This is a genomic window from Thalassotalea agarivorans (assembly GCF_030295955.1).
Classification (GTDB): Bacteria; Pseudomonadota; Gammaproteobacteria; order Enterobacterales; family Alteromonadaceae; genus Thalassotalea_D; species Thalassotalea_D agarivorans.
On record NZ_AP027363.1, the window covers coordinates 749,728 to 865,070 of the forward strand.

A 115,343-nucleotide genomic window follows, 5' to 3' on the forward strand; every position below is an offset into this window, starting at 1 on the left:
GCAACATTGGCTGGTGGCTGTTTCTGGTGCATAGAGGCGGCGTTTAATAGTGTAAAAGGCGTTAATAGTGCAGTTTCTGGTTATATGGGCGGACACGTTGAAAATCCGACATATCAGGCTGTATGTGCTGGAACAACGGGTCATGCAGAAGTTGTCGTACTTGACTATGATGAAAATGAACTGAGTTACCGCGAGATCCTAGAAATTTTCTTTTCATTGCATAATCCAACCCAGCTTAACCGTCAGGGTAATGATGTTGGCACACAATATAGAAGCGCTATCTTTTTTCATGACCAAGCACAGCAACAAGCTGCAAAAGAAATTATCACTGAAATTGAACAAGAAAAAATTTGGCCTGATCCAGTGGTGACTGAAGTAACAGAAGCAACTACGTTTTATAGCGGCGAAGCTTATCATCAAGAGTACTTCAACAATAACCCTGAAAATCAATACTGCCAAATGGTGGTTTCTCCAAAACTTGCCAAGTTTAAACAAACCTTCGCAAACAAACTTAAATAACCTTTTAAATATTTGGGGTCAGATCATGTTCTGACCCCAAATCTCCTATTTTTAGATAAACTCGTTCGTAACAGAGCCTTGCTGAACCTCGCTAAAGCTCTATGCTCTGCGGCAATTAAAGTACAAAGCGACTTCCTAATTTATACAAACTATCGCTAGCTTTTAATGCTGGGGTCAGAACATGTTCTGACCCCAAATGTTATTAGGTGTCGTAGGCGATGTGTTGGTGGATACGCACTATGACTTCGTCTGCTTTTGGATCTAGGTCTAACTTTTCACAAAATAGATTAAGGGCAGCACGGATCTGATTAACAAAGCTGCCGTAGCCATATTTACTCTCGTTATCACTGGTCGCTACAAACACTAGCTGAAAGTTTTCTACTAACTCTTTAGGGTTCCATTTGCTGATTAATCCGCAGGAGCCTTTATTTGGGTTGTATCCGAGCATTTGCAGTTCGCCCATATTTGCTGATATTTCATGAAGCGACCAACGAACAATAGGTACCAGGCCATTGGCTATTAGTGCACCATTGTTGAGATTGTATTTCTTAGCTGATTCACTAAATTTATCGGTCAAAAATGTGTATAGCGGGTTAAAAGGGTCGCTAGATTGTTTATCTACTTGTACTGTGTTTATCACTGACGGGGACAGTTCGAAATTAACTACAACGTAAGTTAACGAAGTTACCTCTGCTGGAAGCACAGTTCCTTGTGAACCGTAGCGAATAGCTATAGGCCGAAGTTTGTGTGCGATAGATTCACTCTGATACTTTTCTTTTGCAAACAAATCGAAGGTTAGATGTTGGTGGTCTCTGAATCGAATTTGCTTTGCTGGTAAGGCGATTTTATTAGCAAAAGTATTTAAAAATGTGGCGATCTTTTGGTGAAACTTGGCGGCATTTAGTCGCAAATCTTCACCTGATGCAAGAAACAATAAGGTAATTTTTTTAGCTTGTTTATCAGGGTCGCAAAAAGCCTTTGAAACACTGTGCTGCATCGGATTGTAGTAAAACAATATTTGTTGATTAGTCTGCCATTGGTGCATTTCATTGCTAAAACGCACCCGAGCAAGTTTATCATTTGCGATCAGCAGTCCATTGGTTATGGACATCTCTTTTGCTAGGGAGAAGAAAATCTCACAGAGATTATGGTACACATAATAATAAGGAGAAGCTTTGCTTGCGCTGTTGTAACTGTCAACTTGAGCTATGGGCTTGTTCAAATCAGCCAATAGTTGTGGCGATAATGGAAACTCCGCTAACAAATATTGGTTATCGCGCGCATTCTCTGGTACATAAGTTTTATGCGCGGCACTGCGCTTTCGAATAATAGACATAGGTTAAACTTTCCCTTGTTTGAAATTGGCGCCAGTGTAAAAATTGATTGTGACAGTATTGTGTATCTCGATTTTCTTCATCAAAAGTTCACAATTCATAGACAGGAACCTATTCATGATTGACGATAAAGCGGCGCTTGTAGCAGCGATTAACCAAACTATGCCGTTTGGCAAATATGCCGGTAGAAAGTTACTGACCTTACCTGAACCCTACTTAGTGTGGTTTCACAGTAATGGTTTTCCACCAGGTAAATTGGGTGAACAACTAGCGCTAATTTATGAAGTAAAATTAAATGGCTTAGAGGGAATGCTTAGGCCGCTGTTAAAATAATCTTTTAAACCTTTTTTTTATGGAAATTGAGCTGTTTATTAACATCAGGTATATGACATTCTCGTTAAAGTTTTGTTTCCATTAGAAAAGCTCTTAATCAAAGACTTGGATCTTCATGCCACTGTAAAATACCCCTAGTTTTATTAGGTTATTTGTACAATTTTCGCCTTGAATACTCGCTTTAATTCCACTTTACTTAATGAGTTGATAGCAACTTTTTTGGCTGGTTTTTGCTAATAACAATTGTCTATAAATATTAATATTATCAATAAGATATACGGAGTTGGCTAATGAGAAGACAAAAACGAGATCGTTTAGAACGCGCACATCACAATGGGTATCAAGCTGGACTCATGGGGCGCTCAAAGGAAATGTGCCCTTATAACAATGCAAACGCGAAATCTGAATGGCTCGGGGGCTGGCGAGAGGCCATGACGGACCGAAGTATGGGGTTGTTTAAGTAATTACATTGGGAGGCAAATAGCCTCCCTTTTTATTGGTTGCAAATAGGGCAACTTTCTTGCTTACCAATGGTAAATTGTTGCCACTGCATATCCATTCCATCAAATGCAAATAGGGTGTTATATTTTACCGGTAATCCGGTGATTAGTTTGATTGTATGTAGTGCCTGCATACCGGCGATGATCGATAAAACTGGGCCGACTATCCCTACCGTTTGGCAATTTACAATCGGTGCTTTTTGGCTGCTAGGAAAAAGACATTCATAGCAAGCGTTGTCTTGCTCGTTACTATTAACCACCATGTGTTGCCCATCAAACCCTGTCGCCGCGCCAACGATTAGTGGTACTTTATGGCTAACGCACAATCTGTTAAGTAGATAACGAGTTTCAATATTGTCTGTGCAATCAATGACAACATCTACCTGTGGAATATAATACTCTGCCAGTTCCTCATCCAACATTTCATCCACTACTTCAATATCAACTGCACTATTTTGGTTTTGCATGAATTGTTGCAGTGTTTCAGCTTTATTAGCGCCGACATCTTGTTCGGTAAAAAGTACTTGTCGTTGCAAGTTGGTATAATCTATATCGTCACCATCCACTAAAACAAGCTTACCAAGGCCAGCACTTCCTAGGTAGGCAACCATTGGGTTACCTAGGCCGCCCATACCAACAATAAGTACGCTTGCTTGTTGTAACTTTAGCTGACCTTGTTCGCCTATTTTGCTTACCATCATCTGGCGCGAATATCTTAATTGTTCTTGTTGGCTAAGCACGGTGCTCCTTACTATATTGCATAGGTTTTAATTGCGCTTGCTTTACATTGAATCCAAACATTTTGATTATATTCAAGCTCTAGTTGTTGATAAGAGTATGGTGTAATTTTTACGTAAAATGTTTGTTCTGCCAGCATTAACGTGACACATACATAGTTTTGATGATGAACTAGATCTTTGATAGTCGCAGGCACTTGGTTGACGATTGATGTGGCGTCGTTCTTGATCAAGTTAATACTTAAATCTTCGGCATAAATCATACATCGAATCGTATCATTTTGAACAATACCTTCAGGCAGGAGTGCGCTATAGATAGGTGTGCCATCAGGCAGCGCTAACTCACTGATCCCTTGTTCATTCATATGATTTTTGACTGTCGCCGAAAAGCTACTCAATAGTGTATGTTGGTCGCGCAAACGATGGATTGCTTCATGTATAGGACCATCTAGCACTGCGTTACCTTGCTCAATCACAACTAAATTATCAGCGATAGCTTGAATTTCGCTGAGCTGGTGGCTAACAAACAATATGATGATGTTTTGCTCGTTAGCGATTTTTTTTACTAAAGCGAGTAGAGCGCGTTTGTTGTTCTCATCAAGTGCAGAGAAGGGTTCGTCTAGCAGTAATATACTAGGCTCTGTAGCAAGGGCACGAGCCAGCGCTACACGCTGTTTTTCACCACCTGACAGTTTGGCAATAGGTTTATTTAAAAGCGCAGTGCATCCCGTTGCATCTATCCAATATTGCAAAGGCTTTTTGGCAGTTTGTTTGATGCCATAACCATAGCTGATATTTTGCTTAACCGATAAATGAGGAAACAACCTTGGTTGCTGAAATACATAGCCAACTTGACGTCTTTCAGGGGGGAGATGCACGATTGATTGTTGATTTAACATCAGTTCACTTTGCAAAAGTGTTTCAAATCCCGCTATTGCGTTTAAAAGTGTAGACTTTCCCGCCCCAGATTCTCCCCAAATTCCGGTGATTCCCGGTTGAAACGAATAGCGTACTGAAAGTTTAAAGGCGCGTTTTTCAACGCTTAAATTGACATCAAGCATCACGAGTCTCCGGTAGCAATGAAGACTGCTTTCTACTTAACCAATAGATTAACGAGAGAAACAAAACACTTCCAACGATAAGTGCTCCTGCCAAATAGTGGGCCTGTTGATAATCAAAGGCTTCAACATGATCGAAGAGCGCTATCGACAAAACTCTCGTTTCTCCAGGAATGTTACCACCTATCATTAGCACTACCCCAAACTCGCCAAGAGTATGCGCAAAAGCCAAGCAAGCGGCGGATACAATACTATGCTTGGTCAATGGGAGCACAATAGAATAAAACCGTTTAAAAGGGCCTGCTCCTAGGCTTGCTGCAGTTTGCGTATATTCATCACCTAATTGTTCAAAGGCGCGTTGTATCGGCTGCACCATAAACGGTAATGAATAGAAAATAGAGCCAATAACAATGGCCGAAAAACTAAACGCCAATTGTTGTCCGGTTGCTTGTTGCCACAGCTGGCCGGGCAATTTATCTGGGGCAAATGCGACTAACAAATAGAATCCTAATACGGTCGGCGGTAGCACTAGGGGGAGGGCAATAAACGCTTCAAGCACCACTTTGCTTTTGTGTTTTAAATTTGCCAACCACCACGCCAAAGGTATACCGATGCACAACAGGATAATGGTGCTAATAAACGCCATTTTTAGTGTTGTGGTAAGTGCAAGGATATCGGCACTCATGACTTACCTCCCTGCGCTTTGTCGTAGCCATGCTTTTCGATCACATTTTGAACTTCACTACTTAACAAATACGTGACAAACGCTTTTGCTATTGCTTGGTCTTTTGTGTTGCTAAGGATACAAACAGATTGAACAATGCGGTTGTAGCTAGCGATATCAACGCGGTGTACTTGAGCGCTCCCAACGACAAAACTTTCGCTTACTAGCGCAGCCTCTACATTGCCGGTGAGAAACTGACTGTGCGCTTGTGCAACATTGTTTGCTGTAACTAATTGAGGCTGTATTTTTTGCCACACTTTGCTGTGTTGAAGGGCTTCTTTAGCCGCAATGCCATAGGGTGCTGTCTTAGGGTTAGCAATAGCTATTTTACCCTTAACTTTATCTAGGTCTTCTATCGATGTGACCTTAGGGTTGTTACTGAACAATACGAGCTTGCCATAGGCATAGGTATTAACATAATGCGCTAGCCCTTGTTGTGATAGCTTTGCAGGGCGCAAGCTATCAGCACTGACAAAAACATCAAACGGTGCGCCAAAAGTGGCTTGTTGAAACAATACGCCCGACGCTGCTGAAATAACATCAACGTTTACCTCGTATTTTTCTTCAAATGCAGGGACTATTGCTTTTAGTGTGGGGGCAAAGTTAGTTGCAACGGCAACACGTAGCTGCTGTGAATGGGCAAAATCAGCTATTAATAAATAGCTACAAAGCAAGATAAAATTTAGTCCACGTCGTAGCAACGTTTTACTCCCAATTACTCGCTTTTTGATGATCTGAAGCCTTGGCGTCTAACCATTTTTCGCCCTGTTCAGTCGTTTCTTTTTTCCAAAAAGGGGCTTTGACCTTGAGAAAGTCCATAATAAATTCAGCACTGGCAAAGGCATCTGTTCTGTGTCGACTTGTGACGCCGACGAACACAATATTGTCGCCCAAAGACAAATGACCCACGCGATGGATAACGCGAACTTTCGATATTTGCCACTTGCTTCTTGCTTGCTTGATGATGTCGGTAAGCATTTTTTCTGTCATTTCAGGGTAATGTTCAAGAAATAAGCCTGTGACATTTTGCTGATTATTTTGCGCGCGCACACGACCGGTAAAGGTTACAGTAGCGCCATCGTCGACGTTATCCTGTTCAAGCTTGGCGATTTCATCTGCAACGCTAAAATCATTGTGCTGGATTGCTATTTCCATAGTTAGCCGCCCGTCACAGGAGGGAAGAAGGCAACCTCATCACCTTGTTTAATCGCACATTGCTCGTTAACCATTTGATGGTTTACAGATGCTAGTAACGCATTGTTGAGCAATGCTTCTTTCCAATGGGGGTTTACATCAACAAGGTGGGCTTTTAACGCAGCGATATCAGAAATATCAGTTTTGTCTATTGTTAAGCTAGAACAATCTAATTGTTCTTTTAAGGCTGCAAAAAATCGAATCGTGACCATCATGCTCTCCTTGTTAACGCTGCCAATCACCGCTTTTGCCGCCAGACTTATTTAATACTTTAATTCCCTCGATTGTCATCGACTTGTCGACGGCTTTACACATATCAAAAAGCGTTAGGCATGCAACGGATACCGCAGTAAGAGCCTCCATCTCTACACCCGTTTGTCCGGCTAATTTGCATGTTGCGAGCACACGGACTTTTTGCTGTGCTGTATCCAGTTCAAACTCGATCGTTACTTTCGTCAGCATCAGTGGATGACATAATGGAATTAAATCACTGCATTTTTTAGCCGCTTGTATGCCGGCAATACGGGCAACCGAAATAACATCGCCTTTCTTGTGCTCACCTTGGGCAATCATTGCCAAGGTAGCACTTTCCATATGGACGAAACCTTCTGCTGTTGCAATGCGCTGTGTTACCGCCTTCTCGGTAACATCCACCATATTGGCTTCGCCTTTTTCATTAAGATGGGTAAAAGACTGCGTCATCGCTAACCTCGGCTTTGGCAAAGCGTTGTTGTTTTCAAGTGAGGCACGAAGTTACATGGGCGATGGCTGGCATTTAGTTGCTCTTCAATGATTTTATCCCATGCTGTTTTACAAGCGTTGGTGGAGCCTGGTACACAGAAGATCACTGTATTATTTGCCATACCTGCAAAAGCGCGAGATTGCACCGTTGATGTGCCTATCTCGTTATAGCTAATTGCGCGAAACAGTTCCCCAAATCCTTCTATATTTTTGTCAAACAACACTTGAATTGCCTCTGGAGTGTTATCGCGAGCGGTGAATCCTGTGCCGCCGGTTGACACGATTGCATCAATATTTTCATCTGCTATCCAAGCTGATACAACGGCACGCAATTGATATACATCGTCTTTTACGATGCGCTTTTCCGCCAATTGATGGCCAGCTGCTGCCAATCTTTCTACTAGAGCTTGTCCTGACGTGTCGTTAGATTCATCACGTGTATCGGACACAGTTAATACGGCGATATTGAGTGGCATGAATGCCACATTAGATTTAACTGACATATGATTCCTTGCTATTTTGCGCTTGCAAATGCAGCGCTTTTTGCCAGTGCTCTGGCGTATTAGTATTAATAAAAGCCTGATGATGTTTAACCGATAATTGCTTGCTAGGTATTGCAGCTAACAACGATTTGATAGACGGCCCTTTACCTGAAAATTGACTGAACGCTTGGTTAAAGAATTGCTCACTAAAAGCGTTAATCGGCATATACAAAGGGAATTCATATTGTTGAAAATGAACGGCTTGTTGAGTGAGTTGCCCGGTATTTATTAGCTGCTCAAGTAACTTTGGTTGCATCAACGGCATGTCTATGGGCAATACAAGGATAGCGCTTGGGCGATAGGCTTTGATGACGCTATGGATGCCCCCGAGTGGTCCTGCATTTTCAATAATATCTGGACATTGATAGTCCTTGCCACTTACAACAATGTTCTGCACATTTGCTTGGCTTAAAAGCTGTTTGGTATGGGTAAGCATCGAATTACCTGCAAAGGATAACTGTGCTTTATCAGTGCCCATTCTGCTTGATTTGCCACCCGCAAGTATGACGCCGAGTACATTAGAACGCTCAATATTTACCATCATTACCCACCTAACATCGCCAGGTGTTTAGTGGCACCGGTTAACTTATCGTGCAGAAAATGTGTGGCTTTTTTATCGGTCATTAAAGCGGCGATTGCTTCTGTTAGTGGTTGAGTATCATCAGATTGCAGATATTGCCTTAAATCGAGCCCTTGCTCTGCAAACAAGCATAAGTGCAACTTACCCAATGCACTTATTCTTAGTCTGTTACAGCTGGCGCAGAAATCCTTGCTGTAAGGCATAATTAGGCCTATCTTTCCTTGAAAATCACTATGGAAAAACTCTTGAGCAGGTCCAGCGGTTTTACTACGAATTTCAGGCAACCAACCATCGCTTAATAACGATTGTTTGATTTGTTCTCCGCCAACATGTTGCTCTTCGAAAAATCTCACGTTATCGCCTGTTTGCATTAATTCAATTAATCGCAATGTCACCGGGGTGTGTTTTAGCCACTGCAGATATTGATTCATTGCACCCGAGGTAAAGTGGCGCATTAATACCGCGTTAACTTTTACTTTGAGTTTTGGATATTGCTGCGCCATCGCCAAACCTTCGAGAATAGTCGCTAGTTTGTCATGGCCGGTTATACGATGGAATTGTTTGGGATCTAAGCTGTCGATGCTTACGTTAAGTGCATCAAGTCCTGCATCTACCCAGCTAGGCAGCATTTGCGGTAATTTGTATCCATTGGTGGTTATAGCAACTTGTTTGATACCTGGCACGGCCTTGCACGCGGCAATAATTTCCGGTAGGTCTTTACGTAATGAGGGTTCACCACCTGTGATACGAATTTTTTCCGTACCTAGCTTGGCGAATGCGCGCACAACGCGGATGATTTCTTCAAGCGACAAAAAGTCACGATCGTTGTCACATTGATAGCCATCGGGCAAGCAATAGTTACAACGAAAGTTGCATACGTCGGTTATTGATAGGCGTAGATAATAAAACCTACGGCCAAAATTATCTGTTAGCATGTCACCTTTCCAAATGTCGGGAGGCTAGTTTGTTTCCTTACTAACCCTGGTGGCTCTGGCCACGGTGAGATTTGCATAGCTAAGCCTTAGCAAAAACCACTCGGCGAATAATTTCAGTATAACGAATATTTCATTAAGGTATAGTATAAATTCCTAATTTCTGTTTATTATCAAAGCAAAGCAGAAGTAAAACAGTATCTACATCAATTTTTGAGCGACTAGAGGAAGGTTATGTCGATTTGCGATACAGAAAATGGACTCATGTCTTTTGAGCAAGCGGTCAACTACTTAATTGACGCTATGCCCACGCCGTCTGAAACCCAGCAAATAGCAATAGAAGATGCACTAGGGCGGGTATTGGCAAAGGACGTGGTAAGTTCGATGAATGTGCCTAGTGCCGATAATTCGGCGATGGATGGTTACGCTTTCGCCTTTGACGCAATGCTCGACAACAGCCAAACATTGACGCTAGTTGGACAATCATTTGCAGGCGCTCCCTTTAATGGTTCTGTCGCGTCAGGTGAGTGTGTTCGCATCATGACCGGCGCAGTTGTGCCAGATGGGTGCGATACTGTGCAAATGCAAGAAAATGCTCAAGTAGTTTCTGAACAACTGGTTACCATAGAAAAACCTAAATACATGGGTGCCAATGTAAGAAATAAAGGAGAGGATATCTCACAAGGGCAAGTGATTTTTGCAGCGGGGCGTAAATTATCTAGTGCTGATATAGGCGTTTTGGTGTCGCTCGGTTTTGCGCACATCGATGTGTTTAAACAGCTTACTGTTGCGCTTGTAGCGACTGGCGATGAACTTAAAAGACCCGGTGAATCGCTAAAATCTGGCGACATCTACGAAACTAACAGCTATGTAGTTACAAGTATGCTTAAAAAGTTAGGTGTTAATATCCTTAATTTTGGTATTGTCGCAGATGATTTGGCGGCGATAACCAGCGCCTTCAATAGTGCTAATGAGCAAGCTGATATTGTCATTAGTAGTGGTGGAGTATCCGTAGGCGAAGCCGATTATACAAAACAGGTATTAGCTGAATTGGGCTCGGTAGATTTTTGGAAAGTTGCCATTAAACCCGGAAAACCATTCGCGTTTGGACAATTAAGCGACAGTATCTTTTTTGGCTTACCAGGTAACCCTGTTTCAGCAACTGTGACTTTTTATCAACTTGTTGTGCCTGCATTAACGCAAATGCAAGGGGCTAAATGGTCTCCAAGAAAACAAATGCGTGCCACCTTAACAGCCAATATCAGAAAACGTCCTGGACGCAAGGACTTTCAGCGTGGCATTTATACCACCAATGAAAATGGCGAAGTGTCTGTATCTACCACAGGCGCACAAGGCTCTGGCATGTTGACAAGTATGTCTGTCGCCAATTGTTTTATCGTATTGCCTGCTGAGCAAGGGAGTTTGTTTGAGGGAGAGCAGGTTCTGATTGAACCCTTTGATGCCTTGCTAACCTAATAAAAGACATACTCATTGCCCTAGTAGTTTGTGCAGCAAGATGATTGCACGTTTAAGCTGCGATGGCTTAAAGAAGTATAAGTTTATGTCGTCCCCATCGCGGTTTGTAGCTGTAAAAAAATAGTCTACACTAGTGCCGTATTGTTAATTTTGATCAAGGAATTCATATGTTTAAAAAATGGATATATGCAATGTTGCTCTTTTGTACATTGCCAGCCATTGCGCAAGACGCGTTGCAATATCAAAAACCATCAAAAGAAATTTTAGACCTAGTTGATGTCACCATGGCGCCAGCGACGTTTGTCGATGATGCACAAGAAAACATGGTGTTGTTATTTAGAAGTAACTACAAATCTATCGATGAATTGTCGAAAGAAGAAATGCGTCTAGCGGGGCTCAGGATTGACCCTAAAACTAATATAGGAAGCCGCGTCACTTATTACAATGATCTAAAAATACAACGTGTTGGCAGCGATAAGGCGATTACCGTAAAAGGCATGCCTGAAAAACCGCGTTTATCAAATTTTAGCTGGTCTCCTAATCAGCTTTACTTAGCGTTTACTCATACGACATCTACTCAGGTCGAATTATGGGTGTTAGATATTAAAGCTGTATCGGCAACTCGTTTAACTGACAAAGCCGTGAACGCAAATATGGGGGATGCAATCAATTGGCAAGCAGATAGTAAATCCTTGCTTGTGAAAATGTTGCCGGACGATAGAAAGCCTCTAATTGATTCAAGTAATGCCGTGCCAACAGGGCCAACAATTTCTGTCAGCGATGGCAAAAAGGCACAAAACCGCACGTATCAAGACCTGTTGAAAGACAAGAATGATGAATTTAACTTTGAACAACTTGCACGTTCCGCGCTGTATACAGTGTCTTTAGATAAAAACGTTGCTCCTTGGTTGCCTGCCGGTATGTATGGAAACGTGAGTGTTTCTCCTGCTGGTGACTATGTTATGGTGCAACAATTTCAGCGTCCATTTTCTTACTTAGTACCGTATCGTAGATTTCCTCACAAGATCGACGTGTACACAAATAAGGTTAAGCACGCGTTTACCGCAGCTGATGTACCTTTGATAGAAGATCTGCCGCAGGGCTTTATGGCAGTTAGGACTGGTCCGCGTCGCATTCAATGGCGCAGCGATAAACCAAATACGTTAGTTTATGCAGAGGCATTAGATGGCGGTGATCCTGAAAAGGAAGCGAACTATCGTGATCATGTGATGCAAATTGCGGCCCCATTCAAAGCTAAACCCAAACTTCTGTTAAAAACACATGGCCGAATTTACAGCTTTATTTGGAAAGACGATAGCACCGCAATTGCCATGGATTATTGGTGGAATACGCGAAATACCAAAACCTATTTGTTTAGTCCGAACCAGGCAGAAGCAGCGAAAATCATTTCAGATAGAAATTATCAAGATAGGTACAACGATCCTGGTAGTTTTGTTACCACTAAAAATGAATATTTCCGTGATGTCTTAGCTACTGACAACGGCAATGCATTTATGCTTGGCGATGGATTTACCGCTAAAGGGCAATTTCCATTTCTAGATAAAATGGATCTGCAATCATTAGAGAAAACTCGTGTATATCAGTCGACTTATACTGATAAATACGAAGCAATTAATGATTTTAACCTGAAAAATAACAGGCTATTAGTGCGTATTGAATCAAAAAGTGAGTACCCTAATTACTACTTTAGAAACTTAGAAAATAATGAACTAAAAGCGCTTACGTCGTTTACTAATCCATTTGTCAGTCTACAAAATGTTAAGAAGGAAGTTATCACCTACAAACGAGAAGACGGCTTAGACTTAACGGGTACCGTGTATCTACCGGTGGATTATAAGAAAGGTAAAAAGTATCCGATGATCTTATGGGCTTACCCAGAGGAGTTTAAGGATAAATCGAGTGCAGGCCAAAATACGCAAAACCCTAATCGTTTTATCTTCCCTTGGTACGGTTCGCCAATTTATTGGGTAACCAAGGGATACGTTGTGCTCGATGACGCGTCTTTTCCAATTGTTGGTGAAGGGGACGAAGAGCCAAATGATACTTTTAGAAAGCAACTGATCTCTAATGCAAAGGCGGCAATAGATGCGCTAGACCAACGTAATTTGATTGATAGAGAGCGTGTTGCCGTAGGTGGCCATAGTTATGGTGCCTTTATGGTGGCAAATCTGCTATCTCACTCTGATTTGTTTGCAGCGGGAATTGCGCGTTCGGGAGCATACAATCGTACGTTAACGCCGTTTGGTTTTCAGTCTGAAGAAAGGCATTATTGGGACGCCCCCGAAGTATATTACAACATGTCGCCGTTTATGCATGCCGATAAAATGAAAACACCTTTATTGTTAATTCATGGTGAAGCTGACAACAATTCAGGGACATATCCTATGCAAAGCGAACGATACTTTAATGCCTTGAAAGGTTTAGGTGCAATTACAAGGCTTGTAATGTTGCCTAAGGAAAGTCATGGCTATAGAGCAAAAGAAAGCGTATTGCATACACTCTGGGAACAAGATCAGTGGTTAGAAAAATACGTAAAAAATAAAGGGAAGTAGCATTGTTTAAGCAATAAAAAAGGAGCGCATCGCGCTCCTTTTTCAATATTTGAATTGACTATTCTTCGAAGGTAACGTTGATTTTAGTTACTTTCGCAACATCAATAATTTCAACTGTACCTTTAACTGCGTCGTTTAACTTCGCTGCAGTGCGGTCTGCACCATGCAGTGATGCAAAGTCTGCGATATCAGTACCATTACACATTACTTTAAGAGCAACTGTACTTTCTTTTAAACGATAATCTTCCAGCGTATTTTTAAGACGAATTGTGCTATTGCTTTTCGCCGCTTTACAGGTATCAATCAACGCTGTTTCCATATGTCTGTCCATTGCATTCGCATTTGATACTAATGCTGCGAATCCACCTAGTGATGCTAATGTTAATACAACTACTTTTCTTACTTTATTCATGACGTTCTCCGTTGGTTTTTAGGTCAAGCACAGTTATATAGTTGCCGTAAACAAGGAAAAAAGCTGTAAAAGTTATCGTGTTGAATGTTACGAAAACAAACGTATTTTACCTGCAACTCATCGCTAAGTTATTGATTTATATAGGCTGAGAAAAGTGTAAATTTGTCGCACTTTCATAAACTTTTACATCCGTTGTAAGTTTTGAAACATTTATTCATACATTGGTCATCTAAGACACACTTTTGTCATAAATAGTTTTTGCATTTTTAGTCAATGTACTGATAAACTACTGGTGTTTTATACAGCTTTTAATAAGGGTGACCTATGGCAGTAGAAAGTCGGTTTGTAGTTGTACGACAAGGTGAAGAGGTAAAAACATTTATGGACAAGAAGTCGGCAGATGAATATGACAAGATGTTAGACATGGCTGATAACTTAGCTGAAATGTTCGAAGCGTCTACACTTTCAATGGATGAACAACTTACAGAAGAGCTAAGTATTTATTTAGCAAAACATCGCGAGCAAGTGCTTATTGCATTGCAAGCAAAAAAACCTAAAGTGGCAAAACCTAAAAAGCCAGCATTAGTGGAAGAAAATCCTGCGGAAGTCGCGTAATTGCAATTCCCATTTCAAGTCATAAGAAGCGCTCGCCGTCAAACACTCGCAATACAAGTAAAACAAGGTGAAGTGATTGTAAGAGCGCCCGTTTATATAAGCGACGACTACATCAATCAACTTGTCGAGCGCAAACATAAATGGATTCAAAGTAAGCTTGTTTGCCAACAGCAAAAACTTGATGATCGCTTTAGTTATCAACAAGATGATAGTTTGTATTGGTTAGGACAAAAACATCGTTTTTCCGTTGAACTTGGCAGTAAAAATACGGTGCAGGTAAGTGATAAGGGCATTATCGTTGTACTTAAACCTATTGCAAACGAAAGTCAGACAAACCAAACAGTGCGTATAAAACGCGTGCTATTAAAGTGGTTAACTACAAATGCAAAGCGGGTGCTTGTGCAAAGAGTAGCCGAACTATCAGCGCTAACTGGGCTCGCGTATAACGACGTTAATGTTCGTCAATACAAAGCAAGGTGGGGCAGTTGTAACAGCCAAAAACGTATATCGTTGAATGTATTTTTAATGATGGCGCCGCCTTGGGTTGTCGATTACGTTATCATCCATGAACTGTGTCACACCCGGCATATGAACCATTCTAAAGCCTACTGGCAATTAGTGCAGCATCATTTCCCTTTGTACCGAAGTGCTAAGGCATGGCTTAATCATCGCGGCCAGCATTGCACCTTACCTTAACGTTAACTGTGTTATAACTAACTATGCATGTTTTATAACTTTTTATTTAAAGTTTTTTGTTGACTATAACTGCATTGTATAGCATTTTAATCTCATGAACGTACTAAGCCTCAACACAATTACCATTATTATTACTACCATTATTATTCGATGGTGGTCATAGGCTAGTACGCGTAAAAAGAACAAGTAAATAGCCCGTGACCCACAAAGGTTACGGGCTTTTTCTTTTTTAGAGGAAGGAAAACATGCGGGTATTAAAGTTTGGCGGTTCATCACTAGCAGATGCAAATCGATTCATGCAGGTTGCAGACATCGTGCTCGATAAGGGCAAGCATAGTGATATCGCTGTTGTTTTATCGGCGCCACAAGGCGTTACTAATCATCTTGTAGCTATGGTTGAAAATTTCGCTAACAAGGAGCAGACCGGTCAGGATTTGAACCACTTTAAATTAGCGATCACCACCATTATTGATGATTTAGCCGCTTCAATACCTAACTATGACAAACACCATGCTGAGCAAACATTAGCGCAGTGGGAAAAACAGTTATCGCAATACTTAGAAGGAGCAGCTCTGCTTACCTTTTGCCCAGCGCATATCAAAGCTATGGTGATTTCAATGGGCGAGCGCATGAGTATCGCTATACTCGCTTCTTTACTAGCGGTGCATGACGTGTCGGCTAATATTATTGAGCCAGAAAAATTCTTACGTACAAACGACGATTCGCTTAACGCGGTTGCAGACCTAGTGTTATGTAAAGATATCTTTAGTCAAAAATATAGTGACTTGTCGGGTATTTCACTAATGCCAGGCTTTATTGGCGTAGATGAACATAAACGAGTTACCACGCTGGGAAGAAATGGTTCGGATTATTCAGCGGCGGTATTGGCTGTGTGCGCGCAAGCAAAATGCTGTGAGATATGGACCGATGTTGACGGCGTATTTAATGCTGACCCTCGCATGATCAAAGATGCTAAGCTGCTTGAGTACTTGTCTTATCAAGAAGCAATGGAATTGTCCTACTTCGGTGCAAGTGTATTGCATCCCAAAACGATTGGCCCGATAGCTCAATATCATATTCCGTGCTTGATAAAAAATACTCATAATCCATCAGCGCCAGGTACTCGCATTGCCAACGATTTAGACGATAAAAAATGTGTTAAAGCCATTTCTAACCTTAACAACATCACCATGGTCAACGTGTCTGGGCCAGGTATGAAAGGCATGGTAGGTATGGCCAGTCGCGTGTTTGCAACCATGAGCAGAGAAAACATTTCGCTGGTGTTGATTAGCCAATCTAGTAGTGAATACTGTATCAGTTTCTGCATACATACGGCTGACGCACGCAGAGCGCAGCAAAGCTTAAATGAAGAATTTGAGTTGGAATTGTTAAACGGATTGCTAGAACCGGTAAAATTGGAAAGTAACTTGTCTATTGTATCGCTAATTGGCGATGGTATGCAGCAACAGCGTGGCGTAGCAGCGAAATTTTTTGGCTCTCTTGCGCAAGCACGTGTCAATGTTGTGGCAATAGCGCAAGATTCCTCTGAGCGCAGTATTTCGGTTGTTGTAGAACAGCGCAAATGCACTGATGCGATGAAAGTAAGTCATCAAAATTTCTTTTCGCATAAACCAACAATAGATGTGTTTTTGGTTGGTTGTGGTGTTGTTGGCGGCGCGCTTATTGAGCAGATGTCTCGCCAGCAAAAGAGCCTGAAAGAGCAAAACATTGACATGAAAGTGTATGGCATTGCCAATAGTAAAGGCATGGCATTCGACACCGAAGGTGTCGATTTAAGTAACTGGAAAGCAACACTGGATGGCGAAAAAGTAGCTGTCAATGTTGATAATTTAAAAGCCTTTGCACGTGAAAATCACTTGATTAACCCTGTACTGGTTGATCTAACGTCTAATGAAGATATCGCTATGTCTTACGCTGATTTTCTCGCTGAAGGCTTCCACGTAGTTACACCAAATAAGAAAGCCAATACTGCATCGATGGATTATTACCATCAAATGCGCAGCGCCGCTCAAGACACAAGGCGCAGACTATTATATGAAACGACAGTAGGTGCTGGCCTGCCGGTTATCGATACTTTGCAAAGCCTTATTAAAGCGGGTGATGAGTTAACTCAGTTTGAAGGTATTCTGTCAGGTTCATTGTCTTATATCTTCGGCAAACTAGAAGAAGGCATGACACTTTCTGAGGCGACAGAAATTGCGAAATCTAATGGTTTTACTGAACCAGACCCAAGGGATGACCTAAGCGGCATGGATGTGGCGCGTAAGCTGCTAATAATGGCAAGAGAAGCTGGTTTGCCGTTGGAGTTGTCGGATATTGCAGTGGAATCCGTATTACCTGAAAATTTTGACGCAAGTGGCGATATCGATACCTTTATGGCCAATATCAAACAACTAGATACGTCGTTTGCCGACACTGTCGCATCTGCTGCATCAGAAGGCAAAGTGTTACGCTACATTGGCGAAATCAAAGATGGAAAATGTAAAGTATCGATTCAAGCCGTAGACAATGCTCACCCACTTTATAGTATTAAAGATGGTGAAAATGCGCTGGCGATTCATTCTAGATACTATCAGCCTTTACCATTTGTTCTGCGTGGGTATGGCGCAGGTGCTGATGTAACGGCAGCTGGTGTATTTGGCGACTTACTGCGCACATTAGCCTGGGAGCAGCAACACTAATGAAAGTTTCTGTATTTGCACCAGCATCTATTGGTAATGTCAGTGTTGGCTTTGATGTGTTGGGCTTAGCGGTCACGCCTGTTGATGGCACGTTATTAGGTGACGTTGTAACCGTTGAAGAGAGTCAGATTGATACATTAGATGTCGTCGGTGAGTTTGCTGATAAGTTGCCCAAAGAAAAAGAACAAAATATCGTTTGGCATTGTTTATTATTGTTTAATGCTGCGCTTAAAGCGCAAGCGGTTGAAGTGAAAACTGTCGCGTTAAGTTTAGACAAAAAAATGCCTGTTGGCAGTGGTTTAGGCTCCAGTGCTTGCTCCGTTGTGGCGGCCTTAGTTGCTTTAAATGAATTTTATCAAAAACCATTGTCTAGCGAACATCTACTGAAGCTGATGGGAGAAATGGAAGCAAACATCAGTGGTAGCTTACATTACGACAACGTAGCACCGTGTTTCCTCGGTGGTTTGCAACTTATGGTGCCTGATGAGCAAGTCATTACACGCGATATACCATTGTTTAGTGATTGCTATTATGTAATGGCTTACCCAGGTATAACCGTGAACACAAAAGCTGCGCGCGAAATTTTGCCATCGCAATATAGTCGTGAACAGCTGATTGCATTTGGTCAAAACTTGGCAACATTTATTGATGCCAGCTATCGACAAGATAAAGCAATGGCATTTGCAATGATTAAAGATGTGGTTGCAGAGCCTTATAGAAAATCACTACTTCCTGGTTTTGAACAGGCTAAACAAGCCGTTAGTAAGCTAGGTAGCTTGGCTGCAGGGATTTCAGGGTCTGGGCCAACCATGTTTAGTGTGTATGAAACATTAGAGCAGGCAGAAACTGCCGCGACATGGCTAAAACAAAACTATTTACAATCAGATCAAGGTTTTGTTCATGTCTGTAAAGCCGACGAAGTTGGCGCAAGAATAATAGATTAAATTTTTAGAAGGAATAACACAGGTGCAATTTTATAATTTAAAAGAACCTGATGAGGTGGTCAGTTTTTCTCAAGCGGTCAAGCAAGGTTTAGGTAAAAATCAAGGGTTGTTTTTCCCTGCTTCTATACCGGCATTTGACAATGTTGACGAATTATTGTCATTACCGCTCGTTGAGCGTAGTGTGCAAATATTAAAGCCTTTTGTGGCGTCATGTTTAACCGAAGAACAACTAAAGCAAATTGTGACGAAAGCTTTCAATTTCCCAGCACAGCTTCAACCCATTTCGGAAAATCAATCGATATTAGAATTGTTTCATGGCCCAACATTAGCATTTAAAGATTTTGGCGCTCGATTTATGGCGCAGTGTTTACAAGTATTTAGTAAAGATCAAAAAATCACTATATTAACGGCTACGTCTGGTGATACAGGTGCTGCTGTTGCCCATGCTTTTCATGGCTTAGATAACATTGATGTCGTGATCTTGTATCCAAAAGGCAAGATTAGCTTGTTGCAGGAAAAAATGTTTACCACCCTAGGCGGCAATATAAAAACAGTTGCTGTTGAAGGCAGTTTTGACGATTGCCAAGCAATGGTTAAACAAGCATTTGACGATAAAGCATTTGCTAAGCAAGTGGGTTTAAACTCTGCTAATTCAATTAATATAAGTCGTTTATTGGCGCAAATCTGTTACTACTTTGAGGCGTTAGCGCAATTGTCTCGTCAAAAGAGCAAACTAGGCGATGTCGTGTTTTCTGTGCCAAGTGGTAATTTTGGTAATCTAACCGCGGGGCTTTTCGCAAAAGCTATGGGGCTGCCGATTAAACGTTTTGTTGCAGCGACAAATGCTAACGACACGGTGCCACGCTATTTGCAAACGGGGGAGTGGTCACCAAACGAAACTGTAGCGACAATTTCCAATGCAATGGATGTGAGTAATCCCAACAATTGGCCACGTGTCGAACACATGATCAAATCGGGTATTGTCGATGAATGTGTATCTTCTGTTTCCATCGACGAAGAGCAAACACAAACAGGCGTTATTCAACTCAATAAGTTGGGATACATCAGTGAACCTCATGCAGCTGTTGCCTATAAAGCACTAAAATACAGTAGTGAAGAGGGAGAACATGGTATTTTCCTTGGTACGGCGCATCCTGCTAAGTTTAAAGATGTGGTGGAAAGTATCTTAGGACAACCGATAGGGCTGCCTAAAGAGCTAGCCGATTGCGCAGGAGAGACTATTTTGTCAGTCGATCTACCTGCAGATTTTGATCAGCTAAAAACATACATTCTTGCTTAGCTGAGCGACAAGTATGAAAAAGCCTGCAGATAGCGGGCTTTTTTTATATCATATAGGCAGTATTCATTAGCCCTAAATAATCATGTTGTCTTCTTTTTTTCCAACCAACGATTGGCAATCCTTTTTTACTGAGCAGCATCAAAAAGACTACTTCAAGAATCTTGAAAAGACGCTAGCCAATAAAACAGCTAAAGCCACCGTCTATCCACTAAGCAAAGATATATTTTCAGCGTTTAATCACACATCACGTGCCGATACTAAGGTAGTTATTTTAGGGCAAGATCCTTACCACGGAGAGAATCAAGCGCACGGCTTAGCGTTTTCAGTTCAAGAAGGGGTTAAAGTGCCGCCCTCGTTGAAGAATATTTATAAAGCACTAGAGCAAGACGATGTGGCATTCACTACCCCTTCACATGGCTATTTAGTTGATTGGGCAAAGCAAGGAGTAATGCTGTTAAATGCGGTATTAACGGTGGAACAAGGTAACGCCAACGCCCATGCGGGAATAGGGTGGGAAACGTTTACTGATGCGGTGATTGCGGAAATTAATCAACAATCGACCCCATGTGTATTTATGTTGTGGGGCGGTCCGGCTCAGAAAAAAGGTGAGCAAATAGATAGTCAAAAACATCTGGTTCTAACAGCGCCGCATCCTTCACCCTTATCTGCGTATCGCGGATTCTTCGATTGCCACCATTTCTCCTTGGCGAATAACTGGCTTAAAGCGCAAAACAGAGAGCCAATTAACTGGCAATTATCTGAAAAACAATCATCGCTATTTTAAAAAAAGGCAAAACTTAGAATAGGGTTTTGCAATGGATAAATATTAAACACCTTACAGGGTGTAAATATTAATATTTTTCCATTAATGAAATGATATTGCTAAATATCAATGTTTATTGGTTTTCAATTGCTCATCAGAAGGGTTTTGAACTAAAATTCATTCAAAGCGAGGGTTTGGATTTTAGTTATGCCATTATCATTAGAACATCATTTCACACCATTTAGAGAAAACACCATTGGTGAGCAATTGTCACATGACATTGCGGGCAAAACGCAGCAAGTTGTTTATGCCGATTGGACGGCAAGCGGCCGACTCTATCAACCGATTGAAGATTACTTGAGCCAAGTCCTTGGTCCCTATGTCGCTAACACACATACTGAAACCAACCTTACTGGTACCACAATGACCAACGCTTATCACGAAGCGCAAATGGTCATAAAACAACATGTAAACGCCTGTGAAAATGATGTGCTCATTACTGATGGTGCGGGCATGACAGCGGTTATTAATAAGTTTCAACGTATACTAGGTATTCGCATTCCAGAGCGGATGCAGTCGCAAGTACATTTTGATGATATTGATAAGCCAGTGGTCTTTATCACACACATGGAACACCATTCCAATCAAACGTCTTGGAACGAATGTGATGTAACGTTAGAAATCGTTAATCCCGATGAAAATGGATTGCCGTCATTGCAACATCTCGAAGCACTGTTGCAACAATACCAAGATCGAAAGATGAAAATAGGCTCTTTTACAGCCTGCTCAAACGTGACAGGAATTAAAACGCCTTATCATGAAATGGCGGCCATGATGCACAAGCATAACGGTTTATGTTTTGTCGATTTTGCGTGCTCTGCACCTTATGTTGATATCGATATGCACCCAGCAGATTCTGCTAGGTCTCTAGATGCCATTTATTTTTCCCCACACAAATTTTTAGGCGGTCCAGGCAGTAGTGGCGTACTGCTTTTCAACAAAAGTTTATATAAAAACAAAGTCCCAGATCATCCAGGTGGCGGCACAGTAACATGGACCAACCCGTGGGGTAAGCACAGCTTTTACGACAATATTGAAGCGCGTGAAGATGGCGGTACACCTGGCTTTTTACAATGTATTCGCACGGCTTTGGCGATTAAGGTTAAAGATGCGATGGGCGTAGATAACATCCTTGCAAGGGAGTCTGACATTATCGACTATGTTATGTCAGCGCTTGATAAGAATGATCGCGTTGTCATGCTAGAAGAAAACATTAAAAACCGCCTAGCCATAGTGTCATTTTATGTCCCAGGTGTGCATCATAATTTGGTCGTACGCCTGTTAAATGACAAGTTTGGTGTTCAAACACGTGGCGGTTGTTCATGTGCAGGTACCTATGGCCATATTCTACTGAATGTTGATCAAGACCATTCAAATAGAATTACAGAGCAAATTGATTCGGGTGATTTTGCTGAAAAGCCAGGTTGGATTCGTGCCTCATTTCACCCAACCATGACAAATAAAGAAATCGCCTATGTGGTCGATGCGATTAACCAAGTCACTGCAAATATTGAACAATGGGGCAAAGGCTATAAGTTCAATCCTGCGACAGGTGACTTTGAAAACCACAACATTGCTATCGAGTACCCAACATTATCCGACTTCGACGCTTTATCTGGCAACCCGCCTAAAAAAGGCAAACTGTTCAAACTATTCGGTTAACCAAAACATTTGGGGTCAGAACATGTTCTGACCCCAAATATAATCTATACAATTCTGAATCAATAGAATAAAGCACCTATAAGCTGCGGCCTAAGGCTTGTTTCTAGAAAAATTAAAGGTGATTTTCTTATTCGATAAGTGAGTTAGAACAGCTGGGGTCAGAACATGTTCTGACCCCAAATATTAGAAATAAATAATCATTTCCGCGGCTTCGCAGTGACAATCAAATCCGCACAAGATGCATTCGTATCCAGCTAGTGCGTCTTCTCGCCATTTATCTGGGTGTGATTTAACATGTTTACCGCCGCAGCGCTCAAAGTAAGCAACAGCGCTATTGTTCGGACTTTGTTTCCACAAATGCGCAACACCAGCTTGCGCTCCTTGTAGTTTTAGTTGATCAATTGAGGCATTAAGCAAAGATTTGCCCAAGCCATATCCGCGATAAGATGAATCAACGGTCGCACATTTAAAATAGGCGACATGTTGCGGCTCTACTTGCCATAGGTCCGGTGTATTCCAGTTATCGATATGCCATTGCTCATTTGCGTAGGTTATTCGAAATCCAACCAGCTTATCCTGATCGTACGCTACAAAATTGGCATTGATATCATTCTTAATTCCTTTAGTGTACCAACTAGCTAAATTTTCTTTGGTTAAGTAGCCATCGCCATGGACAAAGTTCCCAAGCGCGATAACGCGTTCAAAATCTTCTGGCTCCATTTGACGATATTCAATGGTCTTTTGCATGTTGTGATTACCTAACTGAAAAACACGATGGATAATACCAATTGCGATTAAAATTTAATAGAATGAGTCTACACTTTCTTTAATTAGAACTCGCTTTGTACGACCCCTTAACCACATCAAAACTAGCCAATAAGCAACCGCTCGCCGATAGCTATTGGGCATCTACAGTGCCTTCAGCGCAGCTACGCACCAAACCATTAGCAACAGATATCTCAACCGACGTATTAATTATTGGCGCCGGTTATACCGGTATGTCATGTGCGCTGCATTTGGCAGAACAACATCATATTGAAGCGACTGTGATAGACGCTAATAGTGTTGCGTGGGGGTGCAGCAGTCGTAACGCTGGTTTTGTGCTTCATTCATCGGGGCGAAAAAGCTTCTCGCAAATGCAGCAGCAATGGGGCGAAGACACCATGCGTGCGGTGCACGCTGAAATGCTTGAAGGCGTAGAACGTTTAAATCAACTTATAGCGCGCGGCATCGACTGCGAGCAACAATCACCAGGCTATTTAAAGCTTGCTCATAGGCCGCGTTACTTTGAGCAGTTGAAAGCGCAGGCTGAACTTCAAAAAAAGATGTTCAATGTTGATGTAGACATTCTTTCGCGAGATCAGTTGCACCAGCAGTACGCAGCCGATCAAAATGCTTATGGGGCAATCAGGTTTGCTAAGGGCTATGGTTTAAACCCAATTAAACTCGCGCTTGGTTACAAAGACCTATTAAGCCAAGTAAATGTCTCTATCTATAGCGACACACCTGCGCTTTCAATTGAGAAACAAAACCACGGCCATATAGTACATACGCCACAGGGCAATATTCGCGCCAAAAAAATAGTATTGGCAAGTAATGGTTATACGCCAAAAGGCTTGCACCCTGTGCTTAACAACAAAACGCTACCTGTGTTATCTCAAGTGATAGTCACGCGGCCACTAACAGACCAAGAGCTGTCGCTTTGTCAATTGCAAACTAACCAAGTGATCATGGATACGAGGGCTTTAAAATATTACTACCGAAAGCTACCAGACAAGCGGATTCTGTTTGGCGGTCGCGGCGCTATCACAGGAAAAAGCGCAGAAGATCCTTACTATGCAGAGCGTTTATTAGCGGTATTAAAATCAAGTTATCCTTCGCTAAAACATGTTAGCGTAGATTATGCGTGGGCAGGGTGGATTTCAGTCGCATTAGATGAAATTCCGCATGTTTACCAAAATGCGGAAAACAATGTATTTTACGCCACCGGATACTGCGGTAGCGGTGTGAGCTTTACCTGCCAAGCAGGCAAACGCTTAGCGGATAAAGTCGCAGGAAGTGCGGTGCCTAATATTCCTTTATACCAAACCCCTTTACCCCATTTTCCACTCCCCGCATTTCGCCGCGTTGGGCAATGGGCCTATTTTCAATATGGGCGATTTAAAGACGCGTATTTTTAGCTATTTCAGACCATAAAATGATTGACTAATGCGACTAACAAATTAACCTATAGCCGAAGCCCGAAGCCCGAAGCCCGAAGCCCGAAGCCCGAAGCCCGAAGCCCGAAGCCCGAAGCCCGAAGCCCGAAGCCCGAAGCCCGAAGCCCGAAGCCCGAAGCCCGAAGCCCGAAGCCCGAAGCCCAGAAGAGAATTAATATGACCATACTGTCGATGATTGTTGCCCACGCTGATAATCGTATTATTGGTAAAGACAACGATATGCCATGGCATTTACCCGCCGATTTGGCCTATTTTAAGAAAACAACGTTAGGTAAGCCTGTGGTAATGGGACGTAAGACATATGAGTCGATAGGTCGCCCTTTACCAGGTCGCCAAAACATTGTGATCACGCGCGATCCTAATTACGCGGTTGATGGTGTTACCGTGGTTAATTCAATCGATCAAGCGTTGCAACAGGCCGGTGATGTAGAAGAGATTATGGTGATAGGTGGTGGTGCAATTTACGCACATTGCTTACCGAGCGCAGATAAACTTTATGTTACCCATATAGAAGCGACTATTGAAGGGGATACACAATTTCCAGCCTATGATACAGCGCAGCAATGGCAGTTGATTGAAGAAACACCGTTTACTGCTGACGAAAAGAATGCTTACAATTTAAGATTTTGTGTTTATCAGCGCAGTTAGTATGGCGCGCACAAACTTTACAAAAGCCCGAGATAAAATCGGGCTTTTTTAATTGTAAAAAAAATGTAGCGATATAAGATGGTTGCTCCCACATCAAAAGGACGAAATAAATGAAAATAAAAGGGGCGATTATCTTTTCAATCGCGAGCATTTTTTCTCATCTCAGTCATGCACAGCAATCTCCAGTCGAAGCGTGCCACATTGAGGGTATCAAGGCTAAAGTCCAATGTGGCAGCCTTACGGTTCCGCAAGACTACGCACAAAAAGATGGTGAGACACTCGAAATAAATTTTGCGGTGTTACCGGCGATCGACAATAGTCAATATAACGAGCCATTAATGTTTCTAGCAGGTGGTCCAGGGCAAGCCGCTGCTGAATTATCACCAATGATTAATCGTGTTTTTTATGATATCCGTAAAACGCGCGATATTATCTTAGTGGATCAACGTGGCACAGGTAGGTCTTCACCGCTAGCTTGTTTAGAAAATATCGAACTTGACCCTTATATCCTCATTCCTGAAAATCTAACGACCACTGAAATTCAACAATGTCTTGATGCCCTGCCGTCTGATTTAAGTCATTACACCTCGGAAAATGCTATTCGAGATTTTGACGCAGTACGCGCCGCATTAGGCCATGAAAAAGTGCACATTTATGGTGGCTCTTATGGCACCCGCGCCGCATTGGTTTATATGAGGCTATTTCCCGAGTCACTGCAAACGGTAACGCTCGACAGTGTAGGGCCTGTTGAAGTACCTATTGGTTTATTTGGTCAAAGTGCATCACGTTCATTTGATTTGCTACTTAAACACTGTAAAGAAGATGCCGCCTGTAATAACGCTTTTCCTAACCTAAGGGGCGACTTTGATGCCGTTGTTGCAGCACTTAAAGAAAGCCCGATTGAAGTGACGATTCCGCATCCAACACTGGGCACACCTACGCGTTTTGTGATCAGTAAATCTCGCTTAATTAGTACGGTGAGACTGCAACTATATTCAACTCGTGGCAGATATATGGTGCCGCTAATTATTAGCCAAGCAGCACAGGGCAATTACTTGCCTTTAGCAGGCCTTGTTGCTCAGTCGGCTGAAGGGTTAGGCATGTATGTCGGTTTAACCTTTAACATAGTGTGCAGTGAAGATTTGCCTAGAGTCACAGAGCAAATGAAGACAACTGATGCTGATAACACCTTTGGTCAAGATGATAGCCACTCCGCGTTTAACGTTGCTTGTTCAGTTTGGCCGAAATATCAGGTGGATGAGGCATTTTATGAACCAGTCACTGCAAACATTCCAACGCTTATTTTATCTGGAAATTTAGACCCAGTAACACCTCCGTCTAATGGCGATTTTCCAGCAAAGACTTTGCCAAACAATAAACATATCGTGCTTGAACATGCATCTCATACGGTTGCAATGAGCACTTGTGCGTCAGATTTAGTCGCCCAGTTTGTTAAAGAGCAAGATCCTAAAGCACTTGATGAAAGTTGTTTAGCGCTCATCGAAAAACCTAGCTTCATGACTAGCTTAAACAGTGATTTATAAGGAATAAAAATGATCGAAGTAAACAATTTACACAAATCGTTTAAATCATTGAAAGCTCTCGATGGTTTGTCGTTTACCGCAAAAGACGGTGAAATCACGGGCCTTTTAGGCCCAAATGGCGCAGGTAAAACAACGTGTTTGCGCACTATTTATGGATTGTTAAAGGCCGACCAAGGCATTACCACCGTGGACGGTATTGATGTCGCCAAGCAGCCGTTAGACGTGCGCAAGCGTTTGGGAATTTTTCCTGATAAATTCGGCTTATTTGAACGCTTAACTGCATATGAACAGATTGATTATTTTGCCAGTATTCAAGGCTTATCTGGTAAAACAAAAAAAGAAGCGATTGAGCGCGTGATTGCTGATTTAGAAATGGAAGAACTTGCGCACAGAAAAACACAAGGCTTCTCACAAGGGCAGCGCATGAAGGTAACATTAGCACAGGCGCTTGTGCACAAACCGCAAAATTTTGTGTTAGATGAACCAACGCGAGGCCTCGATGTGATGAGTACGCGCGTATTAAGAAACTACCTTTCTAAGTTTAAAGAACATGGCCATTGCATTTTGTTTTCCTCTCATGTGATGCAAGAAGTTGCAGCATTGTGTGATCGCGTGATCATCGTTGCCAACGGCAAACTTGCGGCGCAAGGAACACCGGAAGAATTGTGTAAACTTGCTGGCGAAACACATTTAGAAGAAGCGTTTGTGAAAATTATTGGTTCAGATGAGGGGATAGCAGCATGATGCAATTTAACGCGTTACTGTTTAAAGAGCTAAAAGAAGCCTTTCGAGACAAAAGAGCACTTGCTGCGGCCTTGATGCTGGCGTTAATGGCGCCTGTGATGATTTTTGCCATCTCAAAAATGGCGATAAAGGAAGCTGTTGAAAAGCCTGATATCTTTATTAATGTTACGGGCGCCGAGTATGCACCAAAGCTGATTGAAGCAATGGCGAAAGAAAATATTTTGTTGCTTAGTGATGTGCCACAAGATAAACAAACTTTGTGGCAAGAACGTGATGTAAGATTAACGATTCCTGAGTCTTTTGCTGAAGATATGGTCGCAGGTAAACAAATTAAAATGACTTTATCTGCTGACTATAGCGACAATGCATTGCGCTCGCCTCTGCGCCGAATAAAAAATACCATTAATGGCTATTCTCGCAATATAGGTTATCGTCGCATGATGGTGCGCGGTATTGACGTGAAGTTGATGCAACCAATCAATTTGATTGAGTTTGATGAAGCGGTGCCAAGTTCCAATGCGATGTTTATCTCAATGTTGTTAGGCATCTATTTGCTTATGGCTGCTTTCATGTCGGGCCTGAGTGTCGCTATTGACTCAAGTGCCGGAGAAAGAGAGCGCAATGTGTTAGAGGTGATTTTATGTCAACCAGTGAAAACTCTAAACATCGTATTGGCCAAACTAAGCTGTGCCAGTTTAATTGCGGTCATCGGTGTAGTACTTACGTTGGTGCTCACTAGTGTTGCGGTGAGTTTTATCGACTTAACCACCATTGGCGCAACCTTTACACTTGACGGTTATACCATTGCTGTATTGGTCGCTTTGTTGTTGCCAATTTGTTTGTTTGCTAGCGCCTTACAGTTATTTTTTGCATTTCAAGCAAAAAGCTTTAAAGAAGCGCAATCAACAGTCTCTATGATCATTATTCTACCGGCCCTAATACCGGCTGCCTTAACCTTTATTCAAGACAAGCCAAAATGGTTGGAATGGGCACCAATATCGGGACAATATTTATTGATGGAAGATCTGTTTAAGGCTGTACCGATTAATATGGAAATGCTCTTTTTTACAGGGGTTGTTACCCTAGTTATGACGGTGGTACTCGTACAAACGATGGCGAAAAAGCTCACCTCAGAAAAAACAGTTTTGGCATTGAGTTAATCTACAAAGCAATGTTTTAAATAAAGGCGGACAATCCGCCTTTATTTTTGTTTACGCGCCTATAAATTGAATTAAATTTCATATTTGTTTTATTTTATTGTTTATAATTCTATCTTGTTGGATTTTTACTGTCTTTTGTGCGAAACTGCTTGAGTGAGTCGTGTATTTTCCTAGTCGGTTTATGTAAAAATAAGCTAAGGGATAACACAATTGTCGTATACAAATAGCGCCTATTGAGGCAAAATAGCGCGCAGAAATTTTATTCGATTTACACTACCTAAATTTAAAGTCTAAAGCCTGTCTTTAGCCACCAATTTTGAGGAATTACCATGTTGAAACGCGATATGAATATTGCTGATTACGATGCTGAACTTTTTGCAGCAATGGAAAAAGAAGTTGCCCGCCAAGAAGCGCACGTAGAGCTTATTGCGTCTGAAAACTATTGTAGCCCACGCGTGCTAGAAGCGCAGGGTTCACAGTTAACAAACAAATATGCTGAAGGTTACCCTGGAAAGCGTTATTACGGCGGTTGTGAGTATGTAGATGTTGCAGAGCAACTTGCAATTGAACGCGCGAAAGAATTGTTCGGCGCTGAATATGCAAACGTACAACCACATGCTGGTTCACAAGCTAATGCCGCAGTTTTTCAAGCATTAGTTACACCAGGTGCAAAAGTACTTGGTATGAGCTTAGCGCACGGTGGTCACTTAACGCATGGTTCACATGTTAACTTTTCAGGTAAATTGTACGAAGCAATTCAATATGGTCTTCACCCTGAAACAGGTGAAATCGACTACGACGAAGTAGAGCGTTTAGCACAAGAGCACAAGCCAGAAATGATTATCGGTGGCTTTTCAGCCTACTCTGGTATCGTTGACTGGGCACGTATGCGTAAAATCGCAGACAGTGTTGGTGCGTACTTCATGGTTGATATGGCTCACGTTGCCGGTCTTATTGCTGCTGGCTTGTATCCAAATCCAGTACCACACGCTCATGTTGTTACAACAACAACACACAAAACACTAGCTGGCCCTCGTGGTGGTTTGATTGTGTCTGCATGTGGTGATGAGGACATCTACAAGAAATTAAATTCAGCTGTATTCCCAGGTGGTCAAGGCGGCCCATTGATGCACGTTATTGCAGCAAAAGCTGTTGCGTTTAAAGAAGCATTGGCACCAGAGTTTAAAACTTACCAGCAAAACGTTTTAGACAATGCAAAAGCGATGGTTGCTGTACTGCAAGAGCGTGGTTATAAAGTCGTATCTAACGGTACTGACAATCACTTACTATTGCTAGACCTTATCGACAAAGATATTACAGGTAAAGATGCAGACGCTGCACTAGGTAGAGCGCACATTACTGTAAACAAAAACTCGGTACCTAACGATCCTCGTTCTCCTTTTGTAACGTCTGGTCTGCGTTTAGGTACACCAGCGATCACTCGCCGTGGTTTTGGTCTTGAAGAAACTAAAGCATTAACCGGTTGGATTTGTGACATTTTAGATGACATCGAAAATGAAGCTGTTATCGAAGAAGTAAAAGCGAAAGTGACAGAACTTTGTTCTCGCTTCCCTGTTTACGCATAAGATAAAGATATTTATCAAATTTTAGTTTAAAATGGCCGCAAATTAGCGGCCATTTTTCTATCTGGATTATCTATGTATTGTCCTTTTTGCACAGCAAACGACACTAAAGTTATCGACTCTCGATTAGTCTCTGACGGGCATCAAGTGCGTCGTCGCCGAGAATGCAATGAATGCCATGAAAGATTCACCACCTTTGAATCTGCTGAATTAGTGATGCCGCGCATCATCAAAAGAGATGGTTCTCGTGAACCCTTCAATGAAGAAAAAATGCGTTCTGGCTTGCTTCGTGCGTTAGAAAAGCGTCCCGTCAGCTTAGAAGAAACCGAATTAGCGGTGAACAAGGTACAGTCTCAATTGCGAGCCACGGGTGAGCGGGAAGTATCTAGCGAAATGTTGGGTAACTTGATTATGGAGCAACTTAAAGCATTGGATAAGGTTGCCTACATTCGATTTGCCTCAGTGTATCGCTCTTTTGAAGATATCAAAGAGTTTGGCGAAGAAATCGCAAAATTAGGTGAATAATCGTGCGTGAATATAGCTCACAAGACTACCATTATATGACGCGAGCAATTGCCCTAGCTAAGCGAGGTCTTTATACCACGTCGCCTAATCCCAGAGTGGGCTGTGTCATCGTGAATAATGGCGAAGTTGTGGGTGAAGGTTATCACCGCAAAGCAGGAGAAGGTCACGCCGAAGTTAATGCGCTTGCACAGGCTAAAGCACTTGCAAAAGGTGCAACTGTGTATGTCACGCTTGAACCTTGCAGCCATTATGGGCGCACTCCACCCTGTGCCAAAGCATTGATTGATGCGCAGGTATCTAAAGTAATATGTGCCATGGTTGATCCAAACCCAACCGTTGCAGGTAATGGTATTGCGATGTTAAAAACCGCGGGCATAGCCTGCAGCGCAGGGTTATTAGGCGATGAAGCGAAAGCGCTTAACCCTGGCTTTATTACTTTGATGGAGCAAAAACGCCCGTACGTTCGCTGCAAGTTAGCGGCGAGTCTTGATGGTAAAACCGCCATGGCTTCTGGTGAAAGTCAGTGGATTACATCAGAAAATAGTCGCCAAGATGTTCAGCGATTACGTGCTCAAAGTTGCGCGATTATTACAGGTGCAGATTCGGTTATCACCGATAATGCGCGAATGTCCGTAAGAAAGGAGCAATTAGCCGATAACGACTATCCTTTGCCTGAGATTCGCCAGCCAATTCGTATCGTCATTGATTCTCAGCAAAGGCTTACGCCTGATTTGGCAATATTTAGTGACAAAGCACCAGTCTTGGTTTTCACCAAAGGGCCGGTAAATAAGGTACAATGGCCTGATTTTGTCGAGCACATAGAATGCCCGACGGTAGAGAGCCAAAGTGGGCACAAAATTGATTTGGCTTTTGTTCTCGATACGCTCGCAGCTAGAGGGTTGAATGACATATTGATAGAAGCGGGCGCAACACTCTGTGGCGCTTTTATCGAGCGGCACTTAGTCGATGAATTAGTGCTATATCAAGCACCTATGTTATTGGGTAATGAAGCAAAAAGTTTGGTTAATATGCCGAGTGTGACTACACTTGCGCAAGCAAGCAAACTTACCTTTAAAGATGTTAGGCAAGTTGGCAACGATTTACGTTTAACCCTTTCAATAGAAAAGTAGAAGTATGTTTACAGGAATAATTGAGTCTGTTGGTGAAGTTACCCAAATCAGCCCACAAGCTGATGGCGCTCGCGTTACCATCGCTGTTAATCAATTGGATATGTCCGATGTAAAACTCGGTGACTCAATCGCGAGCAACGGCGTGTGTTTAACCGTGGTTGCGTTTGACAAAAAGAGCTTTAGCGCAGATATATCGGCAGAAACACTATCCCGTACTAACTGGCAACATTACAACATTGGCCAGCGAATTAATTTAGAAAAAGCCATGTTACCAACCACCCGTTTTGGTGGGCATATGGTGTCGGGGCATGTTGATACGGTTGCTAAAATTCAAGCGATTGAACATACGGGCAACAGCAGTCAATACTGGATTGAGATGGGCGCAGACATTGCACCTTTTATCGCTGAAAAAGGCAGTGTCACTATCGATGGTGTTAGTTTAACAGTCAACAGCGTAGAATCTGCACAATTTAGACTGACTATCGTGCCACATACTGCAGCTGAAACCATCATTAGTCATTACAAGACGGGCGACACCGTCAATTTAGAGATCGATGTGATTGCTCGCTACACACATCGTCTTTTGCAATTTGCTGGCAAAGATATGCCACAACAACACAATAGTATTACTGAAGCAACGCTAGCGAAAGCGGGCTTCATTCGTTAATTTGAGGTAACTATGCAATTAAATACGCCACAAGAACTCATTGAAGACATTGCCGCAGGCAAGATGGTCATCTTAATGGATGATGAAGATCGTGAAAATGAAGGCGATTTTATTATGGCGGCAGAGTTGGTTACGCCTGAGGCAATCAACTTTATGGCGACACATGGGCGCGGACTTATTTGTATGCCTATGACGATAGACCGTTGTAAGCAACTTGATTTGCCTTTGATGGTAGATAAGAATGACGCCCAATTTACCACTAACTTTACGGTTTCAATAGAGGCGGCCGAAGGCGTTACTACGGGCATTTCAGCAGCAGATAGAGCAACAACTGTGTTAGCTGCGGTGGCAAAAAACGCTAACAAACACTCGGTTGTACAGCCAGGTCATATTTTTCCATTAATGGCGAAAGACGGTGGTGTGTTAAACCGTGCAGGGCATACAGAAGCGGGTGTTGATTTAGCGAGATTAGCAGGGCTTGAACCTGCCGCAGTTATTGTCGAAATTCTTAATGAAGATGGCACCATGGCGCGACGTCCAGACTTGGAAGTTATCGCGAAAAAGCATGGCATCAAAATGGGTACAATCGCGGATTTGATCGAACACCGTAATGCTACAGAAACAACAATTGAGCGAATTTCTCAGTGTAAGCTACCAACCGCTTATGGTGATTTTGATTTAACGGTATTTAAGGACACTATCGATGGTATGGCGCACTTTGCTTTAACCAAAGGTGAAGTAAATCCAGAGACTCCGGTCCTCGTGCGTGTGCACTTAGAAAACACATTTAGAGATCTGCTGCATAGTCACCGTGAAAGCGTTAATAAATGGCCAATTTCTGATGCACTTCAGCGCATTGGTGAAGAGGGCGGAGTACTTGTGCTATTGGGTAAACATGAGTCGCCGCTTGAGTTAATCGCGCAAGTAGAGAAATACGCTAAGCTTGACGCAGGTGAAACAGTAAAAGAAGTTAAGCGCCATGTTGGCTCGCGCAACGTAGGTGTTGGTTCACAAATTCTTTCGAATTTGGGCGTTGGTAAAATGCGCTTGCTAAGCTCACAAACTAAATATCATTCGTTGTCTGGATTTGGCCTTGAAGTTGTCGAATACATAAACGAATAAAAAAAGGCGCCAACGGCGCCTTTTTTGTTTTCAATTTGATAAGCATCAAATCGTTATCCAATAAAGGCCTTAATCTTGGCCAATATTCCTTTACCATCCGTACCAAGTTCGTGATGAATTTCAGCTTGCGTACCGTGTTTGATAAATTCATCAGGTAAGCCAATGTGAAGCAAAGCGCCATCATATTTTTGGCTCGCTAAGAATTCACCCACGGCTGAACCCGCGCCACCAGCAATAGCATTGTCTTCCACTGTTACTATGGTGTTGTACTGTGTAGCAAAGGTCGCTAACAATGCTTCGTCCAGCGGCTTAACAAATCGCATATCAACCAAGGTTGCATCTAGTGCATCTGCTGCCTCGCTAGCGGCAGAAAGCATAGTGCCAAAGCTAAGTATGGCGACGTCTTTACCTGTTCTAATAACGTTGGCTTTACCCACTTCAATAGTTTCGTTGATTGCTGGTAAATCTATACCTTCACCGTTGCCTCTTGGGTATCGCACTGCTGCCGGCTGATTTAACCTATGGCCAGTGGTCAACATTAGCTGACATTCGCGTTCATTAGCGGGTGTCATGATAACCAGGTTTGGAATACAGCGCATATAACTTAAATCAAACGCACCTTGGTGTGTTGGTCCATCAGCACCAACAATGCCGGCGCGGTCGATTGCAAACAATACCGGTAGATTTTGAATAGCAATATCATGGATAAGCTGATCATAACCTCGTTGCAAGAAACTTGAGTAGATAGCGACAACGGTATTGTGTCCACCGATCGCTAAGCCAGCTGCGAAGGTGACAGCATGCTGCTCAGCAATGGCAACGTCAAAATATTTATCTGGAAAGCGCTTGCTAAACTCCACCATACCAGAGCCTTCACGCATCGCAGGCGTAATAGCCGCTAATTGTTCATCTTGTTCAGCGGTTTTACATAACCAGTCGCCAAATACGGCTGAATAGGTCGGTACACTAGGTGCTGATTTAGGCAGGGTAGTTTCGCTTGGATCAAATTTTGGTACCGCATGGTACTTGATTGGATCTTGCTCTGCTTGTTCGTACCCTTTTCCTTTTTTAGTCACCACATGCAGTATTTGCGGACCTTTAAGGTTACGCATATTGCGGATAGTGTCGACTAAACCATTGACGTCGTGACCGTCGATTGGGCCGATATAATTAAAACCTAGCTCTTCAAAAAAGGTGCTAGGTACAACCATACCTTTTAAGTGCTCTTCGGCACGAGACGCAAATTCTTTGATTGGCGGAATCGTTTTAAGAATGGCCTTACTGCCTTCTCTAAAACCGTGAAACAAGCTACCAGAAAGCATCTTGGCAAAGTGATTGTTTAGTGCACCGACATTTTCTGAAATCGACATTTCATTGTCGTTGAGAACAACCAACATATCTTTTTTAATATCACCAGCATGATTTAGCGCTTCAAATGCCATACCTGCTGTCATTGCACCATCGCCAATAACAGCAACCACTTTACGATCTTTCGCTTCTTTTTCGGCTGCCACAGCTAAACCTAAAGCAGCTGATATTGAAGTACTTGAGTGACCAACGCTAAGCACGTCGTATTCACTTTCTTCACGCCAAGGGAACGGGTGTAAGCCTTCTTTTTGACGGATAGTATGTAATTGATCTCTGCGGCCCGTTAAAATTTTGTGCGGGTAGGCTTGATGGCCAACATCCCATATTAGTTGGTCAAATGGTGTGTTATACACATAGTGCAAGGCTACTGTTAGTTCAATAGTCCCTAGGCCAGATGCAAAATGGCCACTACTTTTACTGACAGAATCAAGTAGATACTGGCGCAGCTCATTACTTGCTTGCTCCAACTTGTCTTGCGACAACGCGCGCAAATCATCTGGGCTGTCAATATTGGCAATCAGCGGGTAATCCGCAAGATTAATTGTCATATAAACCTTAATAAATTCTCTTGTTTAGCTCACACGTTTGACGATAAACGTGGCAAAGTCTGCTAAATTTTGCGTATTGTAAGGCAAACTGTCTAATGCTTGAAGTGCTTCACTGTATAACTGGTCAGCTTTTTCTTTTGATTTTTGTAAACCAAGTAATGCAGGATAGGTACTTTTGTTTGCAGCAACGTCGGATCCAGCAGGTTTTCCTAATTCTTCATCGGTAGATGTAACATCGATTATATCGTCTTGCACTTGGTAAGCTAGTCCAATTAAATGGGCAAAGCGTTCGCAAGTATTGTATGCGCTCGCTTCAACTTTAGTACATTTTAAAGCCATTAACATGGAAGCCTTAAGCAACGCTCCTGTTTTTAACGCATGGATATGTTCTAACTGCTCTAACGATATACGGCTATTGGTTGCGCTAAGATCCATCGCTTGACCACCACACATACCTTGATAGCCAGAAGCTTTTGCTAGCATACTGATTAACTGAACTTGTTCGGCGCTTGTAACGGCTTTAAATGGATGGTTAGCCAGTAAGTCAAAGGCCAGAGTTTGCAGTGCATCACCTGCTAGAATTGCGGTGGCTTCATCAAAAGCAATGTGACAGGTAGGTTTGCCTCGGCGTAAATCATCATCATCCATCGCCGGTAAGTCGTCATGGATAAGTGAATAGGCGTGTATGCACTCTATTGCCGCTGCAATCGCGTCGATATCTTCTAAGTTTGCGCCAAAAACTTCACCCGTTGTATACGCTAAAAATGGACGCATACGCTTTCCGCCAATGAGCAAGGCATATTCCATAGCTTCGAGTAGCTTTTTGTCGGTAATAGCTAGGTTGCTAATCGCCTGTTGTAGAAATTGGTTGCTTCTTTGTTGATAGGTCGCAAGATTAGCGAGTGTCTTCACTATTGATCGTCCTGCGTTAACTCAAAATCTTGTAAAGGTGCGTCTTGATGCTTGTCCATCAGCACTTTTATCTTTTGTTCGGCTTGCTGCAACGTTTGTTGGGTTGTTTTGCTTAGCGCCAGTCCTTGCTCAAAAAGTGCCATCGCCTGCTCAAGCGGCAGGTCGCCTTTTTCTAGTTGTTGCACTATGTTTTCTAAGGAAGATAATGCCGTTTCAAACGACATATTTTCATCTTTTTTAGTTGTCATTTTGGTTATTTGTCCGCTGATCGTGTCGCGATGATCGGTTAAGTTGTTATTGAGTGTTACTAATGGGGCAACAATTTACCACATTTTAACCGCATTAGTGTATAATCCGCGCGAATTTAATACAGAGTAGAGACCCAATGAAGTTTATTGTTAAATTGCAGGCAGAAATTACGATTAAAAGTCGTCCGGTTCGTAAACGTTTTACTAAGATATTGGAATCCAATATCAAGAACGTTTTGCGCCGCGTAGACCCGCAAGTTAAAACAGCAATGCATTGGGATTCAATCGAAGTAAATACGGCAGACGAATCGGCAGAGAATCGTACTAAATTAATTGAAACACTCAAGTGCATTCCAGGTATTCCACAGTTTATTGAAGTTAAGCAGTCTACTTTTACAGACCTCGACGATGTGTTTAAACAAACGTTAGCGGTACACGCAAAAACAATTGAAAATAAGAGTTTTTGTGTACGTATAAAACGTAGTGGCGATCATGATTTTAACTCTATCAAAGCTGAGCAATATGTTGGTGGCGGGCTAAATCAATCGGTTGAAAGTGCGCGTGTTAAATTGAAAAATCCAGACGTGACGATTCGCTTGGAAATCAAAAAAGACAAACTATTCATCATCACCGAGCTACATAAAGGCTTAGGTGGTTTTCCTATTGCAACACAAGAAGATGTGTTGTCACTAATGTCTGGTGGTTTTGATTCAGGTGTGTCTAGCTATCAAATGATTCGCAAGGGTGCTCGCACTCACTTTTGTTTCTTTAATTTGGGTGGCAGCGCGCATGAAGTGGGCGTAAAAGAAGTAAGCTACTATCTTTGGGATAAGTTTGGCGCGTCACATCGAGTGAAGTTTTATGCTGTTGACTTTGAACCTGTCGTTGCCGAGATTTTAGAGAAAGTTGAAAATGGCCAAATGGGCGTTGTGCTTAAACGCATGATGTTTAGAGCAGCTAGTAAGATTGCTGAAAAAGCTGGCATTCAGTCATTAGTAACAGGTGAAAGTCTAGGTCAGGTATCTAGCCAAACGTTAACTAACTTAAACGTGATTGATCGCGTTACTGAAACTTTAGTGTTACGTCCACTTACCGCGTATGACAAACAAGAAATCATTGATATTGCGCGCGATATTGGCACGGAAGATTTTGCTAAAACTATTCCTGAATACTGCGGCGTGATTTCTAAAAAGCCGACAGTTAAGGCGATATTGTCTAAAGTTGAGTCAGAAGAAGATAACTTTGATTTTGGCATTTTAGACAAGGTTGTTGAAGATGTACGCATCTTTGATATTCGCGATATTGGACAAGAATCTGAAAAAGAAGTCGCCGCTGTAGATACAGTTGAAAGCTTTACCGCAGATGATGTTGTGCTAGACATTCGTAGCCCAGAAGAGGAAGACGAAAATCCGCTCGACTTAGAAGGTGTTGAAGTTAAGCATATTCCATTTTACAAGTTAGCGACTCAGTTCGGCGATCTTGCGCAAGACAAAAATTATTTACTTTATTGCGACCGTGGCGTAATGAGCAAACTTCAGGCCTTATATTTGCACGATAGTGGTTTTAAAAATGTGAAGGTCTATCGTCCGTAGTGAGGTATTAAAGAAGCTACGGGCTTCGAGCTAAGTGAAAAAGATACTCTGATCTTTGAGATCCCGCATCAGCGTGCGGGATGACGATTTTTACAAGTGCGGGATGACGTTTTACTCGTTCCTTTTTCTATGAAGTGAAGCAATCATATAAGGAACGAAACCCCGTGAATTCACATCACGGGATGAGGCTTTTTACTATGGATGAAAGTTAAGCGTTTTCTTTTGCTTTTACTTGCGCAACAAGTGATTCGTTTAGTTTGACGCTCACTTTCTTACCTTTTGCTAGCGCAACGATAGCACCGTTTATTTCGTCTATTTCGCTTTTTCTACCGGCTAACAAATCTGCGCGCATAGATGAGGTATTGCTTGCTGTCGCATTTGCCGTGGCGATAGCTTGTGCTTCTAACATGCTCGCATCAAGTGCAATACCTTGTGTTTTCGCAACAGCAACAACTTCGGCAATTATTGTCGAAATATCTTCTTTGTATTGTTCGTCACAAAGCGCACCATTGTCGACATCATGTATCGCCGTTAGTGGATTGATAACGCAATTTATCGCAAGTTTAGACCACTGTTGTGTTTTTATATCATCGTGCCAAGTAACTGTGGGCAACGCCTGATTTAACACGCTGGTGATCAGTTTTTCATGTGCAACGCTGCCGGTATCTTTTAACCAACCCAGCATTGAACGACCTTCACCCGTATGTTCTATATGATGCGTGGTATGCTTTTTACAGCCATGCGTGGTGAGTAACAACATCGAAGGGATGTTGTCATAGGTCGGTGGGTAATATACCTCTTCGTCCAACAAACCATTGTGGGTATAGATAACCACGCAGTTTTTGTTGATATAACGATGCAGTTGCAACATGGCATCATTTACTTGATAACTTTTAACCGCAACGATAACAATATTGGCATTGCGAAAATCTTTAGGCACACAGTCTTTTAGTATGTAACGACTGTTACTGCCACTGGTTTCAGTGAGCTGTAAGATGGGATCTAAACTAAAGCCTTCAGTTGACGCTTTTAAGGTAATTTGATGATTTAAACGGGATAACTTGCCATACCATAGCAGGCCCATTGCTCCCTGCCCGACAACAACGATATTCACAGCTTTCTCCTTTTCGGTGATAACAAAGCAAAAAGAAAAATATAACTACAAATGCCAAATATATTGGCAATAACATCGCGCACCTCTCCGTTTCTAAAGCCTAAATAATATTGACTAAGCTCGGTAAGTGCTGCGTAACATATTAAACAAATAACTAACGTAGTGAGCGGAATACGGGTGAAGTAGTGGCACACGGCAGTAAGTACAAGAAAACCAACAAAGTGGCCAACGGTATCAAGTGCTTTAAATGTTTCTGCTGGTACGTCTAATGCCCAAGCAAAAACTATGAGCGCGATAACCAGTAAGATATTGCCTTTAAGAAGTAAACTTTGATTTTGTTTTTTCGCCGCAAACATTCGTATTCGTGCGTTAATTATTGTATTTTAGTGCGCAGTTTATCATTAAAAAGAAAAATGTTTAGCCCTTGTGCGAAATTTTTCTTATTTACATAAAAATTAGTAAGAGAGTTAACTATGCCATCGTTTGATATTGTTTCAGAAACCGATATGGAAGAAGTGCGCAATGCAACAGAAAACGCGACACGCGATTTAGCAACGCGTTGGGATTTCAAAAACGTTGAAGCAAACTTTGAATGGAATAAGCCGAATGTAAAAATTTCGTCAGAAAGCGATTATCAATTGACGCAATTAGTAGACATCTTAAGAAACAACTTAACGCGCCGTAAAGTCGACCCACAAGCGATGGATGTTGGCGAGCCGCAAGCATCAGGTAAAAATTGGTGGGTAAGTGTTGCGTTTAAAGAAGGCATTGAGCAACCGGTTGCGAAAAAAATCGTCAAGCTAATTAAAGATTCAAAGTTAAAAGTGCAAGCGGCTATCCAAGGTGATAGTGTGCGTGTCACGGGTAAAAAACGCGATGATTTGCAAGCCGTGATGCAATTGGTGCGAGAAGCTGAGCTAGGGCAAAGCTTTCAATTTAATAATTTCAGAGACTAGCGTCTTACATAGGCTGTAATCCCTTTTTTACAGAATTAGTAGCACTTGCTGTGCAAAGCGGGTGTTTTTATAAAACAGCATCAGTTAGATTATGGGCTAATTGATAATAATAAGATGAATAATTATGGGTGTATCCAGAGGCGGTTTTAGCTCTCGCATGGGCTTTATATTGGCAGCAGCGGGCAGTGCTGTTGGTTTAGGTAATATTTGGGGGTTTCCTACGCAAACTGCTAGTAACGGTGGTGCAGCGTTTGTACTTGTCTACCTCGTGCTAGCATTCTGTTTGGCTTATCCGGCATTTATGGCTGAACTTTTAATTGGTCGCTATGGCCAAGCGAACGCGGTAACCTCGTTGCAAAAGATGTCGCGCAACCTGTGGCAAAAGCGATTTGCCTTCTTAGTTGGTTTTGGTGGCATCGTATGTGCGGCACTTATTCTGAGCTTTTACGGCATTATTGCTGGTTGGATGATGTCATATGCGATAGAGCCATTAGCTAAAATGCTATCACTTGACGGGCTTGCACAGTGGGTGGTTACACAAGGCACATTAAGAAACTTGTTGTTTACCGCCGTATTCATGTTTTTAACTATCTTCATTATTAGCCGCGGCGTAGAGCAGGGCATTGAAAAGTGGTCAAAGCGCTTAATGCCAATGCTCATCGTGTTGTTGGTATCGCTTATTGTCTACGTCACCACCTTAGAAGGTGCAGACCAAGGTTTGAAAGCCTATTTGCAACCTGATTTTAGCCGTGTATTTGATGCTGATTTGCTAATTAGTGCATTAGGGCAAGCGTTCTTTAGCTTGTCACTAGGCACCAGTGTCATGATCATATACGGTTCATACATAGCCAAAAAAGAGAACTTGGTTACGCTTGGCGCACAAGTGACTGTGATTGATGTGTCCATCGCCTTCTTGGCGGGTTTACTCATTATCCCTGCGATGTATGTTGCACAGGCTCAAGGTGTTGCTATTTTTGCTGAAGATGGCTCATTGATTTCTGGTTCAGGTCTCGTCTTTACCGTGCTACCTGCTCTATTCCAAGGCATGGAAAGTGTTGGTTTAGTTGTTGCTTTTGCATTTTTCGTACTCATGTCGATTGCCGCTTTAACGTCAAGTATTTCAATGCTTGAAGGCCCTGTGAGCTATGCGGTGGAACGTCACAATGTTGAACGTAAAAAAGCGACTATTGCTGCCGGTATCATTATCTTTATTATTAGCGTCGCAATCGTGCTTAATATTGAATTCTTACTCGATTTTATCGCCATACTCGCAACCCAATATGGTCAGCCTATTATTGCGATGCTTTGCTGCGTTTTCGTTGGCTGGATATGGCATCGAAGTGAAGTCTTAAAAGAAATTCAACAAGGCAATGACGCGGTTGAACATTCGCTATTTTGGAAAATATGGCCTTGGTACACTAAGTTTGTTTGCCCTGTCGCAATTGCGGCCGTGTTTATACACTCAATTTTGTAATGATAAAAGCCGACGAAATGTCGGCTTTTTTTTGCAAAAATTTCTATGCTTTAGTGCCGCCAATTTTTGGCCAGTTGATCTGCCAGGGCATTGATATAGTCTTGAGTGTTGATTGAGTGACATCAGATGTAAAGAATTGTCCTTGGTTGGGAGGAATAACAAAGCTTTGCAACTCACCTTTCCAATCAAACTGCAATGCATAAGCATGTAAATAGCCTCGATCTGCTGTGGCGCCACCATATCTCTCGTCCCCTAATATAGTTACCGACAAACTATTTAACGCTACGCGCAGTTGATGCGTTTTTCCTGAATGCGGTTTAAGCAAGTACAAGCGCATGCTATTACCTATGCCGTAAGAAAAGAACTGTGTTATCGCCGGATTATGTTGCGTTCTCATTAATTTCCAACTGCCACGGCGTGCTTTTTCCATGTCACCTTTAACCAATCCTTGTTTCTTTTTAGGTTTCCCTTTAGCGATAGCAAGGTAAAACTTTTGAATAAGATGTTTTTCAAACATTTGTTGAAAGTTTTGTGCACTTTCTTTGTTCTTAGCTATCAAGACAAGTCCCGACGTCATTTTATCCAAGCGGTGAACCGGAAATAATGTATTGTCGTTTAACGCTTTTTGCACTTGATTAAATAGGCCATTACCTAATGAGGATTCATCGTGAAAATTAACATCTGGATACTTGTTAATCACGATAAAATCTGGATGTTCGGCAATTAAATCAAAATAGTGCATAGGCGCGCTTGAAAAAGAAAAAATCAGAGCCACTATAACCATTTAACAAAGAAATATTAATAAAAACTTGCTAAGCTATTGAACTAATAAACCGGTTGTCTTTAGCCTAGTTGCAGATTTTGGAATCTATTTTGACACAGACAATAAAAGCGATTGCAAACGCATTCGAACAAGCAGACCAGCTTTCACTCTTTACGCAATTTGGACGAGGTATTGAAAGAGAAGGTCTTCGAATTCATCCCGACGCAAAATTATCTGAACATGGCCACTACGCAGGATTAGGTTCCGCCCTTACACATCCTGCAATAACAACAGATTATTCTGAAACCTTATTGGAATTTATTACGCCAGTAAGTTTTGCACCGACAACGGTTATTGAGCAATTACAAGATATTCAAAAGTATACCTTTAGCCAAATCGATGGCGAATTGCTGTGGCCAATGAGTATGCCTTGTTTTGTCGAAGACGCCGATACAATCGAACTGGCAAATTACGGCACTTCTAATATTGGTACGATGAAAACGGTTTATCGCAAGGGGTTAAAGAATCGTTATGGCAGCATGATGCAAGTCATAGCGGGTATTCATTTCAACTTTTCATTTCCAAAGGCGTTCTGGCAGCAATTGCAAATCATTAAGCAAGATACTCAAGACCTGCAAGCGTTTATTAATGAAGGTTATTTTGCCTTGCTGCGCAACTACAAGCGTTATGCTTGGCTACTGCCATACCTATATGGCAGCTCACCGGCAATTTGCCCCTCGTTTTTGCAAAACAAAGAGACAGATTTACCGTTTAAGAAGGATAAAACTGGCTTTTTGTATTTAGAACATGCAACGTCCTTGCGGATGAGCGATTTAGGATACACCAACTCAGAACAATCCTCTTTTAACATTGGCTATAACAGTCTAAATGATTACTTAGACGGGGTAAGTGATGCCATTACGCATGCCTCGGAAAAGTTTGCTGAAATAGGCGTAAAAGTTAATGGAGAGTACCAACAGCTTAATACCAATGTCTTGCAAATAGAAAATGAATTGTATGCGCCGATACGCCCTAAACAAGTCGCCAAGTCAGGGGAAAAACCATCGGAAGCACTCGCCAAGCGAGGTGTCGAGTATATCGAAGTCCGCGTATTGGATGTTAACCCATTTGTTTCTACAGGCATTAGTTTAGAGCAAGTATACTTTTTGGATGTGTTTCTTACCTTCTGCGCGTTAAAAGACAGTCCATTAATGACCAATGAGCAGCAAAAAGCTTATCGTGGTAATTTGGGGCAAGTTGTTGTGCGAGGTTTAGATCCAGCGTTAACGCTATATGATCAACAGCAGCGATCCATCAAAGATTGGGGCGAAGAAATTTTCGCTGGTTTATCTGAAGTGGCCACGCTCTTGGACAAAGCAGCCGGAGAGAGTCATTATGCCGATGCAGTCGAACGCGAATATCAAAAAGTGCTAGACCCGAACAAAACATTTGCTCGACGTTTCTTACACGACATTCAGTCAAAAAATCTGACGCTAACCGAACATTGTATGAACCTAGCTAAGCAATACAGAAAAAATGCAATGACGCGAGACTATAGCTATTGTAATGCACAGAACTTCGAAGACATGCGAGTCAAGTCGCTCGCAGATCAAGCAGCGATTGAAGCGGCAGACACCGTAGACTTTGATACCTTTCTAACAGATTACTTTTCTTAATACCGCCATCAAAGACAGCGTTTGCTGTCTTATTAATTGCATAGTTCAACTTCAATGGGCTATGCAAAAACGCTTTTCTTTGGGCAAAAAAAAAGCGCGTTTAAATAAACGCGCTACAAAACTATGAAAGCAGTCCAGGGAGGTAAAATTTGTGCTCTCACATCTTAAGAGTAGACCAAATTGAAAAAGTTCATAAATTTTTTTTCGCTATTTCATATAACCTCTTGTTAACAATAATATTAAATGTTGTTAAAAAAAGCATAAAAAAAGCGCATATAAACATATGCGCTAAAAAACATGAAACACTAAGGGAATGTTAACCAAACGACTCAATTATTTGAACATTTACAACGCTCCACCTTTATAGGGGGAAAACGGTCAAATAATTAAGCCGTTCAGTCGCTCTCGTATTAATAGAGTGTGCTAATTTGCTTTAGTTCAAACTTTTTTTAATTTTTTTAATATTTCTTCTTTATCGCGTTTCGTTTATCTTAGTAATCATCATATAAAAGTAAATTAACGAAAGATGTTTCAGTACAAGCAGCGCTTAATGTGCGCAAGTTTGCTGCTTCTCTTGGCAAGTTGTGCAACGCCACCACCAAAGAATCCAGAAAATTTGTGTGCAATTTTTGAAGAAAACAGGGATTGGTACTTTGCCGCTAAAGAAGCAAGGGAGCGTTGGGGGACGCCTATCCATGTGCCAATGGCAATGATGTATCAAGAAAGCTCGTTTAGGCATGATGCTGCGCCACCGCGCAAATATATTCTTGGTTTTATTCCTTGGGGACGAATTAGCAGTGCCTACGGTTATTCTCAAGCCAAAACGTTAACCTGGGAAGATTACATAAAGGCGACTGGAAATTCCGGCGCAGATCGTGACGACTTTGACGATGCCATCGATTTTATGGCGTGGTTTATCTATAAAACCCATAAAGTAAACAAGATATCAAAGTGGGATACCTACAATCAGTACTTGAACTACCATGAAGGTTGGGGTGGCTATAGAAACAAATCTTACATGAAGAAGCCGTGGTTAATTAAAGTATCACGTAAAGTCGATGACAGAGCACGCAGATATTCAAGTCAATTGAAAACCTGCGAGGAAGATTTAGATCATGGTTGGTTATGGCGATTGTTTTTTGGCTAAGGCCAACTCAAAACATTCACAAGTGTGACAATTACGAAATCAACGGTAGTTATAAAGCATAAACCTTACCAATTTTTTATAAAATTCGATAAAAAATTGTGATGCCTTAAAAATTAAGGGGATGCGAAATACCGCAAAAAAAAGTTAAAAAAAGTGTAAAAAAGTCATTGCAAATACGCAGGGCTTTTTTTTATTGACCTAGCTTGAGTTATCCACAGAATTTGTGGAATATGGAAAAGTTTTTAAAGGGTGTGGATAACTTTGTTGGTAAATTTGTAACATTGTACTAATGTACAAAAAATAGAGATGCGCTAAGATTGATCAGTAAAGCAAGATAAACCAAGCAAAAATCGCTTAGAATATGGCGCCTATTCATAGCCTCATAATTCACTAGAGGCTATGAATTCATTGGCTTAGCGTTCGTCTTCGTGTGTTTGAGCAACAAATTCAGGTAAAATACGAACTGTCTTTATCATATTGTCGCTAAGATCGACGATTTCGACGGGATATCCGCCAATTTTGGCGCTAAGTTTCGCCTGTGGAATATCTTCCAAATGTTCAATGATCAGGCCGCTAATTGTCTTAGGACCGTCAGTTGGTAGCTGCCAATCCATTTCTTTATTCACATCACGGATGTTAGCGCTTCCATCAATCAAAAAACTACCATCGGGCTGTGGTGTCACTTCTTCACTCGGAGTAGGCGTTTTCGTTGTGGTAAAGTCGCCAACAATTTCTTCCAAAATATCTTCTAGGGTTACAAGTCCTTGAATGTCTCCGTATTCATCTACTACCAAGCCTAATCGTTCTTTGGCACGCTGGAATTTAAGTAGTTGAACATTGAGCGGCGTTTTCTCTGGAATAAAATACAACTCACGAACAGCGCGCAGCAGTGTGGCTTTGGTGAATTGGTTTTTAGATAACATCTTTAATGCATCACGTACGTGAATATAGCCGACAACATCATCTATATTGTCTCGGTAAAGCAATACACGGGTATGACTAGCATGGGTGAGTTGTCGCTGGATCTTTTTCCATTCTTGGTTGATGTCGATACCAAATAGCTCGTTCCTAGGGATCATGATGTCTTCAACAGTCACGTTTTCTAGGTCAAGAATGCCTACTAACATGTTTTGATCGCGTTTAGGTAATAGGGCGCTTGATTCATTTACTACCGTTTTTAGCTCTTCTGAGCTCAAGCTATGGTTTTCCATATCTTGCTGGCTCACGCCAAGCAATTTGAGAATACCATTGGTGATGTAGTTAACTGCGACGACCAATGGGAAAAGTAGCTTCATCAATGGGCGCAGTATAAATGAACTTGGAAATGCTATTTTCTCTGGATTTATCGCGGCAAGAGTTTTAGGCGTCACCTCTGCAAAAATCAATATAACAAGAGTAAGCAGAAGACCTGCGTAGAATATACCAGCACCACCAATCAAGCGTTCTGCTATAACGCCCGCGATAAGTGAAGCAAATACATTAACAAGGTTATTACCAATTAGAATTAAGCCAATCAGTTGGTCTGGACGCTTAAGTAGCTTACCTACGCGTTTAGCGCCTTTGTGGCCATTGTTTTCTAAGTGACGCAATCGATATCGATTGAGAGACATAAGTCCGGTTTCTGAGCCGGAAAAGTATGCTGAAATTAATATTAAAATGCCAAGAATGGCACAAAGCATACCGGTGGAGATACTGTCCAATCAGGGGGTCCTATATTGCCCAAAAAAAAAGGTGTTAAGAATAAACTGTTATCTTAAACCAACAATTGTCGATGAAATTATCACCGAACAGCCTTTATACCTTAATTTTTAAGATAAGAGAAATTCTTTCACGAATCTGCTACCAAAATACGACAATGTGAGCAAAATTGTTGCGATTGTGGTTAAGGTAACGATTCTGTGGCCTCGCCAACCTTGTTTGAAGTGGCCCCATAAAATGACGCAGTACAAGCCCAGTGCCATTAGTGATAACACGGTTTTATGCGCATTTTCTTTACTAATAAAATTGTCGAGGAAAATGAAACCTGTTAGTTGGCTCAACAACAAGGTTAACGTGCCAACAGCAAGTATTAAAAATAGTTGTTGCTCAACCTGCATTAGAGGTGGCAAGTGGGTCACGGCAGCCAAGTTCTTTTGCTTCAATTTAAAGTTGATATAGGCCACTTGATAACAATACAAGGTAGCAATAACCAGAATGCAGTAAGCGATAAGCGCTAACGTAATATGCGTGACCAATACTAATTTGCCAGCAATTAAAGGCATATTTTCAATTGTCGGTATTAACAAGGATATCGTCAGCCAAATCGCAGAAAAACCATAGGCAACAGGCAGAATTAAGTTGATTTTGTAACGCAGCGCTAACCCACTTACAAAAAGTGCTATCACTAAACTCACAATTGAAACCACGTTAGGTAGGCTAAAATTGAGTGGTTGATTGTCAAAACTGCCCGAGACAAGTAGTACGTGTGCAATGATTGCAACCAGCGCAGAGGCTTGAACAAATAAAAGGTTAGGACCTTTGTGATGGAATAATCGTGACAATACCGCAAATGTTGCAATGGTATAGCCCAAAATAGCCACTAAGGTGAAAACTGTTGCAATGTGCACTTTGTTACTCCGATATACGCGCTATTTATTGTTAGTAAGAGCGCGCTAATTATTTGATAAACAAACGTCTTATAGGTTTTACTGCCAGTATTATTATCACGAGCGCACATAAAATGCCAAACCATTGTGGTAATAATTCGTGGCTATGACTCATTTGATTGGCAATATTAATGTCAAAATAGCTAAGGCCTGCATCAAGTAATAACCCTAAAGCAATTGCACTGACGCTAATGCCTAGTAGATAGCGAGTTAATACCGGGGTGCCCATTTCAGATTTAATCACACCTAATGTTGATATATTGGTTGCCGGTCCAGCCATCATAAACACCAGTGCAGTGCCTGGAGAAATACCAGCCATAATAAAGCCAGCCGCTATCGGTGTAGACGCAGTAGCACAAATATACATAGGAATAGATATGGCAATCATTAGTAGCATCGCCGGTAGGCCACTGCCATAGCTAAGCAAAAAGCTCTCTGGTACGAAGGTGCGCACAATTGTCGCAAACAATAGACCTATCGCTAACCATTTGACGATGTCATCAATTAAGGTTGTTGATGCGTATTTAATACCACTGATGGTTTTGTCCATGCTAGTGGGCTGATGGCTATGTTCATGGCTACAGCAACTTGTTTCTTCTTTTTTCGGCGCTTCTTGTTGATGGCTTGCGCAGCAGCTTTTAACCTCTGCTTGATTACTTGTTGCTGTTTTTGTGGTGGTGTTAACCAATAGCCCGGTTGCTATCGCACTAATTATGGCAGCAATAGGGCGGTAAATTGCCATGACAGGCCCAAGCATCGCATACGACACAGAGACAGAATCAACGCCAGTTTCGGGTGTAGCAACTAAAAAAGAAGAGGTGGCCGGCGCAGAAGCGCCGCTGCGTTTAAGTTCTGTTGCAACAGGTATGACGCCGCATGAACATAATGGCAACGGAGCGCCTATAAATGCCGCCTTTACGATCGCTTTTTTTCCGCTACCAAGATGATGGCTAAGGATACGTGTTGGTACCCAAGCTTTCATAAGGCCTGCTATCAATAAGCCGAGCAACAACCAAGGGCTTGCTTCTGCGCTTAACTGGACTAAATTGGCGAAAAATTGATTAACGATTTGCATAAGTGTGAATACTGCATCTTGAAACTGGTTTAATTCTACCATATATCAGTCAAAAGCAAGTTATAAAGTGTAGCGCTTGTTACATTTTTACTTTCCAAGGGTGGCTCGCTATAATAGCCCCCAATTTTTTGCGCACTTTGCTATAGAGAATCTGATGTTTGAGAATCTTTCTGATCGTTTAACCAAATCGCTAAAAAACATTAGCGGTCGTGGTCGCCTTACCGAAGACAATATAAAAGATACGTTAAGAGAAGTACGTATGGCTTTATTGGAGGCCGACGTTGCTTTGCCGGTTATCCGTGAATTTATTGCTAAAGTAAAAGAAAGCGCATTGGGTACAGATGTATCGAAAAGCTTAACGCCAGGGCAAGTGTTTGTAAAAATTGTACAAACAGAACTTGAGAAAGCGATGGGTGAAGTTAATGAACAACTTGACCTAAAAGCAACGCCTCCTGCTGTGATATTAATGGCTGGTTTACAAGGTGCAGGTAAAACAACTTCTGTAGCAAAGCTATCTAAGTTCTTAAAAGAGCGCGAAAAGAAAAAAGTATTGGTGGTATCAGCTGACGTTTATCGCCCCGCTGCGATTAAACAGCTTGAAACACTTGCCAGCGAAGTAGGCGTAGACTTTTTCCCAAGTGCGGTCGAGCAAAAACCAATTGATATCGCCAATGCAGCGATTGCTCATGCAAAGAAAAACTTTTTTGACGTATTGATTCTAGATACCGCTGGTCGTCTCCATGTAGACGGCGAGATGATGGATGAAATCAAAGCATTACATGCGGCGGTTAATCCGGTTGAAACCCTATTCACTGTTGATGCAATGACAGGTCAAGATGCTGCCAATACGGCGAAAGCGTTTGACGAAGCGCTGCCATTAACGGGTGTTATTTTGACAAAAACCGATGGTGATGCACGTGGTGGTGCCGCGCTATCAATTCGTCACATAACGGGTAAGCCGATTAAATTTATGGGTGTTGGTGAGAAGACCGATGCTTTAGAACCATTCCATCCAGATCGTATAGCGTCTCGTATTTTGGGTATGGGTGACGTATTGTCACTGATAGAAGAAGTTGAGCAAAAAGTTGATAAGGCAAAAGCCGAAAAGCTAGCGAAGAAAGTTAAATCAGGAAAAGGCTTCGATCTTGAAGATTTTCGCGAACAGCTTGTTCAAATGAAAAGTATGGGCGGTATGATGGGCTTGATCGACAAATTACCTGGTATGGGGCAAATGTCTGAACAAGTTAAAAACCAAATGGACGACAAACTAACCGTTCGTATGGAAGCGATTATCAACTCAATGACACCGGCTGAGCGCGCGCGCCCTGACATTATTAAGGGCTCACGTAAACGTCGCATTGCAGCGGGTTCAGGTACTCAGATTCAAGATGTAAACAAGCTGTTGAAGCAGTTCACGCAAATGCAGAAAATGATGAAGAAGATGTCTGGCAAAGGTGGCATGCAGAAGATGATGCGTGGCATGAAAGGCATGATGCCTCCCGGTGGCGGCATGGGCGGATTCGGTGGCTTTGGCCGTCGTTAGTCAACATAAAGTTTATCGAGAAGCAGCCAACGGCTGCTTTTTTTGTGCCCTAGTTTTAACACGCTATACTCAAAGCACTTAATTCTGTTAAAGGTTTGCTTGTGATTGTTATTCATCATAACCCCGATTGTGGTACGTCGAGAAATGTATTAGCTATTATCAAGGCTGCTGGGTATACCCCTGTCGTTATTGAATATTTGAAAGTCGGTTGGACTAAGCCGCAATTACAGGCTTTGTTTGCGGCAGCCAATTTAACGCCGAAAACGGCATTACGAAAAACTAAGTCACCTGCACAAGAGCTCGGTTTGTTGCAAGAGTCGGTAAGCGAAGAAACCATTTTTAGCGCCATGCTTGAACATCCGGTGTTAGTCAATCGACCTATCGTTTGTACGGCAAAGGGAGTCAAACTATGTCGCCCGAGCGAAGCGGTATTAGACATTCTTGAACAGTGGCCGAAAGGACCCTTTGCGAAAGAAGACGGTGAGCAAATAATTGATGACAAAGGCGAGCGATGTTAAAGCGCCGAGGCGCTTTTTCTATCAAAGTTTAAACGCATTGAAATTTAACGATTTGCTAGATGGCGTAAATAGCCATGATATATACACTTTTAAACAGATATTTCACTTGCATTTTTACTGAAAATACGTACAATACGCGAGCTTTTCTGTCACCTGAGTGGCAGGAAGTGTCTGGATTTATATGTTTAACTTAATTAAATAGAGGACGGTATGGTTACCATTCGTTTAGCTCGTGGTGGCGCGAAGAAGCGTCCATTCTATCAGGTAGTAGTTGCAGACAGCCGTAATTCTCGCGATGGTCGTTTCATCGAGAAAGTAGGTTTCTTCAACCCAACTGCACAAGGTCAAGCGGAAAAATTACGTTTAGACCTAGAGCGTATCAACCACTGGGTTGGTCAAGGTGCAAATGTATCTGATCGTGTGGCTAAGTTAGTAAAAGACGCACAAGCTGCTGCTTAATTGACTTAGAGAGTTCAGGAGTATTTAAGTGAGTGAAGTATCTGAAAATGTCATCCTTGGCAAAGTAGGCGCAGTCTACGGTGTTAAAGGTTGGGTAAAGATTCATTCATTTACACAAGACCCTGAAGCCATTTTAGACTATTTCCCTTGGTCGCTAAAATTAGGGAAAAAAGAACAACGTGTTGAAGTAGAAGATTGGCGGAAACACAACAAAGGTTTAATCGTAAAGGTTAAAGGTTTTGAAGATAGAGATCAGGCGTCAGCGTTGGTTAATTCTGAAATCTTTATTTCTGGTGAGTCATTACCGGAGTTACCTGAAGGTGAGTTTTACTGGCGTGACCTTATTGGCATGACGGTGATTACAAACCAAGGTTATAACCTAGGTGTTGTCGACGATATTATGGAAACAGGCGCTAATGACGTCTTAGTTGTTAAAGCCAATGCGAAAGACGCTTTCGGTAAGAAAGAAAGACTAATTCCTTATGTAGAGGAAGAAGTTATTGAGTCGATTAGCATTGAAGATAAACAAATTTGTGTTGACTGGGACCCAGGTTTTTAACTCGTGACGGAAAACAAACCATTATGGATTGGGGTGATAAGCCTTTTTCCGCAAATGTTTGATGCCATCACAGAGTATGGGGTGACAAGCCGAGCAATACGTAATGGGCTTATTGAGTTTCATCGTTGGAACCCAAGAGATTTTACCCATGATAAACATCGTACAGTGGACGATAGGCCTTATGGCGGCGGACCTGGGATGTTAATGATGGTGCAACCCTTACGTGATGCGATTGCTGCTGCCAAACAAGCTGCTTTAGAAGCAGGGCGTGAAGCTAAAGTGATTTATTTGTCGCCACAAGGGCGGAAACTAAACCAGTCTGGTGTGCAAACATTAGCACAGCACGATACGCTAATATTTATCGCTGGGCGATATGAAGGTATCGACGAACGATTGATTATTTCGGAAGTAGATGAAGAATGGTCAGTTGGGGATTATGTGCTAAGTGGCGGAGAATTACCCGCCATGAATATGATTGATGCAGTGGCGCGTTTTGTGCCAGGTGTACTAGGACACAATCAATCGGCCGAACAGGATTCTTTTTCTGACGGTTTATTAGATTGTCCTCATTACACTAGACCTGAAGTGTTAGACGGTGAGTCTGTACCAAAGGTTCTGTTAAGCGGAAATCATGAGCAAATCAGACAATGGCGTCAGTATCAGTCCTTATTGAGGACATGGACCAGAAGACCAGAACTTTTAACTGACCTAGCTCTGACGGCTGAGCAGGAAAAAATGCTTGATTCAATCAAGCTTGAGTATCCAACAGACCGTGAATCCTAGGATAAGGTGATAAAATGAGTAACATTATTAAAGAGCTCGAATTAGAGCAAATGAAAAAAGATGTACCAGCATTCGCACCAGGCGACACTGTTGTTGTACAAGTAAAAGTTAAAGAAGGTGATAAGTCACGTCTTCAAGCATTTGAAGGTGTTGTTATCGCTGTTAAGAGCCGTGGCTTACATTCAGCTTTCACTGTTCGTAAAATCTCGAACGGTGTAGGTGTTGAGCGTGTATTCCAGACACATAGCCCATTAGTTGACTCAATTGAAGTCAAACGTCGCGGTGATGTTCGTCAAGCTAAACTTTACTACTTACGTGAGCGTACTGGTCGTGCTGCTCGTATTAAAGAGAAGCTTGCTAAGAAGTAATAATAGTTACTTACGCACTTTACGAAAAAGCCCTGCAATTGCAGGGCTTTTTTTTATACCTAAAACATTTGGGGTCAGAACATGTTCTGACCCCAAATGTTGCAATAATTTCCTCTACACCTGTCATTAAGTATCGCCAAATAAATAATAACCAACTGTTTTAATTGATTAAATTAATCTATAGGAGTTTTAGTTATAGAGGAAGAAGCAAAAAATTAGACGAAAGAACGTTAAGTAGAAATGCTGGGGTCAGAACATGTTCTGACCCCAAATAGGTTATTGGTTAAATGAAATGCGTTGGATCTTTTTGCCCGCTAGATAAACATTAACAAAACCTTCGCTACTGTCTTTGGCTCGAACAATAGCGAGCGCTTTACCCTTAGCTGTGGTTAACGTGTTGCTGTTGTAACTATCCATAGCGCTGGTATCACCATTATCTACACCAAGCAATTCAATATTCTCAGATGGCGAAAATAGAATTTGCTCTTCAGCATGAGACACTGCATGACCGTTTTCGTCGATTAACTGCAATTCAATGTGAGCAACGTCATTAAAACTCGGCTCCATAGCGTTTTTATCTACGCGGATATGAGCAGATACAGGCTTACTTGCACTATTAACCAAGTACTGTTTACCACATCCGACGGCTTTTAACTCTCCTTGAGTGTATGGCAATGCCCATTTGATGATACGGTCTGGATTGTCACTTAAGCGCTTAGAGCCCAAGCTATCGCCATTTAATAGCAAATCAACATTCTCACAATTGGTTAGGACTTCAACGATGACCATTTCACTCTCTTGATAGTTCCAATGTGAATTTACGTCTTGCCAAAACCATACACGTTGTTGCCATTTACCCGGCTCTTTTTCTTCTACAATTAAGCTGTTATCCGTTTGAACTGACTTGTATAACGACTTTTCTTCAGTTTGAGAGGTGATATAAAGCACAGGCTCTTCTTGCCATAGGCTTTTAAACATATAGTAAGACGGCTTTTTAAAACCAGCGGTATCAAGCATACCAGACGGGGTCGCTTTTCTTGGCCAGGCGTTGTGAGCTTCACCCAAGTAGTCTATCCCTGTCCACAAGAATGTACCTGAAATGAAATCGCGCTCTTCGATAGCTTTCCATTCATGCCACTGTACAACGTTTTCATTGCCCATAATTGGTTTGTCGGGGAACAATTCATGACCATAGTCATAAATAACGCGCCTATAGCTGTAGCCAATCACATCTAATGCATCCGTATAACCACTAATATGGCTTACAGAAGGAAGAATCAAATTAGCGGTAATTGGACGCGATGTGTCAATTTCCTTAACCCATTTAGATAGTTTTTTTGCGGTTTCAGCAAGTACATATTTACCTTCCTCACTCGTATGAAAGCGCTCATAAATTTCTTCAGGGCTTATGAATGGAGGGTTGTAAAAATAATTACCGGCAGCATTCATATCAAAGTAACCTGTTGCTGCCTTATAGCGTGGGTAGGTCCACTCTATTTCGTTGCCAATACTCCACATAAAAATTGATGGGTGGTTTCTATCGCGCAGCATAGAGTCTTTAAGGTCTCGCTCTGCCTCTTCTTGGAAGTGCTCAGCGTAACCACGGCTTATATCATCGCTGTGTCGTTCCCATTGATTAAGACGTTTATCCTTTGGGTTATCCCATTCATCAAAAATTTCAGCTTGAACGAGCAGACCTAGCTCATCACATAAATCGAGAAAATTGATTGATACTGGGTTGTGCGCTGTTCTAATTGCATTTACCCCTGCATCTTTCAGTGCCAATAATCTGCGACGCCAAACATCATCTGGAACTGCAGTTCCCACAAGTCCGGCATCATGATGTAAATTCACACCTTTAATTTTTAAATTGCGACCATTTAAGAAAAAACCTTTGTCTTTATCGAATAAGAAATCTCTAATACCAAACTTCGTCGTTGTGCTGTCAATTGGATTGCCATCGACAACTAATGTATTGGTTAAAACATACAGATTAGGTGAATCAATATCCCAGAGTTTTGGCTGTGTAACATCTAAAGTCTGCTCTATAACTGTTTTGGCGTTTGCTTTTAAACTAACCGTTTTTTCTTGCTGCGCGACAAGCTGCCCCGATTGATCTGTTATTGAAGAGCGCACAACGAGTGATTTGTCGCTATTATGTTCATTGTTTACGCTTACCTGCGCGTTGACCAGTGCTTTTTCTTTGGAAACCGACGGGGTTGTTACAAAGTTGCCCCAAATTGGGATATGGAGCTTGTCAGTTACTACAAGATTTACATCACGATAGATTCCAGAACCAGTATACCAGCGGCTGTCTATATAATTAGTGTGGTCAACTTTGACCGCGACGATATTCTCTTCACCTTCAGGGTTAAGGTGTTTGGTAAGGTCTACAAAAAATGGCGAGTAACCGTTGATGCGTTCACCAACTTTCGTGCCATTGATAAATACTTGGGCGTTTGCATACACACCATCAAAGTATAATTGCACTTTCTTGCCTGAGAGCTCTGAGCGTGAGGTGAAGGTTTTTCTATACCAGCCAAGTCCGCCAGGAAGGTAGGCTGTTGCCCCATTAAATTCTTGGCTGAAGGGTACTTTTATACTCCAGTCATGCGGAAGGTTAACTTGACGCCAATTGTCTTCCTTAATATCTGCAGCACTATAATTTACCGTATCGCTCTCTTCTATAAGGCGAAAGCTCCAACCTTTATTAAAGTTAATGCTGCGCTGCTGCGGCGCTTTATTTACAGTTACTTCTTTAGCAGAAGTGTTTTGCTCGCTGTTATTGCAACCCCACAACAATGTTAAGGTCAGCATAGCGGTGAGCCCAGTCATTCGTTTTATTATGTTAGTTCGCACGAAAACATCCCAGTAATTTTAATTCATTGTCAACGTTACAGGTTACGACACAAATCATCAATAGTTAATTGTTAACAATTTAGGCGGTAGGAGTAGATTTTCTAAACTTTTAATCACTTGCTTTAACATTTGGGGTCAGAACATGTTCTGACCCCAAATGTTAACTAACTAGGTTGGTTTAGTGCTTTTTCTAGGTTGTAAAAGTAAAGAAATTAATTCTTAACTATATGATTATATTTGAAATGTTGCGCTAGTGATGTAATTGGGCTTAGTAAAAGAGCTAAACATTAGACTTGTATAAATAGAAAATTATAAGCTGGGGTCAGAACATGTTCTGACCCCAAATTTAAGGGGGAGTTAGTTTTTGTATTTGTCGAACCAAGCGACGATATAGCCGATTTTTTGGATCAAGTTACTTGGTTTCGCAGCAATACCGTGTGACGCTTTTGGAATGCGCACCATAGCGGTATCTACTCGATTAAGCTTAAGAGCTTGGTAGTATTGCTCCGTTTCGCTCATTGGCGTACGGTAATCTACTTCACCAGTGAGTAACATCGTCGGTGTTTTAACATTGCCAACAAGAGAGAGTGGCGAGTGTTTCCATAAGTGCTCAACATGCTCCCAAGGTTTGCCAGGCATCCAATACTGGCTGAAGTATGTATAGCCATCTGCTGTCAGTGTGAAACTTAACCAGTTGATCACTGGCTTCGCAACAACGGCAGCCTTAAAACGGTCTGTTTTACCCACGATCCACGCGGTAAGTACTCCACCACCCGAACCACCAGTAACAAACAAATTGTCAGTATCAATATTACCTTTAGCAACAACCTGATCGACGATATCCATTAAATCATCGTAATCTTGCGATGGGTAATTGTGATGAATCAAATTGGCAAACTCTGCGCCATACGATGTTGAACCTCTAGGGTTTGCCCATACAACCGCGTAGCCTTTAGCAACCATCATTTGTACTTCGCTACTAAAGTTAGGGCCGTAGGCTGTGTGTGGGCCTCCATGAATCTCTAGTATCAGGGGTACTTTTTCGCCTTTTTTAACGTCTGGGTAAGCAACCCAAGCTTCGATTTCACGTTTATCGACACTTGATTTAGCGACAACTTTTTCCACTTTAGCGACATATTTATCCGCTAATAAGTCGGAGTTAAAATCAGTAAGTGTGCGCTGTTTACCACTTGTTAGTACCGCTAAGTCAGCCGGTTTCGCGCTGGTACCTAACGTATATGCAATGGCATTTTGACGAGAAACTGCAAAATCGCCTGACGTATAAGGTCGACCTAAAGATTGGCCGCCTAATGTAATGTTAGTTGGGCTAATTTTATTGCTTAGCGAAACATAACTGACGGTTTTCTGGCCATGATCATCATGTGAGAAATATAAGCCTTTACTATTGCTGTTCCACACAATTTTATTGATACCGCGATCTAACTGTTTAGCCAAAACCTTTTCATTTTTGCCATTGAGATCAGAAACAACAATGTAAGCATTCTGATGACTCATTTTAGTATCAACAAAGCTTAGTCTTGCCATCAGTTTACCGTTTGGACTAATAGTTGCGGCAAAGTCTGGTCCTTTGTTATTGGTGATTTTGGCTATATCTAAACTAGTTACATTGACCTTGTATATATCGGCTTCTAGTGGTTGATATTCATAGTCTTCATTTAAGTTTCCGCCAAAATAAAGGCTATCATTTTTTGCAGACCACGTAAGCGGGCCAGAAATACTACCTTGTTGAGCTGTTATTTGTTTGGCGCTACCACCGTTGGCAGGAACAACATAAATCTGATTGAAGCCAGCTGGCAAAAATCCAGCGCCGTCAGAGCGATAGTTTGTTGCATCGATAAACGTCGCATTACCAGCCCACTCAGCCCCTTTTGGTTTTTGAGGCATATCAGTAAACAGCACGGCAGGTTTTTCAGGAGTAAACATAATAAAGGCGATATGCTTACCGTCATTTGACCATGAAATCGCGCTTGGTGACTTCTGTAAATTGGTTACTCTCACCGTCTGCGCGGTATCCAAAAAGCGCACATACAACTGCGGCGCACCTTCTTGCGTGCTAATGTATGCGAGTCTGTCTCCTTGTGGGGATAGCTTTGGCATATATGCATTGTATGCCCCTGATACGAGTGGACGTTCGTTACTGCCGTCAATATCTACTTGCCATAAGTTGATACGAGGTGCGTCGGTCATTACATCGAAACTGCGACGCTCAAAAATGACCGTTTTTCCATTATTAGCAAATATCGGTGAGGAGACATACTCAAGCTCAAACAAATCTTGATACTGCAACGCCTTTTTGCCGCTATTGGCAATGGCGATATTGGTCATTAATAAGAGCGAAATCGCTGCCCAGATGAATAATTTCTTATACATATTTTTGTCCAAAGTACTTTAGTTATTAACAATTAACTTTATGTTATTTGGACTTAAATTCAAATGGTTGGGTAGGGCATTTGCGCTAGAATACAAAGATTGCGCGATACTCTTGTGAGACTGTCGCATCAAATAGTCGATATTCAGATAATGCGGAACGTGCGACCTGTTTGTCTTTGTTATCAACAGAGAGCATGCAAAAGTTGTTGCTGCAATGTAGTACGTGCACATCGATAGTGCTGATTTTAAAAGCAAGTTGATTACGCTCATCCTCGATATTTGCTGCCAGAGGCTTTTGCATCAACTCAGGTGATTGGTTGAATTGCTGATTTTGAAGTATTTGCTGTGCAAGCGCTGCATGGGTGCTGCCTTGCTGCGTAAACTTTTTGATCGCTAGTGCTAGTCTGTTTTTTTCTTCCAAAAGCAATTTGTCATTATTAGCAATAGCTTGCTCAGACTCTTGCTCGCTAGATTCGCGAGCCTTATTAATGAAATATGACGTCAACGCGATTACAACAACAATTAGTAGAATGTTTTTCATATTCCACTCCTTACAGTATTGCGTCTAGCGCCTCGCTTAATTTCTTAATACCAATCACTTCCATACCTTTGACGCTGTCTTTAGGCACATTGGTATAAGGCACTATCGCTTTCTTAAAACCATGTTTTGCCGCTTCGTTTATTCGTTCTTGTCCACTTGGTACAGGACGAATTTCACCTGATAAACCTACTTCACCAAATACAACTAAGTCTTGTGGTAATGCGCGATCACGAAAACTCGACACCAGCGCAAGTATTAACGCTAAATCAATACCGGTTTCGGCAACTTTTACACCGCCAACCACATTAACGAAGACATCTTGGTCGTTCATTTGCAGGCCACCATGACGATTAAGTATAGCAAGTAACATAGCAAGTCTATTTTGCTCAGCACCTACAACTACTCTTCGCGGGTTTCCTAACGCGCTGTGATCTACTAACGCTTGTATCTCTACAAGCAATGGCCTTGTCCCTTCCCACACAACCATAACCACAGAACCAGGTGTTTGTTCTTCGCCTCGTGTGAGGAATATTGCTGATGGGTTTTTAACTTCTTTTAACCCCGCTCCCGTCATGCCAAAAACACCCAGCTCATTTACCGCACCAAAACGGTTTTTGTTACCGCGCAGTGTACGAAAACGAGAATCTGTGCTCCCTTCAAGCATTATCGAACAATCGATGCAGTGCTCCAATACTTTAGGACCAGCAAGCGAACCGTCTTTAGTGACATGACCGACAATGATCATGGCAACGTGATGAAGTTTAGCGAATCGCGTTAAAAAGGCTGCTGTCTCTCTTACCTGCGATACACTGCCCGGAGCAGACTGAATATCAGACATATGCATAACTTGAATCGAGTCGATAACCATGATTTTAGGTTGTTCTCGCTCTGCAATATGACAAATATTCTCAACGCTAGTCTCACTTAGCATTTTTAGTTTGTCTGTTTTTAATCCTAAACGGTTGGCTCTCATGGCAACTTGTTGCAGTGATTCTTCACCAGTGACATACAGCGCAGACATGCTATCAGCGAGGGCACACATGGTTTGTAGAAGTAAGGTACTTTTACCCGCACCAGGCTCTCCACCAATGAGTATGGCACTACCCGGCACAATACCGCCGCCAAGCACTCGGTCAAATTCGCTAAAACCAGACGAAAAGCGGGGTAGATCAGTTAAATCAATTTCTTCAAGCGTTTGAACTTTGGCTTCTGTTAATCCGGCAAAACCTGAAAAATTACCACCTCGGCCTACTGGCGCTTTAGGTTGGCGAAATTCCGAAATAGTATTCCACGCTTTGCATTCGGTACATTGCCCTAACCAACGCGAATATTCCGCGCCACAGTCGGTGCACACAAATAAGGATTTAACTTTTGCCATGAGATATTTTGGTTTGAATGGTGTTTGCCAATCTTATATCAAAACGCCTCGTTTTGATAAGAAAATTAGCATAAAAAAGCCAGTCATTGACTGGCTTTAAATTAATAAAAATAAGATTAAAAGTCGTAGCTAACACTTACCACAAAACGCGTATCGTTTTGCTCTGGCACTAAGCCTGTATCGTCAGCTTTTGGATTATCTGTTCTATCTACGTAGTAGGTGAAATTCACGTCTAAGTCATTGACCACTGAAATCTCGATACCTGTTTCTAAGTGGTGCAAATAATTACCAGCTTCTTCACTTACTTTCTTAACGTTGTAATCAAAGAAGTAATCTACGTCAGAAACGATTTCCCAATCGAATGTTGTCGAAAAGGAAACAACGTAAGAATCTTCTTCGTCCTCTTCACCAGCAGCAACTACATCAAATTTGGTGATTTGATAACTTGGACCAAGCGCCATTTCAAGAGTAATGTCCGACGTGTCAACTAACGTATAACCCAACGCAATACCTAATGTGTTTCTTGAATGGATGTTTTGGAATTCATCTGAGAAGTACTCGTAATCCGCTGCTCTAAAGAACAAACGTTGACTAATAAATAAATCAAAGAAAGAATTTACACGGTCACTGTTGACTGTTGTTGTTTCTATACCTGTGGTGACATCAGTCGACTTACTGTGCGAACCTAAATAATTGGTTTGGAAACGAGAAGACGATGAACGTCGCTTAATTTCTGCTGTTGTAGTGATATCTTGTTGCTTGGTGTTACCGTCTTTAATATCTAAACCAAAGCTAATACTACCATCCCAAAGTCCCCATTCGTCATCTGCGGCAGAAGCGATAGAGATTAACATACTGGCATCAACGGCTTGCCCGCCGATTGTTATCTGCCCATCTTTGTATACTAAACGACCCTCTAAAATACGGTCATCGGTTAGGCGAATACTTTGGCTGTCTTTACTATAGAGCTCGGCAACATCACCCCAATCAATCGATAATAGTCCTAAGTTATCACTGTCAAACTCTAAACTATCATCATACAGGGCGACCAAATCACCTTTTAGCCATTCGTTTGACGTGAGCTTTAGCCAATCCCACTCATTATCTACAACAGGTGCAGGTGTTTGATTTTGTGCAAACACGGCGCCACTCAAAACCAGAGAGATAGCAACAAACGTTGCTACGAGAAATTTAGAGAATTTCAACATTGTTACCCCTTTAATGCATTAGCACGAGCGATACAACAATATTCGCCTATAGATGTTTTATATAACTTACGATAATTAATGTAAATTTACAAAAAATAGATATTAATATAACTAAATTTTTACAAATAATTTAACCAAGTATCAATGCGCAACATGATTGCTTGTAGCAGTTCAGGTATCGAGCCTAAGTCATTGGTATAAATAACGGTCGTACCATAGGCCCCAGCGGGTATATTACTTACTTGTTTTTGTAGCGCTTCAGGGATACTGGTTGAATCAAGTTTTAGATAAACAATAAAGGGGGAATGAGCAATAAAGTCGCTTGATAAGCTTTGGTCACTAGTTTGCAGCTTTCCGCCCTGAGTTTGCTGCACTATACCTAACACTTCTCCTTTGATCATCTTGAAGTGACTGCTGACGTGCAGTTGATTTCTAACCCTGCGCTTAATCCAACTGAAAGTAGTGCGTTGATGTATGGCATCAGAATGAGAGGTATTTTGTAGCACGATGAATGTGGTAAGAATCTATTTTCTCTTAATGTTGCTGCTAAGCGCGGCGCCTAGCATTGCTTCTAAAGACGTTATTGGCCCAGATACAAAGACAAGCGATGAATGGCATTATGTTATAGCTTTTCCAATGGTGTGGGCACCTTCAATCGACGGCTCGATTACCAGCGAACTAGAGCGGGTCGATTTGACTGTGCCGTTTGACGACATTTTAGAAAACCTCAACTGGGGCATTATTGGCGAGCTATATGCTCAAAAAGGCCCGTGGCTATACAGTTTGCGGCTTGACTTTATGCGGGTAAAAGGCGAGTCAGTGACAGAAGGGCTTACGGGCCCCATTACAGGGGGTATTATTTCGCCAGGGCATGTCTATGATATTAAACTCGATATGGCAGCCAATGATTTTTTAGCTGGTTATGAAGTGCTACCAGGTTTTCGAGTTTTTACCGGCGTACGTCAAATCTATGCAAAATTAGATGTAGACGTGTCTCCACGCAGTGATGATGGCTTGATTAACATAAGCAAAAACTTAAACATAGCGCACGACAATGATTTTGATTGGCTCGTAGGTATGACCTATAGACATTGGTTTAGCGACAATTGGGGCATGTCAGTGGGTTTTGATACTAAGATTGCTGGCGAAAGTGATCGTGATAACGGCTTTAATGTGACCGCTATGTATCGATTTGGCGAGCTTCATAACATCTGGATTGGTTACCGTTACCTACATATTGGTAATGATGTTAAAAAAGACGATATTGTTGAGCGGACGGACTTTAAACAGCAAGGCCCACAATTGGGGTGGGCCTTTACCTTTTAAAAGCTTACTTTAACCAATGAACTAGCAAGTCTAGCCCGTGAAAGTTAATACTTGCGTCGGCTTGTTGTTGCACAATGGGTTTTGCTTCAAAAGCAACACCAAACTGAGCAGCAGCCATCATTGTTAGATCGTTAGCACCATCACCCATGGCAACAGTTTGCGCATGCGCAATACCATGTTTATTGGCTAAAAAAGCAAGTGAATCGGCTTTTGCCTGCGCATCAACCACATCGCCTAGTACTTTACCCGTTAGTTTGCCATCAACAATCTCAAGTGTATTAGCAAAAGTTTGATCTAAGCCTAACTGCACTTTTAAGTGTTCAGAAAAATAGGTAAAGCCACCCGATGCAATGGCAATTATCCAACCATGCTGCTTTAACTCAGCGATAAGCTGTTCTAGCCCATCCATAAGAGGTAAGTGTTCACATACTTGCGATAGTATTGACTCTGGCGCATCGGCTAATGTCGCAACACGTTGATGTAGGCTTTGGGCAAAGTCTAGCTCACCTTGCATGGCAAGTTCAGTTACTTTAGCAACTTCTTCGCCAACGCCCGCAAGTGCTGCAATTTCGTCGATACATTCAATTTTTATCGTGGTTGAATCCATATCCATCACTAACACACCTGGTTGCGAAAGAGCAGGTACATTTTCCACAATTGCAGCTTCTAGCTGATGCTCTGCAATAATCGCGGTAAGCGTTTGGCGCGCAGTTTTAATATTGTCACAAGCAATCGCAAAGCGAATACTGGTTTTATCTAAAAGGGTATTAATAGCGTTGACTGCAAACAGCGTTATCGCGCACTGCTGTGCAATTTGGTTTAACTGTTGCCAACTTATAGAGGCAAAAACCACAAGCTCAATCGAACTTTCGGCATCTTCACTCGTAAATGGAAACGCAAAGGCATCTTCGTGTTTTAGCAATTGAGTAGCGCAGATAATACCTTGTGCAGAAAGCTCAAAGGGTAGAGGCGCTGTAATGGCATTTAACTGCAATGTTTGTTCAAGGGATTGAGTAGCGAAATCGTTAAAGCTTAACTGCGAACAAAGCACGGACACGGGGTTTCCTTTTAATAAACTATTTAATTCTTGGGTAATTCGCCTTATAGTGTAGCCAGCAAACGCTGCTATAAGTTGAGCATGAATTTTTCAGATAAGCCTTTATACCCTAAACAGTCGCCGATTTATAATAAAATAATGCAATTAGCTATTGCGATTGTGTTGGTTGTTGTCATTTTAGTAACCAGCCTAAATAGCTATCGCAACAACCAAGAGGCGATTACTGAGCATTTCTACGCCATGGGCCAAGCCTTTTTGGCGCAGTCGGCTAATGCCGTATCGCTTTTGAGCGATGGCAAAGACGCTAAAAAGCTCAAAGCCTATCTAGATATTACCGCGCAAAATGAGTTTGTTCGCAGTATTCATTTCTATAGCCATACCGGTGAATTAATGCATCAAAGTGGCGACGCTATTGATATTAAATCCTTATATGGTGTTGGCCCATATGGTGAAGCAGAGCAAGACAAATATGCGCCGTTTGTTATTGAAGTACCAGCAGGTAAAAATCAAGGATATATGCGAATTACGCTCGACAAAGAGCAAATTGAAGCATCGTTAAATGAAGCAAACGCCAAAACAGATCAAACGCAACGTATCTTATTACTGTTAGCTGGCATCGTTGGCTTTTTGCTGACGCGCGGCTCAAGTCGATTCTCTCGCCAAGGTTTTAGAGCCTCTTAATCGCCAAAAATCGCAGAATAATTATCTTCTAAATGCTTTGCCAATAATTCGGGCGACTCTGAGCGCAATTGACATAGCGTTTCAAATACACGTGGAATCATCAGCGGTGAGTTGGGCTCGCCTTGAAAACCATTTAGTGGCATAGCTGGCGCATCAGTCTCCAACACCATGGCATCTAAAGGCAATTTAGATACCGTATTGATGGTCTTTTTAGCTCGCTCATAAGTAATTGTGCCGCCAATTCCGAGTTTAAATCCCATATCCAAATAGGCTTTTGCCTGCTGATAACTGCCTGAAAAGGCGTGAACAATGCCTCCCTTTGATAGTTGGGCTTGTTTTAGCAGAGAGGTTACTTGTTGGTGGCTTTTGCGATGATGCACGATTACGGGCAAATCGTAAGATTTTGCTAACGCTAATTGATGGTTAAATGCCGTTATTTGGGCCGCCATATTATCGTGTTGCTCGGCAATGGTGCCGTCAATTCCACATTCGCCAATCGCGCTAAGGCTCGTATGGTTTTGTTCAACAATAGCGTCTAACTGTTGATAGGTATCGTCATTCACCCCCTTTAAAAACCAAGGGTGCATACCCAGTGCAATATCAATGTTAACCTGACTGCCCAGTTTTTTTACTTGCAGCACTTTTTGCCAGTTTTGCTGGCCAATGGCTGGCACTAAAATGCGCATCACATTCTGCTTTGCGCATTCCGTTAGCAATGTAGTGAGCTGCTCATAAAGTGGCTCAAAATCTAAATGACAGTGACTATCGGTAAATCTCATCAGCCTAACAATAGGGAAGCTTTGTGGTTATCTTACCTGCTTGCGTAAACTCTGCCAATACAGCAATAGACAAGCGATATACCATAAATCTTTGATCAGAAAGTGTCCGCCAGTGGTTAGTATGGTGTCACTAGAAAGGGCGCTAGGCCATGTAAATAGGAAAGTTTGCGTGGTTAAAAACACGCTAGCACTTAGCGCAATAGCTGGAACAACAAGCCTTGGCATCCAAATAGCGATGATAAGTAAGCTCGCTGCAATAAGATCAAACACACCAATTAGGTTTGAAGTGGTTTGTACGTCCCATACTTGATACATCCATGCCATAAGTGGCGATGTATTGATTAGCGGCTCGATACCTTGCGCTTCAAGTAAGGTGAATTTCATACCGCCAATCCAAGCAAATACTAATACGCAAGGGAAGGCTACTATCAATGCGCGTTGTTTCGCTGACCATGTTTTTGGTAAAAAGTAGAGACCAATTGCTAGCAAAGCGAAGTATTTAATCACACCTTGACCACCGCCAATGGCAGGAAATCCGCCTAGGCTATCTATCCACATCTTGCTGCTGAAAAGCGCGATCAATGGGACTGCAGAAATAGCGATTAGGCTGATGGCTGTAATTGGTACAAAATGTTGTTTTTTGATAGAAAAGGCGGCAACTAAACTTAGCGTAAGCAAGGTTAATACCGCGAAGGCATTGTATAGCTCGGCTGGCAATAAAGTATCAAGGTGGTAAAACGCAGTCACTACATTAATGTGATTGTGTGCGCCCATTAGCGCCATACTCAGTGCGAGTAAACCACAGGATAAAGTAATGAGAAGGAGCGCGAGTTTTTCAGTATTTTTCATAATAAACGTAGGTTGATAACTTTCTTTCGCCATCAGACCTAGCAAAATGAAGTTTGCTTTCATTTACTAACAAATTATTAGAATTGAGCTACAGTTAAAAAGCTAGCAGGAAGCTAGTGGGATATTAACTCAGAAAGGAAGCAATTTATGGACAATCATATCAAAGTCATTCAAACCCTTGCTAAAGGGGTAGACCCTACAACCGGTGAAGTCTTTCCACAAGATTCGCCATACAATAATCCTAATGTTATTCGCGCCTTGTTTTATGCATCGCAACAATTGGTGCAACCGCGAAACAGTAAACAAACGGTTGAGCAAAAACAGCAACAAAATGCCGCAAAAGGTTTACCTAAAAACGCAGGTGTACGTTGGACAGATAGCGACAGGCAACATGTTGCTGACGGCTTTCGAGCGGGACAAGACGTTGACCAACTAGCGCACTCGTTTCAGCGCACACCCAACGGTATAAAAGCTGAATTGATTCGTCAGAAACTGATGGTGTAAATACAAAAAAGCCAGTTGCTATGCAACTGGCTTTTACATTAAATGCTACGGGCTACGGGCTACGGGCTACGGGCTTTGTGCTTCGAGCCGCGCGTTGGTATGACTCCACGTTCCTTGTTCCCTTAAGCAACGCGACCCCTTAATTCAGACCCCATTAGCGAAGCGAACATGCGCCATTCAGAGATCCCGTATCACAGGTTTTCAGTTCCAGACAAAACCTAAGTACCTATATCCTTGTAGGCATGTACGGGATAACGCAGTTTTTTCTCGTACCTCGTCCCTAGCAGCATTGCTGCGAGTCCCTCGTACCTATATACTAGGTTCTACATTCGCTCCATAACGTCAATACCAAGAATATCTAGACCTTGCTTTAAGGTGCGAGATACGGCAGCACATAATGCTAAACGTGAACGCTTCACATGTTCTTCAATACCGTCTTTTAAGATTGGGCATGCTTCGTAAAAGCTCATGTATTGGCTCGCTAATTCATATAAATAGCTACATAGCAGGTTTGGTGTACAATCTGTTAGCATAGCGTCAATAGTGTCTTCAAGCTGCATAAGCTTCATGGCAAGCGCTTTTTCTTGCGGCGCTTCAATGCTAATGTCGCCTAAATCACTTGCTGATACGCCAGCTTTTGTAAAAATACTTTGGATACGCGAATACGCATATTGTAAGTAAGGCGCTGTATCACCTTCAAAGCTCAACATGGTTTTCCAATTAAAGATGTAGTCGCTGGTTCTGTTTTTAGACAAGTCTGCAAACTTAACCGCGCCGATACCCACTTTTTCAGCGATTTCAGTAAGTTTTTCTTCGCTGTAGTCAGGGTTCTTTTCTTTAATTAATGCTTTTGCACGCACAACAGCTTCTTCAAGTAATTCGGCTAACTTAATTGTACCACCGGTACGTGTTTTAAACGGTTTGCCATCGTCGCCCATCATCATGCCAAACGGACAGTGTTGGTATACGACATTGTCTGGCAAGAAACCTGCTTTGCGCGCAACAATCTCAACTTGTTGGAAGTGCAACGACTGGCGTGCGTCAGTAAAGATAACAATGCGATCTGCGTCAAGCTCACCACTTCTGTAGCGACATGCCGATAAATCGGTCGTTGCGTAGAGGTAGCCACCACCTGATTTTTGTACGATAAATACTGAAGGTTCGCCATTTTTATTCGCCATCTCTTGGATAAAGACAACTTTAGCGCCTTGGTCTTCTACTGCGATGTTTTTGGCCATTAGCTCATCGATAACTTTGGGTAAGTCGTCGTTATAAGCACTTTCACCGTATATGTCTTCGCGTTTTAAGGTAACGTTAAGCTTTTCGTATATTTCTTCACTGTGCTTAATTGAAATATCAATGAACTGCTGCCACAAGGTCATACATTGCTCATCGCCGCCTTGTAGTTTAACCACGTATTCACGTGCTCTATCAGCAAAGCCTTCCTCTTCGTCAAAGCGAACTTTTGCTTCACGATAGAAATGCTCTAAATCGGCAAGGGCGGTTTCTGCAACTTCGTTAGCTGCTAGCTTGTCACTTAGGTGTGCCAGCAACATACCAAACTGCGTACCCCAATCACCCATGTGATTTTGGCGAATCACTTTATCGCCTTTAAACTCGAGAGCGCGAACAACAGCGTCACCAATAATGGTTGAACGTAGGTGACCGACATGCATTTCTTTTGCTAGGTTTGGCGCAGAATAGTCAACAACAACCGTTTGTGCAGTTTCGCGTTGGCTCACACCTAAATGGGGGTCTTTGGCAGTGCTTGATAATTGCTCGCCAATCCATTGATTAGACAAGTGAATGTTTATAAAACCTGGGCCTGCTAATTCAATCTTTTCAGCGATACCATCAAGCTCTAAATGCCCTAGCACTTTTGTTGCTAGCTCACGAGGGTTGGTTTTTAACTTTTTCGCTGCGCCCATAACGCCGTTGGCTTGATAATCACCAAATTGTGGTTTGGTTGAAATACTGACCGCGGGGTTAGTATCTTCTGGTAAGCCAGCTGCTACCATTGCAGCTAATACTTTTTCACTTAACAGTTGTTTAATGTTCATTATTCAATTCACTTGTGTGAGCTAATCACTACTTCAAAAACTATATGTTTATTCAACGGCAAAGGCTAATGTTCGCGCGTTTTGTGGAATTCAATCTCTGGATATCTTTCCATTGCTAAATTTAAGTTCACCATGGTTGGCGCAACGTAAGTAAGGTTGTCACCACCGTCCAATGCTAGGTTGGCTTCGGCTTTACGCTTAAAGGTATCAAAGGCTTTTTCGTCATCACTTGATACCCAAAGTGCTGTTGCTACGCTAATTGGTTCATAAATAGCGTCAACGTTGTATTCTGTTTTTAAACGGTGAACAACAACTTCAAACTGCAACACACCAACGGCGCCAACGATTAAATCGTTAGAAGTTAACGGACGAAATACTTGTACCGCACCTTCTTCTGAAAGCTGAATTAAGCCTTTTTGCAGTTGCTTCGCTTTTAACGGATCTTTTAAACGGATACGACGGAACATTTCTGGCGCGAAATTAGGGATACCACTAAATTTCATCATTTCACCTGCGGTGAAGGTGTCGCCAATTTGAATACTACCGTGGTTATGTAAACCTATGATGTCACCTGCATAAGCCGTTTCCACATTTGAGCGGTCCCCGGCCATGAAGGTTACTGCGTCGGCAATTTTTACATCCTTGCCTAAACGCACTTGTTTCATTTTCATGCCTTTTTCATATTTGCCCGAGCAAATACGCATGAAAGCAATACGGTCGCGATGTTTAGGGTCCATGTTAGCTTGGATTTTAAACACGAAACCTGAGAATTTTTCTTCTTCGGCAGCAACGTCACGAACGTCAGTTTTACGTGGCTGTGGCGCTGGCGCCCACTCGGTAAGGCCATCTAACATATGATCTACACCAAAGTTACCTAATGCCGTACCAAAATACACCGGCGTTAATTCACCGGCTAAAAACTCTTCATGATTAAACTCATGCGATGCACCTTGAACAAGCTCAAGTTCTTCACGCAAGTCATCTGCGTGACTACCAATAGCTTCGTCTAACTCAGGGTTGTCTAACCCTTTTATCACGCGTTTTTCTTGAATGGTGTGACCTTGACCCGTTTGATACAAAATCGTCTCGTCAGTTAAAATGTTATATACACCTTTGAACAGTTTACCCATACCAATTGGCCAGGTAATCGGTGAACATTTTATCTTAAGGATGTCTTCTACTTCGTCCATGACTTCAATCGGGTCACGCACGTCACGGTCCATTTTGTTCATAAACGTAATAATGGGGGTATCGCGCAGGCGAGTTACTTCCATTAGTTTGATTGTTCTATCCTCAACACCTTTTGCGGTGTCGATTACCATCAAACAAGAATCTACCGCAGTTAATGTACGGTAGGTGTCTTCAGAAAAGTCTTCGTGACCTGGGGTGTCGAGCAAGTTAACTAGGCAATCGTCATACGGAAATTGCATAACCGAGGTGGTGATAGAAATACCACGATCTTTTTCCATTTCCATCCAGTCAGATTTTGCGTGCTGACCAGACTTTTTACCTTTAACTGTACCGGCCTTCTGCAACGCTTGACCGAACAACAAAACCTTTTCAGTGATCGTTGTTTTACCAGCATCTGGATGCGATATGATCGCAAACGTACGGCGCTTATTGACTTCTTGCTGTTGAACAGACATTGAGCTTCCTGAATAACAAAAACGGGTGAAAAATAAAAACGCGGTATTATAGCGAAAATATAGCGCTAAAACATGCCTTTTCATGTGGCAGGATAAAAATAATTGTAATTCATTTAACCCTTTTATGCGGCGCCGTTCGTGTTTAATATAAATTCATTAGATAAACGTTAATTTTTAAGGAGTTGTAATGACAAAAGGGTTAACTGTACTTTTACTGATCTTTAGTGTGTTTTCGCGCGCAGAGCAAATGCCAGACTTTCCATTTTTAACAGTGTCGGCGTCTGCTGAAAAGGCGGTAGCACCTGATTTGGTTCACGTGTCGTTTTCAATTGTTGCGGTTGAAAAAGATCCAGTAAAAGCGACAGATATTGTCTATGGCACAGGTAACGAGCTAATGGCCTTTTTCAAAGATTTAGGCATTAGCAAAGATGACATTGAAGCGCACAGTATTACAAAAAATGTGATCAGAAAGCGCAATAAAGATTATCAGCCGGTTCAAATTGAGGCTTATGAAGTTGAACAAGCGGTAAAAGTTACATTACGTAAACTAGATAACTTTCAATCGCTTAGCGATAAATTGTTAACGACCAAGCATATTGACGATGTTGATAATCGATTTGATGTGTCAAATCGCAGCGCAATAGAGCAGCAACTGGTGCGAGATGCTGGCAATCAAGCCAAGCAAAAAGCAAAAAATCTTGCTAGCGGTGTTGGCGTAAAACTAGGGAAAGTGTATGCAGTGAGCCAAGAGCGTGCATTTGGTTCTTATGCAAAGTTTAAGTTCGCCAATCAATCTTATGAGGCGATAGCAGTATCGGGCAAAAGAAGGCAAATTGACGGATTATTTATCCCAAAAGAAATTAAGCTATCGCAAAGTATCAATGTGATCTATCAAATCAAACCGTAAATGAGGTGATTGCGTAAAACGTCGGCCTTAAGCCTATTTTGGCCGACTATGCGCTGTTCATATACTTTGCGCTTGCTTGATTTAAGTTGGGCTGTTTAGATAGTTACAGTTATCTTTTTAGCTAGCGACATCGCCAGATTGTTGTCGTAATACGCCGCTTCATTAATAAAATGAGGGTAGGCTTCATAATCTCCTTGATACGCTATCTCGCCGCCGTCAAACAAGGTAAATATAGGGTCACCTTTAACCAGCGGTTTAAAATCATTGTCCTGCACTTGTTTGTGCACCATGCCGATGCGTTCACCTAAATCGTCCTGTGGCAGACTTAAAGTTTCTTCATACTTAAACGCTTCGTAACTGCTAGGCAAGTCTGGTAATTTACCTTTGTTGTATAGTTCAACAAAGTCGAGCAGGGTATGGGTCATAGTTTCCATCCAATCTAGCACGTCTTGACGGATAACAGACTGTGGCTGAGGCCCAATTTCTACAATAACGCCCTGTGGCGCAATAGACGAAAGAAAATAGTGTTCGTCCATAGACACTTGATCTTCAAACACGACCACAGCATGTGGCATTTTAGCAAGGACATATGCTCCCATTTTTTTATTAAAATCGTCTGATTTTAATAGGATCAGACTTGGGCCCATATTGCTGGTGGTATTGTGTAGGTCGATAATAAAGTCAGTACGCGAGTCACCTTTAGGACCAAGCTGTGCGTTGATTTCTTTTGCACGTGCTTGTTCAACATTAGACAACGTATCGTCGCTTAGTGATTGGTAAGTGAACTGACGATTTAGGTCGCAATCGACATAGCGCTTGTTTGCTTCAAAAGCCGCTGGGTTGGCAAATACCATTTCAACATTGAGTCCAGGGCGCTGCAATACAGATGGCGCTTTGTGCCATTTTTTCAGTAAGTAAATACCGCTGTATTCGTTGCCGTGAGTACCGCCAACTATGGCGATTTGCTTTATTGATTCCATGAATAGATGCGTCTGTTTGAAAGCGAAAGCAATATCTTAGTCTAGTTAAAGCCTTAAATTAAAGAAAAAACTGTACTTGCTTATGCTTTACATACGTTTTGCTAGAGCACGGGAATTAGCGCTTCTAATGTTTCCGCCCATTGGCCAGTGGTGGCCTTAATTGATATTAGCGCTTTTAAAAGCGCTATTTATCGAATACCGCGACCACTTGTCGACTGATAGCAATTAAGCGACCACTAGCATCCCAGATATCACTTTCCATATGGCAGTATCCATCAGCAGCTTGGCGAGGAGTTGAAGTGTAAGCTAACCAATCAGTAGGTTTGATTGGTGCGTGCGGGTGCAAAAATTCAATGTTCCAATTCATGGTACTTGCGGGAGCCGGCCAGCGTAGCGTTTGCAGCACAGTACAAGGGAAACCGTCGATAAGCGCAATCAAATGACCATCTTCAATTTTTTCAGGTGCTTTTTTAAAACGAATCCACCCTTTAGTGTCTGATGTTTTACTACCCGAAAACGGCATACCACCTTCAACCAAGTCTAGATCTAGGTGAGCAATAAACTTAGGCACGATACCCGGAATAGGAGGAATAAATTTACCTTTGGTCGGAGCCGGTAAATTATGTGGCTCTTTATTGTCTACAAGGATTTTAGACTCCCTGTCTAGCGCAAATACCGCTTGCGCCATAACGGCTGTCTTGCCGTCTTGTGTTAGCTTGGCCATCACTTGAGTAACATTTTTACCTTCGCGCAATACTTCAACTTCCAACGTTGATGGCTTTTCGACTAATAGTGGACCAATAAAATTTACATTAAGTGAACGCATATGTTTTGGTGACCTGAGTTTACTTTGCATCGCTACATACAATAATGAAGCAGACATACCACCATAGACTGTGCGTCCCTGAGACCATGCCTTGGGGATAGTAATAACACCCGAATCACTTTCTTGAACCGCCGCAACGGCTTGCTCAAACATTGCATCAATTTGCATTTTTTTATCCTTTTGTTAACTGGTACGAGCAGTTGTGAAGGTCAACTATATCAGGATTTAATTTAAATTTGTATGAAGTTTAGTATAGGAATTCACTGTTTTATTTAACCATTTGGTTGAGTATATGAAGATCTCAACTAATATTAAACCAAGTGGTTAAGTATTAAGGCTAATATGACTCATCCATTAGACAAGGTGTATCTAGCGCTTTCAGATGAAACGCGGCGCAATATTCTGACCCAGCTGTGCAAAGGTAGGTCGACAATTTCTGCGTTGGCCGCACCATACAATATGTCGCTTGCCGCGGTGTCAAAGCATGTAAAAAAACTAGAGCAGGCTGGTTTGGTTTATCGACAGGTTGAAGGCAGAACGCATTTTATTTACCTGCAAGCCGAAGCTTTAGCTGGCGCCTATGATTGGGTATCTGCATATCAGTGCTTTTGGCAACAACGTTTAGATTTATTAGCCAGTGAACTAACGCAAAAAGAGGACTAGATTATGTTTGAGCTAAAACAATCAATCACAATTGATGCACCTATCGAAAAAGTGTTTAACGCGTTTACTTCAGCCGAAGCATTAAAACAGTGGTTCGCACCGGGCGACGCATTTGTAGCAGAAGCTTCTTGCGATTTTGTCGTTGGCGGCCAGTATCGCATTGTTATGCGCGGCAAAGAAACGGGCGAAGACTATATCGTGGCTGGGCATTATCAAGTCATAGAGGAAAATTCACGTATCATTTTTACATGGAAATGGGACTTTAGCCCAAGAACGACACTGGTCGAATTTACCTTTGAAGCTGTTTCTTCAAATCAAACAACCTTGTTTTTGCATCATGCTGGTTTTGCTGAGTTGGAGTATCAACAAAAACATGGTGAAGGGTGGCAAGGTTGTTTAGAAAGCTTGGCAAATACATTATTAACCCAAAAAGCTTAATAGCTCGTCAAATCTCCTAAATCTCGTCTACAGTTAACTCATGAAAATGTAGTTTAATAACAACATTAGTGAAAAAATTAGTGCAAAAACTCAAGAAAATTTGCATTTTTGATGAAAAATAGATAAAAAATAACTACAAAAAGTGAATTTTTAGTTACTTTTGTGGTGTGTTAAATGTTCATTTTGTGCTTGTTTAAGTCTTATTTTTGAGAGATATCATGCTAGAAACAATTTCAAAGAATGTCCGCCTTTTGGGTGAAGAGCTAGGAAAAACAATAGCTAGAGACAAAGGTGGTGTTTGGTTAGAGAACATCGAAGCGGTACGCATGTTAGGGAAAGACGTGATAAGTGGCGACGAAGTCGCTGTAAGAAAATTACAACAAATCTTTGCTGATAGTTCAGAAGAAGAGCTGATGATATATGCGCGCGCTTTCAGCCAGTTTCTTAATTTAGCCAATATTGCAGAGCAGCAATTTACTACAAGTGAGATGGGACTAGAGCAACTAGATTTACCGCATCCTTTAACCACATTAAAAGAAAAATTTGTTGGTGTTGCTCCTGAAAAGATCAAAGCAGCAATCGAAAGCCTGCATATTGAGCTGGTACTAACTGCCCACCCAACGGAAGTTAATCGTAGAACGTTTATCCACAAATATCATCAATTGGCCGATGAGCTGGTTAACTGTGATGAGGAATTAACGCCGCGTACGCAGGAAATTGTTGAGCAAGCATGGCATACCAATGAAATTCGAAACCAGCGTCCAACACCTTTAGATGAATCTAAGTGGGGATTAGATGCGGTCGCTGACAGCTTGTGGTTTGCCATTCCTCAGGTTATGCGTGAGCTTGATGAACTTGTTGTTTCGCTTACAGGCGAGTCTATGGACGATGATGTTACGCCTATCACTGTAGCGAGCTGGATGGCAGGTGATAGGGACGGTAATCCATTTGTCACGGCAAAGCTTACTGAAAAAGCGATTATGCAGGCCCGCTTAAAGGCAGCTGAGCTTTATTTAGAAGATTTTAAAACCTTGTACCTAGAGCTTTCTATGCACAAGGCAAGTGCAGCGTTGCAGCAACAAGATGTGGCAGATATTGGTCCATATCGTCATATTTTAAAGCAGGTTATCGCCGAGCTGAAAAATACTATCAACCTACTTCAGGAAGGTGAAACAAAAGGGGCAATTGATCATTCGTCGCAATTATTAGCGCCGCTTGTTAGCTGTCGTGAAAGCCTATTAGAAGTTGGCCTGGATAGAGTGGCTAACTCGTTCTTGCTTGATGTTATTCGTAAAGTTAAGTGTTTTGGTATATCGCTAATCAAGCTAGATATTAGACAACACAGTGAGCGCCATGAAGGTGCCATTGCAGAAATTGTCAACGCAATAGATTGTGGCGATTATTTGGCATGGGATGAAGAAAAACGCGTTGCGTTCTTGCGTAGTGAATTAGCTAACAACAGACCTCTACTGCCAAGAGCTGATTGGTCGGCAGATACGCAAGAAGTTTTAGACACGTACTTCATGATGGCATCTCAGCCGGCTGAAGTGTTCGGTATTTATATTATTTCCATGGCGAGTAAAGTCAGCGATGTATTGGCTGTGAATCTACTAATGAAGGCAACTCATCTATCCTGGGAAATGCCTATCGCGCCACTGTTTGAAACGTTAGATGATTTAAATAATGCACCTGAGGTAATGCAAGCATTGCTTCAATTGCCAGATTATATTGAGCGCTGTAAGAGCAAACACTATGTGATGATTGGTTATAGCGATTCATCAAAAGATGCAGGTGTTTTAGCCGCTACGTGGGGGCAGTATCGTGCGCAAGAAGCGTTAGCTAAAGTATTTAAAGATGCTGATGTTGAACTTAAATTGTTCCATGGCCGTGGCGGTACAATTGGTCGTGGTGGCGGTCCAGCGCATGCTGCAATCGCATCGCAACCACCAGGTACTTTGGCTGGGGGGCTTAGGGTAACGGAACAAGGTGAAACCATTCGCTATAAATTTGGTTTGCCAAACCTTGCGGTGCGCAGTTTGCATTTGTATGCGAGTGCGATCTTAGAAAGTTTAGTAACACCACCGCCTGCGCCTAAAGATTCATGGCGTGAGCTGATGGATAGAATGGCTGACTATAGCTGTGATGTATATCGCAGTTATATTCGTGACAAACAAGACTTCGTGCGTTATTTCAGACAAGCAACACCTGAACAAGAGCTCGGCTCATTACCATTAGGCTCTCGTCCGAGTAAACGTGTACCTAATGGTGGTATTGATTCGTTGCGTGCAATCCCCTGGATTTTTGCTTGGAGTCAAAATAGACTTGTTGTGCCGAGTTGGCTTGGTTTAGGCCAATCTATCGAACATTTTTATCAGCAAGAAAGTGCGCTGATCAAGGAAATGTACAACCAATGGCCTTACTTCCGCTCTCGTATGTCGTTAACTGAAATGGTGTATTTGAAATCTGATACGCAAATTTCAAATTTGTATGACGAAACCTTGGTTGAGCCAGCATTGAAACCTATTGGAGACGGTTTGCGTGACCAAGTGGTAAAGGATGAAAAAACCTTGTTGGAAGTATTGGCGCAATCTCACACGTTAGAAAAAGATCCGTGGAATCTTACGTCGTTTGAATTAAGGCAGCCATACTTAATGCCGCTGCACTTGATGCAAATAGAGACATTAAAGCGTTTACGTGAAACAAACGAAGACAATTGTTGCCAAGAAGTATTGATGGTAACCATGGCAGGCATAGCCACTGGCCTTCGAAACACAGGTTAACAACCAAAATAAAAAGGAGCATAACAGCTCCTTTTTTTATAACTAAAATATTTGGGGTCAGAACATGTTCTGACCCCAAATATGTGGTTACGCTGAAATCACTGATGGCTCTATCGTGGTGTGGTCAATATGGTATTTATCTTTTAATAGATCTCTAATTTCAGTTTTTAACTGTTCAAAGTCAGCAGGCGTATGGGTAATATGTACTTCTAGGCAAATATCATGCTCGTCTAATTGCCATATGTGAATATGCTTGGCAGAAACAACATCAGTTAGGCTTTCGATATCTGCTTGTACTTGCCTTAAAGAAATGCCGTCCGGTACTGCTTGCATAATGATCAAAATACAGCGTTTTAGCAGCAAGAAGCCGTGGTAAATGACATAAATCGAAATAGCTAGCGTAGCTAGTACATCCACAAAGTACAGTTCAAAAAAGATAATTAACAAGCCCGCTGCAACCACAGCAAGTGAAGCCATTGCATCAGACAAATTATGAATAAAGGCTGCGCGAATATTCATGTTGTCTTTAGCGCCAGCACTGTAGGTGAGAAATGCCGTCGCTAAATCTATCACGAACGCGATACTTGCAATGATGAGTACGATCCAACCATTTATTGGGGTTGGATCAAAGTATTTAACACCGGCTTCATAAATCAGATACAAGCCAATTAGAATCAGTGTAGTGGAATTGATTAATGTGCCAACAATTTCTGCTCGCTTGTATCCATAGCTCATCAACGAGTCTTGTGGACGGCGGGAAATTTTTCGCGCAAATATCGCAACTAATATTGCTCCCGCATCGCTTAGGTTATGCAGTGCATCGGCTATTAGCGATAAACTGCCAGAGACTAAACCACCTATTACTTGGGCAATAGTTAGAAGGATATTAATAATGACCGCTAAGGTTAGCTTGCTATCACCGTGGTGATGATGATCGTGGTGGTGTCCCATAATGCTTTGATTTTATTATTGTAAGTCGTGATTACATTAGCACAGCAACCCTTTTGATAAAACAGAGAATTATATTTGGGGTCAGAACATGTTCTGACCCCAAATATTTTGGTTACAACAAAAAAAAGATTATTTTTTTGAACAAATTGCAATGTGAATAGTCAGTGTATTGTGAAATTAAGTAATATTTACAAGGATTTAAATTGAAGGTTGTATTAATTTTTTGTGCTTTTTCGTTGGTATCAACACAATTGACTGCAAAAGCAGACGAAAGAATCACTTTTGGTGTTGGTTTAGGGCATTCATATAGTGGTTTGGGGGCAAATCTTGGTTATCAAACAGAAGAAAGTTTTACCTATCTATCAGCGGGTTGCGTCGGCTACTCCACACTTAAAGGGTCTACTTGCGGTGCTGGAATAGGTTGGGTTACCACAGCACTTTCGCAAGGGGATAATCATCATGGTATCGGGGCATATGCTGGTGTTGTTGGTGTAGAGCAGGGGGTTTTTGATAATGAAGCAGTATATGGAGCTGCAATAACTTACCACTATTTTTTCAATACCATAGCTGAACCTGGTTTTAATCTAGGTTTTTCCGTGGCTGGTGGCACAGTAGAGTCAGAGTTTGAACTTGTGCCTTTGATCAGTTTCGGTTATCAATTTTAAATGCTGGGGTCAGAACATGTTCTGACCCCAAATATTTTGGATGAAAAAAAGCGAGTGGTTAACTCGCTTTTGAGGTTATTTTGCGTTGGCGCGGGCGGCTTCTTTAACTGCCTGTTTTTCCTTTCTGCGCTGTTCAATCACTTCTTGAACATCACCACCAATATGTGTGTCGCCGCGCTCTTTGGCAAGCTCTAATTGCTTTTGTCGTTCAGCAAAGCGTGCTTTTTGCTCGTCGCTCATTTTGTCATGGCACTTCGGACAACTTACCCCTTTAATGTAGGTATCTTGTTGTTTATCTTCTTCGGTTATCGGCATACGACAAGCAAAACATTGGTCGTAAATACCTTGCTCTAGACCATGTCCAACTGAAACGCGGCCGTCAAAGACAAAACAATCGCCTTCCCACATTGATTCCTCTTGCGGTACTTCTTCAAGGTATTTCAAAATGCCACCTTCTAAGTGATATACCTCTTCAAAACCTTGCTCTTTCATATACGCTGTAGATTTCTCACAGCGAATACCACCGGTACAAAACATTGCTACTTTTTTGTGCTTGTTTTTGTCTAGGTTTTTCGCCACATAGTCAGGAAATTCTCTGAACGTTGTGGTATTTGGATCAATGGCATTTTGGAAAGTGCCAATTTCAACTTCGTAGTCGTTTCGTGTATCGACAAGCACTACATCAGGGTCAGAAATAAGTGCGTTCCAATCTTGTGGTTTTACGTATGTACCAACAACATTAGTTGGGTCGATACCTTCAACGCCCATGGTAACTATTTCTTTCTTCAGTTTAACCTTGCTGCGCTGAAACGGATTTTCATTAGCGTAAGAGTTTTTGAAGACGATAGGGTTTAGACGTTCATCTCGGTGAAGATGTTCAAGTACCGCATCAATACCTGCTTGAGGGCCAGCGATAGTGCCATTAATGCCTTCATTTGCTAACAACAATGTACCTTTAACGTCATTGGCTAGCATGCAGTTTAAAAGTGGATCTTTAAGATCGGCGAAGTTTTCCAAACGCACAAACTTGTATAGTGCGCAGACAGTAATTTTACTCATTTTTTCTCCAGTGAGCTCTCCGTAGCGTAAATACGGTGCTATGGTTGAATTGCAAAGCGTGCCTTGCAACATTAACTAATTTCGGCGCGCATTTTACCAAATATTTTCAAACAATCAATTTATGACGAACAAGACAGCATAGAACAACCTGCTTTGTTCAATGCCCAATCCGGTCGCTTACTCGCATAATGCTCAAAATCAGGCTGCTCGTCATAAGGCTTTTTGAGTAGCGTTAATAAAGTATTTACTTCGCTAAAATCACCTTGTGTTGCCTTGTCGATTGCTTGTTGCGCCAAATAGTTTCTAAGTACATACTTAGGATTCGTTGCATTCATCAAGGTAATGCGTTGCTCAGGTGAAAGCTTGCTTTTATTTAGGCGTTCAATATAACTATTAAGCCATGCAACTAACGACAAGCATTGGTCGTCGTTAAGCGGTGCATAGCACGCAGGCTCGACAAGGTCTTTGGCAGAGCTAGCATCAAAGGGCGCTGTCGTGTTATCAACCTGAGTTAGCAAACGATAAAATATAGTCATATCAAGAGACAAGGCTTGCAGCGTATCTTCTAGGCTTAATAATAAGCTGTCATCACCTTCTACCAAAGTGTCTAGACCTATCTTACTCGCCATCATTTCAAGCCACTTTTGGTGGAATTGTTTAGCAAAATCATTAAGCGCATTTTCAAGCGGTTTAGATTCTTCTATGAGCGGATAAATTGCATTAGCTAATTGGAATAAGTTCCATTGAGCTATTTCGCCCTGGGAACCAAAACGATATCGCTTACCTTGCGCATCGGTTGTGTTCGGCGTCCAATGCAGATCAAAATTATCTATCCAGCCATAAGGTCCATAGTCTATGGTTTCACCGATGATCGACATATTGTCAGTATTCATTACGCCATGGACAAAACCAACGCGTAGCCAATGCACTATCATAGTTGAGGTGCGTTCGCACACTTCTTCAAACCAAGCAAGGTAGGTGTCTTTGTTGATGTCGTTGTCGCTAATTAAATGCGCAAAATCGCGACTAATACAATAGTCGACAAGTTGTTTTAACAGTGCTTTATCGCCTCGGCTAGCAGGCAATTGAAAACTGCCAAAGCGCATAAAAGAAGGGGATACACGGCAAACAATAGCCCCTGGTTCTAATTGATTATCGCCAGAGTAAAACATGTCTCGCATCACTTGCTCGCCCGTTAAACACAATGACAACGCACGTGTTGTGGGTATACCAAGATAATACATCGCTTCGCTACATAGAAATTCTCTCACCGATGAGCGCAACACAGCCAGCCCATCTGCACTGCGAGAATATGGTGTTAGTCCAGCGCCTTTTAATTGCAGCGTAAAATGGCCATTGTCAGTATTTACTTCGCCTAAGTTTATCGCACGCCCGTCGCCTAGCTGCCCAGCCCAATGGCCAAACTGATGTCCGCCATAGTTCATCGCATAAGGGGTTGAATCGGGATGCAATATATTACCAACGAGAAAGTCGGCTAATGCTTCGCCCTTTACATCAGACAAACCAAGTAAATCAGCGCAGTCGCTGCTCCATGCTATCAATGTTGGAGAAGATACTTTGGTTGGTTCGACATTAGAATACGCAGCAGCATTTACTTGACGCGGGTAAACCTCACTTTCTGTATCAGCGGGTAGTTGATCATGAAATTGATTGTCGAAGGTTAGATTGGGAAAAGTCACAGCGATACCTTTGCATTAGATTTACGCAATGTTAACACATTGCCACTTAAAAATAGGCAAAAAAAAGACCCGCCAAATGACAGGTCTCAAGGGGAAAACGTTACAGAGTCAATTGGATAACGTTTTAAGTTGCGAGCATATATCGGGGGGGTGGGCCCCGAAAAATAACTTTCCAAGAGAGAGATATCTAAAAAGTTAATAACTTCATTGTAATATCAGACAGGCAATTGAGTAGATTGATTCCGTAAAAGAATGTAACGAAGTGTAACTTCGCGCCTAAAACCTGTGCCTATCTGAATATTACACACACAATCTATACGCAAAAGAACGGATTATAGTTTAATCGCGTTGCTCACTCTTATGCTGGCGTTGTTGAGACTCACCGTTACATAGTGTGTTGCACCGTTTTGCCTATACATAACTTCCACCAACTCATCCTTTAGATAATTGAGACTAACCGAAGATACTAAATTTTGGTGGACAATGGTTTCGCGATTAAAACTGAGTATTTCTAACACACAGCTTTCATTCTTACATTGATAAACTGATTTTTTAGGTGCTTCAACATTAGCAGATACGTTAAATGTGCAAAGTGCTGTCAAAAAGCACAGAGGTAGTAGGGCTTTCATATATACGTCCTTGATAAAATGTGATTCCTGACTTTAGATTAAACAATATCCAGTTTTCTATCAACTATTAATAATATCAATATGTTAGCTGTCTGATAGAAGCCATGATTAGAACACTAGCGAACTCTCACAAAGGTATTTTTCACCATCGCATCAAGTAATCGCTCTGCTTTAACGTGTTTAAATTGCAGTGGTTGATCTAAATCACCAAACAAAGGAATACCACCACCTAATACTGTAGGGATGGTGGATATGATCATTTCATCGATTAGGTCTGCGGCAAGAAAAAATTGAATGGTTTTGCCGCCATCAATGTATAAGTGATTAAACCCTTTTTCGCGGAGCGTTCGGGTTATTTTTTGGGCACTGCCTTTGGTAAGAAAAACCTTGTCTTCGTATTTCTCGGGCACCGTTGTCATGGTATTACTAAGTACAAAAACGGGCTTGGTGTAGGGCCACGGGCCGTCAAAGCTGGCAACCAGATCAAAAGTGTTTCTGCCCATCACCAGCGCGTCAATGCGATCCATATGTTGGCTAAAACCAAGATCATCGTTATCGGGGTTAGGAATAGTGTGTAGCCAGTCAACGCCATTATTTTTATCCGCGATAAAGCCATCTAAGCTAGTTGCAATATATACGATGTTTGACATGTAACCTCCTAATTATTAATAAAAAATCCCGACAAGACTACTGTTGAAAGCATAGCCAATGAACGGTGATGTTGCACTTTTATTTCAAAAAAAAGGGTAAAATTTAATAAAAAAAATCGTGATATTTTTGTGATAAATACGTGAATCTAATGCAATAATTGCTCGCCATACTCTTGCTCGTTAACTAAAACCATAGAGGAAGAGCAATGAAAAAGACAACACTAATCGCGGGATTCGTAACGGCGGCACTAACAAGTACTGCAGGTGCAGCTGAACTTGATGTAACCATTAGCAACTTAACACAAGGTATTCATTTTACGCCTTTAGTTGTTGCAGCCCATGACGACAGCGGCAAAATGTTTGCCAGTGGCGAAATGGCTAGCCCTGAACTACAAGCTATTGCTGAAGGTGGTTCAATCGATGGCATGGTCACTTTGCTTGGCACAATTAACGCCGATGTTGCTGCAAACCCAGCAGGTGGCTTATTAGCACCAGGCGCATCAACAATGACATCTATGTCTACTGCAGATAGCAATATGTATTTGTCGATTGCGGCAATGATACTACCAACAAACGACGGATTTGTTGGCGTCAACAGTTGGAAAATCCCAACAGAACCAGGCACATATACATTCACTATGAATGCGTACGATGCCGGCACAGAAGTGAATGATGAAATCATTAATGGTGGCGGCGCCTCTGGTACGCCAGGCATTCCTGTAGCGCCAGGTGGTGACGGTGGCACCGGCGGTACTGGTGTTGCAACGACAGAAACTAACTCTTATGTCCATATCCATCGTGGTAATTTAGGTGACGACAATGCAACGGGCGGAAAAAGTGATTTAGATAGCTCTATTCACCGTTGGTTAAACCCAGTTGCCCGCGTAACTGTTGTTGTGAAATAGGAGGCGACATGAAAAAGTTAATCTATTCTGTGGTCGCGTTGACCAGTATCACATTGTTAAGTGGTTGCCCTGATGACGATGATGATGACGTAGTAACGCCAGCGCCAGTTGTTGCGCCTATTGTTACGAGTTATGAAGTGTCAGTAACCAACCTAACTAATGCACAACCTTTGTCGCCAATTGCGCTAGTACTGCATAGCGAAGGAAACTTGTGGCAAGTGGGAGAACCTGCATCGGAAGCCCTAGAACTACTTGCTGAAAGCGGAGACAACAGTGAAGTTTTAGCACTATCAGTTGCACAAGTGAATGCGTCAGGAAGCGGTGTGATTATGCCAGGTGGCAACGAGGTCATTATGCTTTCAGGTGAGGACGTATCAGCAGGGTATCTTTCAGTTGCGACTATGTTGGTAAATACAAACGACGCCTTTACCGGTTTGAACGCTATTGACGTATCAATGCTTGAAGTTGGTGAAAGTATTTCTATGGTTGCAGGTTCTTATGATTCAGGCACTGAAGGAAATATTGAAACGGCAGCGTCAATTCCAGGCCCTGCAGGTGGTGGTGAAGGCTTTAATGCAGAGCGTGATGACGTTGATTTTGTCGCTATGCATCAAGGCGTTGTGTCGGCAGATGATGGGTTGAGTACCTCTGCTTTAACAGAACAACACCGTTTTGATAATCCGACAATTAGCGTAACTATAACTAGGACAGAGTAAACCCTTGGCTGGCGTTGTTGCCCGGGGACTCTGGGCAACAACAATGGCTGATTCCGTACTCATTATTGAAGACGACAACGACATCGCAAACCTGATCGCTGTGCAACTTAAAGAACTGTCACTTCACTGTGAACACAGGTCAAGCGGCGAGGCAGGTTTAGCCAGAGCGTTAGAGAAAGACTTTGCTTTGGTCATTCTCGACGTCATGCTTCCGCAAATGTCAGGACTCGATGTTTGTCGTCAATTAAGAGACACAAAATCGGAGCAAGCTATCATGATGCTAACTTCACGAGATAGTGAAACAGACCGCGTACTTGGTTTAGAACTTGGCGCAGACGACTACATGACGAAACCGTTCAGTGTGCGAGAGTTTCAGGCGCGAGTGCGCAGCCAAATGCGCAAAGTAGCCATTGTACAAAAGCTCAAAAAACAAAAGCTTCTGGCCTCCTATGATGTGTCGAAAGCAATAGCCATTGGACATTTAATTATCGACCAAAACACGCACAGCGTATCCCTAGCAGAAAAACCCATCGATTTAACTTCTACCGAATTTTTGCTTTTAAGCCACTTAGCCGCTCATCCTGAACAAGTGTTCTCGCGCGAACAACTGTTAAGCGCAGTTTGGGGATATCATCATAGTGGCTATGAACATACGGTGAACTCTCATATCAATCGCTTGCGTAGCAAACTTGAACAAGATGCTGGCGATCCAAAGATAGTGCAAACCGTGTGGGGCGTTGGCTATAAATTTAATCCGGCAGGTGTTTGCCATTAGTTATGTCACTCTATCAACGTCTAGCAATCGCACTATGTTTAGTGTTTCTGTTAGTGGCATCAGTCTTTTATATAACCTTTATTTTTGTCGATAAAAACCTAAGAGACCAAGGCCAACAACAGTTACACTTATCGCTCGCTGCAAGCTTAGTACGCGATAACCCTGTGCTGCAAAACAGTCAATGGGACGCGATAGGTTTAAAGAATCTATTTCACACGCAAATGGTGCTTGGGCCAGCGTTTGAATTCTATCTACTTGATGCCGATGGCAATGTGGTCACTCACTCTTATGATGACTCTTTGATCATGCACTCTTCTGTGGATTTGTATCCGATCAAAGCGCTGACGCAAAATTTGCAGCCGCTACCGATATACGGCCGCGATCCTCGTAGTGACGAGCCTAAAATATTTTCAGCCGCGCCTATTTTTCATGGCTCGCAATTGTCCGGCTATGTTTATGTCATAGTGGCAGGGCAGCAATATCAAAAAGTGCTCGAGCACTTATCTTATAGTTCGCATACCACCATGTTAGCGACCTTGATAGTGATAGCTTTATTGCTTTTATTTGGCGTGATGCTGGCATTGTTTCGCTCAATTACTCGCCCAATCAAGCAATTGGCAAACAATATGCAACAACTGGCGATGGCCGATTTCGATATAGATAGCGTGCCTTTGATGCCATGGCGAAAAAATTCATCAAACGAAATAGATCAGTTAGGCCTGGTTTACAACGATATGGCTGAGCGCATTCATTCGCAAATAAGCCAATTGCAGCACAATGATCAGGAACGCAAAAATATGCTGTCGCAAATCTCGCATGATTTGCGCACGCCATTGGCGTCGATGCAAGGCTATGTCGAACTCATGCTATTAGACGAGGGCATGGAAAAGGATAAGCAGCAACGCTATTTAAAAACTGTTTATGGCAACACACAACAACTGAATCAACTGATACACCAAATTTTTGAACTGGCTTATTTAGAAGCAGGGCATGTGACGGTTAATGAAGAAGGCTTCAACCTAATCGAGCTACTTTACGATGTTAAAGCGAAGTTTGCGCCTTCGCTTGAAAACAAAAATATTCGTTTGAATATATCACCTGAGTCTGGGCAAATTGTGCTTACTAGTGATATTGCAAAGTTAGAGCGAGTATTAACCAACTTGATTGAAAATGCGATTCGACATAGCGATAGCGGCAGTGAAATATTATTAGCCGCCACAGCAGCATCAACGGTCTCAATCGTACTAACAGACTTTGGTACCGGTATTCCGCCACAGGACATTGACTATATTTTTGAGCCAAGGTATCGCGCAAGCAACGCGGTTGACTGCAAAGAAAAGCACTTTGGGTTGGGGCTTGCTATAACAAAACAGCTAGTGCAATTATTGGGTGGTCAACTCAGTGTGAGCAGTGAAATGGGTAAAGGGACTCAGTTTACCTTAGTATTTACTCGATAACCTTTTGCATAACAATGGCATCTTCAAACCCCACTTCCTTTGGGTAATAGCCAGTTCTTCTGCCGACTTCAACAAAGCCATTATTAATATACATCAATAGCGCTGCTGTATTGCTCGCACGGACTTCTAAAAACAACGTTTGTGCGCCCATTAGTTCAGCTTGCTGTTCAAATTGTTTCAGTAGAGACTTACCCAAACCTTTGCCTTGCGATGCAGGGGCAATGCAAATATCCATCAGTGTTGATTCACCCGCAATATACTCAGCAATGTAAAAGCCCACTGCGTGTTCTTCACGTTTTGCCAGTTCTCCAAAGTATCTCCCGCCGATGCATGAGAGCATAGTGTTTTCCGACCAAGGATGGCTATGGCATTGGTTTTCAATGGCCATAATTTCGTCAAGTTCAGCAGGGGTGATAGGGTGAAAGCTTAACATTACTGCGTTTGAATAAGCTGATGTTTGGTTATTATTTGCCACAAAGAGCGTTTTAATTGTGCTTGTTGGCTAAGCTGTTCAAGTGGCGGGGTAATCAGTGTACTTTGATCGAATGAAACCGCTTCGCTCGGCGTGAATTGCCAATTAAACATGCCGCAATGCAAGGTGTTATCAGCCAAGGTTACTTCACCAATGGATAGATTTAGCGCGGTTAGAATATCTTGAAACAAGGAGGATGTTTTTAGCAAGTCAAAGTCTATCGCCAAACTATCTGTTTGCGTTGCAGCAGCAGAATCTTTTGTTTGCCAAACAGTGGCACCTGACTCTTTTATAATCGCAAATTGTCGATGATTTAAGTGCATATCAGCAGACGAAATCGAAGTGTTGAAGTAGCTTAATAGTACTAGGAATCAAATAAAAGGAGAAGAAGAAAGTGGCAGGGGTAGAGAGATTCGAACTCCCAACCGTCGGTTTTGGAGACCGCTGTTCTACCAATTGGAACTATACCCCTGCAGCAGTGGAGGGCATTATACCCAAGCTCATCCAAAGGTAAAGAGAAATTCGACAAAAAATATCTGTTCGCCTATTAAATAGGCAAGTGGCGAGCCCGTTGGTGCGTAAAGTCCTGCCATAAGAGATAGTTAGATTTCGTAGAGCTCTAGCGGTAATCCATCGGGATCTTGAAAAAAGGTAAAGCGCTTGCCAGTGAATTCGTCTACGCGCACACCCTCAACGCTAATACCTTGTTGCTTGAGCATTGCAACAGCTTCATCCACACAAGCCACAGAAAACGCTAAATGCCGCAGACCTTGCGCTTCAGGTTGCGTTAACCTTGGCGGTGGATTAGTAAATGAAAACAGTTCCAATTGGCCACCATCAGGTAAGGCTAAATCTAATTTGTATGAGTTTCGAGCTTGCCGGTAATGTTCTGCCAATATGTTAAGTCCGAGTATTTCGGTATAGAAGTGCTTTGAACGCGGATAGTCAGCACAAATAATGGCGACGTGATGAATACGTTGAAGTTTAAGCATAAAAATAGACCGTAGAAAGCACGATAACGAGCAACACATAGCCCGTAAAAAGATATTTAGCACGTTGCTGTTTGCTAGATAATGCCTTTAGTTGTTGGTTGTTCGTTTGTTTAAGCAGACCATTTGCTTTTGCAGAGAAATACACGATAGGAAATTTTCCTGTGCCATTTCCAACAGCCTCTTGCCACAACTTTGGTTCTTCCGCTTTAAATGATTTTAGATATTGCAGCTGCGAAAAACAGAGAAAAAGCAGTAATAAAAACCAGATTGAAGCTATCACCGTGACTACCAACATAATGTATTCTCTCTATAAGAGTGACGTGCCCTTTTTAAAAGGGGTTTATAGGTGAATGTCTGTTTAAACATCCGTTTAAATTTGCGCACAAAAGCGTAAACCAATTGCATCAACGCTGCGTATAACAGTAAAAGTAACGAGATGAGAAGGCAAGATGCAATTAGATTTTTGGAAAAATTCTGGGCTGTTTTGGCATGGATTAACCTTTAATGTCATTTGGATTGTTTGTGTTGTTTTTCAAGTCCCGATTTTAGCAGCAGCGCTAGCACTAGCCTGGTTAGAATGCAGCTTTCCATCAAAGGTTAAGTGGCAACAATTAACGACAATCGCGCTTCTTGGTATTGTCGTTGATTTTCTGTTTACCTACCTAGGCTTTTTTGCTTTTTCAGCTGATACTTTGTCGCCGATTTGGCTCGCCTTTATATGGTTCTGTTTCGCCCGCTTTGCACTCGTCTTTGTCGACAAATTTAGTCTAAGCTTTATCAATATGGCATTACTTTCTGCAATAGCAGGGCCATCGAGTTATTTTGCTGCTTACAAAGCAGGTGCTATTGCAATCGACTGGCAACGCACGGAGTTCCTTGTATGTTACATCTTGTTTTGGGCTGGTGTTTTACCGCTTGTTAAGTATTTAAGGAGTAAATCCTAATGGTTCGAATATTCGCTATTGTTTTCGCTTTTGTCTTGCTGTTAAGTGCCTGTAGCCAATCGATAGAAGACTACGCCCAAAGCCAGCCGGTGTTTAAGTTAGAGACCTTCTTTAATGGCAAAGTAAAAGCGTACGGTACAGTACAAGATGCCAGTGGAGATTTTATCCGCCGCTTTACTGTAGACATCTATGGCAGTTGGGACGGCAATGAAGGTGTGCTAGATGAATACTTTTTTTATGACGATGGCGAAGAACAGTTTCGAAAATGGTTGCTGACAAAAGTGTCTGACAATCAATACCAAGGCAGAGCGGACGATATTATCGGCACAGCACAAGGGCAGCAGTCAGGCAGTGTGCTATTTTGGGAATACGAGATGAATTTGCCGGTAGACGATACCACCTACAAAGTGACGTTCGATGATAAAATGGTAATGATAGACAAAAACCATGTAATGAATGTTGCGCTGATCAAAAAGTTTGGTATTACGGTCGCGACTGTTACGATTTTTTTTGAGAAAGTAGATAACAGCCGCGTGTTGAATATGTAGGCTAGTTGCTTTCTTCTTCAGGCACTAAAGCTTTAAGTTCTGAGCTCATTGGCACTAACGGTTTAGCTAAGTCATTTTTCTGGGCGTTTGCTATCGTCTCTATACGTTCCTCTGTGCCAGGGTGACTGCTATAAATCAGCAAATGTTCATCGCTTTCATGTTGGCTTTGGATATAAGTGAAAAACTCTTCAGCGCCATAGGTATGGCCATACACTTTCCTTAACAAAGACAATGCAAATTCATCGGCTTCACGTTCCATATCTCTGCCAAAAGACAAGGTAGCAACGCCAGCGCTATGACCGATTAACGTTTCTTGACCAAATGAATTCTCACTGCCAAATATCAATGTAAACGCTAACTGTAAACTTGCGGCACTGGCAAATTGTTGAATAGGATGGCGATAATAAATGTGCCCCAACTCATGGGCAATCACCATAGACAAGGCATTTTCTGACGACACATTAGCAATCAAGGCGTCAGCTACAAAAATATTGCCGCCCAAGGTGGCAAACGCGTTGGCTTCTGCTTGATGAATCAAATAAGGGTGGATTTCCATACCTTCTGGCAGGTCTGCTTTGGCGACAAGTTTGTCCACTAATTGGCCAAGCGCTTGTTGCTTTGAAATCTCTATTTCTTGCGACTGTGCAATAAATTCTGGATCGAATGTTTCTACAACATCCACTTCCCACTGGAAGGGTATCGAGGTCGCAAACAATCTAGTAGCGATCGAAATAGCAAAAATGATCACAATTGCAATGAGTAAAACGCCAGCGACAAGTAGAGCAAACTCCTTTAGTGGGTGCTCACTACTGGCATTGACGTTTTCTTTAAATACGGGATTTTTACGCGGTAACATGTTGCTGCGTTTGCTTTGGAAAAAACGCCGTACCGTAGGCAAGTACCTCCACACTACCGATACCATTTTGTGCGTTACCGGAAATGCGACTGGTTTCAAATCTCACGTTGATAACACCTTTGGCATTAAGTGATTGCGCTTCTTGTTGCATGCGAATAAGTGCTTCTCTTCGGGCTCTATCGATTAGGCTTTCGTAGGTGCGTAAGCGTCCACCAAAAATAGATTTAAGGCCAGCGCTTATCATTTTGAAATAATCAACAGAAATCACCACGCTTCCTAAGACTAAGGTGTGTTCAAGCCCTTCAAACTCTCTAGGTGGAGTTTTATCAGCAAGCATAATAATGTTGCCAAGTTTACGCTCATTTAGGCTAATACGGGCATAATGATTGCGTTCCGCTAAGCGTCCAAATAGGAAACCGAGCAACAGCAAAGAAAGAAAGATGATCAGCTGGATAGGAAAACCTTCCATTAGGCTTCTCTTAATTGCACCGCGGTGCCATAGGCTAATATTTCTGAGGCGCCTGCGGTAATAGCCGACGTTGAAAAACGCACGTTGATGACACCATTTGCGCCAAGGGCTTCTGCTTGCGCTATCATACGGCTTATCGCTTCTTCACGAGACTCTTGCAAAAGCTCAGTGTAACCGCCAAGCTCGCCACCAAAAATATTTTTTAGCCCAGCCATAATGTCGCGGCCAGCATGTTTTGCACGTACTGTACTGCCTTGTACCAAACCTAAATGCTGTGTAACGACTTTGCCCGGAACTTGTTCAATGTTGCTTATGATCATGTATAAATCTTTATGTCATTGTTTTGCATCATTAAACCATACTGATTTTAGGAATCAAATAGGTTTTTGAAACGAAGTGTTTCAGGGTATGGGAATACATCTTCAAATACGCCACGCGCAATATTTTGTTGGCGTTGCTGCCAGCAACTCGCTTCAAGCAAGTCAGCGTGATACTTCATAAAGGCATTACGATATTTTGGGTTTGCTAGCGCAAAGGTTGCCAATTCTTCAGGAAACATATCGCCAGGTTCTACGGTGTACCAAGGTTCCGCGGCATAAATTTGCTCTTCTGTTATCGGCTGTGGTTTAACGCGAAAATTAACCTCATTCATATAGGTAATTTCATCGTAATCATAAAAAATAACGCGACCGTGTCGGGTGACACCAAAGTTTTTCAATAACATGTCACCAGGAAAAATATCGGCTGCAATCAGCTGTTTGATTGCCTTACCATAGCCGTACATCGCATTGTCAATTTCATCGTCAGACGCCTCGGCTAAATAGAGGTTTAATGGCGTCATGCGACGTTCAATATACAAATGCTGAATAATGATCAAGTCGTCTTCATAGCGAATAATCGAAGGGGCGACCTTGGTCAGTTCTTCCATCAATTCGTCAGAAAAACGGTTTTTAGGAAAGGCAACTTCTGAATATTCCATAGTATCTGCCATACGGCCTACACGGTCATGCAGTTTGACCAGTCGATATTTCCCTTTGACATCTTGCTTGGTCATTTTTTTACTAGGCGCAAATTTATCTTTAATGATTTTAAACACGTAAGGGTAGCTAGGTAAGGTAAATACTGACATCACCATGCCTTTAATCCCGGGTGCTAGTTCAAAATCATCGTCACTATTTGCTAAATGGTTAAGAAAGTCGCGATAAAACTGTGTTTTACCTTGCTTGTGAAAACCAATGGATGAATATAATTCAGCGTAGGTTTTATGTGGTATTAAACCGTGCAGAAAATTAACCAAGCTTTTTGGATGCGGGCAGTCTACAAAAAAGTAGGCGCGAGCGAAACCAAACACAACCGCCATTTCTTCTGAGTTGGTTAGCAGCGCATCAATTTCTATTTGATTTTGCTCGTTAATCACGAGCGACACGATAAAGGGCGTTTCACCTTTAGGAGAAAGCACTCTGCCAATAATATAAGCCCCTTTATTTCGGTAAAACACACTGTCTAGGATATCCAATATTAGGCGTTCTTCGTTGTAGCGTGTTTTCTCTGCTGTACTAGCGAACGCTGAAATCAACCGCTCGATGTCACGTTCTAAGTTGTGAAAAGATATGTTGAACTTAGGTTTATTTAAGATCTCTTGGATAACGCTTTTGAGCTCGCCATTTTTAGGCTGGTAGCGGGTATAAATGGGTGCACAGGCAAGATTTACACTGGCTTCACTCGATTCCACAAAAATATAAGTGTTTAAATAATATTTGCGTTCAAACAAGAAACAGAACACCGAATTATAAAAACTTTCTGCCAATTCGGGCTGGTCGTGTGCAAGCAAGAGCTTTTCATAATGCATTTTTACCGCTTGCCATAAATCTGGATCGAGTTGTTTAACAAAAAAATCTTGTTTAATCGTTTCTATCGCTTCTTTGACACGCAGATCATAAAAGTCGGTACGTGCTTTGGCAGCGTCTTGCACTTCTTGCCATTCTCGCTTTTCAAAGCGATCTTTTGCACTGGCGGTAATTTCGCTAAATAAAAAGATGTGGCGTTCAAAGCCATTAAGGATGGTTTTTGCAATTGCAAAAGCTAGATTCGTCATTAAAAAACCCCAACTGTTACTGCCTATCAATATACTGCACTGAGGCTATGAATCACCTGTTTTTTTTAGTTATGGCGCATATTTTTTAGATTAATGGTTATTTTTCGTTTAGTCGCTAAAACTCTGGTCGTTTCGTTAACTAAAGATAAACGTGAATATAAAGCGAATATAAAACCAAGGTAAGTCAAACTGTGTAAGCAATAAACAGCTAAACATCCACACATTAAATAGCGATCACGAAAGTAAATTTGTTAACACTTTTATCGGTTAAAAACACACCTTAAACTTGCCAAAACGCCCCGAAAACTCTAAACTTGCGCAGTTTTTTATTGCTATTTTTAACAGCCTGTATGCGCGTATCAGATTTTGCTTTTGAACTTCCTGAAGAACTCATCGCTCGCTATCCTAAAGCGGAGCGTACCCAAAGTCGTCTAATGACCTTAGATGGTGACTCTGGTCAACGTCAGGATCTTGCCTTTACCGATATCATCAATCAACTCAATGCAGGTGATTTATTGGTGTTCAACAATACCCGCGTTATACCGGCTCGTATGTTTGGCCAAAAAGAAAGTGGCGGCAAAATAGAAGTGTTAGTAGAGCGTATGCTAGACGATAAACGCGTGCTTGCACACGTGCGTTCAAGTAAAGCGCCAAAACCAGGTGCTAAATTAATTCTTGAAGGCACAGTTAACGCCACTATGGTGGCTAGACATGACGCGCTATTTGAAATTGCCTTTGATAGCGACAAAAACGTCTTAAATATATTGGAAGACATCGGCCATATGCCGTTGCCTCCTTATATTGATCGCCCAGACGAAGACAGCGACAAAGAGCGTTATCAAACGGTTTACAATGAAAAGCCAGGTGCTGTCGCAGCGCCAACCGCTGGCCTACATTTTGATGAAACCTTGTTGCAACAACTTAAAGACAAAGGTGTTGAACTGGCGTTTATTACACTGCATGTAGGCGCAGGAACTTTCCAGCCAGTGCGTGTCGACGAAATTGCCGACCACATAATGCATGCCGAGTATGTAGAAGTTCCGCAGGCGGTGGTCGATCAAATTAATCAAACGAAAGCGAGCGGTGGTCGCGTTGTTGCCGTAGGCACAACATCGGTGCGCTCGCTAGAAAGTGCAGCTAAGGTTAGCGCAGAGAAAGGCCAGCCTTTAACTGAATTTTACGGTGATACAGATATTTTTATAACGCCTGGCTTTGAGTTCAAAGTGGTTGATGCGTTAGTGACTAACTTTCACTTATCTGAATCTACCTTGTTGATGCTTGTAAGCGCATTTGCTGGCTATGACAATATCATGTCGGCTTATCAGCATGCTGTTACAGAAAAATATCGATTTTTCTCTTACGGCGACGCTATGTTGCTCAACAAAAAAACAAGCAAGTAAGCGGTTAATCAAACCATTAACTGCATTTTTGCCGCCGGCCTGTTTCGCTGGTGGGCTAAGGAAAACAGATGAAACAAAAAATGACATATGACCTGCTAGGTAAAGACGGAAAAGCGCGCCGTGGCCGCTTGACGTTTGAACGCGGTACGGTTGAAACACCTGCATTTATGCCAGTGGGTACCTACGGTACGGTAAAAGGTATGAAAGCAGAAGAAATCAAAGAAATTGGTGCCGAGATTATTCTAGGCAATACCTTTCACTTAATGCTTCGCCCGGGCACCGACATCATTGAACAACATGGTGACCTGCATGATTTCATCAATTGGGACAAGCCGATCTTAACCGATTCAGGCGGCTTCCAAGTGTTTAGCTTAGGTGCAATGCGCAAAATTACCGAAGAGGGCGTTAAGTTTAGTTCGCCGGTAAACGGTGAAAAAATCATGTTAACGCCAGAAAGGTCAATGGAAGTGCAGCGCAAATTAGGCTCTGACATTGTGATGATCTTTGACGAATGTACGCCATATCCAGCAACCCACAAAGAAGCAAAAGACTCAATGGAAATGTCACTCCGTTGGGCGCAGCGCAGTAAAGATGCACACGGCGACAATCCAAATGCCTTATTTGGTATTGTGCAAGGCGGCATGTATGAAGATTTACGCGAAACCTCAATCGAAGGCTTGAAATCAATTGAGTTTGACGGTTATGCCATTGGCGGTTTGTCGGTGGGTGAACCGAAAGAAGATATGATTCGCATATTAGATCACACACCAGACTTGATTCCTGAAAATAAGCCCCGATATCTAATGGGAGTAGGGAAGCCAGAAGACCTCGTTGAAGGTGTTCGCCGTGGTATCGACATGTTCGATTGCGTTATGCCAACGCGTAATGCACGTAACGGACATTTGTTTGTGACTGACGGCGTAGTAAAAATTCGTAATGCAAAAAACAAAACCGATACAGGACCTTTAGATCCAGAGTGTGATTGTTACACCTGTAAAAATTATTCTAAGGCCTATTTGCATCACTTAGACAAATGTAACGAAATTCTGGGTTCGCAGTTAAATACAATTCACAACCTTGCCTATTACCAAAGGTTGATGAAAGGATTGCGAGACGCAATTGAGCAAGGTAAATTAGACGACTTTGTTGCAGATTTTTATGCTCGTCGTGGTAAGGAAGTGCCACCACTAGCAGGTAGTGAAACAACAGATTAAATAATTAAAACAAGAGGATATTATGAGTTTATTTATTTCGACAGCCCATGCGGCAGCACAACCAGCACCACAAGGTGCAGGCTTTGACATGTTAATCATGTTAGCTGTATTTGGTTTAGTGTTTTATTTCATGATCTATCGCCCACAAGCAAAGCGTGTTAAAGAGCACAAAAACTTGATGACAGCCTTATCAAAAGGCGACGAAGTGCTTACGCAAGGCGGCCTTATTGGCAAAATTACTAAAGTGTCTGAAGACAAAGACTTTATGGTAATTGCCATTGCTGAAGGTACAGAAGTTGCTGTACAAAAAGCGGCTGTGTCTGCTGTTTTACCGAAAGGTACAATGAAGTCTCTTTAATCGAATATGCCCGCAAATTAGCGGGCATTTTTGTTTAGGGGAAACTTCACAACAATGATTAGCTAGGATGAACTTGTGTTAAACAAAAATCCATTATGGAAAACGCTAGTGGTGGTTTTCGTTGTCGCCATTGGTTTGTTATACGCCTCGCCTAACTTGTACGGAGAAGATCCTGCCGTACAAATTTCAGGGCTTAGAGGTGCTCAAGCGACGACACAAACACTAGACACTGTTAAGGCAGACTTAGAATCTGCAGACATTGCTTTTAGTAATATCGAATTAGACAACGGGCAAGTACTTGTACGTTTTACCAATACTGAAAATCAGTTAAAAGCGCGAGACGTGCTAGATGGTAACTTAGGTAAGCAATTTTCTGTTGCTTTAAATCTTACGCCTGCGACACCTGAATGGCTAGAAGCCTTGGGCGGTAGTCCAATGAAGCTTGGTCTTGACCTAAGTGGTGGTTTAAGTTTCACCATGGAAGTCAACATGAAAGAAGCGGTGAAAAAAGCGCAAGAAGGCATGATAGGTGACATACGCACAGAGCTACGTAGCGAAAAGATTCGTTACCGCACAGTTAAAGCTGCTGGTGATGATATTGAAATTCAATTTAGAAATGTTGAAGACATTGATAAAGCAGAAAACTATTTAAGCCGTCGTAATAATGATTTTGTTTACCGCGCCAATGAAGACAACCTGACTTTAAAAGTTAGCTTCACTGACCAAAAATTAAAAGAAATTCGTGAATACGCATTAGAGCAAAACATTACCATTATTCGTAACCGTGTTAACGAATTAGGTGTTGCAGAACCACTTGTTCAGCGCCAAGGTCAAAAGAACATCGTAATCGAATTACCTGGTGTTCAAGACAGTGCTCAAGCAAAAGAAATTTTGAATGCGACAGCAACAATCGAATTTCGCTTGGTTGATCAAAATGGCGATTTGTCAGCGGCATTAAATGGCCGTGTACCGCCAGGCTCACAATTACTTGAAGATGCCAATGGTCGTCCAAGTTTAATTAAAAAACGTATCATGCTAACTGGTGACCACATTGTAGATGCAGGTTCAGGCTTTGACGAAAACAGCCGTCCACAAGTTAACATTTCGCTAGATTCTGCTGGTGGTACGCGCATGTCTAACGCCACTAAATCGAACATTGGTAAGCCAATGGCGACAGTATTTATCGAATACAAGCCAACAGATCGCAAAGATGCTGAAGGCAATACCATCTTCGAAAAGCATGAAGAAATTATTTCGATTGCAACGATTCAATCGCGTTTAAACAAGTCGTTTAGAATTACAGGTTTGGATTCACCGGCTGAAGCACATAACCTTGCGTTGTTGCTACGTGCTGGTGCCTTAATCGCGCCTATTCAAATTGTTGAAGAACGCACCGTAGGTCCATCGCTAGGTGCTGAAAACGTTAAATCAGGTTTCCAAGCTATCTTGGTTGGCTTTGGTTTAGTGTTCTTGTTTATGGCGATTTACTATCGTGCCTTTGGTTTAGTTGCTAACTTAGCGCTAGGTGCAAACCTGGTATTAATTATCGGTATTATGTCGATGATTCCGGGCGCAACACTTACCTTGCCGGGTATGGCTGGTATCGTTTTGACCGTAGGTATGGCGGTTGATGCAAACGTGCTGATATTTGAGCGTATACGTGAAGAGATTCGTGCTGGTAAATCGGTGCAACAGTCTATTCATCAAGGTTACGACTCTGCGTTCTCAACCATTTTGGATGCCAACATTACCACGCTAATCGCAGCACTAATCTTGTTTGCGGTAGGTACGGGTCCAATCAAAGGTTTCGCCGTAACATTATCTATCGGTATTATTACGTCGATGTTTACTGCTATTTTACTAACCCGTGTTGTTGTTAACGGCGCTTGGGGCGGTAAGAAGCTAGACAAGTTATCGGTTTAAGGAAAGCTCATGTTTCAAATATTAAAACTAGACAGTACCGTTAGTTTCATGCGCTTTCGTAAAGGCGCAATGATATTCTCATTGGTGTTAATGCTAGCCGCTATAGCCTCGTTGGCAACCAACAAGCTTAATTTTGGTCTCGACTTTACCGGCGGTGTGTTGGTAGAAGTTGGCTTTGAACAATCAGCTGACCTGGCTCAAATTCGTCAAGTCATGACGGATAACGGCTATCCAGATGCGGTTGTTAAGTTATACGGTAGCTCAAAAGATGTGGTTATTCGTTTAGGTCAACGTGATGAAAAAGCAGAAACCTTAGGTAACGACATTGTTACTGCACTTCAAACAGGTACGGGCCAAGCAATCGAAATGCGCCGTATTGAATTTGTTGGTGCAAGTGTTGGTGACGAGCTCACCGAACAAGGTGGCCTTGCTGTTTTAACAGCGCTTATCTGTATCTTGGTTTATGTTGCGTTTCGTTTTGAATGGCGTTTCGCCCTAGGCTCTGTTGCCGCACTTTTCCACGATGTTGTATTGACGTTAGGTTTGTTCTCGCTACTTGGCTTGGAATTTGACCTTACCGTACTTGCAGCAATATTGGCGGTTATCGGTTATTCATTGAATGATACCATTGTTGTATCAGACCGTATTCGTGAGAACTTCAGAAAAGAGCGTATTGCAGACCCAGAAGAAATCATCAATATTTCTTTAACGCAAACGTTTAGCCGTACCATCATTACCTCAATTACAACTTTGCTTGTACTTGCGGCCTTGTTCACCTTAGGTGGTGAGCTTATCCACGGCTTTGCAACTGCGCTATTGTTTGGTGTATTTGTTGGTACATACTCTTCAATCTACGTGGCAAGTTCTGTTGCCCTTGGTCTAGGTATTTCTAAAGAAGACCTTATCCCTGAAGTGGTTGAAAAAGAAGGTGCAGACCACGAGCAATTATTGCCTTAACGCTTAATTGTCTAATCTGTAAAAAAGCCCCTAGCGTTAGGGGCTTTTTTTGTTTTTTTTCTGCATTAAATAAGCGATTAAACGTCTACCAAATTGGCGCTATTTAACACCAATGTATACACTCTAGACTATGAACAAACAAGGCGTGTAATTAATGCGTGTATTTTCAAAACAGCGACGTTTTTACTTGTTAAAGAAAAAGTTAAGTACTTATTTGGTTTATGCGTTGGGTGAAATTGTACTGATTGTTTTTGGTATTTTATTTGCGTTACAAATCGCTAATTGGAATCAAGACAAGAATGATCAGCAGAAAGTACAAGCGTGGCGCATAAAATTGACAGCCGAATTTGAACAAAACCAACTAGCGGTAGAGCAAGCCATCAAAGATTTAACTACTGTTACGGGCGAGTTATCCGCCTTCTTATCACTAATGGGACCCGAGCCAGAGATAGCAGAAGACAACAAAATCTATAACTACATCGCTGTTTATTTTTGGAACCCTAGCTATACTCCTCGCACAATAGTATTCGATCAATTTGTTGACTCTGGCGACATTGATTTACTCAATGATCTAGTGTTGAAAGATGCCTTATTGGAGTGGAAAACGGCAATCAGAAACAACCAAATGTTGGTAGAGTCTATCTCTAGTCACCAAGATACAATGGCGGAAGGCTGGCAAGATTTGTACCGCTGGAAAAGTTCTATTGCGATGACTGGCTGGATTAAGCATATGCCGGAAAGTCAATTTCCGTTTGACCAAAATGCTTTATTGTCTTCCCCTGCATTAGAAAATGCGGTATCAATGAAGTTGATATTGACTGAAATGCAACGCCTAAATGTTCAAACTGCAAAGCGACAACAAGCTAACATACTGTCGCTATTGATGGGCGGCTAGCAGGCAAATATCCGTAATCGAGTCGCCAAAATACAGCAGCAGAATTTAATTTTATTTACGTTTGTAAAAAGTTAGATTATTGTTTTAATTGCAGGTTAAAAAACAAGCTACAGTGAATATAAACGTTTTGTAAAGAGTTTACCTATGAAAAACAAAGGCTTTACCTTAATAGAACTTGTTGCAGTAATCGTCATTTTAGGGATTTTAGCGGTCACAGTATTACCTAAATTTGTCAATATACAAACTGACGCAAAAATAGCCGATCTAGAAGGTGTAAAAGCGGCCATGGAAAGTGTAGCAACGCTAGCATATTCAGAAGCGGTTATTCATGGTACGGAACATGCCGAAAGGACAATTGCCCCAATGATATGGATCCTAATAGAGACGGTTTTCCCTCGATCGAAACAAACCTAGGTTACTTAGAGCTGAAATACGGCTACCCAGAAGCAGAAGCTGAATTTGGTTTAGGTATATTAGACTTAATGAATCTGGGAAATAAGGACTTTGAGCAAGGAGATTTTGATGTTTGTTTTGGCAGTGGTAATAGTAATTGCCAAACGTCACAAAATAGCTCAAGTAGCCATGTTCGCGTTGGCTTTGGATTAAGGAATGATGATGGCTCTGCTACAGGCGCTAAATGTTACGTACGTTACATAGAGCCTGGAGGCACAAACAATGCTAGCAGCACTGAATATCAAATCATTGTTGAAACAGATGACTGCTAGCTGTTTTAGCTATTCCACAAGTTCTATTCGTATATTTTTCTCGGCATCTTTCATATACGCCATAATATCTTCTGTACTATTTGGTGCGTACAAGCGAATTAATATCGCCCAGTCAGGCTCAACGTCGATGTTATTGGCTTGTCCAGGCGTGTTGAAATAAAAGGTATAACTGCCATCGTCATTTGGCTGCGCTTGTCGATTATTTAACGCAAAATTATCGGTTACAATCCAACCTTTGCTGCCATAAGTGGTCACAGAGAAAAAGCCGCCTTTATCAAATTGCAGTGGCGGCACCGTCAAGGTGATTTTAGATGGTGCGCCTTGTTTGGCTTGACCGGTTGGCTGGATGGTATTTAGGTATGCCGCATCCTTTATTGGCAAGCCAAAAATGCCCACAGCCGAGGCGATAAGAAACTGTGTCGCTTCTACTTCATCCTTATTGCCAAAATAGTATTCTGGATAGATTGCTTCCGACATGCGAGCTTTTAGTCGAGTCCTTGTTTCGTCTAACGATGCTTTATCGAAACCTTTCGCTACATAAGGGTTTGCCGAATTTGCAGCTATTCTGATATTGTCTTGGTGTTGATGCGCTTCTACAAAACCTGCTTCATCAAGCGAGCGCACGCCTGTTCGCGTATTGAGAAAAAGGTGGTTACCTGTAGAAACGTCTTCTGTGGTGAAAGTGCGCTCCTCACCTGGGTAAATTACGTCAATGGTATATTGGTTTTCATCAATCACTTGAATAACAGAATAGACATCCCAACTAGGGTTCGATAGCGTTGCGCCTTGCGAAATATCGACCACGGCATGGCTGTACATCACATCTTGATTTTCTCGCACAACAAATTGATTGTCTTTGCTAGACATAGTTCTGGAGTGTCTAAAGGTATTCACTGCATAGTCTTTGCTGTGATCGGCAAAATAGCGATCAGTTTCGGCAAGGGTAAAGTTGGACTCATCGACATAAATGCCTTGTGTTTTTTCGGGCTTTTCAGCAGCTTGTTTAGGTGTTGGTTTTTCGCATGACACAATCAATAAACTGACGACAAAAAGGGTAATGAACAAGGTACTTGTTTTCAATGGTGAAACTCCTATTTGAGTGAATAAAACGTTGTCTACCTTATTGATATAGTTGATAACGTTGCCGATGTCACGCTAGACATAGTTGTTTAAGAATTTTCCATGTAGTTTGTTCTCCAACAAAAAACAAACACTTGTTTAATCTGTATAACTAATCTAAATTATTCAGTTAATAGTAAATATAGATTAAAAGGTGCTTATGAACTTACCGAATCTTCGCCATTTGCAGTACTTAGTGGCGCTGCATAAATACCAACACTTTAACAAAGCGGCGCAAGCAAGCTTTGTTAGTCAATCAACGTTAAGTAGTGCGATTGTCAAGCTTGAAGAGCAAATGGGCTGCCAGCTTATTGAGCGCGATCACAAATCGTTTATCTTTACCCCTCAGGGTGAGCGTGTCGTTGAGATGGCTAGGCAGCTCATTGTTAACGCAACCGAAATGATGGATTTTGCCGAGCAACAAGGCGACCCTTGTAAAGGCAGTATTCGCATTGGCTGTATTCCCACAATTGCACCTTATTTGCTCACTGACTTGGTATTTGAAAGCCAACAAAAGCTACCTGATCTCTCTTTATATCTAGATGAAGATACTACAGAAAATTTATTGCTTAAGCTGGCTAATGGCGATATCGATACCGCGATTTTAGCCCTGCCAGTTGAGACCGGCAGTTTTCAAACCAAGGTGCTAGGTAAAGACCATTTTTATATGGCGGGTGATAAGCACTTAATAGAGCGATTTAAACCTAGCCAAGATTATGAACAACTTCCTGAAGGTAGTGTCTTTTTGTTATCAGACGAGCACTGTATGACAGAGCATGCCTTGTCGGCTTGTAACGTTGAAGATAAAACGCGTATTCACCCATTCTCCGCCGCCAGTATATCGACGCTCGTGCAAATGACCGCGTTTCATCACGGTTTTACTTTCTTGCCAGAAATGGCGGTTAAAAAAGGTGTAGGCCAATTGGCGGATATTGCTATCGAGCCATTTAAAGGGGATAGGTATCGTGAAATCGGTATGTTATGGCGCTCTACAAGCCTAAGACGACAGGCGTTTAGCCAAATTGGCGAGATAGTGTCTAATCTTCTCGAAAAATAATGAAAAAATTTACAACTTTTTGAACATCCAACACGACTATCTATATAACGCAGCAAAAATAATGGAAATCAAGTGTTTGAACGCAGCGACGAAACTCTAGTAAAACAGGCATTGAAACAGAATAAATCTGCTTGGTTAGCCCTGGTTAAGCGCTACGAGAAGGCGATATACAACTATACGCTTCGTATGGTGAGTAACGAGCAAGATGCAATGGATTTAATGCAAGATGTGTTTATTGCCGTGTTTCGTAATTTAGCGAATTTTCGTGGCGACAGTGCGTTTAAAAGTTGGTTGTTCAAAATCGCCCATTACCGATGCATAGAGTTTTATCGTAAGAAGCGCCCAACACAATCGCTTGATGAAGCGCCCGAGCAAGAAGCAGAAGAACACCATGCTTGCCCAGAACATGCGGCGCAATTAGGGCAACAAGCGAAAGAATTGCATGTAGCAATGCAACAACTGCCGTTTAATCAAAAGGTGGTCGTAGAGTTAAAGTTTTTCCAGCATTGTACGTTCGATGATATTGCTTACCAACTGGGGATCTCAGTGAATACAGCAAAATCTCGATTGTATACGGCATTAGATAAGTTAAAAGGTTTATTGGAGGTTGAATATGTCTGATCAACATAAACAACACGACAAAGAAAAAGCATTTTTAGACTGGATGGAAGGTAAAAATGCAGGCGAAATAGAGCCTGATTTAACCGAAGATCCTATGTGGCAACAGCGTATGCAGACCGCAGAATACATAGCGCAACAAGCTGATATGTATCCTGAGCAATCGGTCCCGCAGTGGAATCGAGAAGCTACCTTTGACGCAGACAAACGCGCCTGGTGGCAATGGGGCGGCTTGCCTTTGCTCTCGCTCACTTGTTCAATCGCGGCGGTATTTTTGGTGCTGTTTAATGTGCAACTGCAGTTTAACGATAAAGGCATGTTACTCACTTTTGGCCCACAACAAGCCGAGGTGGATCAAAATCAGCTTAATGCTTTGCTAGATAGTCGAATGCGAGAATTTGCCGCGGAGCAACAGCTTTATTTGGCAACATTTACCAAAGATTTGAACAAAGAAACTAATGATCAAAATATGGCACTTGCTAACTATATCTTAACGACATCACGCCAAGAGCGAAAAGAAGATATGACAGAGTTTTTTGACTATTTGAATCAGCAAAATGAGGCAACACAGTTGTCGCAAAACAGACGTATCAACCAAATTGAACGTGCTTTGCAATACAAGCAAACCAATTATCAAGAATCAGGCATGAATACAATGCCAGAAGAAAGTGACGCAACGGTAGAGGAATAAGGTTATGAAGTTACTGAAATCAATTGTATTAACATCGGCAGCTATCACGTCATTTAGTGCGCTTTCACAAGACGCGAGTAAAGAAATGGCAGCAGTGCAAAAACAACTGCAAGTCATGACCAATATCATCAAGTCGTCAATTAATGGTGACAATAAGGGTTTTGGTCATGGTTCATCGATTGATGCAATGTACTTAAAAGGGCAAGGGGCGGTGTTTACGATTAACGCCAACAGTTATCGTATATTCAGCCACAATATGGAAATTATTACGCCGGTACCTCCCGTTGCACCAGTGGCACCAGGTGTAGATGAAGATGTGCGTATCGAGATTATTGAAGCGCAAGAAGAAGCGCGAGCGATGGCAATTGAAGCGTTAGAAAACGACAGAGAAATCGTATACGAGCTTCACGAACAGCAGCGTGATATAGCCAGAGATTTACGTGATGTAGAACGCGAAGTACGCGATATCGAGTTTAGACAACGCATGGCTGAAAAAGATGAAAAGAAAGAGCTCGATAAAGCAAAAGAACAGCTAGAAAAGCAGAAAAAAGCACTAAAAGAACGCATTATTATTGTAGAGCGTAAATCAAAAGACTTGTCGGCTAAACAGAAAAAGGCGCGTCAAGAGCAAGAGCAACGCCGTCAAAAACAAAATGATGAGCTAGCGAAAAACCTAACTGACACCTTGTGTTTATATGGCAACGGCTTACGCGCTTTAGGTAAAAATGAATACGTCACTTTTGTTATGAAAAACGCGGGCGAGCGAGCAGGGCGAGGTTATCAGGATCGTATATATGTCTACACCCATGCCAATGTAATGAAGTGTGCGACCGATCAAATTGATACAGCTAAGTTACTAGAAAGTGCAGTTACCTATCAGTTCTAGTCAGTTTGTCATTATTACTTACAACTAAGCGCCAATAGATTGGCGCTTTTTTTATGACAATAGGGTAGGCTGTTATTACTGCGAGCTTATAGTCAAAAGGACTTATGAATAAAACCAAACGATTCTATCTGCGATTGATCTTATTTATTAGCACTATTGTTTCCTTGTTTTTTGTGCCTTGGATATTAGTGTGGGCGTGGATTTTGCCACTGCCAAACACAATGCAAGCGCAGCTTGAACAAGGATTGTCGCATGGTTTTGATGGCATGATCGTCTATATCGACAAAGCCGATCAATCGCCTCAATATTTTGCAGCTGGCTGGCACGATAAAGACGCCAAGCTTCCAGCGCGTCCAGACGCGCTGTTTAAGATTGCTAGCATAGGTAAGCTTTACCATGCGTTGGCGGTAACTAAGCTGGCAAATAGCGGAAAGCTATCACTTGATGATAGTGTTGCCTATCATTTTCCCGAGCTTGCACCTCGCATTGCCAACGCTCAGGAAATTACCATTGAAATGCTAGTGAAGCATCGCAGTGGCTTGTTTAGTTTTACTAATACGCCAGACTATTGGAATAATCCTGTCGACAGCTTTGAACAAGCGATTGAGCTGGTTTTTGATAAGCCTGCCAACTTCTCACCCAACGATGACTATGAATATTCAAATACCAATTACTTGCTGTTATCAGAGCTAATTAAACGAATCAGTTTTATGGAAAAGTTTGAATATTTTCAGCAAGCTATTTTATCACCACTTGGACTGACACAAACCTATGAATCGATTGACGACATCGATATGGATTTACTGATGAGTGGCTATTATGTTGGCATAGAAGAAGATATGAAGTTTGTCCATTACGGCTCTATGGTAGCAACTGCAGAAGATGTAGGTCGCTTCGTTCGTGCATTAAACAATGGCGACGCATTTGCGCCAAACGAACAAGCACTTTATACCTCGTTATATCCAACAGAGCATTCAGGGTTAATACCAGGCTATCAAAGTTTTGCTCAGTATTATCCAGAAGACGATACGGTGATAGTGATGTTTACCAATACCACCGACTTTAGCGGCTACCACTGGAACTTAGCGCAAATTCTATTGAGTCGAATTGCAGATATCAGCGCGCAATAAATGGAACAAGGATTTGATGAATAAATTGATAACGTTAACGTTTAGCATACTTTTACTATGCACCAGTGTGTTTGCTATCGCGTTCGAGAAACGTGAAGCCTATGCGCCACAAGCCGTTAAAGTTATGTCGTTTAATATTCGTTACGACAGCGAGCGAGATAAAAACAATGCCTGGCCTTATCGTAAGTTACTTGCCTTTGAAACCATTAATAACTTTGCGCCAGATATTGTAGGCCTACAAGAAGTGCGTTTGCATCAGGCACACGATGTGAAACGAGCTTTGTCTAATTACGGTTATCATGGCGCAGGCCGAGATGATGGATTACAGCAAGGTGAGCAAGTGCCGATTTTGTATCTTAAACAACGATTTGAGTTGCTACAAAAAGGCCATTTTTGGTTGAGTGAACAGCCACTGCTTGCCGGTAGCAAAGGCTGGGATGCGGCGTATCCTCGCATGGTGAGTTGGGTACTACTTAAAGACAAACGTTTTAAAGACACTTCACCCTTGTTTGTTGTCAATGCGCATTACGATCACATTGGCGAAATTGCACGTAAACAAAGCTCTGCGCTGATAGTTAATCGAATAAAGGCGCTGAAAAACAATGCCCATGTTATTGTGTTAGGCGATTTCAACTCGCCACCTAACTCTGCCCCATACGATACGCTAATTACCCAGTTATCACTTTCCGACGCTCATGCAAGTGATCAACTAAACAATGTTGGCACTTACCATGGCTTTACGGGTAAAGCGCAGTCAAAACGCATCGACTGGCTTTTGTTTAGTGGCAGTTTTACTTTAATAAACGCAAACATAGTGCAAACAAATAAAAATGGGCAATATCCTTCAGACCATTTTCCAATTACTGCAACGTTAGCACCTACACGTAGCCATTAAAAAAGGCACCTAAGTGCCTTTATTTATCTGACGATTTCAACAGGTCCATGGTCATCACAATGGCCATTGTGCACGTGATGTAGCCGACCATTAACGATATAGTCTATATGATCGCCATGTGGCACCGCCTCATGACCACATCCTGGCCCATGTACATGTTCTCCGCAATTGAATTTTTCATTGCATTCATCAGGGTTATCTTTGCTCACATCCAACGAATGTTCATCATAGTGATCTTCATGTGGATGGTGCAGGTGCCCGTCATGCAAGTAATCAACATGATCGCCATGTTTAATAGCCGTATGACCACAATTAGGGCCATGAGTATGGTCTGGGTGAGTAGAAGTATTAGAACAAGCCATTATCGCCTCTTGTACAAGATGTTAATGAGTATTCTTAGTATAGGCATAGATTCTAATTTGTGCCTGAACAAAGCGATAAGGTTCAACAAACTGAGACATGCTCTAGTCATAGCGCTATTTATGCCTTATGGTAAGGCTAACAACATAGGAATGTGCAAATGAAAAAAATAATAATGTGTTGCTTGGTTGTCTTGAGTTTTGGGCAATCGCTGCAAGCAAAAGAATACCTAAGGTTTTATCTAGGTGGGCAATGAAGGGCGTATTGAACTTTAATGTGTGAAGTTTGTTCAATCTATAGGCTGTCTGATCAAAATAGCTAGCATTTTACATAGTCAACTATGTTGATGATTGATATTGCAGAGCAGGGAGTTTATAGGCCGAACCCAACGGGCAGCGTTTGTTTGATGTTTCTCCATTGTTGCCACCTATTTGTTTAGAAGACTAATCGTCATAGTCGCCGCCTCGTATAAACCTCAAACAATTCGCTGCAAAATCGCACATTAAGGTTCAACACGCCCTCCTATGGACGGTTATGGTGACGTAGCTGTATTACCAGAACATCTTAAATCGATACCTAATGTCATGATGTTTCATGGTAATGGCGTGTTTGATAATAAACCCAACGGCGGCAAAGGCATTTGGGCACCACTTAAGGCTGGCCATGGTGGCGGCTTTGCATCAGACGGAGTTAAGAATTATTACAGCAAACGTTTTGGCGCAGAATTAAGTTTCGCTTACGCCTTAACTAAGCAATTTCCAGACAAACATATCGCTATTATCAAGTATGCAGTGGGTGGTACCGGCTTGCATTTAAAAACAGGCTACGGCAACTGGTCACCTGATTTCAGAGAAGGTAATGGCCAAAATCAATATGACTTTGCACTCACTACATTTGCCAATGCGTTTGCCGCACAAGATATCGATGGCGATGGAGAAAAAGACACTTTGGTACCTGCGGGTATTATGTGGATGCAAGGAGAAGCGGACGCACATCAAAGTGAGGCGTCTGCAAAAGCATATGAATACAACCTAACACGTTTAATGAACTTACTGAGAGCGGCACTGCGAGATGATAGCGTAACTGTGGTTATTGCGAAAATTACCGATTCGCAGTTAGGTGAAGAAGATATTATGCCGTTTATTGATATTGTGCATCAGGCGCAAAAGCAATTTGTTAGTAAAGACATTTGTGCGGCCTATATGGAAGAAACCTCTACATACCCATACGAGGAAAAAGATCCTTGGCATTATTTGAGCCCGGGTTACATCAGCATGGGCGAAGATTTCGCGCGCCACTATATTAAGCTTGCTAAAACATGTGCGAAGTAAGTTAGCTGCGTAAAGATTAGATGTAAATAAGGCGTCTATTTAGACGCCTCTACAAATGTTTTAATATCGATTAAGTCTTGTTCGATCGCTTTAATCATCGATTTTTTTACCATAGCGCCCATCAAAAACATCAGTATTTTTGCGCCAAATGTTTGCGGCTCTCCCTTAAACGACATACTGAGTTCACAGCTACCATCTTGCTCTTCAATTGCCATGGTCGATATATAGACGCTGCCGTGACTTTCGGCTCTCGTGTGATAATAACTAGGCGCCTTCGCTTCTGTAATCCACATCGTCTCGGTTGCATCTTTACCAAACATTTCACGTGTTTCCTGCCACTTTAAGCCAACAACACCCTCTTCAGGACGTTCAAGTACCTCAATTGATTTTATGGCGGTAATCATTTGATCGCAGTTATCAATGTTGGTAATGGCTTGCCAAATAGTCTCTGCTGGCGCCGCTATTGTTTGTGAAACAGATACTTGCATAGGTTTATCCTTTTTTCTTTCAAGCATAGCAGATTTGTTTGCGCTGCAAGCTATAGCGGTGGGTAATATCTTTATTGTTCTATTTATGAAACAAAGTGTGTTCAATATACCTGTTTATCCCAATTTTAAAACTAAGCATACTAACGCCCATATAGATTAACTACGGACGACAACATGCTTAAAAACTCCAACAATGGCTACGGCCTGATCAGCATGCTGCTTCATTGGCTAAGTGCATTCACTGTTATTGCATTATTTGCACTGGGCCTATGGATGATTGAGCTAGATTACTACTCTAGTTGGTATAAAACTGCTCCCCATTGGCATAAAAGCATAGGTATTTTGTTGTGTGCGGCAACTGTAATACGTGTCATCTTTAAATGGTTGCAAGTCACGCCAAAAGCCTTGGGTAGTAAGATAGAAAATCGCGCGGCACATCTCGCACATTTTACGCTTTATGCATTGCTTATTGGGCTTTTTGTCAGTGGCTATTTAATTTCGACTGCAGATGGCAGAGCAATTGAGGTATTCAATTGGTTTAGCATTCCAGCCTCAGGAAAGCTGTTTGATAACCAAGAAGTTATTGCCGGAGACATTCACAAATATATTGCCTATGGCTTGATTGGCTTAGCCACATTGCACGCCTTGGCGGCCTTGAAACATCACTTTATTAACAAAGACAACACTCTGACTCGAATGATCACATTTAACAAATAAGGAAAAATTATGACAAGAAAACTATTAGCCGCTGCACTATTTACAGCAATGACACCATTAGCGTTTGCAGCAGATTACACTATTGATGACAAAGGCGCTCATGCCAGTATTAACTTTAAAGTAAAGCATTTAGGTTACTCTTGGTTAACAGGACGATTCAATACCTTTTCTGGAGATTTCAACTACGATGCTAACAATGTTGCGGCGTCGAAAATCAACGTGAATATTGACCCAGCCAGTGTTGACTCAAACCACGCTGAACGCGACAAGCACCTTAAAGGTAAAGACTTCCTTGATGTCTCAAGCTTTGACAGCGCAAGTTTTGTTAGTAAAAAAGTAGAGGACTTAGGTAATGGTAAGCTTAAAATTACCGGCGACTTTACTTTAAAAGGTATTACTAAAGAAGTTGTTATTGATGCCAACAAAATTGGCGAAGGACAAGACCCTTGGGGCGGCTATCGTGTTGGTTTTGAAGGTACCACTCAAATTGCTATGGCAGACTACAATATGATGGATTTAGGGCCAGCGTCAGCTCAGATAGAATTAGAGCTGCACGTAGAAGGTATCAAGAAATAAAAAAGGGCTTTTCAGCCCTTTTTTATTAACTCATATAATTTGCTTTCTTGCATTCACTCTGTTTTTTCACCTTAGGTTTTGCGACAGCGGGTTTCGCAAACATTTCCTTTTGGTCGAGTACAGAGTTTGATGAAAAGCTTGCCAAAAACTGCTGAAGCTTGTCATTAAATAGCGCTGCTTGTTCGTAAAAACTCATCGAGCGCTCTTCTTTCTCTGGCGTCACTGGCAACGGAGTGAAACGCTGGATTTCAGACACAGCAAGCAAATTAGCAAAGCTGTTTAGCTGCTTTAACTGTGGCTTAGCAATTAAATGCATTTCATACATCGCCATATAACGATGCGTGTTTAAATCAAAGCCTTGGCCTTGATTATTGGGACTATTTGCAAGCGACAAACAACTAAAGCATGCAACTAGCGCTATGGTAAAGCGGGTCATTATCATTTTAACTTTCATGCGATCTTCCTAATTGTTGCCTTTCCTTTTTAGTATTGGCTTTACGTTTATACTGCCCAAACATTAACAAACTGTTTACAAAATGTACTATAAGTAAGGAAATAAATAAATACCAATGCTTTAAGATAAATTGCTTGAAAAGTGCGATTAAAAGAAAAAGCCCTGCATCTGCAGGGCTTTTCATTATGCTGTGGCTAAGCTTGTTTTAAGCGCTAAGCGGTAGTGATGCAGCAGAGGTTCGGTGTAACCACTGGGTTGCTCTTTACCCTTAAATACTAAATCGCAAGCCGCTTTAAACGCGATATTGTTGTCAAAGTCATCTGCCATCGCGCGATACAGTGGGTCGTTAGCATTTTGCTGATCAACCACTTTTGCCATTTTCTTCATACTCGCCAGCACTTGTTGTTCGCTGCATACGTTGTGTGCCAGCCAATTACAAATATGTTGGCTCGATATTCTTAACGTTGCTCTATCTTCCATTAAGCCAACATTGTTTATATCTGGCACTTTCGAACAGCCAATACCTTGGTCTATCCATCGCACTACGTAGCCTAAGATTCCTTGAGCATTGTTATCTAGCTCTTGCTCAATTTCTTGTTGGCTCCATGTTGGATTAGCGGCCAAAGGAATCTGTAAAATGTCATCAACATCGGCGCTGCTGCGCTCGGCAATACTTTGCTGCAAGCTAAACACATTTTCTTGATGATAATGTAGTGCATGTAATACGGCTGCTGTTGGCGATGGCACCCAAGCGGTATTTGCACCTGATTTAACGTGACCAATTTTGGTGGCTATCATGTTTGCCATTTGATCGGGAATAGGCCACATACCTTTACCAATTTGTGCTTTACCACTTAAGCCACAAGCTAAACCTACATCTACATTGTTGTCTTCATAGGCGCCGATCCAGGTGGTGTTTTTGATATCTGCTTTACGCTCCATAGGGCCTGCAAGCATAGAGGTATGAATTTCATCTCCAGTACGGTCTAAAAAGCCTGTATTGATAAATACTACGCGTGTTTTAGCGGCGGCAATACATGCCTTTAAGTTAACACTAGTGCGACGCTCTTCATCCATTATGCCCATTTTAATTGTGTTAGCAGGTAGCTTTAATAGCTGCTCAACACGGTCAAACAGGGTATTTGCAAAGGCGACTTCTTCAGGGCCATGCATTTTTGGCTTAACAATATAAATACCGTTCGTTTTACTGTTGTTGATTGCGCCTTGGTTATTAAGGTCATGTGTGCTGATCAGCGATGTCATAATGGCATCGATAATACCTTCATATACTTCACTGCCATCGCTTAGCAATATCGCATTGTTTTGCATCAAATGCCCTACGTTGCGAATAAACATTAGGCTGCGACCTTTTAACGTCACCTCTTCTCCGTTTAAGCCAGAGATGGTTCTATCAGCATGCATATTACGGGTAAAGGTTTTACCATTTTTGCTAATGCTTTCTGTTAAGTTACCTTGAATTAGTCCTAACCAGTTTTTGTATGCTACAACTTTGTCTTCTGCATCAACCGCAGCAACGGAATCTTCGCAGTCCATAATGGTGGTTAGCGCGGCTTCTAAATGAATGTCGCTCATACCTGCTTGATCCAACTTTGCAATTGGACTGTCGGCGTCAAAACGCATTTCCACATGCAAGCCATTGTGAACAAGCATAATGCTTGTTGGCGCGTGTTTATCGCCTGTAAAACCTACTAATGCGTCTGGCTGAGCAAGGCGCACGTCTTCGCCATTTACTGATGCAACCAATGTATCTTGTTCAATACGATATGCGCTTGCATCTTTGTGTTGTCCAGTGGCTAATGGCAGTGTTTCATCTAAAAATGCTTTTGCATACTGAATCACTTTATCACCACGCACTGGGTTATATACTTTGCCTTTTTCTGCACCGTTTTCTTCACTGATCACATCTGTACCATATAAAGCATCGTATAAGCTGCCCCAACGCGCATTAACAGCGTTAAGGGCAAATCTTGCGTTCATAATTGGCACAACAAGTTGAGGGCCAGCCATGGTAGCGATTTCCGCATCAACACTGTCGGTGGTGATCGCAAAATCATCAGGTACAGGGGCTAGGTAGCCGATCTCTTTAAGAAACGCTTTGTAAGTTGAAAAATCAAAGTTGCCTTGATGCTGCACGTGCCATTGATCGATTTGCGCTTGCAGTTGTTCGCGCTTTGCAAGTAATTGAGCGTTTATCGGTTGAAGGTCACTAACGATATCGCTAACGCCTTGCCAGAAGTCGGCAGTATCTAATGATAATCCTGGTAATACTTCTTCAACGATAAAATCGTGTAAGGAGGTTGATACTTGTATGGCATCGAAGCGTTTGTATTGAGACATACCTTTTTTCCTTGTGATGAAAGCTAAACTGAAAACTTTTTTGCTTGGCTAGGTTTTTCGGCAATGTAGGCTTATTTTGAGTCGGATGCAATGACCTAAACCGCCTGATAAACCCATTTGCTTTTGACTAAGCGAACCTGTGTAATAGCCTATATTTGCCTTACCCCTTTAAATACAGGCGTTTATTACAGCCAAAAATGAAAATAGCATGATATTTATTCATGCTATTTTTAATTATTATTGTTGGTATAAATTCTGTGAATTTAAGTGAGGGTTGTTATCATAAATGGCACGATAAACGGACTCAATATCGCGGTAATACTGGCCGAAATAATCAGAGACAACGACCCATAGGCCCCATGTTCATAGCTATTTTGGCTGATCGTTGCTGTGCCCAATACATGACTGGCCGCGCCAATGGCAAGGCCTTGCGTTTTGGCGTCTTTAATTCCAATGTAATTTAACCAAGGGATACCGGCTAGGGCACCAACCAAACCGGCAATAATGATAGTAAACGCGGTAATTGACGGAATGCCGCCAAAGTCTTCAGTAAGCACAAGTGCAACGGGTGTGGTAATTGATTTAAGCGATAACGACACCGCTAGCGGTAATTGATTGATTACAAGCATGGTGATGACAAAGCTTGATACCAAAGCAACGACTACCCCAAGCGCCAAAATGGCGGTAATTGACTGCCATTGGTAACGAATGGTTTTAAGATGTTGATACAAAGGGAAGCCAAGTACAACAATGGCAGGCTCTAATAGCGCATGAATGGGCCAGGCAGCCTTGAAGTACTGTTCAAAACTCACGTTGGTTGCGAGCAAAATAGGAATGATAATGGCCAGAGAGAACAGCAGCGGGTTAACCAAGGGTGTACCGATTTTTCGCTGAACATTTACCATCAGCTGATATACAGAAAGCGTCAGCAATATCGCTAACACATAGGGCATTATACTACTCATCTCGCGCGCTTCTCTTTTGTAAAAAGTGAAACCCTATTGCCACCACATTGAGCAGCAAAAAGCTGGTAGCTACAACAATAGTGACGATAGCAACGCCGTGATTTTGAAACAAATCAAAGTGATTCATTATGCCGACACTTGCTGGCACAAAGCATAACCCCATATGTGAAATCGCCCACGCGACCGTTTTTTCAACGCGTTGAGAATTAACAAATTGAAGCTGCAAACCAAGCGTGAAAGCGAGCATGCCATATAGGCTAGGTGGCAAACCACCGAGGATATGATGAATGCCATATCCCAGCAGTAAACAAGCCAGCACCACGGTCAGTGTGTAAAGTCCATCTTTCATTACTAATCGCTTTCTGTTGCCGCTTCCATGATTAATTTTCTAAACCAAACGTGGCTTGCGTCGTGATGCAGCAAAGGACTCCAAATCATTTTCAGTTCTATCTCAGGTATATCAAACGGCGGTTTGATAATGGTATAGCTGTTGTCGTGCGCATGCAGCTGCGCCGCCTTTGACGGCAAAGTAGCGATAAGGCCGTCTTCATAAGCAAGTTGCATCGCGATAGGGTAGTTACGTGTAAAGACTTTTATGTCACGCTTTTTACCCAGCTTTGCCAGAGCTTCATCTACCCAACCTAGCTTTTGAATATCTTTAGGATCCATACCTACACCAACACCAAAGCCAGTTTTAGACACCCACACATGTTTGCTTTCTAGATAAGAGTTAAGGTTGAATTTGGCAACAACTGGGTTGTCGGCGCTAAGTAAACAGGCAAAGTCATCACGCCAGATTGTTTTTTGGTGAAAAGACTGCGGCAGTTCGTCAAAACGGTTAATTGCCATATCTATTTTGCCTGCTTCAACGTCGTGGAAAGTAACGTCACTTGGCGTCATCAAATCGATAGTTACGTTTGGCGCTATCTGATTGACCCTTCTAAGCAGGGGCGGTATCAGCGTAGAAGCCGCATAGTCACTTG

At 42.0% G+C, this 115,343-nt stretch carries 119 protein-coding genes, 1 tRNA gene and 1 riboswitch (2 of these 121 only partly in view); of the genes, 64 read left to right on the top strand and 56 right to left on the bottom strand.

Going from position 1 to position 115,343, the window contains the following annotated elements; genetic code table 11:
- Positions 1-519, top strand: partial view of a peptide-methionine (S)-S-oxide reductase MsrA gene (msrA, locus tag QUD85_RS03455; protein ID WP_093327872.1) — the 3' portion only. The gene continues 9 nt to the left of window position 1, outside the view; the window shows 519 of its 528 coding nt (coding positions 10-528); its start codon lies off the left edge, out of view; the stop codon is at positions 517-519.
- A gap of 202 nt (positions 520-721) precedes the next feature.
- On the opposite strand, the gene QUD85_RS03460 is transcribed toward msrA, so the two are convergent.
- Complete coding sequence (locus tag QUD85_RS03460; RefSeq protein WP_093327870.1) at positions 722-1,855, bottom strand: DUF3083 family protein; 1,134 nt, start codon at positions 1,853-1,855, stop codon at positions 722-724.
- 115 nt (positions 1,856-1,970) lie between these two features.
- Between QUD85_RS03460 and QUD85_RS03465 the strand changes: the two genes are divergently transcribed.
- Together QUD85_RS03465 and rmf are read left to right on the top strand one after the other, a co-directional pair.
- Positions 1,971-2,186 (top strand): DUF3820 family protein, encoded by a 216-nt coding sequence (locus QUD85_RS03465; protein ID WP_093327868.1) that lies wholly within the window; start codon positions 1,971-1,973, stop codon positions 2,184-2,186.
- Between the two features lie 290 nt (positions 2,187-2,476).
- Positions 2,477-2,650, top strand: a complete 174-nt coding sequence (rmf, locus tag QUD85_RS03470; protein ID WP_093327867.1) for a ribosome modulation factor — start codon at positions 2,477-2,479, stop codon at positions 2,648-2,650.
- Between the two features lie 29 nt (positions 2,651-2,679).
- Here the strand turns inward: rmf and QUD85_RS03475 are convergent, their stop codons facing one another.
- The 10 genes from QUD85_RS03475 to moaA form a co-directional block, all read right to left on the bottom strand.
- Positions 2,680-3,387 carry a HesA/MoeB/ThiF family protein gene (locus QUD85_RS03475; RefSeq protein WP_286219627.1) on the bottom strand — a complete coding sequence of 236 codons (708 nt, stop codon included), beginning with the start codon at positions 3,385-3,387 and terminating at the stop codon, positions 2,680-2,682.
- Between the two features lie 50 nt (positions 3,388-3,437).
- On the bottom strand, positions 3,438-4,484 hold the full coding sequence (locus QUD85_RS03480) for a molybdenum ABC transporter ATP-binding protein (RefSeq protein ID WP_093327863.1): 1,047 nt from the start codon (positions 4,482-4,484) through the stop codon (positions 3,438-3,440).
- Positions 4,477-5,166, bottom strand: a complete 690-nt coding sequence (modB, locus tag QUD85_RS03485; protein ID WP_093327862.1) for a molybdate ABC transporter permease subunit — start codon at positions 5,164-5,166, stop codon at positions 4,477-4,479. Before modB ends, QUD85_RS03480 begins: the two co-directional genes overlap by 8 nt.
- A complete protein-coding gene (modA, locus tag QUD85_RS03490; protein ID WP_177168839.1) occupies positions 5,163-5,906 on the bottom strand; it encodes a molybdate ABC transporter substrate-binding protein in 744 nt (247 codons plus the stop codon). The genes modB and modA overlap by 4 nt, the downstream gene beginning before the upstream one ends.
- 4 nt (positions 5,907-5,910) lie before the next feature.
- Positions 5,911-6,360 (bottom strand): molybdopterin synthase catalytic subunit MoaE, encoded by a 450-nt coding sequence (gene moaE / locus QUD85_RS03495; RefSeq protein ID WP_093327858.1) that lies wholly within the window; start codon positions 6,358-6,360, stop codon positions 5,911-5,913.
- Positions 6,361-6,362: 2 nt separating this feature from the next.
- Positions 6,363-6,614, bottom strand: a complete 252-nt coding sequence (locus tag QUD85_RS03500; RefSeq protein ID WP_245732054.1) for a MoaD/ThiS family protein — start codon at positions 6,612-6,614, stop codon at positions 6,363-6,365.
- Positions 6,615-6,624: 10 nt separating this feature from the next.
- Positions 6,625-7,101, bottom strand: a complete 477-nt coding sequence (moaC, locus tag QUD85_RS03505) for a cyclic pyranopterin monophosphate synthase MoaC (RefSeq protein WP_093327855.1) — start codon at positions 7,099-7,101, stop codon at positions 6,625-6,627.
- A gap of 2 nt (positions 7,102-7,103) precedes the next feature.
- Positions 7,104-7,643 (bottom strand): molybdenum cofactor biosynthesis protein B, encoded by a 540-nt coding sequence (gene moaB / locus QUD85_RS03510; RefSeq protein ID WP_093327852.1) that lies wholly within the window; start codon positions 7,641-7,643, stop codon positions 7,104-7,106.
- The gene (mobA, locus tag QUD85_RS03515; RefSeq protein WP_093327850.1) at positions 7,633-8,226 is read right to left on the bottom strand and encodes a molybdenum cofactor guanylyltransferase; all 594 of its coding nucleotides are present in this window, start codon (positions 8,224-8,226) and stop codon (positions 7,633-7,635) included. The genes moaB and mobA overlap by 11 nt, the downstream gene beginning before the upstream one ends.
- Positions 8,226-9,197: a GTP 3',8-cyclase MoaA gene (gene moaA / locus QUD85_RS03520; protein ID WP_093327848.1), complete on the bottom strand. Its 972-nt coding sequence runs from the start codon at positions 9,195-9,197 to the stop codon at positions 8,226-8,228. The genes mobA and moaA overlap by 1 nt, the downstream gene beginning before the upstream one ends.
- Positions 9,183-9,315: riboswitch (molybdenum cofactor riboswitch) on the bottom strand. It overlaps the preceding gene by 15 nt.
- Before the next feature lie 113 nt (positions 9,316-9,428).
- Here moaA and moeA point away from each other — a divergent pair.
- Positions 9,429-10,670, top strand: a complete 1,242-nt coding sequence (gene moeA / locus QUD85_RS03525; RefSeq protein WP_093327846.1) for a molybdopterin molybdotransferase MoeA — start codon at positions 9,429-9,431, stop codon at positions 10,668-10,670.
- A gap of 167 nt (positions 10,671-10,837) precedes the next feature.
- On the top strand, positions 10,838-13,243 hold the full coding sequence (locus QUD85_RS03530) for an alpha/beta hydrolase family protein (RefSeq protein WP_093327843.1): 2,406 nt from the start codon (positions 10,838-10,840) through the stop codon (positions 13,241-13,243).
- A gap of 58 nt (positions 13,244-13,301) precedes the next feature.
- On the opposite strand, the gene QUD85_RS03535 is transcribed toward QUD85_RS03530, so the two are convergent.
- Entirely contained in the window at positions 13,302-13,655 is a 354-nt protein-coding gene (locus QUD85_RS03535) for a DUF3718 domain-containing protein (protein ID WP_093327841.1), read from the bottom strand.
- Positions 13,656-13,979: 324 nt separating this feature from the next.
- Between QUD85_RS03535 and QUD85_RS03540 the strand changes: the two genes are divergently transcribed.
- From QUD85_RS03540 to QUD85_RS03570, 7 genes are all read left to right on the top strand, one after another.
- Positions 13,980-14,270, top strand: a complete 291-nt coding sequence (locus QUD85_RS03540) for a YebG family protein (RefSeq protein WP_093327840.1) — start codon at positions 13,980-13,982, stop codon at positions 14,268-14,270.
- Positions 14,271-14,966, top strand: coding sequence for a M48 family metallopeptidase (locus QUD85_RS03545; RefSeq protein WP_093327838.1), 696 nt, complete (start codon positions 14,271-14,273; stop codon positions 14,964-14,966). It begins immediately after the preceding gene.
- Positions 14,967-15,211: 245 nt separating this feature from the next.
- Complete coding sequence (thrA, locus tag QUD85_RS03550) at positions 15,212-17,668, top strand: bifunctional aspartate kinase/homoserine dehydrogenase I (protein ID WP_093327836.1); 2,457 nt, start codon at positions 15,212-15,214, stop codon at positions 17,666-17,668.
- Positions 17,668-18,612 carry a homoserine kinase gene (thrB, locus tag QUD85_RS03555; RefSeq protein ID WP_093327834.1) on the top strand — a complete coding sequence of 315 codons (945 nt, stop codon included), beginning with the start codon at positions 17,668-17,670 and terminating at the stop codon, positions 18,610-18,612. Before thrA ends, thrB begins: the two co-directional genes overlap by 1 nt.
- Positions 18,613-18,634: 22 nt before the next feature.
- The gene (gene thrC / locus QUD85_RS03560; protein WP_093327831.1) at positions 18,635-19,912 is read left to right on the top strand and encodes a threonine synthase; all 1,278 of its coding nucleotides are present in this window, start codon (positions 18,635-18,637) and stop codon (positions 19,910-19,912) included.
- A gap of 82 nt (positions 19,913-19,994) precedes the next feature.
- Positions 19,995-20,696, top strand: coding sequence for a uracil-DNA glycosylase (gene ung / locus QUD85_RS03565; protein ID WP_093327829.1), 702 nt, complete (start codon positions 19,995-19,997; stop codon positions 20,694-20,696).
- Positions 20,697-20,882: 186 nt separating this feature from the next.
- Entirely contained in the window at positions 20,883-22,397 is a 1,515-nt protein-coding gene (locus QUD85_RS03570; protein ID WP_093327827.1) for an aminotransferase class V-fold PLP-dependent enzyme, read from the top strand.
- 183 nt (positions 22,398-22,580) lie between these two features.
- Here QUD85_RS03570 and QUD85_RS03575 read toward each other — a convergent pair whose 3' ends face one another.
- Entirely contained in the window at positions 22,581-23,144 is a 564-nt protein-coding gene (locus tag QUD85_RS03575; RefSeq protein WP_177168838.1) for a GNAT family N-acetyltransferase, read from the bottom strand.
- 95 nt (positions 23,145-23,239) lie between these two features.
- Here QUD85_RS03575 and QUD85_RS03580 point away from each other — a divergent pair, with 95 nt between their 5' ends.
- The 10 genes from QUD85_RS03580 (at position 23,240) to ribBA (ending at position 33,739) form a co-directional block, all read left to right on the top strand.
- Positions 23,240-24,577 (top strand): NAD(P)/FAD-dependent oxidoreductase, encoded by a 1,338-nt coding sequence (locus QUD85_RS03580; protein WP_093327825.1) that lies wholly within the window; start codon positions 23,240-23,242, stop codon positions 24,575-24,577.
- Between the two features lie 195 nt (positions 24,578-24,772).
- Positions 24,773-25,264, top strand: a complete 492-nt coding sequence (gene folA / locus QUD85_RS03585) for a type 3 dihydrofolate reductase (protein ID WP_093327824.1) — start codon at positions 24,773-24,775, stop codon at positions 25,262-25,264.
- Between the two features lie 110 nt (positions 25,265-25,374).
- Positions 25,375-26,808 carry an alpha/beta fold hydrolase gene (locus QUD85_RS03590; RefSeq protein ID WP_093327822.1) on the top strand — a complete coding sequence of 478 codons (1,434 nt, stop codon included), beginning with the start codon at positions 25,375-25,377 and terminating at the stop codon, positions 26,806-26,808.
- Positions 26,809-26,817: 9 nt separating this feature from the next.
- Entirely contained in the window at positions 26,818-27,552 is a 735-nt protein-coding gene (locus tag QUD85_RS03595; protein ID WP_093327821.1) for an ABC transporter ATP-binding protein, read from the top strand.
- A complete protein-coding gene (locus tag QUD85_RS03600) occupies positions 27,549-28,712 on the top strand; it encodes an ABC transporter permease (protein ID WP_093327820.1) in 1,164 nt (387 codons plus the stop codon). The genes QUD85_RS03595 and QUD85_RS03600 overlap by 4 nt, the downstream gene beginning before the upstream one ends.
- A 329-nt stretch (positions 28,713-29,041) precedes the next feature.
- The gene (gene glyA, locus QUD85_RS03605) at positions 29,042-30,298 is read left to right on the top strand and encodes a serine hydroxymethyltransferase (RefSeq protein WP_093327818.1); all 1,257 of its coding nucleotides are present in this window, start codon (positions 29,042-29,044) and stop codon (positions 30,296-30,298) included.
- A gap of 72 nt (positions 30,299-30,370) precedes the next feature.
- Positions 30,371-30,820: a transcriptional regulator NrdR gene (gene nrdR, locus QUD85_RS03610; protein ID WP_093327817.1), complete on the top strand. Its 450-nt coding sequence runs from the start codon at positions 30,371-30,373 to the stop codon at positions 30,818-30,820.
- Between the two features lie 2 nt (positions 30,821-30,822).
- Positions 30,823-31,950 carry a bifunctional diaminohydroxyphosphoribosylaminopyrimidine deaminase/5-amino-6-(5-phosphoribosylamino)uracil reductase RibD gene (gene ribD, locus QUD85_RS03615; RefSeq protein ID WP_093327816.1) on the top strand — a complete coding sequence of 376 codons (1,128 nt, stop codon included), beginning with the start codon at positions 30,823-30,825 and terminating at the stop codon, positions 31,948-31,950.
- A gap of 4 nt (positions 31,951-31,954) precedes the next feature.
- Positions 31,955-32,617, top strand: coding sequence for a riboflavin synthase (locus QUD85_RS03620; protein ID WP_093327814.1), 663 nt, complete (start codon positions 31,955-31,957; stop codon positions 32,615-32,617).
- A gap of 12 nt (positions 32,618-32,629) precedes the next feature.
- Positions 32,630-33,739 carry a bifunctional 3,4-dihydroxy-2-butanone-4-phosphate synthase/GTP cyclohydrolase II gene (gene ribBA, locus QUD85_RS03625; protein WP_093327813.1) on the top strand — a complete coding sequence of 370 codons (1,110 nt, stop codon included), beginning with the start codon at positions 32,630-32,632 and terminating at the stop codon, positions 33,737-33,739.
- 53 nt (positions 33,740-33,792) lie between these two features.
- Here the strand turns inward: ribBA and dxs are convergent, their stop codons facing one another.
- Genes dxs through xseB form a run of 3 tightly spaced genes read right to left on the bottom strand, consistent with a single transcriptional unit; the run spans position 33,793 to position 36,815 of the window.
- Complete coding sequence (gene dxs, locus QUD85_RS03630; protein ID WP_093327811.1) at positions 33,793-35,655, bottom strand: 1-deoxy-D-xylulose-5-phosphate synthase; 1,863 nt, start codon at positions 35,653-35,655, stop codon at positions 33,793-33,795.
- Between the two features lie 24 nt (positions 35,656-35,679).
- A complete protein-coding gene (gene ispA, locus QUD85_RS03635; RefSeq protein ID WP_093327810.1) occupies positions 35,680-36,567 on the bottom strand; it encodes a (2E,6E)-farnesyl diphosphate synthase in 888 nt (295 codons plus the stop codon).
- Positions 36,567-36,815, bottom strand: coding sequence for an exodeoxyribonuclease VII small subunit (gene xseB, locus QUD85_RS03640; protein WP_093327808.1), 249 nt, complete (start codon positions 36,813-36,815; stop codon positions 36,567-36,569). Before xseB ends, ispA begins: the two co-directional genes overlap by 1 nt.
- Positions 36,816-36,952: 137 nt before the next feature.
- Here xseB and thiI point away from each other — a divergent pair, with 137 nt between their 5' ends.
- Positions 36,953-38,407 (top strand): tRNA uracil 4-sulfurtransferase ThiI, encoded by a 1,455-nt coding sequence (thiI, locus tag QUD85_RS03645; protein WP_093327807.1) that lies wholly within the window; start codon positions 36,953-36,955, stop codon positions 38,405-38,407.
- Between the two features lie 208 nt (positions 38,408-38,615).
- Here thiI and QUD85_RS03650 read toward each other — a convergent pair whose 3' ends face one another.
- On the bottom strand, positions 38,616-39,521 hold the full coding sequence (locus QUD85_RS03650; RefSeq protein ID WP_093327805.1) for a ketopantoate reductase family protein: 906 nt from the start codon (positions 39,519-39,521) through the stop codon (positions 38,616-38,618).
- Entirely contained in the window at positions 39,518-39,877 is a 360-nt protein-coding gene (locus tag QUD85_RS03655; protein ID WP_093327804.1) for a VanZ family protein, read from the bottom strand. Before QUD85_RS03655 ends, QUD85_RS03650 begins: the two co-directional genes overlap by 4 nt.
- Positions 39,878-39,994: 117 nt before the next feature.
- On the opposite strand from QUD85_RS03655, the gene QUD85_RS03660 reads away from it, so the two are divergent.
- Together QUD85_RS03660 and QUD85_RS03665 are read left to right on the top strand one after the other, a co-directional pair.
- Entirely contained in the window at positions 39,995-40,477 is a 483-nt protein-coding gene (locus QUD85_RS03660) for a YajQ family cyclic di-GMP-binding protein (protein ID WP_093327803.1), read from the top strand.
- 124 nt (positions 40,478-40,601) lie between these two features.
- Entirely contained in the window at positions 40,602-41,951 is a 1,350-nt protein-coding gene (locus QUD85_RS03665) for a sodium-dependent transporter (RefSeq protein WP_093327801.1), read from the top strand.
- A 43-nt stretch (positions 41,952-41,994) separates the two neighbouring features.
- Here the strand turns inward: QUD85_RS03665 and QUD85_RS03670 are convergent, their stop codons facing one another.
- A complete protein-coding gene (locus QUD85_RS03670; protein ID WP_093328050.1) occupies positions 41,995-42,693 on the bottom strand; it encodes a TIGR01621 family pseudouridine synthase in 699 nt (232 codons plus the stop codon).
- A gap of 131 nt (positions 42,694-42,824) precedes the next feature.
- Here QUD85_RS03670 and gshA point away from each other — a divergent pair, with 131 nt between their 5' ends.
- Complete coding sequence (gene gshA, locus QUD85_RS03675) at positions 42,825-44,390, top strand: glutamate--cysteine ligase (RefSeq protein WP_093327800.1); 1,566 nt, start codon at positions 42,825-42,827, stop codon at positions 44,388-44,390.
- 526 nt (positions 44,391-44,916) lie between these two features.
- Complete coding sequence (locus QUD85_RS03680) at positions 44,917-45,537, top strand: transglycosylase SLT domain-containing protein (protein WP_093327798.1); 621 nt, start codon at positions 44,917-44,919, stop codon at positions 45,535-45,537.
- Positions 45,538-45,950: 413 nt separating this feature from the next.
- On the opposite strand, the gene QUD85_RS03685 is transcribed toward QUD85_RS03680, so the two are convergent.
- The 3 genes from QUD85_RS03685 to QUD85_RS03695 form a co-directional block, all read right to left on the bottom strand.
- Positions 45,951-47,237 (bottom strand): HlyC/CorC family transporter, encoded by a 1,287-nt coding sequence (locus QUD85_RS03685; protein ID WP_093327797.1) that lies wholly within the window; start codon positions 47,235-47,237, stop codon positions 45,951-45,953.
- A gap of 108 nt (positions 47,238-47,345) precedes the next feature.
- A complete protein-coding gene (locus QUD85_RS03690) occupies positions 47,346-48,143 on the bottom strand; it encodes a cytochrome C assembly family protein (RefSeq protein WP_093327795.1) in 798 nt (265 codons plus the stop codon).
- 49 nt (positions 48,144-48,192) lie between these two features.
- The gene (locus tag QUD85_RS03695) at positions 48,193-49,299 is read right to left on the bottom strand and encodes an SO_0444 family Cu/Zn efflux transporter (protein ID WP_245732053.1); all 1,107 of its coding nucleotides are present in this window, start codon (positions 49,297-49,299) and stop codon (positions 48,193-48,195) included.
- A gap of 112 nt (positions 49,300-49,411) precedes the next feature.
- Between QUD85_RS03695 and ffh the strand changes: the two genes are divergently transcribed.
- The 6 genes from ffh to rplS all read left to right on the top strand — a co-directional run bounded on the left by ffh (position 49,412) and on the right by rplS (position 53,487).
- Positions 49,412-50,800 (top strand): signal recognition particle protein, encoded by a 1,389-nt coding sequence (ffh, locus tag QUD85_RS03700; protein ID WP_093327794.1) that lies wholly within the window; start codon positions 49,412-49,414, stop codon positions 50,798-50,800.
- A 101-nt stretch (positions 50,801-50,901) separates the two neighbouring features.
- On the top strand, positions 50,902-51,318 hold the full coding sequence (gene arsC, locus QUD85_RS03705; RefSeq protein WP_093327792.1) for an arsenate reductase (glutaredoxin): 417 nt from the start codon (positions 50,902-50,904) through the stop codon (positions 51,316-51,318).
- Positions 51,319-51,528: 210 nt separating this feature from the next.
- Positions 51,529-51,777 carry a 30S ribosomal protein S16 gene (gene rpsP, locus QUD85_RS03710; RefSeq protein WP_093327791.1) on the top strand — a complete coding sequence of 83 codons (249 nt, stop codon included), beginning with the start codon at positions 51,529-51,531 and terminating at the stop codon, positions 51,775-51,777.
- A gap of 28 nt (positions 51,778-51,805) precedes the next feature.
- Positions 51,806-52,336: a ribosome maturation factor RimM gene (rimM, locus tag QUD85_RS03715; RefSeq protein ID WP_093327789.1), complete on the top strand. Its 531-nt coding sequence runs from the start codon at positions 51,806-51,808 to the stop codon at positions 52,334-52,336.
- Between the two features lie 3 nt (positions 52,337-52,339).
- Positions 52,340-53,119 carry a tRNA (guanosine(37)-N1)-methyltransferase TrmD gene (gene trmD, locus QUD85_RS03720; RefSeq protein ID WP_093327788.1) on the top strand — a complete coding sequence of 260 codons (780 nt, stop codon included), beginning with the start codon at positions 52,340-52,342 and terminating at the stop codon, positions 53,117-53,119.
- Positions 53,120-53,133: 14 nt separating this feature from the next.
- Positions 53,134-53,487: a 50S ribosomal protein L19 gene (gene rplS / locus QUD85_RS03725; RefSeq protein ID WP_093327786.1), complete on the top strand. Its 354-nt coding sequence runs from the start codon at positions 53,134-53,136 to the stop codon at positions 53,485-53,487.
- 276 nt (positions 53,488-53,763) lie between these two features.
- Here rplS and QUD85_RS03730 read toward each other — a convergent pair whose 3' ends face one another.
- The 6 genes from QUD85_RS03730 to QUD85_RS03755 all read right to left on the bottom strand — a co-directional run bounded on the left by QUD85_RS03730 (position 53,764) and on the right by QUD85_RS03755 (position 62,265).
- Positions 53,764-56,346, bottom strand: coding sequence for a glycoside hydrolase family 2 TIM barrel-domain containing protein (locus tag QUD85_RS03730; RefSeq protein WP_218139572.1), 2,583 nt, complete (start codon positions 56,344-56,346; stop codon positions 53,764-53,766).
- A gap of 357 nt (positions 56,347-56,703) precedes the next feature.
- Complete coding sequence (locus QUD85_RS03735) at positions 56,704-58,737, bottom strand: S9 family peptidase (protein WP_093327784.1); 2,034 nt, start codon at positions 58,735-58,737, stop codon at positions 56,704-56,706.
- An 85-nt stretch (positions 58,738-58,822) separates the two neighbouring features.
- Positions 58,823-59,278 (bottom strand): hypothetical protein, encoded by a 456-nt coding sequence (locus QUD85_RS03740; RefSeq protein WP_093327783.1) that lies wholly within the window; start codon positions 59,276-59,278, stop codon positions 58,823-58,825.
- Between the two features lie 10 nt (positions 59,279-59,288).
- Entirely contained in the window at positions 59,289-60,656 is a 1,368-nt protein-coding gene (gene radA, locus QUD85_RS03745; protein ID WP_093327781.1) for a DNA repair protein RadA, read from the bottom strand.
- A 116-nt stretch (positions 60,657-60,772) separates the two neighbouring features.
- Complete coding sequence (locus QUD85_RS03750) at positions 60,773-61,864, bottom strand: DUF481 domain-containing protein (RefSeq protein ID WP_093327780.1); 1,092 nt, start codon at positions 61,862-61,864, stop codon at positions 60,773-60,775.
- Between the two features lie 119 nt (positions 61,865-61,983).
- Positions 61,984-62,265: a hypothetical protein gene (locus QUD85_RS03755; protein ID WP_093327778.1), complete on the bottom strand. Its 282-nt coding sequence runs from the start codon at positions 62,263-62,265 to the stop codon at positions 61,984-61,986.
- 106 nt (positions 62,266-62,371) lie between these two features.
- Between QUD85_RS03755 and QUD85_RS03760 the strand changes: the two genes are divergently transcribed.
- A complete protein-coding gene (locus tag QUD85_RS03760) occupies positions 62,372-63,190 on the top strand; it encodes a hypothetical protein (RefSeq protein ID WP_093327777.1) in 819 nt (272 codons plus the stop codon).
- Positions 63,191-63,194: 4 nt separating this feature from the next.
- On the opposite strand, the gene serB is transcribed toward QUD85_RS03760, so the two are convergent.
- Complete coding sequence (gene serB / locus QUD85_RS03765) at positions 63,195-64,247, bottom strand: phosphoserine phosphatase SerB (protein WP_093327775.1); 1,053 nt, start codon at positions 64,245-64,247, stop codon at positions 63,195-63,197.
- Between the two features lie 81 nt (positions 64,248-64,328).
- Here serB and QUD85_RS03770 point away from each other — a divergent pair, with 81 nt between their 5' ends.
- Positions 64,329-64,928: an AhpA/YtjB family protein gene (locus QUD85_RS03770; protein ID WP_093327774.1), complete on the top strand. Its 600-nt coding sequence runs from the start codon at positions 64,329-64,331 to the stop codon at positions 64,926-64,928.
- Here the strand turns inward: QUD85_RS03770 and QUD85_RS03775 are convergent.
- Together QUD85_RS03775 and QUD85_RS03780 are read right to left on the bottom strand one after the other, a co-directional pair.
- The gene (locus tag QUD85_RS03775; RefSeq protein WP_093327772.1) at positions 64,925-65,707 is read right to left on the bottom strand and encodes a TatD family hydrolase; all 783 of its coding nucleotides are present in this window, start codon (positions 65,705-65,707) and stop codon (positions 64,925-64,927) included. The genes QUD85_RS03770 and QUD85_RS03775 overlap by 4 nt on opposite strands.
- A gap of 27 nt (positions 65,708-65,734) precedes the next feature.
- Positions 65,735-66,619: a DUF417 family protein gene (locus tag QUD85_RS03780; protein ID WP_245732052.1), complete on the bottom strand. Its 885-nt coding sequence runs from the start codon at positions 66,617-66,619 to the stop codon at positions 65,735-65,737.
- 84 nt (positions 66,620-66,703) lie between these two features.
- Here QUD85_RS03780 and QUD85_RS03785 point away from each other — a divergent pair, with 84 nt between their 5' ends.
- Positions 66,704-67,060 carry a hypothetical protein gene (locus QUD85_RS03785; protein WP_093327771.1) on the top strand — a complete coding sequence of 119 codons (357 nt, stop codon included), beginning with the start codon at positions 66,704-66,706 and terminating at the stop codon, positions 67,058-67,060.
- A 323-nt stretch (positions 67,061-67,383) separates the two neighbouring features.
- Here QUD85_RS03785 and argS read toward each other — a convergent pair whose 3' ends face one another.
- The gene (gene argS, locus QUD85_RS03790; RefSeq protein ID WP_093327769.1) at positions 67,384-69,120 is read right to left on the bottom strand and encodes an arginine--tRNA ligase; all 1,737 of its coding nucleotides are present in this window, start codon (positions 69,118-69,120) and stop codon (positions 67,384-67,386) included.
- Between the two features lie 65 nt (positions 69,121-69,185).
- The gene (gene prfC, locus QUD85_RS03795) at positions 69,186-70,766 is read right to left on the bottom strand and encodes a peptide chain release factor 3 (protein ID WP_093327768.1); all 1,581 of its coding nucleotides are present in this window, start codon (positions 70,764-70,766) and stop codon (positions 69,186-69,188) included.
- Positions 70,767-70,953: 187 nt separating this feature from the next.
- Here prfC and QUD85_RS03800 point away from each other — a divergent pair, with 187 nt between their 5' ends.
- Complete coding sequence (locus tag QUD85_RS03800; RefSeq protein ID WP_093327766.1) at positions 70,954-71,673, top strand: SIMPL domain-containing protein; 720 nt, start codon at positions 70,954-70,956, stop codon at positions 71,671-71,673.
- 95 nt (positions 71,674-71,768) lie between these two features.
- Here QUD85_RS03800 and QUD85_RS03805 read toward each other — a convergent pair whose 3' ends face one another.
- Together QUD85_RS03805 and QUD85_RS03810 are read right to left on the bottom strand one after the other, a co-directional pair.
- Positions 71,769-72,653 carry an aspartoacylase gene (locus tag QUD85_RS03805; protein ID WP_093327765.1) on the bottom strand — a complete coding sequence of 295 codons (885 nt, stop codon included), beginning with the start codon at positions 72,651-72,653 and terminating at the stop codon, positions 71,769-71,771.
- Positions 72,654-72,837: 184 nt separating this feature from the next.
- Complete coding sequence (locus QUD85_RS03810; protein ID WP_093327763.1) at positions 72,838-73,647, bottom strand: thioesterase family protein; 810 nt, start codon at positions 73,645-73,647, stop codon at positions 72,838-72,840.
- 174 nt (positions 73,648-73,821) lie between these two features.
- Here QUD85_RS03810 and QUD85_RS03815 point away from each other — a divergent pair, with 174 nt between their 5' ends.
- The 3 genes from QUD85_RS03815 to ppc all read left to right on the top strand — a co-directional run bounded on the left by QUD85_RS03815 (position 73,822) and on the right by ppc (position 77,360).
- Positions 73,822-74,142 carry an ArsR/SmtB family transcription factor gene (locus tag QUD85_RS03815; protein WP_093327762.1) on the top strand — a complete coding sequence of 107 codons (321 nt, stop codon included), beginning with the start codon at positions 73,822-73,824 and terminating at the stop codon, positions 74,140-74,142.
- Between the two features lie 3 nt (positions 74,143-74,145).
- Positions 74,146-74,580: an SRPBCC family protein gene (locus tag QUD85_RS03820; RefSeq protein WP_093327760.1), complete on the top strand. Its 435-nt coding sequence runs from the start codon at positions 74,146-74,148 to the stop codon at positions 74,578-74,580.
- 218 nt (positions 74,581-74,798) lie between these two features.
- Positions 74,799-77,360 carry a phosphoenolpyruvate carboxylase gene (gene ppc, locus QUD85_RS03825; protein WP_093327759.1) on the top strand — a complete coding sequence of 854 codons (2,562 nt, stop codon included), beginning with the start codon at positions 74,799-74,801 and terminating at the stop codon, positions 77,358-77,360.
- An 87-nt stretch (positions 77,361-77,447) separates the two neighbouring features.
- Here the strand turns inward: ppc and QUD85_RS03830 are convergent, their stop codons facing one another.
- Positions 77,448-78,311 (bottom strand): cation diffusion facilitator family transporter, encoded by an 864-nt coding sequence (locus QUD85_RS03830; protein ID WP_093327757.1) that lies wholly within the window; start codon positions 78,309-78,311, stop codon positions 77,448-77,450.
- A gap of 203 nt (positions 78,312-78,514) precedes the next feature.
- On the opposite strand from QUD85_RS03830, the gene QUD85_RS03835 reads away from it, so the two are divergent.
- A complete protein-coding gene (locus QUD85_RS03835; RefSeq protein WP_093327756.1) occupies positions 78,515-78,976 on the top strand; it encodes a hypothetical protein in 462 nt (153 codons plus the stop codon).
- Between the two features lie 75 nt (positions 78,977-79,051).
- Here the strand turns inward: QUD85_RS03835 and trhO are convergent, their stop codons facing one another.
- The 3 genes from trhO to QUD85_RS03850 all read right to left on the bottom strand — a co-directional run bounded on the left by trhO (position 79,052) and on the right by QUD85_RS03850 (position 83,014).
- Positions 79,052-80,035: an oxygen-dependent tRNA uridine(34) hydroxylase TrhO gene (gene trhO / locus QUD85_RS03840; RefSeq protein WP_093327754.1), complete on the bottom strand. Its 984-nt coding sequence runs from the start codon at positions 80,033-80,035 to the stop codon at positions 79,052-79,054.
- Positions 80,036-80,154: 119 nt separating this feature from the next.
- Positions 80,155-81,735 carry a protein adenylyltransferase SelO gene (locus QUD85_RS03845; RefSeq protein WP_093327752.1) on the bottom strand — a complete coding sequence of 527 codons (1,581 nt, stop codon included), beginning with the start codon at positions 81,733-81,735 and terminating at the stop codon, positions 80,155-80,157.
- Between the two features lie 745 nt (positions 81,736-82,480).
- Positions 82,481-83,014, bottom strand: coding sequence for a dihydrofolate reductase family protein (locus tag QUD85_RS03850; RefSeq protein ID WP_093327749.1), 534 nt, complete (start codon positions 83,012-83,014; stop codon positions 82,481-82,483).
- A gap of 206 nt (positions 83,015-83,220) precedes the next feature.
- Here QUD85_RS03850 and QUD85_RS03855 point away from each other — a divergent pair, with 206 nt between their 5' ends.
- The 4 genes from QUD85_RS03855 to QUD85_RS03870 are packed head-to-tail and all read left to right on the top strand — an operon-like array spanning position 83,221 to position 86,867.
- The gene (locus QUD85_RS03855; protein WP_093327748.1) at positions 83,221-83,919 is read left to right on the top strand and encodes a spondin domain-containing protein; all 699 of its coding nucleotides are present in this window, start codon (positions 83,221-83,223) and stop codon (positions 83,917-83,919) included.
- A gap of 8 nt (positions 83,920-83,927) precedes the next feature.
- Entirely contained in the window at positions 83,928-84,635 is a 708-nt protein-coding gene (locus QUD85_RS03860; protein ID WP_093327746.1) for a spondin domain-containing protein, read from the top strand.
- A 43-nt stretch (positions 84,636-84,678) separates the two neighbouring features.
- Entirely contained in the window at positions 84,679-85,410 is a 732-nt protein-coding gene (locus QUD85_RS03865) for a response regulator transcription factor (RefSeq protein WP_093327745.1), read from the top strand.
- 2 nt (positions 85,411-85,412) lie between these two features.
- Positions 85,413-86,867 carry a sensor histidine kinase gene (locus QUD85_RS03870; RefSeq protein ID WP_093327743.1) on the top strand — a complete coding sequence of 485 codons (1,455 nt, stop codon included), beginning with the start codon at positions 85,413-85,415 and terminating at the stop codon, positions 86,865-86,867.
- On the opposite strand, the gene rimI is transcribed toward QUD85_RS03870, so the two are convergent.
- The 5 genes from rimI to QUD85_RS03895 form a co-directional block, all read right to left on the bottom strand.
- A complete protein-coding gene (gene rimI, locus QUD85_RS03875) occupies positions 86,857-87,300 on the bottom strand; it encodes a ribosomal protein S18-alanine N-acetyltransferase (protein ID WP_093327742.1) in 444 nt (147 codons plus the stop codon). The two genes, QUD85_RS03870 and rimI, sit on opposite strands and share 11 nt — an antisense overlap.
- A complete protein-coding gene (locus QUD85_RS03880; protein WP_093327740.1) occupies positions 87,300-87,662 on the bottom strand; it encodes a DNA polymerase III subunit psi in 363 nt (120 codons plus the stop codon). The genes rimI and QUD85_RS03880 overlap by 1 nt, the downstream gene beginning before the upstream one ends.
- A gap of 72 nt (positions 87,663-87,734) precedes the next feature.
- Positions 87,735-87,811, bottom strand: a tRNA-Trp gene (locus QUD85_RS03885).
- Between the two features lie 130 nt (positions 87,812-87,941).
- Positions 87,942-88,331, bottom strand: coding sequence for an SMU1112c/YaeR family gloxylase I-like metalloprotein (gene gloA2, locus QUD85_RS03890; RefSeq protein ID WP_093327739.1), 390 nt, complete (start codon positions 88,329-88,331; stop codon positions 87,942-87,944).
- Positions 88,324-88,626 (bottom strand): hypothetical protein, encoded by a 303-nt coding sequence (locus QUD85_RS03895; RefSeq protein WP_093327737.1) that lies wholly within the window; start codon positions 88,624-88,626, stop codon positions 88,324-88,326. Before QUD85_RS03895 ends, gloA2 begins: the two co-directional genes overlap by 8 nt.
- A 154-nt stretch (positions 88,627-88,780) precedes the next feature.
- On the opposite strand from QUD85_RS03895, the gene QUD85_RS03900 reads away from it, so the two are divergent.
- Both QUD85_RS03900 and QUD85_RS03905 read left to right on the top strand, forming a co-directional pair.
- Positions 88,781-89,275, top strand: coding sequence for a DUF2878 family protein (locus tag QUD85_RS03900; RefSeq protein WP_093327735.1), 495 nt, complete (start codon positions 88,781-88,783; stop codon positions 89,273-89,275).
- Positions 89,275-89,823, top strand: coding sequence for a DUF3833 domain-containing protein (locus QUD85_RS03905; RefSeq protein WP_093327734.1), 549 nt, complete (start codon positions 89,275-89,277; stop codon positions 89,821-89,823). Before QUD85_RS03900 ends, QUD85_RS03905 begins: the two co-directional genes overlap by 1 nt.
- Before the next feature lies 1 nt (position 89,824).
- On the opposite strand, the gene QUD85_RS03910 is transcribed toward QUD85_RS03905, so the two are convergent.
- Genes QUD85_RS03910 through aceK form a run of 4 tightly spaced genes read right to left on the bottom strand, consistent with a single transcriptional unit; the run spans position 89,825 to position 93,243 of the window.
- On the bottom strand, positions 89,825-90,679 hold the full coding sequence (locus tag QUD85_RS03910; protein ID WP_177168837.1) for a M48 family metallopeptidase: 855 nt from the start codon (positions 90,677-90,679) through the stop codon (positions 89,825-89,827).
- Positions 90,666-91,148, bottom strand: coding sequence for a YbjQ family protein (locus QUD85_RS03915; RefSeq protein ID WP_093327731.1), 483 nt, complete (start codon positions 91,146-91,148; stop codon positions 90,666-90,668). Before QUD85_RS03915 ends, QUD85_RS03910 begins: the two co-directional genes overlap by 14 nt.
- Positions 91,148-91,468 (bottom strand): YbjQ family protein, encoded by a 321-nt coding sequence (locus QUD85_RS03920; RefSeq protein WP_093327729.1) that lies wholly within the window; start codon positions 91,466-91,468, stop codon positions 91,148-91,150. The genes QUD85_RS03915 and QUD85_RS03920 overlap by 1 nt, the downstream gene beginning before the upstream one ends.
- Positions 91,469-91,515: 47 nt before the next feature.
- Complete coding sequence (gene aceK, locus QUD85_RS03925) at positions 91,516-93,243, bottom strand: bifunctional isocitrate dehydrogenase kinase/phosphatase (RefSeq protein ID WP_093327727.1); 1,728 nt, start codon at positions 93,241-93,243, stop codon at positions 91,516-91,518.
- Positions 93,244-93,593: 350 nt separating this feature from the next.
- On the opposite strand from aceK, the gene queA reads away from it, so the two are divergent.
- From queA to QUD85_RS03965, 8 genes are all read left to right on the top strand, one after another.
- Positions 93,594-94,643, top strand: a complete 1,050-nt coding sequence (queA, locus tag QUD85_RS03930; protein ID WP_093327726.1) for a tRNA preQ1(34) S-adenosylmethionine ribosyltransferase-isomerase QueA — start codon at positions 93,594-93,596, stop codon at positions 94,641-94,643.
- Positions 94,644-94,711: 68 nt separating this feature from the next.
- Complete coding sequence (tgt, locus tag QUD85_RS03935; RefSeq protein WP_407705088.1) at positions 94,712-95,857, top strand: tRNA guanosine(34) transglycosylase Tgt; 1,146 nt, start codon at positions 94,712-94,714, stop codon at positions 95,855-95,857.
- A 22-nt stretch (positions 95,858-95,879) separates the two neighbouring features.
- A complete protein-coding gene (gene yajC, locus QUD85_RS03940; RefSeq protein WP_093327724.1) occupies positions 95,880-96,215 on the top strand; it encodes a preprotein translocase subunit YajC in 336 nt (111 codons plus the stop codon).
- Between the two features lie 75 nt (positions 96,216-96,290).
- Positions 96,291-98,138 carry a protein translocase subunit SecD gene (gene secD / locus QUD85_RS03945; RefSeq protein ID WP_093327723.1) on the top strand — a complete coding sequence of 616 codons (1,848 nt, stop codon included), beginning with the start codon at positions 96,291-96,293 and terminating at the stop codon, positions 98,136-98,138.
- A gap of 9 nt (positions 98,139-98,147) precedes the next feature.
- A complete protein-coding gene (gene secF, locus QUD85_RS03950; protein WP_093327721.1) occupies positions 98,148-99,095 on the top strand; it encodes a protein translocase subunit SecF in 948 nt (315 codons plus the stop codon).
- Between the two features lie 154 nt (positions 99,096-99,249).
- Positions 99,250-99,990, top strand: coding sequence for a DUF6090 family protein (locus QUD85_RS03955; protein WP_093327720.1), 741 nt, complete (start codon positions 99,250-99,252; stop codon positions 99,988-99,990).
- Between the two features lie 144 nt (positions 99,991-100,134).
- Positions 100,135-100,404, top strand: a complete 270-nt coding sequence (locus QUD85_RS03960) for a type II secretion system protein (protein WP_093327718.1) — start codon at positions 100,135-100,137, stop codon at positions 100,402-100,404.
- Positions 100,359-100,715, top strand: coding sequence for a hypothetical protein (locus QUD85_RS03965; RefSeq protein WP_093327716.1), 357 nt, complete (start codon positions 100,359-100,361; stop codon positions 100,713-100,715). Before QUD85_RS03960 ends, QUD85_RS03965 begins: the two co-directional genes overlap by 46 nt.
- A 9-nt stretch (positions 100,716-100,724) precedes the next feature.
- On the opposite strand, the gene QUD85_RS03970 is transcribed toward QUD85_RS03965, so the two are convergent.
- Positions 100,725-101,795, bottom strand: a complete 1,071-nt coding sequence (locus QUD85_RS03970) for a DUF1254 domain-containing protein (protein ID WP_093327715.1) — start codon at positions 101,793-101,795, stop codon at positions 100,725-100,727.
- Between the two features lie 199 nt (positions 101,796-101,994).
- On the opposite strand from QUD85_RS03970, the gene QUD85_RS03975 reads away from it, so the two are divergent.
- The 6 genes from QUD85_RS03975 to QUD85_RS04000 all read left to right on the top strand — a co-directional run bounded on the left by QUD85_RS03975 (position 101,995) and on the right by QUD85_RS04000 (position 107,111).
- The gene (locus tag QUD85_RS03975) at positions 101,995-102,891 is read left to right on the top strand and encodes a hydrogen peroxide-inducible genes activator (RefSeq protein WP_093327713.1); all 897 of its coding nucleotides are present in this window, start codon (positions 101,995-101,997) and stop codon (positions 102,889-102,891) included.
- Between the two features lie 72 nt (positions 102,892-102,963).
- On the top strand, positions 102,964-103,512 hold the full coding sequence (locus QUD85_RS03980) for an RNA polymerase sigma factor (RefSeq protein ID WP_093327712.1): 549 nt from the start codon (positions 102,964-102,966) through the stop codon (positions 103,510-103,512).
- Positions 103,505-104,200 (top strand): hypothetical protein, encoded by a 696-nt coding sequence (locus QUD85_RS03985; RefSeq protein WP_093327711.1) that lies wholly within the window; start codon positions 103,505-103,507, stop codon positions 104,198-104,200. The genes QUD85_RS03980 and QUD85_RS03985 overlap by 8 nt, the downstream gene beginning before the upstream one ends.
- Positions 104,201-104,204: 4 nt before the next feature.
- Positions 104,205-105,086 carry a hypothetical protein gene (locus QUD85_RS03990; RefSeq protein ID WP_093327709.1) on the top strand — a complete coding sequence of 294 codons (882 nt, stop codon included), beginning with the start codon at positions 104,205-104,207 and terminating at the stop codon, positions 105,084-105,086.
- 104 nt (positions 105,087-105,190) lie between these two features.
- The gene (locus QUD85_RS03995; protein ID WP_093327708.1) at positions 105,191-106,216 is read left to right on the top strand and encodes a serine hydrolase domain-containing protein; all 1,026 of its coding nucleotides are present in this window, start codon (positions 105,191-105,193) and stop codon (positions 106,214-106,216) included.
- 16 nt (positions 106,217-106,232) lie between these two features.
- Positions 106,233-107,111, top strand: coding sequence for an endonuclease/exonuclease/phosphatase family protein (locus QUD85_RS04000; protein ID WP_093327706.1), 879 nt, complete (start codon positions 106,233-106,235; stop codon positions 107,109-107,111).
- Between the two features lie 23 nt (positions 107,112-107,134).
- Here the strand turns inward: QUD85_RS04000 and QUD85_RS04005 are convergent, their stop codons facing one another.
- Complete coding sequence (locus QUD85_RS04005; protein WP_093327705.1) at positions 107,135-107,473, bottom strand: hypothetical protein; 339 nt, start codon at positions 107,471-107,473, stop codon at positions 107,135-107,137.
- Between the two features lie 522 nt (positions 107,474-107,995).
- Between QUD85_RS04005 and QUD85_RS04010 the strand changes: the two genes are divergently transcribed.
- Positions 107,996-108,802: a sialate O-acetylesterase gene (locus QUD85_RS04010; RefSeq protein WP_093327703.1), complete on the top strand. Its 807-nt coding sequence runs from the start codon at positions 107,996-107,998 to the stop codon at positions 108,800-108,802.
- Positions 108,803-108,837: 35 nt separating this feature from the next.
- On the opposite strand, the gene QUD85_RS04015 is transcribed toward QUD85_RS04010, so the two are convergent.
- Entirely contained in the window at positions 108,838-109,290 is a 453-nt protein-coding gene (locus QUD85_RS04015; protein WP_093328042.1) for an SRPBCC family protein, read from the bottom strand.
- A 174-nt stretch (positions 109,291-109,464) separates the two neighbouring features.
- Here QUD85_RS04015 and QUD85_RS04020 point away from each other — a divergent pair, with 174 nt between their 5' ends.
- On the top strand, positions 109,465-110,007 hold the full coding sequence (locus QUD85_RS04020; RefSeq protein ID WP_093327702.1) for a cytochrome b: 543 nt from the start codon (positions 109,465-109,467) through the stop codon (positions 110,005-110,007).
- A 9-nt stretch (positions 110,008-110,016) separates the two neighbouring features.
- Positions 110,017-110,583, top strand: a complete 567-nt coding sequence (locus QUD85_RS04025) for a YceI family protein (protein ID WP_093327700.1) — start codon at positions 110,017-110,019, stop codon at positions 110,581-110,583.
- A gap of 25 nt (positions 110,584-110,608) precedes the next feature.
- Here QUD85_RS04025 and QUD85_RS04030 read toward each other — a convergent pair whose 3' ends face one another.
- The 5 genes from QUD85_RS04030 to QUD85_RS04050 all read right to left on the bottom strand — a co-directional run.
- Positions 110,609-111,037 carry a hypothetical protein gene (locus tag QUD85_RS04030; RefSeq protein ID WP_093327699.1) on the bottom strand — a complete coding sequence of 143 codons (429 nt, stop codon included), beginning with the start codon at positions 111,035-111,037 and terminating at the stop codon, positions 110,609-110,611.
- 183 nt (positions 111,038-111,220) lie between these two features.
- The gene (locus tag QUD85_RS04035) at positions 111,221-113,395 is read right to left on the bottom strand and encodes a malate synthase G (RefSeq protein ID WP_093327696.1); all 2,175 of its coding nucleotides are present in this window, start codon (positions 113,393-113,395) and stop codon (positions 111,221-111,223) included.
- A 263-nt stretch (positions 113,396-113,658) separates the two neighbouring features.
- Entirely contained in the window at positions 113,659-114,360 is a 702-nt protein-coding gene (locus QUD85_RS04040; protein ID WP_093327694.1) for an LrgB family protein, read from the bottom strand.
- A complete protein-coding gene (locus tag QUD85_RS04045; RefSeq protein WP_093327693.1) occupies positions 114,353-114,709 on the bottom strand; it encodes a CidA/LrgA family protein in 357 nt (118 codons plus the stop codon). Before QUD85_RS04045 ends, QUD85_RS04040 begins: the two co-directional genes overlap by 8 nt.
- Positions 114,710-114,711: 2 nt before the next feature.
- Positions 114,712-115,343: the 3' portion of a LysR family transcriptional regulator gene (locus QUD85_RS04050; RefSeq protein WP_093327691.1), read on the bottom strand. The gene runs 307 nt beyond the window's last position; 632 of the gene's 939 nt are visible here — the last part of the coding sequence; its start codon lies off the right edge, out of view; the stop codon is at positions 114,712-114,714.

Excerpts from the sequence above, each read along its gene's own strand:
- QUD85_RS03995 (WP_093327708.1), top strand. The coding sequence starts at position 105,191 with ATGAATAAAACCAAACGATTCTATCTGCGATTGATCTTATTTATTAGC.
- QUD85_RS03575 (WP_177168838.1), bottom strand. The coding sequence starts at position 23,144 with ATGCAAAAGACCATTGAATATCGTCAAATGGAGCCAGAAGATTTTGAA.
- QUD85_RS03600 (WP_093327820.1), top strand. The coding sequence starts at position 27,549 with ATGATGCAATTTAACGCGTTACTGTTTAAAGAGCTAAAAGAAGCCTTT.
- gloA2 (WP_093327739.1), bottom strand. The coding sequence starts at position 88,331 with ATGCTTAAACTTCAACGTATTCATCACGTCGCCATTATTTGTGCTGAC.
- xseB (WP_093327808.1), bottom strand. The coding sequence starts at position 36,815 with ATGACAACTAAAAAAGATGAAAATATGTCGTTTGAAACGGCATTATCT.
- QUD85_RS03780 (WP_245732052.1), bottom strand. The coding sequence starts at position 66,619 with ATGAAAGCAAACTTCATTTTGCTAGGTCTGATGGCGAAAGAAAGTTAT.
- QUD85_RS03785 (WP_093327771.1), top strand. The coding sequence starts at position 66,704 with ATGGACAATCATATCAAAGTCATTCAAACCCTTGCTAAAGGGGTAGAC.
- QUD85_RS03740 (WP_093327783.1), bottom strand. The coding sequence starts at position 59,278 with ATGAAAAACATTCTACTAATTGTTGTTGTAATCGCGTTGACGTCATAT.
- QUD85_RS03655 (WP_093327804.1), bottom strand. The coding sequence starts at position 39,877 with ATGTTTGCGGCGAAAAAACAAAATCAAAGTTTACTTCTTAAAGGCAAT.
- ung (WP_093327829.1), top strand. The coding sequence starts at position 19,995 with ATGTTGTCTTCTTTTTTTCCAACCAACGATTGGCAATCCTTTTTTACT.
- QUD85_RS03760 (WP_093327777.1), top strand. The coding sequence starts at position 62,372 with ATGAATGTGGTAAGAATCTATTTTCTCTTAATGTTGCTGCTAAGCGCG.
- QUD85_RS03820 (WP_093327760.1), top strand. The coding sequence starts at position 74,146 with ATGTTTGAGCTAAAACAATCAATCACAATTGATGCACCTATCGAAAAA.
- rmf (WP_093327867.1), top strand. The coding sequence starts at position 2,477 with ATGAGAAGACAAAAACGAGATCGTTTAGAACGCGCACATCACAATGGG.
- QUD85_RS03500 (WP_245732054.1), bottom strand. The coding sequence starts at position 6,614 with ATGATGGTCACGATTCGATTTTTTGCAGCCTTAAAAGAACAATTAGAT.
- QUD85_RS03810 (WP_093327763.1), bottom strand. The coding sequence starts at position 73,647 with ATGCAAATTGATGCAATGTTTGAGCAAGCCGTTGCGGCGGTTCAAGAA.
- QUD85_RS03680 (WP_093327798.1), top strand. The coding sequence starts at position 44,917 with ATGTTTCAGTACAAGCAGCGCTTAATGTGCGCAAGTTTGCTGCTTCTC.
- moaB (WP_093327852.1), bottom strand. The coding sequence starts at position 7,643 with ATGTCAGTTAAATCTAATGTGGCATTCATGCCACTCAATATCGCCGTA.
- QUD85_RS03830 (WP_093327757.1), bottom strand. The coding sequence starts at position 78,311 with ATGGGACACCACCACGATCATCATCACCACGGTGATAGCAAGCTAACC.
- QUD85_RS04010 (WP_093327703.1), top strand. The coding sequence starts at position 107,996 with ATGGACGGTTATGGTGACGTAGCTGTATTACCAGAACATCTTAAATCG.
- QUD85_RS03800 (WP_093327766.1), top strand. The coding sequence starts at position 70,954 with ATGACAAAAGGGTTAACTGTACTTTTACTGATCTTTAGTGTGTTTTCG.
- QUD85_RS03570 (WP_093327827.1), top strand. The coding sequence starts at position 20,883 with ATGCCATTATCATTAGAACATCATTTCACACCATTTAGAGAAAACACC.
- QUD85_RS03660 (WP_093327803.1), top strand. The coding sequence starts at position 39,995 with ATGCCATCGTTTGATATTGTTTCAGAAACCGATATGGAAGAAGTGCGC.
- nrdR (WP_093327817.1), top strand. The coding sequence starts at position 30,371 with ATGTATTGTCCTTTTTGCACAGCAAACGACACTAAAGTTATCGACTCT.
- QUD85_RS03475 (WP_286219627.1), bottom strand. The coding sequence starts at position 3,387 with ATGATGGTAAGCAAAATAGGCGAACAAGGTCAGCTAAAGTTACAACAA.
- QUD85_RS04025 (WP_093327700.1), top strand. The coding sequence starts at position 110,017 with ATGACAAGAAAACTATTAGCCGCTGCACTATTTACAGCAATGACACCA.
- secF (WP_093327721.1), top strand. The coding sequence starts at position 98,148 with ATGTTTCAAATATTAAAACTAGACAGTACCGTTAGTTTCATGCGCTTT.
- QUD85_RS04035 (WP_093327696.1), bottom strand. The coding sequence starts at position 113,395 with ATGTCTCAATACAAACGCTTCGATGCCATACAAGTATCAACCTCCTTA.
- QUD85_RS03480 (WP_093327863.1), bottom strand. The coding sequence starts at position 4,484 with ATGCTTGATGTCAATTTAAGCGTTGAAAAACGCGCCTTTAAACTTTCA.
- QUD85_RS03860 (WP_093327746.1), top strand. The coding sequence starts at position 83,928 with ATGAAAAAGTTAATCTATTCTGTGGTCGCGTTGACCAGTATCACATTG.
- dxs (WP_093327811.1), bottom strand. The coding sequence starts at position 35,655 with ATGACAATTAATCTTGCGGATTACCCGCTGATTGCCAATATTGACAGC.
- QUD85_RS03755 (WP_093327778.1), bottom strand. The coding sequence starts at position 62,265 with ATGATCAAAGGAGAAGTGTTAGGTATAGTGCAGCAAACTCAGGGCGGA.
- ribBA (WP_093327813.1), top strand. The coding sequence starts at position 32,630 with ATGCAATTAAATACGCCACAAGAACTCATTGAAGACATTGCCGCAGGC.
- modB (WP_093327862.1), bottom strand. The coding sequence starts at position 5,166 with ATGAGTGCCGATATCCTTGCACTTACCACAACACTAAAAATGGCGTTT.
- ffh (WP_093327794.1), top strand. The coding sequence starts at position 49,412 with ATGTTTGAGAATCTTTCTGATCGTTTAACCAAATCGCTAAAAAACATT.
- QUD85_RS03905 (WP_093327734.1), top strand. The coding sequence starts at position 89,275 with ATGGTTCGAATATTCGCTATTGTTTTCGCTTTTGTCTTGCTGTTAAGT.
- QUD85_RS03880 (WP_093327740.1), bottom strand. The coding sequence starts at position 87,662 with ATGCACTTAAATCATCGACAATTTGCGATTATAAAAGAGTCAGGTGCC.
- QUD85_RS03965 (WP_093327716.1), top strand. The coding sequence starts at position 100,359 with ATGGATCCTAATAGAGACGGTTTTCCCTCGATCGAAACAAACCTAGGT.
- QUD85_RS03985 (WP_093327711.1), top strand. The coding sequence starts at position 103,505 with ATGTCTGATCAACATAAACAACACGACAAAGAAAAAGCATTTTTAGAC.
- QUD85_RS03975 (WP_093327713.1), top strand. The coding sequence starts at position 101,995 with ATGAACTTACCGAATCTTCGCCATTTGCAGTACTTAGTGGCGCTGCAT.
- thrB (WP_093327834.1), top strand. The coding sequence starts at position 17,668 with ATGAAAGTTTCTGTATTTGCACCAGCATCTATTGGTAATGTCAGTGTT.
- QUD85_RS03805 (WP_093327765.1), bottom strand. The coding sequence starts at position 72,653 with ATGGAATCAATAAAGCAAATCGCCATAGTTGGCGGTACTCACGGCAAC.
- moaC (WP_093327855.1), bottom strand. The coding sequence starts at position 7,101 with ATGACGCAGTCTTTTACCCATCTTAATGAAAAAGGCGAAGCCAATATG.
- QUD85_RS03465 (WP_093327868.1), top strand. The coding sequence starts at position 1,971 with ATGATTGACGATAAAGCGGCGCTTGTAGCAGCGATTAACCAAACTATG.
- QUD85_RS03775 (WP_093327772.1), bottom strand. The coding sequence starts at position 65,707 with ATGAGATTTACCGATAGTCACTGTCATTTAGATTTTGAGCCACTTTAT.
- thiI (WP_093327807.1), top strand. The coding sequence starts at position 36,953 with ATGAAGTTTATTGTTAAATTGCAGGCAGAAATTACGATTAAAAGTCGT.
- ppc (WP_093327759.1), top strand. The coding sequence starts at position 74,799 with ATGCTAGAAACAATTTCAAAGAATGTCCGCCTTTTGGGTGAAGAGCTA.
- rimI (WP_093327742.1), bottom strand. The coding sequence starts at position 87,300 with ATGTTAAGCTTTCACCCTATCACCCCTGCTGAACTTGACGAAATTATG.
- radA (WP_093327781.1), bottom strand. The coding sequence starts at position 60,656 with ATGGCAAAAGTTAAATCCTTATTTGTGTGCACCGACTGTGGCGCGGAA.
- QUD85_RS03870 (WP_093327743.1), top strand. The coding sequence starts at position 85,413 with ATGTCACTCTATCAACGTCTAGCAATCGCACTATGTTTAGTGTTTCTG.
- queA (WP_093327726.1), top strand. The coding sequence starts at position 93,594 with ATGCGCGTATCAGATTTTGCTTTTGAACTTCCTGAAGAACTCATCGCT.
- QUD85_RS03900 (WP_093327735.1), top strand. The coding sequence starts at position 88,781 with ATGCAATTAGATTTTTGGAAAAATTCTGGGCTGTTTTGGCATGGATTA.
- QUD85_RS04045 (WP_093327693.1), bottom strand. The coding sequence starts at position 114,709 with ATGAAAGATGGACTTTACACACTGACCGTGGTGCTGGCTTGTTTACTG.
- QUD85_RS03920 (WP_093327729.1), bottom strand. The coding sequence starts at position 91,468 with ATGATCATAAGCAACATTGAACAAGTTCCGGGCAAAGTCGTTACACAG.
- QUD85_RS04030 (WP_093327699.1), bottom strand. The coding sequence starts at position 111,037 with ATGAAAGTTAAAATGATAATGACCCGCTTTACCATAGCGCTAGTTGCA.
- QUD85_RS03750 (WP_093327780.1), bottom strand. The coding sequence starts at position 61,864 with ATGTTGAAATTCTCTAAATTTCTCGTAGCAACGTTTGTTGCTATCTCT.
- QUD85_RS03595 (WP_093327821.1), top strand. The coding sequence starts at position 26,818 with ATGATCGAAGTAAACAATTTACACAAATCGTTTAAATCATTGAAAGCT.
- QUD85_RS04005 (WP_093327705.1), bottom strand. The coding sequence starts at position 107,473 with ATGGCTTGTTCTAATACTTCTACTCACCCAGACCATACTCATGGCCCT.
- QUD85_RS04000 (WP_093327706.1), top strand. The coding sequence starts at position 106,233 with ATGAATAAATTGATAACGTTAACGTTTAGCATACTTTTACTATGCACC.
- QUD85_RS03535 (WP_093327841.1), bottom strand. The coding sequence starts at position 13,655 with ATGAATAAAGTAAGAAAAGTAGTTGTATTAACATTAGCATCACTAGGT.
- QUD85_RS03865 (WP_093327745.1), top strand. The coding sequence starts at position 84,679 with ATGGCTGATTCCGTACTCATTATTGAAGACGACAACGACATCGCAAAC.
- moaA (WP_093327848.1), bottom strand. The coding sequence starts at position 9,197 with ATGCTAACAGATAATTTTGGCCGTAGGTTTTATTATCTACGCCTATCA.
- glyA (WP_093327818.1), top strand. The coding sequence starts at position 29,042 with ATGTTGAAACGCGATATGAATATTGCTGATTACGATGCTGAACTTTTT.
- QUD85_RS03770 (WP_093327774.1), top strand. The coding sequence starts at position 64,329 with ATGAATTTTTCAGATAAGCCTTTATACCCTAAACAGTCGCCGATTTAT.
- QUD85_RS04015 (WP_093328042.1), bottom strand. The coding sequence starts at position 109,290 with ATGCAAGTATCTGTTTCACAAACAATAGCGGCGCCAGCAGAGACTATT.
- folA (WP_093327824.1), top strand. The coding sequence starts at position 24,773 with ATGACCATACTGTCGATGATTGTTGCCCACGCTGATAATCGTATTATT.
- QUD85_RS03590 (WP_093327822.1), top strand. The coding sequence starts at position 25,375 with ATGAAAATAAAAGGGGCGATTATCTTTTCAATCGCGAGCATTTTTTCT.
- QUD85_RS03915 (WP_093327731.1), bottom strand. The coding sequence starts at position 91,148 with ATGGAAGGTTTTCCTATCCAGCTGATCATCTTTCTTTCTTTGCTGTTG.
- aceK (WP_093327727.1), bottom strand. The coding sequence starts at position 93,243 with ATGACGAATCTAGCTTTTGCAATTGCAAAAACCATCCTTAATGGCTTT.
- QUD85_RS03960 (WP_093327718.1), top strand. The coding sequence starts at position 100,135 with ATGAAAAACAAAGGCTTTACCTTAATAGAACTTGTTGCAGTAATCGTC.
- moaE (WP_093327858.1), bottom strand. The coding sequence starts at position 6,360 with ATGGAAATAGCAATCCAGCACAATGATTTTAGCGTTGCAGATGAAATC.
- QUD85_RS03850 (WP_093327749.1), bottom strand. The coding sequence starts at position 83,014 with ATGTCAAACATCGTATATATTGCAACTAGCTTAGATGGCTTTATCGCG.
- QUD85_RS03665 (WP_093327801.1), top strand. The coding sequence starts at position 40,602 with ATGGGTGTATCCAGAGGCGGTTTTAGCTCTCGCATGGGCTTTATATTG.
- argS (WP_093327769.1), bottom strand. The coding sequence starts at position 69,120 with ATGAACATTAAACAACTGTTAAGTGAAAAAGTATTAGCTGCAATGGTA.
- rplS (WP_093327786.1), top strand. The coding sequence starts at position 53,134 with ATGAGTAACATTATTAAAGAGCTCGAATTAGAGCAAATGAAAAAAGAT.
- QUD85_RS03855 (WP_093327748.1), top strand. The coding sequence starts at position 83,221 with ATGAAAAAGACAACACTAATCGCGGGATTCGTAACGGCGGCACTAACA.
- QUD85_RS03735 (WP_093327784.1), bottom strand. The coding sequence starts at position 58,737 with ATGTATAAGAAATTATTCATCTGGGCAGCGATTTCGCTCTTATTAATG.
- tgt (WP_407705088.1), top strand. The coding sequence starts at position 94,712 with ATGAAACAAAAAATGACATATGACCTGCTAGGTAAAGACGGAAAAGCG.
- mobA (WP_093327850.1), bottom strand. The coding sequence starts at position 8,226 with ATGATGGTAAATATTGAGCGTTCTAATGTACTCGGCGTCATACTTGCG.
- QUD85_RS03540 (WP_093327840.1), top strand. The coding sequence starts at position 13,980 with ATGGCAGTAGAAAGTCGGTTTGTAGTTGTACGACAAGGTGAAGAGGTA.
- QUD85_RS03815 (WP_093327762.1), top strand. The coding sequence starts at position 73,822 with ATGACTCATCCATTAGACAAGGTGTATCTAGCGCTTTCAGATGAAACG.
- QUD85_RS03910 (WP_177168837.1), bottom strand. The coding sequence starts at position 90,679 with ATGTTACCGCGTAAAAATCCCGTATTTAAAGAAAACGTCAATGCCAGT.
- QUD85_RS03955 (WP_093327720.1), top strand. The coding sequence starts at position 99,250 with ATGCGTGTATTTTCAAAACAGCGACGTTTTTACTTGTTAAAGAAAAAG.
- rpsP (WP_093327791.1), top strand. The coding sequence starts at position 51,529 with ATGGTTACCATTCGTTTAGCTCGTGGTGGCGCGAAGAAGCGTCCATTC.
- trhO (WP_093327754.1), bottom strand. The coding sequence starts at position 80,035 with ATGAGTAAAATTACTGTCTGCGCACTATACAAGTTTGTGCGTTTGGAA.
- QUD85_RS03620 (WP_093327814.1), top strand. The coding sequence starts at position 31,955 with ATGTTTACAGGAATAATTGAGTCTGTTGGTGAAGTTACCCAAATCAGC.
- QUD85_RS03460 (WP_093327870.1), bottom strand. The coding sequence starts at position 1,855 with ATGTCTATTATTCGAAAGCGCAGTGCCGCGCATAAAACTTATGTACCA.
- QUD85_RS04020 (WP_093327702.1), top strand. The coding sequence starts at position 109,465 with ATGCTTAAAAACTCCAACAATGGCTACGGCCTGATCAGCATGCTGCTT.
- QUD85_RS04040 (WP_093327694.1), bottom strand. The coding sequence starts at position 114,360 with ATGAGTAGTATAATGCCCTATGTGTTAGCGATATTGCTGACGCTTTCT.
- QUD85_RS03670 (WP_093328050.1), bottom strand. The coding sequence starts at position 42,693 with ATGCACTATTTTGATTTAATTGCCGAACATCCAGATTTTATCGTGATT.
- QUD85_RS03530 (WP_093327843.1), top strand. The coding sequence starts at position 10,838 with ATGTTTAAAAAATGGATATATGCAATGTTGCTCTTTTGTACATTGCCA.
- moeA (WP_093327846.1), top strand. The coding sequence starts at position 9,429 with ATGTCGATTTGCGATACAGAAAATGGACTCATGTCTTTTGAGCAAGCG.
- QUD85_RS03990 (WP_093327709.1), top strand. The coding sequence starts at position 104,205 with ATGAAGTTACTGAAATCAATTGTATTAACATCGGCAGCTATCACGTCA.
- yajC (WP_093327724.1), top strand. The coding sequence starts at position 95,880 with ATGAGTTTATTTATTTCGACAGCCCATGCGGCAGCACAACCAGCACCA.
- thrA (WP_093327836.1), top strand. The coding sequence starts at position 15,212 with ATGCGGGTATTAAAGTTTGGCGGTTCATCACTAGCAGATGCAAATCGA.
- QUD85_RS03695 (WP_245732053.1), bottom strand. The coding sequence starts at position 49,299 with ATGGTAGAATTAAACCAGTTTCAAGATGCAGTATTCACACTTATGCAA.
- prfC (WP_093327768.1), bottom strand. The coding sequence starts at position 70,766 with ATGTCTGTTCAACAGCAAGAAGTCAATAAGCGCCGTACGTTTGCGATC.
- QUD85_RS03895 (WP_093327737.1), bottom strand. The coding sequence starts at position 88,626 with ATGTTGGTAGTCACGGTGATAGCTTCAATCTGGTTTTTATTACTGCTT.